This window comes from Streptomyces sp. NPDC079167, from assembly GCF_040686735.1.
Taxonomy (GTDB): domain Bacteria; phylum Actinomycetota; class Actinomycetes; order Streptomycetales; family Streptomycetaceae; genus Streptomyces.
The window spans coordinates 1-115,343 of record NZ_JBFBLO010000003.1; the positions used below are offsets into that span (position 1 = coordinate 1).

At 70.4% G+C, this 115,343-nt stretch carries 94 protein-coding genes, 1 tRNA gene and 1 pseudogene; 43 read left to right on the forward strand and 53 right to left on the reverse strand.

Translation table 11 applies throughout. The features are described from left to right. Together AB0P41_RS07700 and AB0P41_RS07705 are read left to right on the forward strand one after the other, a co-directional pair. Window positions 1-254, forward strand: a pseudogene (locus AB0P41_RS07700) (Fe-S oxidoreductase); the annotation flags it as partial. A gap of 201 nt (window positions 255-455) precedes the next feature. Beyond that, entirely contained in the window at window positions 456-1,382 is a 927-nt protein-coding gene (locus tag AB0P41_RS07705) for a Yip1 family protein (protein WP_365930763.1), read from the forward strand. A 72-nt stretch (window positions 1,383-1,454) separates the two neighbouring features. On the opposite strand, the gene AB0P41_RS07710 is transcribed toward AB0P41_RS07705, so the two are convergent. Both AB0P41_RS07710 and dcd read right to left on the reverse strand, forming a co-directional pair. Then, a complete protein-coding gene (locus tag AB0P41_RS07710; protein WP_356709419.1) occupies window positions 1,455-1,955 on the reverse strand; it encodes a phosphoribosyltransferase in 501 nt (166 codons plus the stop codon). Window positions 1,956-1,961: 6 nt separating this feature from the next. Continuing rightward, on the reverse strand, window positions 1,962-2,537 hold the full coding sequence (gene dcd / locus AB0P41_RS07715; RefSeq protein ID WP_356709417.1) for a dCTP deaminase: 576 nt from the start codon (window positions 2,535-2,537) through the stop codon (window positions 1,962-1,964). Window positions 2,538-3,014: 477 nt separating this feature from the next. Between dcd and AB0P41_RS07720 the strand changes: the two genes are divergently transcribed. Both AB0P41_RS07720 and AB0P41_RS07725 read left to right on the forward strand, forming a co-directional pair. Then, window positions 3,015-3,088 (forward strand) — tRNA-Gly (locus AB0P41_RS07720). Window positions 3,089-3,550: 462 nt separating this feature from the next. Next, window positions 3,551-4,972, forward strand: a complete 1,422-nt coding sequence (locus AB0P41_RS07725) for an ATP-binding protein (protein ID WP_364939885.1) — start codon at window positions 3,551-3,553, stop codon at window positions 4,970-4,972. 270 nt (window positions 4,973-5,242) lie between these two features. Here AB0P41_RS07725 and AB0P41_RS07730 read toward each other — a convergent pair whose 3' ends face one another. The 3 genes from AB0P41_RS07730 to AB0P41_RS07740 form a co-directional block, all read right to left on the reverse strand. Then, on the reverse strand, window positions 5,243-5,569 hold the full coding sequence (locus AB0P41_RS07730) for a hypothetical protein (protein WP_365930766.1): 327 nt from the start codon (window positions 5,567-5,569) through the stop codon (window positions 5,243-5,245). Then, window positions 5,566-6,783 carry a Shedu anti-phage system protein SduA domain-containing protein gene (locus tag AB0P41_RS07735; protein WP_365930768.1) on the reverse strand — a complete coding sequence of 406 codons (1,218 nt, stop codon included), beginning with the start codon at window positions 6,781-6,783 and terminating at the stop codon, window positions 5,566-5,568. The genes AB0P41_RS07730 and AB0P41_RS07735 overlap by 4 nt, the downstream gene beginning before the upstream one ends. A gap of 176 nt (window positions 6,784-6,959) precedes the next feature. Further along, the gene (locus AB0P41_RS07740) at window positions 6,960-8,042 is read right to left on the reverse strand and encodes an IS110 family transposase (RefSeq protein ID WP_365930769.1); all 1,083 of its coding nucleotides are present in this window, start codon (window positions 8,040-8,042) and stop codon (window positions 6,960-6,962) included. Between the two features lie 694 nt (window positions 8,043-8,736). Here AB0P41_RS07740 and AB0P41_RS07745 point away from each other — a divergent pair. Together AB0P41_RS07745 and AB0P41_RS07750 are read left to right on the forward strand one after the other, a co-directional pair. Then, window positions 8,737-9,498: a hypothetical protein gene (locus AB0P41_RS07745; protein ID WP_365930771.1), complete on the forward strand. Its 762-nt coding sequence runs from the start codon at window positions 8,737-8,739 to the stop codon at window positions 9,496-9,498. After that, window positions 9,485-10,654, forward strand: a complete 1,170-nt coding sequence (locus AB0P41_RS07750) for an XRE family transcriptional regulator (protein ID WP_365930773.1) — start codon at window positions 9,485-9,487, stop codon at window positions 10,652-10,654. The genes AB0P41_RS07745 and AB0P41_RS07750 overlap by 14 nt, the downstream gene beginning before the upstream one ends. 165 nt (window positions 10,655-10,819) lie before the next feature. Here AB0P41_RS07750 and AB0P41_RS07755 read toward each other — a convergent pair whose 3' ends face one another. From AB0P41_RS07755 to AB0P41_RS07775, 5 genes are all read right to left on the reverse strand, one after another. Beyond that, window positions 10,820-11,257 carry an NUDIX domain-containing protein gene (locus AB0P41_RS07755; protein WP_365930774.1) on the reverse strand — a complete coding sequence of 146 codons (438 nt, stop codon included), beginning with the start codon at window positions 11,255-11,257 and terminating at the stop codon, window positions 10,820-10,822. 30 nt (window positions 11,258-11,287) lie between these two features. After that, complete coding sequence (fabG, locus tag AB0P41_RS07760) at window positions 11,288-12,079, reverse strand: 3-oxoacyl-ACP reductase FabG (RefSeq protein ID WP_365930776.1); 792 nt, start codon at window positions 12,077-12,079, stop codon at window positions 11,288-11,290. Next, entirely contained in the window at window positions 12,060-13,124 is a 1,065-nt protein-coding gene (locus AB0P41_RS07765; RefSeq protein ID WP_365930778.1) for a hypothetical protein, read from the reverse strand. The genes fabG and AB0P41_RS07765 overlap by 20 nt, the downstream gene beginning before the upstream one ends. Window positions 13,125-13,174: 50 nt before the next feature. Then, complete coding sequence (locus AB0P41_RS07770; RefSeq protein WP_365930780.1) at window positions 13,175-15,082, reverse strand: nucleotidyltransferase domain-containing protein; 1,908 nt, start codon at window positions 15,080-15,082, stop codon at window positions 13,175-13,177. A gap of 125 nt (window positions 15,083-15,207) precedes the next feature. After that, window positions 15,208-15,384 carry a hypothetical protein gene (locus AB0P41_RS07775; protein ID WP_365930782.1) on the reverse strand — a complete coding sequence of 59 codons (177 nt, stop codon included), beginning with the start codon at window positions 15,382-15,384 and terminating at the stop codon, window positions 15,208-15,210. A 565-nt stretch (window positions 15,385-15,949) separates the two neighbouring features. Between AB0P41_RS07775 and AB0P41_RS07780 the strand changes: the two genes are divergently transcribed. The 3 genes from AB0P41_RS07780 (at window position 15,950) to AB0P41_RS07790 (ending at window position 19,309) form a co-directional block, all read left to right on the forward strand. Beyond that, window positions 15,950-16,975, forward strand: coding sequence for a tetratricopeptide repeat protein (locus AB0P41_RS07780; RefSeq protein ID WP_365930784.1), 1,026 nt, complete (start codon window positions 15,950-15,952; stop codon window positions 16,973-16,975). A 351-nt stretch (window positions 16,976-17,326) separates the two neighbouring features. Continuing rightward, window positions 17,327-18,805: an RNA-directed DNA polymerase gene (locus AB0P41_RS07785; RefSeq protein WP_365930785.1), complete on the forward strand. Its 1,479-nt coding sequence runs from the start codon at window positions 17,327-17,329 to the stop codon at window positions 18,803-18,805. Between the two features lie 9 nt (window positions 18,806-18,814). After that, window positions 18,815-19,309, forward strand: coding sequence for a hypothetical protein (locus tag AB0P41_RS07790; RefSeq protein WP_365930787.1), 495 nt, complete (start codon window positions 18,815-18,817; stop codon window positions 19,307-19,309). 452 nt (window positions 19,310-19,761) lie between these two features. Here AB0P41_RS07790 and AB0P41_RS07795 read toward each other — a convergent pair whose 3' ends face one another. After that, window positions 19,762-20,562 (reverse strand): hypothetical protein, encoded by an 801-nt coding sequence (locus tag AB0P41_RS07795; RefSeq protein ID WP_365930789.1) that lies wholly within the window; start codon window positions 20,560-20,562, stop codon window positions 19,762-19,764. Window positions 20,563-21,114: 552 nt separating this feature from the next. Here AB0P41_RS07795 and AB0P41_RS07800 point away from each other — a divergent pair. The 8 genes from AB0P41_RS07800 to AB0P41_RS07835 all read left to right on the forward strand — a co-directional run bounded on the left by AB0P41_RS07800 (window position 21,115) and on the right by AB0P41_RS07835 (window position 27,489). Further along, window positions 21,115-21,309 (forward strand): type II toxin-antitoxin system Phd/YefM family antitoxin, encoded by a 195-nt coding sequence (locus tag AB0P41_RS07800; RefSeq protein WP_024490776.1) that lies wholly within the window; start codon window positions 21,115-21,117, stop codon window positions 21,307-21,309. A 29-nt stretch (window positions 21,310-21,338) separates the two neighbouring features. Beyond that, on the forward strand, window positions 21,339-21,704 hold the full coding sequence (locus AB0P41_RS07805; RefSeq protein ID WP_365930791.1) for a hypothetical protein: 366 nt from the start codon (window positions 21,339-21,341) through the stop codon (window positions 21,702-21,704). Window positions 21,705-21,733: 29 nt separating this feature from the next. Continuing rightward, window positions 21,734-22,024: a hypothetical protein gene (locus AB0P41_RS07810; RefSeq protein ID WP_018960870.1), complete on the forward strand. Its 291-nt coding sequence runs from the start codon at window positions 21,734-21,736 to the stop codon at window positions 22,022-22,024. A 476-nt stretch (window positions 22,025-22,500) separates the two neighbouring features. Continuing rightward, entirely contained in the window at window positions 22,501-23,430 is a 930-nt protein-coding gene (locus tag AB0P41_RS07815; protein WP_365930792.1) for a hypothetical protein, read from the forward strand. 145 nt (window positions 23,431-23,575) lie between these two features. Then, window positions 23,576-23,824, forward strand: coding sequence for a type II toxin-antitoxin system CcdA family antitoxin (locus AB0P41_RS07820; protein WP_365930793.1), 249 nt, complete (start codon window positions 23,576-23,578; stop codon window positions 23,822-23,824). Beyond that, the gene (locus AB0P41_RS07825) at window positions 23,821-24,222 is read left to right on the forward strand and encodes a DNA-binding protein (RefSeq protein WP_365930795.1); all 402 of its coding nucleotides are present in this window, start codon (window positions 23,821-23,823) and stop codon (window positions 24,220-24,222) included. Before AB0P41_RS07820 ends, AB0P41_RS07825 begins: the two co-directional genes overlap by 4 nt. Window positions 24,223-25,255: 1,033 nt before the next feature. Next, window positions 25,256-27,028 (forward strand): GAF domain-containing SpoIIE family protein phosphatase, encoded by a 1,773-nt coding sequence (locus AB0P41_RS07830; RefSeq protein ID WP_365930796.1) that lies wholly within the window; start codon window positions 25,256-25,258, stop codon window positions 27,026-27,028. Beyond that, window positions 27,025-27,489: a response regulator gene (locus AB0P41_RS07835; RefSeq protein WP_365930797.1), complete on the forward strand. Its 465-nt coding sequence runs from the start codon at window positions 27,025-27,027 to the stop codon at window positions 27,487-27,489. The genes AB0P41_RS07830 and AB0P41_RS07835 overlap by 4 nt, the downstream gene beginning before the upstream one ends. Here the strand turns inward: AB0P41_RS07835 and AB0P41_RS07840 are convergent. Then, window positions 27,474-29,756, reverse strand: coding sequence for an ATP-binding protein (locus tag AB0P41_RS07840; RefSeq protein WP_365930798.1), 2,283 nt, complete (start codon window positions 29,754-29,756; stop codon window positions 27,474-27,476). The two genes, AB0P41_RS07835 and AB0P41_RS07840, sit on opposite strands and share 16 nt — an antisense overlap. 412 nt (window positions 29,757-30,168) lie before the next feature. On the opposite strand from AB0P41_RS07840, the gene AB0P41_RS07845 reads away from it, so the two are divergent. Continuing rightward, window positions 30,169-30,828, forward strand: coding sequence for a DUF4232 domain-containing protein (locus AB0P41_RS07845; protein ID WP_365930799.1), 660 nt, complete (start codon window positions 30,169-30,171; stop codon window positions 30,826-30,828). A 245-nt stretch (window positions 30,829-31,073) separates the two neighbouring features. Here AB0P41_RS07845 and AB0P41_RS07850 read toward each other — a convergent pair whose 3' ends face one another. Next, a complete protein-coding gene (locus AB0P41_RS07850; RefSeq protein ID WP_365930801.1) occupies window positions 31,074-31,892 on the reverse strand; it encodes an SDR family oxidoreductase in 819 nt (272 codons plus the stop codon). Window positions 31,893-32,033: 141 nt separating this feature from the next. Between AB0P41_RS07850 and AB0P41_RS07855 the strand changes: the two genes are divergently transcribed. Together AB0P41_RS07855 and AB0P41_RS07860 are read left to right on the forward strand one after the other, a co-directional pair. Beyond that, window positions 32,034-32,615 carry a helix-turn-helix domain-containing protein gene (locus AB0P41_RS07855; RefSeq protein ID WP_356709392.1) on the forward strand — a complete coding sequence of 194 codons (582 nt, stop codon included), beginning with the start codon at window positions 32,034-32,036 and terminating at the stop codon, window positions 32,613-32,615. Between the two features lie 290 nt (window positions 32,616-32,905). Further along, on the forward strand, window positions 32,906-33,739 hold the full coding sequence (locus AB0P41_RS07860; RefSeq protein WP_365930803.1) for a PIG-L family deacetylase: 834 nt from the start codon (window positions 32,906-32,908) through the stop codon (window positions 33,737-33,739). Window positions 33,740-33,985: 246 nt separating this feature from the next. Here AB0P41_RS07860 and AB0P41_RS07865 read toward each other — a convergent pair whose 3' ends face one another. Next, complete coding sequence (locus tag AB0P41_RS07865) at window positions 33,986-34,495, reverse strand: GNAT family N-acetyltransferase (RefSeq protein WP_365930805.1); 510 nt, start codon at window positions 34,493-34,495, stop codon at window positions 33,986-33,988. A gap of 203 nt (window positions 34,496-34,698) precedes the next feature. Here AB0P41_RS07865 and AB0P41_RS07870 point away from each other — a divergent pair, with 203 nt between their 5' ends. Beyond that, entirely contained in the window at window positions 34,699-35,346 is a 648-nt protein-coding gene (locus AB0P41_RS07870) for a GNAT family N-acetyltransferase (RefSeq protein WP_365930806.1), read from the forward strand. Between the two features lie 48 nt (window positions 35,347-35,394). Here the strand turns inward: AB0P41_RS07870 and AB0P41_RS07875 are convergent, their stop codons facing one another. The 3 genes from AB0P41_RS07875 to AB0P41_RS07885 form a co-directional block, all read right to left on the reverse strand. After that, entirely contained in the window at window positions 35,395-36,015 is a 621-nt protein-coding gene (locus tag AB0P41_RS07875; RefSeq protein ID WP_356709384.1) for a hypothetical protein, read from the reverse strand. 13 nt (window positions 36,016-36,028) lie between these two features. Further along, window positions 36,029-36,787, reverse strand: a complete 759-nt coding sequence (locus AB0P41_RS07880; protein WP_356709382.1) for a polysaccharide deacetylase family protein — start codon at window positions 36,785-36,787, stop codon at window positions 36,029-36,031. A 202-nt stretch (window positions 36,788-36,989) separates the two neighbouring features. Beyond that, a complete protein-coding gene (locus tag AB0P41_RS07885; RefSeq protein WP_365930807.1) occupies window positions 36,990-37,589 on the reverse strand; it encodes a hypothetical protein in 600 nt (199 codons plus the stop codon). A 502-nt stretch (window positions 37,590-38,091) separates the two neighbouring features. Between AB0P41_RS07885 and AB0P41_RS07890 the strand changes: the two genes are divergently transcribed. From AB0P41_RS07890 to AB0P41_RS07905, 4 genes are all read left to right on the forward strand, one after another. Beyond that, the gene (locus AB0P41_RS07890) at window positions 38,092-38,439 is read left to right on the forward strand and encodes a hypothetical protein (RefSeq protein WP_365930809.1); all 348 of its coding nucleotides are present in this window, start codon (window positions 38,092-38,094) and stop codon (window positions 38,437-38,439) included. 114 nt (window positions 38,440-38,553) lie between these two features. Further along, window positions 38,554-39,213: an SRPBCC family protein gene (locus tag AB0P41_RS07895; protein ID WP_365930811.1), complete on the forward strand. Its 660-nt coding sequence runs from the start codon at window positions 38,554-38,556 to the stop codon at window positions 39,211-39,213. Between the two features lie 285 nt (window positions 39,214-39,498). Next, the gene (locus AB0P41_RS07900; protein ID WP_365930813.1) at window positions 39,499-39,756 is read left to right on the forward strand and encodes a hypothetical protein; all 258 of its coding nucleotides are present in this window, start codon (window positions 39,499-39,501) and stop codon (window positions 39,754-39,756) included. Further along, entirely contained in the window at window positions 39,695-40,441 is a 747-nt protein-coding gene (locus AB0P41_RS07905; RefSeq protein WP_365930815.1) for a DUF1838 family protein, read from the forward strand. Before AB0P41_RS07900 ends, AB0P41_RS07905 begins: the two co-directional genes overlap by 62 nt. Before the next feature lie 55 nt (window positions 40,442-40,496). Here AB0P41_RS07905 and AB0P41_RS07910 read toward each other — a convergent pair whose 3' ends face one another. After that, on the reverse strand, window positions 40,497-41,495 hold the full coding sequence (locus tag AB0P41_RS07910; protein WP_365930817.1) for a WYL domain-containing protein: 999 nt from the start codon (window positions 41,493-41,495) through the stop codon (window positions 40,497-40,499). 93 nt (window positions 41,496-41,588) lie between these two features. Between AB0P41_RS07910 and AB0P41_RS07915 the strand changes: the two genes are divergently transcribed. Both AB0P41_RS07915 and AB0P41_RS07920 read left to right on the forward strand, forming a co-directional pair. Then, window positions 41,589-42,011: a VOC family protein gene (locus AB0P41_RS07915; RefSeq protein WP_356709368.1), complete on the forward strand. Its 423-nt coding sequence runs from the start codon at window positions 41,589-41,591 to the stop codon at window positions 42,009-42,011. Between the two features lie 9 nt (window positions 42,012-42,020). Continuing rightward, the gene (locus tag AB0P41_RS07920; RefSeq protein ID WP_365930819.1) at window positions 42,021-43,112 is read left to right on the forward strand and encodes a winged helix DNA-binding domain-containing protein; all 1,092 of its coding nucleotides are present in this window, start codon (window positions 42,021-42,023) and stop codon (window positions 43,110-43,112) included. Window positions 43,113-43,146: 34 nt separating this feature from the next. Here AB0P41_RS07920 and AB0P41_RS07925 read toward each other — a convergent pair whose 3' ends face one another. After that, window positions 43,147-44,100: an SMP-30/gluconolactonase/LRE family protein gene (locus tag AB0P41_RS07925; RefSeq protein ID WP_356709364.1), complete on the reverse strand. Its 954-nt coding sequence runs from the start codon at window positions 44,098-44,100 to the stop codon at window positions 43,147-43,149. 175 nt (window positions 44,101-44,275) lie between these two features. Between AB0P41_RS07925 and AB0P41_RS07930 the strand changes: the two genes are divergently transcribed. After that, a complete protein-coding gene (locus AB0P41_RS07930) occupies window positions 44,276-45,394 on the forward strand; it encodes an NADH:flavin oxidoreductase (RefSeq protein ID WP_356709362.1) in 1,119 nt (372 codons plus the stop codon). A gap of 19 nt (window positions 45,395-45,413) precedes the next feature. Here AB0P41_RS07930 and AB0P41_RS07935 read toward each other — a convergent pair whose 3' ends face one another. Further along, window positions 45,414-46,757, reverse strand: coding sequence for an SGNH/GDSL hydrolase family protein (locus AB0P41_RS07935; protein ID WP_356709360.1), 1,344 nt, complete (start codon window positions 46,755-46,757; stop codon window positions 45,414-45,416). 382 nt (window positions 46,758-47,139) lie between these two features. Between AB0P41_RS07935 and AB0P41_RS07940 the strand changes: the two genes are divergently transcribed. Beyond that, window positions 47,140-48,804, forward strand: a complete 1,665-nt coding sequence (locus AB0P41_RS07940) for an ABC-F family ATP-binding cassette domain-containing protein (RefSeq protein ID WP_365930822.1) — start codon at window positions 47,140-47,142, stop codon at window positions 48,802-48,804. Between the two features lie 79 nt (window positions 48,805-48,883). Beyond that, entirely contained in the window at window positions 48,884-49,576 is a 693-nt protein-coding gene (locus AB0P41_RS07945) for a class E sortase (RefSeq protein ID WP_365930824.1), read from the forward strand. Between the two features lie 18 nt (window positions 49,577-49,594). Here the strand turns inward: AB0P41_RS07945 and AB0P41_RS07950 are convergent, their stop codons facing one another. After that, window positions 49,595-52,024 carry a glycosyl hydrolase family 65 protein gene (locus tag AB0P41_RS07950; RefSeq protein ID WP_356709354.1) on the reverse strand — a complete coding sequence of 810 codons (2,430 nt, stop codon included), beginning with the start codon at window positions 52,022-52,024 and terminating at the stop codon, window positions 49,595-49,597. After that, the gene (locus AB0P41_RS07955; RefSeq protein ID WP_365930826.1) at window positions 52,024-52,785 is read right to left on the reverse strand and encodes an HAD-IA family hydrolase; all 762 of its coding nucleotides are present in this window, start codon (window positions 52,783-52,785) and stop codon (window positions 52,024-52,026) included. Before AB0P41_RS07955 ends, AB0P41_RS07950 begins: the two co-directional genes overlap by 1 nt. A 187-nt stretch (window positions 52,786-52,972) precedes the next feature. On the opposite strand from AB0P41_RS07955, the gene AB0P41_RS07960 reads away from it, so the two are divergent. After that, window positions 52,973-53,194, forward strand: coding sequence for a hypothetical protein (locus AB0P41_RS07960; RefSeq protein ID WP_365930828.1), 222 nt, complete (start codon window positions 52,973-52,975; stop codon window positions 53,192-53,194). A 13-nt stretch (window positions 53,195-53,207) separates the two neighbouring features. Here the strand turns inward: AB0P41_RS07960 and AB0P41_RS07965 are convergent, their stop codons facing one another. The 12 genes from AB0P41_RS07965 to eccD all read right to left on the reverse strand — a co-directional run bounded on the left by AB0P41_RS07965 (window position 53,208) and on the right by eccD (window position 81,761). Beyond that, window positions 53,208-54,500: an RICIN domain-containing protein gene (locus AB0P41_RS07965; RefSeq protein WP_365930830.1), complete on the reverse strand. Its 1,293-nt coding sequence runs from the start codon at window positions 54,498-54,500 to the stop codon at window positions 53,208-53,210. A 54-nt stretch (window positions 54,501-54,554) separates the two neighbouring features. Continuing rightward, complete coding sequence (locus AB0P41_RS07970; protein WP_365930832.1) at window positions 54,555-55,775, reverse strand: RICIN domain-containing protein; 1,221 nt, start codon at window positions 55,773-55,775, stop codon at window positions 54,555-54,557. Continuing rightward, window positions 55,775-58,669 carry a hypothetical protein gene (locus AB0P41_RS07975; protein ID WP_365930834.1) on the reverse strand — a complete coding sequence of 965 codons (2,895 nt, stop codon included), beginning with the start codon at window positions 58,667-58,669 and terminating at the stop codon, window positions 55,775-55,777. The genes AB0P41_RS07970 and AB0P41_RS07975 overlap by 1 nt, the downstream gene beginning before the upstream one ends. 152 nt (window positions 58,670-58,821) lie before the next feature. Further along, window positions 58,822-73,179: a lonely Cys domain-containing protein gene (locus AB0P41_RS07980; protein ID WP_365930835.1), complete on the reverse strand. Its 14,358-nt coding sequence runs from the start codon at window positions 73,177-73,179 to the stop codon at window positions 58,822-58,824. Next, window positions 73,180-73,545, reverse strand: a complete 366-nt coding sequence (locus AB0P41_RS07985) for a hypothetical protein (protein WP_365930837.1) — start codon at window positions 73,543-73,545, stop codon at window positions 73,180-73,182. Continuing rightward, window positions 73,542-74,045 carry a YbaB/EbfC family nucleoid-associated protein gene (locus AB0P41_RS07990; RefSeq protein ID WP_356709337.1) on the reverse strand — a complete coding sequence of 168 codons (504 nt, stop codon included), beginning with the start codon at window positions 74,043-74,045 and terminating at the stop codon, window positions 73,542-73,544. Before AB0P41_RS07990 ends, AB0P41_RS07985 begins: the two co-directional genes overlap by 4 nt. After that, the gene (locus tag AB0P41_RS07995) at window positions 74,042-77,470 is read right to left on the reverse strand and encodes an AAWKG family protein (protein WP_365930839.1); all 3,429 of its coding nucleotides are present in this window, start codon (window positions 77,468-77,470) and stop codon (window positions 74,042-74,044) included. Before AB0P41_RS07995 ends, AB0P41_RS07990 begins: the two co-directional genes overlap by 4 nt. A gap of 2 nt (window positions 77,471-77,472) precedes the next feature. After that, a complete protein-coding gene (locus AB0P41_RS08000; protein ID WP_356709333.1) occupies window positions 77,473-77,928 on the reverse strand; it encodes a type VII secretion system-associated protein in 456 nt (151 codons plus the stop codon). A gap of 95 nt (window positions 77,929-78,023) precedes the next feature. Further along, complete coding sequence (locus AB0P41_RS08005; RefSeq protein WP_356709331.1) at window positions 78,024-78,344, reverse strand: WXG100 family type VII secretion target; 321 nt, start codon at window positions 78,342-78,344, stop codon at window positions 78,024-78,026. A gap of 52 nt (window positions 78,345-78,396) precedes the next feature. Continuing rightward, window positions 78,397-78,732 (reverse strand): hypothetical protein, encoded by a 336-nt coding sequence (locus AB0P41_RS08010; RefSeq protein WP_365930842.1) that lies wholly within the window; start codon window positions 78,730-78,732, stop codon window positions 78,397-78,399. Window positions 78,733-78,905: 173 nt separating this feature from the next. Next, window positions 78,906-80,345 carry a type VII secretion protein EccB gene (gene eccB, locus AB0P41_RS08015; protein WP_365930844.1) on the reverse strand — a complete coding sequence of 480 codons (1,440 nt, stop codon included), beginning with the start codon at window positions 80,343-80,345 and terminating at the stop codon, window positions 78,906-78,908. Between the two features lie 15 nt (window positions 80,346-80,360). Continuing rightward, a complete protein-coding gene (gene eccD, locus AB0P41_RS08020) occupies window positions 80,361-81,761 on the reverse strand; it encodes a type VII secretion integral membrane protein EccD (RefSeq protein ID WP_356709325.1) in 1,401 nt (466 codons plus the stop codon). A gap of 281 nt (window positions 81,762-82,042) precedes the next feature. Between eccD and eccCa the strand changes: the two genes are divergently transcribed. Further along, a complete protein-coding gene (gene eccCa, locus AB0P41_RS08025; RefSeq protein ID WP_356709463.1) occupies window positions 82,043-86,005 on the forward strand; it encodes a type VII secretion protein EccCa in 3,963 nt (1,320 codons plus the stop codon). Here eccCa and AB0P41_RS08030 read toward each other — a convergent pair. Beyond that, on the reverse strand, window positions 86,002-87,207 hold the full coding sequence (locus AB0P41_RS08030; RefSeq protein WP_365930845.1) for a S8 family serine peptidase: 1,206 nt from the start codon (window positions 87,205-87,207) through the stop codon (window positions 86,002-86,004). The two genes, eccCa and AB0P41_RS08030, sit on opposite strands and share 4 nt — an antisense overlap. A 186-nt stretch (window positions 87,208-87,393) precedes the next feature. On the opposite strand from AB0P41_RS08030, the gene AB0P41_RS08035 reads away from it, so the two are divergent. Further along, window positions 87,394-90,711: a right-handed parallel beta-helix repeat-containing protein gene (locus AB0P41_RS08035; protein ID WP_365930847.1), complete on the forward strand. Its 3,318-nt coding sequence runs from the start codon at window positions 87,394-87,396 to the stop codon at window positions 90,709-90,711. A 20-nt stretch (window positions 90,712-90,731) separates the two neighbouring features. Here AB0P41_RS08035 and AB0P41_RS08040 read toward each other — a convergent pair whose 3' ends face one another. After that, on the reverse strand, window positions 90,732-91,577 hold the full coding sequence (locus AB0P41_RS08040) for a transglycosylase family protein (RefSeq protein ID WP_365930849.1): 846 nt from the start codon (window positions 91,575-91,577) through the stop codon (window positions 90,732-90,734). Between the two features lie 126 nt (window positions 91,578-91,703). Here AB0P41_RS08040 and AB0P41_RS08045 point away from each other — a divergent pair, with 126 nt between their 5' ends. Further along, the gene (locus AB0P41_RS08045; RefSeq protein WP_356709317.1) at window positions 91,704-92,069 is read left to right on the forward strand and encodes a PH domain-containing protein; all 366 of its coding nucleotides are present in this window, start codon (window positions 91,704-91,706) and stop codon (window positions 92,067-92,069) included. Here the strand turns inward: AB0P41_RS08045 and AB0P41_RS08050 are convergent. Beyond that, on the reverse strand, window positions 92,047-92,796 hold the full coding sequence (locus tag AB0P41_RS08050; protein ID WP_365930850.1) for a peptidoglycan recognition protein: 750 nt from the start codon (window positions 92,794-92,796) through the stop codon (window positions 92,047-92,049). The two genes, AB0P41_RS08045 and AB0P41_RS08050, sit on opposite strands and share 23 nt — an antisense overlap. Window positions 92,797-92,912: 116 nt before the next feature. Beyond that, the gene (locus AB0P41_RS08055; protein WP_365930852.1) at window positions 92,913-93,557 is read right to left on the reverse strand and encodes a ScbR family autoregulator-binding transcription factor; all 645 of its coding nucleotides are present in this window, start codon (window positions 93,555-93,557) and stop codon (window positions 92,913-92,915) included. A gap of 106 nt (window positions 93,558-93,663) precedes the next feature. Here AB0P41_RS08055 and AB0P41_RS08060 point away from each other — a divergent pair, with 106 nt between their 5' ends. Beyond that, entirely contained in the window at window positions 93,664-94,575 is a 912-nt protein-coding gene (locus AB0P41_RS08060; RefSeq protein WP_365930854.1) for a ScbA/BarX family gamma-butyrolactone biosynthesis protein, read from the forward strand. A 6-nt stretch (window positions 94,576-94,581) separates the two neighbouring features. Here the strand turns inward: AB0P41_RS08060 and AB0P41_RS08065 are convergent, their stop codons facing one another. Then, window positions 94,582-95,346, reverse strand: coding sequence for an SDR family oxidoreductase (locus tag AB0P41_RS08065; protein WP_365930855.1), 765 nt, complete (start codon window positions 95,344-95,346; stop codon window positions 94,582-94,584). 175 nt (window positions 95,347-95,521) lie between these two features. Here AB0P41_RS08065 and AB0P41_RS08070 point away from each other — a divergent pair, with 175 nt between their 5' ends. Beyond that, window positions 95,522-96,430 (forward strand): zinc-binding dehydrogenase, encoded by a 909-nt coding sequence (locus AB0P41_RS08070; RefSeq protein ID WP_365930857.1) that lies wholly within the window; start codon window positions 95,522-95,524, stop codon window positions 96,428-96,430. Between the two features lie 78 nt (window positions 96,431-96,508). Here AB0P41_RS08070 and AB0P41_RS08075 read toward each other — a convergent pair whose 3' ends face one another. From AB0P41_RS08075 to AB0P41_RS08090, 4 genes are all read right to left on the reverse strand, one after another. Continuing rightward, complete coding sequence (locus tag AB0P41_RS08075) at window positions 96,509-96,817, reverse strand: SCO5918 family protein (protein WP_356709305.1); 309 nt, start codon at window positions 96,815-96,817, stop codon at window positions 96,509-96,511. 64 nt (window positions 96,818-96,881) lie between these two features. Beyond that, window positions 96,882-98,444 (reverse strand): DEAD/DEAH box helicase, encoded by a 1,563-nt coding sequence (locus AB0P41_RS08080; RefSeq protein ID WP_365930858.1) that lies wholly within the window; start codon window positions 98,442-98,444, stop codon window positions 96,882-96,884. A 298-nt stretch (window positions 98,445-98,742) separates the two neighbouring features. Continuing rightward, window positions 98,743-98,946: a cold-shock protein gene (locus AB0P41_RS08085; protein WP_031090619.1), complete on the reverse strand. Its 204-nt coding sequence runs from the start codon at window positions 98,944-98,946 to the stop codon at window positions 98,743-98,745. Between the two features lie 305 nt (window positions 98,947-99,251). Continuing rightward, window positions 99,252-99,605 (reverse strand): MerR family transcriptional regulator, encoded by a 354-nt coding sequence (locus tag AB0P41_RS08090; RefSeq protein ID WP_356709301.1) that lies wholly within the window; start codon window positions 99,603-99,605, stop codon window positions 99,252-99,254. A gap of 333 nt (window positions 99,606-99,938) precedes the next feature. On the opposite strand from AB0P41_RS08090, the gene AB0P41_RS08095 reads away from it, so the two are divergent. Both AB0P41_RS08095 and AB0P41_RS08100 read left to right on the forward strand, forming a co-directional pair. After that, window positions 99,939-100,523, forward strand: a complete 585-nt coding sequence (locus AB0P41_RS08095; protein ID WP_365930859.1) for a hypothetical protein — start codon at window positions 99,939-99,941, stop codon at window positions 100,521-100,523. Window positions 100,524-100,667: 144 nt separating this feature from the next. Next, entirely contained in the window at window positions 100,668-100,886 is a 219-nt protein-coding gene (locus AB0P41_RS08100; RefSeq protein WP_356709296.1) for a hypothetical protein, read from the forward strand. A 25-nt stretch (window positions 100,887-100,911) separates the two neighbouring features. Here the strand turns inward: AB0P41_RS08100 and AB0P41_RS08105 are convergent, their stop codons facing one another. The 3 genes from AB0P41_RS08105 to AB0P41_RS08115 all read right to left on the reverse strand — a co-directional run bounded on the left by AB0P41_RS08105 (window position 100,912) and on the right by AB0P41_RS08115 (window position 103,876). After that, window positions 100,912-101,313 (reverse strand): hypothetical protein, encoded by a 402-nt coding sequence (locus AB0P41_RS08105; protein ID WP_356709294.1) that lies wholly within the window; start codon window positions 101,311-101,313, stop codon window positions 100,912-100,914. Window positions 101,314-101,362: 49 nt separating this feature from the next. Further along, the gene (locus tag AB0P41_RS08110) at window positions 101,363-103,057 is read right to left on the reverse strand and encodes a SpoIIE family protein phosphatase (protein WP_365930861.1); all 1,695 of its coding nucleotides are present in this window, start codon (window positions 103,055-103,057) and stop codon (window positions 101,363-101,365) included. A gap of 75 nt (window positions 103,058-103,132) precedes the next feature. Next, window positions 103,133-103,876: an alpha/beta fold hydrolase gene (locus tag AB0P41_RS08115; protein ID WP_356709291.1), complete on the reverse strand. Its 744-nt coding sequence runs from the start codon at window positions 103,874-103,876 to the stop codon at window positions 103,133-103,135. A gap of 156 nt (window positions 103,877-104,032) precedes the next feature. Here AB0P41_RS08115 and AB0P41_RS08120 point away from each other — a divergent pair, with 156 nt between their 5' ends. The 3 genes from AB0P41_RS08120 (at window position 104,033) to AB0P41_RS08130 (ending at window position 106,682) form a co-directional block, all read left to right on the forward strand. Continuing rightward, window positions 104,033-104,518, forward strand: coding sequence for a peroxiredoxin (locus tag AB0P41_RS08120; protein ID WP_356709290.1), 486 nt, complete (start codon window positions 104,033-104,035; stop codon window positions 104,516-104,518). Window positions 104,519-104,624: 106 nt separating this feature from the next. Continuing rightward, the gene (locus tag AB0P41_RS08125; protein ID WP_356709288.1) at window positions 104,625-105,146 is read left to right on the forward strand and encodes a hypothetical protein; all 522 of its coding nucleotides are present in this window, start codon (window positions 104,625-104,627) and stop codon (window positions 105,144-105,146) included. Between the two features lie 96 nt (window positions 105,147-105,242). Then, window positions 105,243-106,682, forward strand: a complete 1,440-nt coding sequence (locus tag AB0P41_RS08130) for an SPFH domain-containing protein (protein ID WP_365930864.1) — start codon at window positions 105,243-105,245, stop codon at window positions 106,680-106,682. Between the two features lie 35 nt (window positions 106,683-106,717). Here the strand turns inward: AB0P41_RS08130 and AB0P41_RS08135 are convergent, their stop codons facing one another. The 5 genes from AB0P41_RS08135 to AB0P41_RS08155 all read right to left on the reverse strand — a co-directional run bounded on the left by AB0P41_RS08135 (window position 106,718) and on the right by AB0P41_RS08155 (window position 111,928). Continuing rightward, window positions 106,718-107,737, reverse strand: coding sequence for a hypothetical protein (locus tag AB0P41_RS08135; RefSeq protein ID WP_365930866.1), 1,020 nt, complete (start codon window positions 107,735-107,737; stop codon window positions 106,718-106,720). 204 nt (window positions 107,738-107,941) lie between these two features. After that, the gene (locus tag AB0P41_RS08140) at window positions 107,942-108,412 is read right to left on the reverse strand and encodes an NUDIX domain-containing protein (protein WP_365930868.1); all 471 of its coding nucleotides are present in this window, start codon (window positions 108,410-108,412) and stop codon (window positions 107,942-107,944) included. Between the two features lie 3 nt (window positions 108,413-108,415). Continuing rightward, window positions 108,416-109,156 (reverse strand): XRE family transcriptional regulator, encoded by a 741-nt coding sequence (locus AB0P41_RS08145; protein WP_365930870.1) that lies wholly within the window; start codon window positions 109,154-109,156, stop codon window positions 108,416-108,418. Between the two features lie 641 nt (window positions 109,157-109,797). Continuing rightward, window positions 109,798-111,312 carry an ATP-binding protein gene (locus AB0P41_RS08150; RefSeq protein WP_365930872.1) on the reverse strand — a complete coding sequence of 505 codons (1,515 nt, stop codon included), beginning with the start codon at window positions 111,310-111,312 and terminating at the stop codon, window positions 109,798-109,800. A gap of 52 nt (window positions 111,313-111,364) precedes the next feature. Next, window positions 111,365-111,928 (reverse strand): Uma2 family endonuclease, encoded by a 564-nt coding sequence (locus AB0P41_RS08155; RefSeq protein WP_365930874.1) that lies wholly within the window; start codon window positions 111,926-111,928, stop codon window positions 111,365-111,367. 205 nt (window positions 111,929-112,133) lie between these two features. On the opposite strand from AB0P41_RS08155, the gene AB0P41_RS08160 reads away from it, so the two are divergent. Both AB0P41_RS08160 and AB0P41_RS08165 read left to right on the forward strand, forming a co-directional pair. After that, window positions 112,134-112,604, forward strand: a complete 471-nt coding sequence (locus AB0P41_RS08160) for a cation:proton antiporter regulatory subunit (protein ID WP_205019030.1) — start codon at window positions 112,134-112,136, stop codon at window positions 112,602-112,604. A gap of 2 nt (window positions 112,605-112,606) precedes the next feature. Beyond that, the gene (locus AB0P41_RS08165; protein ID WP_356709277.1) at window positions 112,607-113,854 is read left to right on the forward strand and encodes a cation:proton antiporter; all 1,248 of its coding nucleotides are present in this window, start codon (window positions 112,607-112,609) and stop codon (window positions 113,852-113,854) included. A gap of 17 nt (window positions 113,855-113,871) precedes the next feature. Here AB0P41_RS08165 and AB0P41_RS08170 read toward each other — a convergent pair whose 3' ends face one another. Further along, complete coding sequence (locus AB0P41_RS08170) at window positions 113,872-114,825, reverse strand: M56 family metallopeptidase (RefSeq protein WP_365930876.1); 954 nt, start codon at window positions 114,823-114,825, stop codon at window positions 113,872-113,874. 8 nt (window positions 114,826-114,833) lie between these two features. Then, on the reverse strand, window positions 114,834-115,286 hold the full coding sequence (locus AB0P41_RS08175; RefSeq protein ID WP_356709272.1) for a BlaI/MecI/CopY family transcriptional regulator: 453 nt from the start codon (window positions 115,284-115,286) through the stop codon (window positions 114,834-114,836). Window positions 115,287-115,343: the final 57 nt, after the last annotated feature.

Sequence of the window (115,343 nt, forward strand, 5' to 3'; positions counted from 1 at the left end):
GCGTCGACGAAGCCCTCTCCCTCAACCCGGACATCGTCTCCACCGCCTGCCCGTTCTGCCTCGTCATGCTGACCGACTCGGTCAACGGCAAGAAGGCTGCAGCCGAAAGCGGCTCCGCCGCAGGCGTCAAGCCCAAGGAGTCGATCCAGGTCGTCGACGTGTCCCAGCTGCTCCTCGAGTCGGTGAAGACACCCGCCGACCCGGCGGGCGACGCGGAGACGGCCGACCAGCCGGAACCGGAACCCGTCCAGTAGCTGTCTCCCAGCACGGAAGCGGCCGGACCTGCCTCGGGGGCAGGACCGGCCGCTCCGGCGTTCCAGGGGCCCGGCCGGGCCGCCCAGGGGTGGTGCGGGCCCCCCGGGGTTCCCCTAGGGGATGTCACAGCTAGGCCGCAATGGGCCCCGTGTTCCTCCGGCCCTCACACCGCACCCACACGGACCAGGTACGTTCGATGCGTGGCTGGATTCAGGATCGGACGCGGCCGGGACAACCGCACACCGCAACAACACCCGCAGCAGCAACAGCCGTACGGCGCGCAGGCATCACCGCCGCCGTACGGCGGGCAGTCGTGGCCCCCGGCAGGAGGCAACGGCACACCGTACCGAGGCCCCCAGGGCGCCCCGTACGGCGGCGGGCACGGCGGCAACGGACACGGGGGTGCGCAGGGGCACACGGGCGGGCACGGCGAGCCGGAGTACTTCGGCGACCCGTACCAACAGCCCTCGCAGCAGGACCCGTACGCCAACGCCCCGGGGCACACCCAGGCGTTCAGCATCAACGAGGACCCGTACGGCGACGGCAGCACCTACCAGGCCGGCCAGGCCCCCGCACAGCCCTCGGGGCCCAGGCTCCCCTGGAAGCAGCTGCTGAGCGGCATCGTCATGCGGCCGGGCCCGACGTTCTGGCAGATGCGCGACTACCCCGTCTGGGGCACCGCGATCGTCGTCACGTTCGTCTACGGCCTGCTCGCGCTCTTCGGCTTCGACCAGGCCCGCGACGAGGCGATCCACGCGGAGGTCTCCACGGCCGCCCCGTACGTGATCTTCACGGGTGTCGGCTTCGTCATCGGCGGGCTGGTCCTCGGCGCGGTCACCCACACCCTGGCCCGCCAGCTGGGCGGCACGGGCTCCTGGCAGCCGACCGTGGGCCTGTCGATGCTCATCATGTCGCTCACGGACGCACCGCGCCTGGTCTTCGCCCTGTTCCTCGGCGGCGAGAACTCCCTGGTCCAGATCCTCGGCTGGATCACCTGGCTGGCCGCCGGAGCGCTGTTCACCTCGATGGTGAGCAAGTCGCACGACCTGCCGTGGCCGAAGGCGCTGGGCGCCTCCGCGATCCAGCTGATCGCGCTGCTCTCGATCATCAAGCTCGGCACGATCTGATCCGACATGCGGAAGGGCCCCGGTGCGGTGAACGCACCGGGGCCCTTCCCACGTCTGCCTGCTACAGGGGGCCTAGGAGTCGAGAACCTGGCCCTCACGGCGCACGACGGGCTTCTCGACGCTCCACGGGAAGTTGATCCACTGATCGGTCTTCTTCCACACGTACTCGCATTTCACGAGCGAATGCGGCTTCTCGTAGATGACGGCGCTGCGCACCTCGGCCACATGGTCGATGCAGAAGTCGCGGACCAGCTTCAGCGTCTTTCCGGTGTCGGCGACGTCGTCGGCGATGAGCACCTTCTTCTGCGTGAAGTCGATGGCGTTCGGAACGGGCGCGAGCATCACCGGCATTTCCAGGGTGGTCCCGACCCCGGTGTAGAACTCCACGTTCACCAGATGAATGTTCTTGCAGTCCAGGGCATACGCCAGACCACCCGCGACGAAGACCCCGCCCCGCGCGATGCTCAGCACGACGTCGGGCTCGTAGCCGTCGTCGGCCACCGCCTGGGCCAGCTCACGTACGGCGTGTCCGAAGACCTCGTACGTCAGATTCTCCCGCACTTCACCAGCCATGCCGTATCACACCTGAGTCCGATGGAAATTCATGAAAGAACGCGAGGCGGTCGGCCCTCGCTGGCCCTGATAACGCGATCCGTAACGCTCGGAACCGTACGGGAATTCGGAGGAGGAGGTCAGCCGGAACATACACAGCTGCCCGATCTTCATTCCCGGCCAGAGCTTTATCGGCAACGTCGCCAGATTCGACAGCTCCAACGTCACATGCCCCGAAAAACCGGGGTCGATGAAACCGGCCGTGGAATGCGTCACCAGCCCGAGCCGGCCCAGCGAACTCTTCCCCTCCAGCCGCGACGCCAGGTCGTCCGGGAGCGAGATGACCTCGTAGGTCGACGCCAGGACGAACTCCCCGGGGTGGAGGATGAACGCCTCGTCACCGTCCGGCTCGACCTGACGGGTCAGGTCCGCCTGCTCGACGGCGGGATCAATATGCGGATAGCGGTGGTTCTCGAACACCCGGAAGTAGCGGTCCAGCCGCACATCGATGCTCGAGGGCTGCACCATCGAAGCGTCGAACGGGTCAATGCGAACCCGCCCGGCATCGATCTCGGCCCGGAGGTCCTTATCTGAGAGAAGCACGCACCGAGGATACGCAGAACGCGCGAGCCGACCCCAACCGGACCGCCCCGCGCGCGCCTGCCTCCGACCTCTGCCGCTCGCTAACGCTCCTCGAACACCACGGGAACCGCCTGCCGCAACCGCGCGCAGCGCGGGCAGCGGATGAGCCGCCCGGGCCCGATCCGCCCGGACCCGAGCTGCTGCATCGGGAACGACGAGGTAGCGAAAACGTGCCCTTCGGCACAGCGGACGACGGTGCGCTCCATCGACTCCATCAAGTCCCTTCCCCAGCCAGCCTTGGACGAGACCGCCACATTAGGGGATGAAGGGGACGCCACTCCAGGCGGCACTCCGCCCACCCACGCTACGCCCTCAACTCCCCCCACCCACACCCGCGTCCACCCTCCGGAACAACACACAGACCCCACGGCGAACACGCCGGGGGCCTGCGATGGGGTACAGTGTGGGACGGTGCACAGCCGATCATCGGTGCGCTTCGCGGGTGTAGTTTAATGGTAGAACATGAGCTTCCCAAGCTCAGAGCGCGAGTTCGATTCTCGTCACCCGCTCCATGAAAAAGCCCCAGGCCAGCGGCCGGGGGCTTTCTTGCTGTTCAGACCGGCCTGACCATCCCGTATCACCTCCGCGCCTTGCCCCTCTTACCGCTGTTCAGCGCCCTTCCGCCCGGCCATCACGCCCCGAGCCTGGCTTCAAACAACGTCTACAACTACAAGGCAAGTCCAATCTGGCGCGTCGGCATGCGTCGGCATGCGTCGACTGCCGGAGGCGCGTGACGCAGCCCTGTCACGCACACCTTCCGGCACCCGGCGCCCGCCACTGACGTCGATCGACCCCGGGCGTCGGCGAGTTGGCGTGCCATGACACGGGCCCACCGCGTGCAAGCCGGCCTTGATCTTCTCTCGGTCTCACGGGATGTCGGCAACAGCTGCGCAGGAAGCATTGCATTTGCGCAACTTTCATTTATGAAAGTAACCTGCCCTGGCAGAGAATGAACGATCGGCGAGGTGGGGCCTGTGAACGGATTCGTTGGGCGTCGTACGGAGCTCGGCCTTCTTGATGACCTGCTGGCCCCTGTACGGACCGGCGGACGCAGCGGGCGGCCCGGGCGCGCCGTACTGATCCGAGGGCGCCGACGCGTCGGCAAGTCCCGGCTCGTGGAGGAGTTCCTGGAACGCTCCGGGCTTCCTCATGTCTTCTTCACCGCAGTAGGCGGCTCGAAGGCCGAGGACCTGGCAGGATTCGCCGCCGAGCTCGCCGTCTCTCCCCTCCCCGACGCCGGCCGCGTCGCGGACTTCGCCACCCCGCAGACTTGGGACGCGGCTTTGAGCCTGCTCGCCAGTGTCCTGCCTCAGGACACGCCCAGCGTGGTCGTGCTCGACGAGATGCCCTACCTCGTACGCGAGGACCCCACTTTCGAGGGCGCGCTGCAGAAGGCATTCGACCGGACGTTGTCCAAGCTCCCCGTACTGCTCGTCCTCATCGGCTCGGACATCGCGATGATGGAGCAGCTGAACACCTACGGTCGCCCCTTCTACCAGCGCGGCACCGAGATGGTCGTACCTCCGCTCAATCCGGCCGAGGTCGCCGCCATGCTCGACCTCCCGCCGGCTGAGGCGTTCGACGCCTTCCTGGTCTCTGGCGGCCTCCCGCTCGTCCTTGAGGAATGGCCTCCGGGTGCCACCCTCTGGGACTACCTGGAGCAGGCGCTGGCCCGTCCGACGTCCGCCCTCCTCGTCAGCGGCGAGCGCACTCTGGCCGCCGAGTTCCCCACAGAGGCACAGGCCCGCACGGTGCTGAGTGCCATCGGACACGGGGAACGCACCTTCACCCTGATCGGCCGGGCAGCCGGCGACCTCAATCCAGGCTCTCTGAAACGTTCCCTGGAGCTCCTCACCAGCCGACGCATGGTGGCGGCCGACCTTCCGCTGTCCACCAGGCCGAGCCGCGAGAGCCGCTACCACGTCGCCGATCCGTACCTGCGCTTCTGGCTCTCTTTCCTCGGGCCCGGCATCCCCATGATCGAGCGCGGGCGTGGAGACCGTGTACTCGAATCGATCCGCACCAGCTGGACGTCCTGGCGGGGCCGCGCCGTCGAACCTGTGATCCGCGAGGCCCTATGGCGCCTGACCGACGACCGGCTGCCCGAGGCCACCAACGTGATCGGCGGCTACTGGACCCGCACCAACGACCCTGAAATCGACCTCGTCGGCGCCGACCGATCTCCTATCGCCAAGAAGATCACCTTCGTCGGATCCATCAAGTGGCTGGAGAACAAACCCTTCGACAACCACGACCTCGCCCGACTCGTCACCCACCGCTCACAACTGCCCGGCACCGACGACTCCACTCCCCTGCTCGCCGTCGCCCGCAGCGGAAGCAGCGCCAACGGCATCCTCAGCCTCACCCCCGACGACCTCATCACCGCTTGGGCGTGACCCGCCAAGGGCCGTTTCCCCGCAGTGACCGCGTTCGTGCCCCATCCGTGCCCTTCGGAGCGGACAACAGCGGTCAAGCCCGGTGACCTGGGGCAGCACCGACCTTGCCCGGCCCGGCCAAACATGCAGGTCAGAGTCACTACAGCCGTTCAAGAACCGTTGATTCCCAAGCTCAGAGCGCGAGTTCGATTCTCGTCACCCGCTCTTGAAAACAAGCTCCCAGGTCAGAGGCCTGGGAGCTTCGTTGTTACCCATTCCCCGAGCCGCGTGTCAGCTGTGCTTCTGGCGTAGGTGGCGGGAGGCAGCAAGGCACGAGGACAGCCACGTCGCCTCATGGCGATTTATGATCAAGTCGCCGACGGTGATCACTCCGTCCATCACGCTGCCGACCCGTATCGAGTGGTCGCTGACGCGGAACATCTGCCAGTCGGCGTCGCTGTGCCAGAACCGGGCGGTCTTCTCTCCCCAGCGCTGGGCGAAGACGAGTTCCTCTCCGTGCTCATTGAGGAAGTAGCCGACGTAGTCCTTTCCTGTAATCGCGCCCCCGCACAGGCGGGCCAACAGCTGTTCGATCGCAAGCTGGTCGTCTTCGGTCATGCAGTGGGTTCCTCGGTCTGGTCAGGATCCTGCTGCGCCGACGCGAGGGCCAGCATCCGGGCTGCTGACTCCAGCAGGGTCTCGTACGTGATCACTTCAATGCGTGCCGCGTGTGTGTTGTAGGTGCGGAGTGTCTCCGCAATCTCCTTGGGGGTAATGCCACCACTGACGAATCGCGGATGCCCGATCACAACCGTTGCCGAGGCTCTACGGGTATCGACTCCGTGATTCGCCAGGATGGCCTCGCGGCTCTCGTCCATGGTGCGAAGGTAGTTTTGAGCCTGCGACACAGCATGGTGTGCCGCGGCGCCCAACATGAGGTGGCCGCTGCGGCGAATCACCAGGTCCTTGATGTTGGCACGCTTGAGTTCCACCACGTGAAGGGACCCATCACCCCGCAGAAGCGGGATATCCAGAATCGTGTCCGCGGTGTACTGCCGGCGTGCCAGCTCTGCCACGTAGGCACCGCCGAAAATCCACTCCTGATTCTTCAGACGGGCGTGGAGGGCGCTCTCCGAGCTAGTCCCGTCATCCACCACAGCACGCAGAGCGTCGAGACCCGCTCGCCGGGCCTTCAACTCCAGCAACTGAGCCAGCAACCCCGCGTCGGCATCAGCGAGGAAATCGCCCACCATCCGCGCCGCCTCGGTCGAGGCCGGTCGTGGCAGGCTCCTCAGGACAAGCTCCATGTGCCCGTATTGCTGGAGCCTCCTCCTCTCTCGAGCAGGAAGCCGAATCCCACCCTCCCCCGCGCCGAGGCCCAAGTGGTCCACGGACAGAGCTATACCGCGAAAGAGGTCCCGTGCATCGGCTACCGTCGCCTCCGGGTTGTCCTCGGAGAGAGCGTCCAAAACGGCCACCGCTCGATCGGCGCCCATGGCCACCAGCCTGCGCATGCCTTCCTCGCTACGCCGCCGAGCACCCTCGTCGTAGTAGTTCTCCAGGATTTCGAGGAACAGCTCACCACCGGCGTAGGCAGCAAAGCGCTGAAACCGCTGCGCGAGAGCAAAGTCTCCGACCAGGAGCGATTCTTGGGCGACATCTTCCAAGGCGTTCACCAGAGGCCTGCCCTTGCCGTACCCGGTCCCACCGAAGGCAGGACCCATGACGCGCAGTACTGCATCGATGCGATCCAGCACGCTCGAATGCTCAGTGAGCTCCCGTGCCCCGCTGACCATCTGCCAGAGCGTGAAACCAGAACGGAAAGTCGTCATACGGTGACTTTAGAAGGAGGCACTGACATTGATGCTGATACTCAGGTTCCGGTGGTCGTGGCTCGGGCACTGACTGACGCCCTGCTGGGCTGTCCTCATGTTGTTCTGTCCGACCGCCGGGACCTGTTCTCATGGCTCCGGCCGGGCGGAACATGACCTGATAGCGCCTCTGTGTGTCAAGCTGCTGGTGCAAGTTGGCTCCGCCGGTCTCGTTTCATGATCCGGTAGACGACGTTCGAGAGACGCCGTTTGAGGGCCCTGCGTGCCTCGGCGGGTGTCTTCCCTTCGGAGATCTTGCGGAGGTAGTACTCCTGGCCGCGGCCTCCGTCTCGGATCTGGCAGATCGCGATGATGTGAAGGGCTGAGTTCAGCGCTCGGTTGCCGCCGGTGTTGAGGCGGTGGCGTACGTTCTTCCCGCTGGAGGCATCCAGAGGAGCACTACCGGTATAGCTGGCGAAGTGGTGCTCGGTGGGAAAACGGGTGACGTCACCGATGTGCCCCAGGACCTTGGCGGCGAGTACGGTCCCTAGCCCTGGCAGCGACGTCAACGTCGTCCGAGATGCCGCGAGAGCTTCGCGCATCTGCGCTTCATTCTCCTTGACCTGGCGGTCGAGCCGACGAAGGTCAGCCAGGAGATCACGAGCGATGTCGCGGCGGCAGTTGTCGGTCGCAGTGAGGGGCCGGATCCCCTTCATCAACGCTGCAGCCTTCTCTGCCGACAGCCTCGTGGGGGCACCGCCGGGCAGCAGGTCGCGAAGGACCGCGTGGAGGCGGTTGGTGATGCGAGTTCGCTCGTTGACCAGGTCGTTGTGCCGTTCGGTCAGCAGCCGCAGGATGGTGGACTGGTCCTCGGCCATCACCTGGCGCAGGTCGGTGCGGAACAGCGCCACCTGAGCGATGTGGAGCGCGTCAGCAGGATCAGTCTTGCGGTCGCCTCCGGTGGCCAGGAGCCGCGCCCTGGCCGACAGAGTAGAGGGCACGTCGACGGTGTCCTCGCCATGGGCTGCCAGCTGCTGGGCGAGGGTCCTGCCAAGGCCGCCGGCGCCCTCCACGGCGAACCGTCGTTCGGCCCACTGCTCGCACCAGCGCATCAGCTGGCCGAAGGTGCCGGCGTTGACGATGAACTTCCGCTGGCCGACCTTGTGGCCTGCGGCATCGATGGCGACAGCGGTGTGAGAGGACTTGTGAGGGTCGATCCCGATAGTGATCACGCGCATCCTGACCTGGTGCTCGAAGCGGCAGAAGTGTGCGGTGGGCACCCTGACTTGAAGTTGCGGTCTCACACGTTCATGCCTCTGTCGAGCCACACCGCGCGGGTGCCGGACGGCGGCGGCACGCTAATCATGAGCCAGCCCGAAGGGCGGCAAGGAGCTATGCGAGCCAGTGCCGACCGGCACCCTGGACGCTACGGCTGCAGACCGAGCATCTGGGGGCAATTCAACAAGTCAGGAGCTTGGTCAGAAGCCCCCTCAATGTCCTGTCTGCGCCACCCGGCCGGCGCCCACCTTCGGCTCGGAAGGCAGCATCAGCATGACATCAGCGGTCGCGGACGACACCACGGACCAGGATGTGTTCGGCGGCGTCGACTCTCATGCCGACACCATTCACGTCGTTGGCCGCCCGGTCGCCGCCTCGTGAGAGGCGGTGCCGGTTCGTGGCGCAGGCGTTCACTCAAGGAACGCCTGCCTTGTTCCTTTAGGGAACAGGCAGCTCCCGGGCAGGGAGCACAGGCTCCAGCACCCATGCTCAATGGCCCAGCATCTCCTCCACGCGCCACGACCTCCTCGGGGCCACGCCAGTGACGAATGGGCAACAGAAACGCCGAGCACCAAAGCAGTTGTGCAAAATCTCCGACATCAACTAAAGTAAAAGCCGCACTGGAATGCTTCGATGCGTAGTCCGACCCGAGGAGTCGTCCGCATGAGTATGCCTTCGTCACTGTGGACGACCGACGTGTTCGGCGAGCAAGCAGCAGATGCACGCTGCCGCGTCGGGCAGGGCCTTCGCAACATGCAGGCCAACGCACAGGCCGCGCAGGAACAAGCCGCCTCCCGCACCACCCGCGTCTACGGCACCAGCCGGTACGAGAACCAGTACGAGCGGCTTCAGGACGAACTGAAGCAGGTTCCTGGCGCCCGCGCGGTCAAGCCATTCGGCTTCTCGTACGAGCTGATGCTCATCGGCAAGGGGCTGATCTACCCGTTCCGGTACTCCAACACCAAGTCGGACGTACGTAGCGCACGCATCCCCAGCCAGTCTCGGCTGGTGCGGGAACTCTTCACGTTCGCACCGCCGCCGAAGCACACTCAGGTTCCGTTCGACCTCGACTTCGGGCCGACCGTCCCGATCGCCGAGCCGCGCGGCGCTCTGGCGACAGTCCCGGAGGGCACCCAGCTGGTTCTGGTTCCCTTCGCCTGCAACGCCTCCGAGCTCCTTGAGGCGTACTGGGGCATCGCGGCGCTCGGGATGAACCGGCAGCTGGAGTGGGCAACCGATCCGGAGCCGCTCCACCTGCCTCAGGAGGTCACCTCGTACACGCTGCGCCCGATCAGCATTCCGGGCCAGGTCACGGCACACACCGGCTTCGCCGAAGGACTCGAACCCACCCTTACGCTGTCCTCTCGTACCGCCTCGGACCAGGCCCTGCACGTACCCGTGCAGACCGAGGCAGAACCCATTGAGGACCAGAGCAGCGAAGACAATGCGACCCACTAAGCAAGACCTCATTCCCGGTACGGAAGAACGAGGCGTCACGCCCCGCGCCGTCTACGACCTCTTCGATCCCACCCGGGTGACGCAAGCTCGCCGTCTGGCGGAGATGACGAAGAAGGACGTGGCGGCTGGGCTCGGGGTGACGCCTGCGGCCGTGGGGCAGTACGAGACAGGGGTGTCGAAGCCACGACCTGACTTGATCCCCCGGCTCGCAGAGGTCCTCGGGGTTCCCTTGACGTTCTTCCTGCTGGGGAGGCCGGCTAATCGGCTTGACGCTTCCATGGCGCATTTCCGAAGCCTGCGCAGCACACCGAAGTCCCAGCGGGAACGTGCGCTCGCGTTCGCCGAGCAGGTCTGGGAGCTCACGTACGCGCTGGAACAGCGGGTTCAGTTGCCTCTCGTCGATCTGCCCGGCTTCGCCGGTGGGGAGGTCCATCCCGGCGAAGAGCTGTCCACCGACCCCGCTTCCGCTGCCCGTGAGCTCCGCAGGCGCTGGGGCCTGGGCGACGGCCCTGTCACGCATCTGGTGAGGCGGATGGAGTCCCACGGGATCGTGGTGGTTATGCCGCCTGCCAGCGATCCCTCTGCCGCGAGCGTGGACGCCTTCTCCACCCGCGCAGCACGGCCACTCGTCGTTCTAACCGCCGCCCGGGCCGACGACATCTATAGGCACCGGTTCACAGCTGCCCATGAGCTCGGCCACCTCGTGCTTCACGCCGATGCCACCGGTGACAGCCGTCAGGAGAAGCAGGCTGATGCCTTCGCCGCCGAGTTCCTGACCCCCCAGGACAGCATCCTGCCGTTCCTGCCGCGGCGAATGGATCTTGCACGCCTGGCCGAGCTCAGGGGGGTCTGGGGAGTCTCGCTCCATTCGCTCGTCTACCGATGCCGCGAGCTGGGGCTGATCTCCGACGCGACTGCCAGCCGGACGTACCAGCGTCTACGCGCTCTCGACGGCCAGCCGGGCTTCACCGCCGAATCCGTCTCGAACTTCCCTGGGGAACGGCCTTCGCTGCTTGGCCGGGCCTTCGAGCTAGCTGCCAGCGAAGCTGGCCTATCGGTCTCCCGATTGGCTCATGAGCTGGCGTGGACAAGCGAGAGGGTGCAGAACCTGCTGGACGTTCAGGAACAGAAGCCGGTGCTCCGGCTGGTCCAGTAGCAGCGCCGCTCGGCTTGAGGAGACGCGGGCGGGGCTCGTCTCCCGTTATTACGCCCAGGACGTGCGGCATCGAGGCGCGACGTTAAGCCCGGAGCGCGTACGGACACCATCAGGGCCGACTCATCTCAGAGTCGGCCCTGATGGCGTGCTGACGTACTCAGAGGTTCAGAGCGATGCCTCGACTCCGAGGCTTCCCGCATTGATGGCTTCCCGTAGAACGTGGGTGATCTCCTCGGGCTTTAGGTCGATACCGTCGAGCCCCTCCGTGGTCAACGGAATCTCCTCCAGCGCGTACTCGCCGCGGCCTTCGGCGCTGAATTCGGGACCGGTGCGGTCGTCGAAGGACCAGGTCGCGATGCGCGCGAGGTAGAAGAGCTGACGCTCATCGTCGGACTCCATCGTGTGGAGGAGGCAGATGATGTCGGCCTTCCCCGCGATCTCCTCGTGGATCTCCCGGTGGAGGGCCGCCTCCCGGGACTCGTCGCTGGGTTCGACGCCGCCGCCGGGCAGGACCCAGTATTCGGGGATGCCGGGCCGGGTGCGGCGGATGACCAGCATCGTGTCGTCTGCGGTGACGAGGACGGCGCGGACTCGTTCCATCATTTCGGTTTGTCTCCTTGCTTGTTGGTGGTCTCAGTGCAGCAGCCAGCCGCCGTCGACGTGGACGGACTGCCCCGTGATGAACGACGCGGTGGGGCCCACGAGAAACGCCACCAGGGCCGCGACATCCTCAGGCCGCCCACGGCGCGGGACACACTGGCGCTTGATTTGGTCTTCCGGCCGCGCGCGGTGCAGGGCGGGGAGGGTGTTCTCGGCCTCGACCTGGATGGCCCCGGGCATGACGGTGTTGACGCAGATTCCGTACGGGCCCAGTTCGCGGGCGAGAGAGCGGCTAAGTCCCAGCAGCCCGGCCTTCGCGGTGCTGTACGCGACGAGGTTCGTCCGGCCGGCGCGGGCGTTGACACTGCCGATGTTCACGATCCGGCCCCAGCGGCGCTCGATCATGTCGGGCGTGAGCACGTGGCAGGTGCGGTAGTGAGCGGTGAGGTTCACGTCGAGGGAGTAATTCCAAGCGGTCTCGTCGGTGTCATGCCAGGCGACGCGGGGGTAGATACCGGCGTTGTTCACCAGGATGTCGACGGGTCCGATCTCGGCGCGGACGAGGCCGGCCATGGTCTGGACGCTGCCTGGATCAGTCAGGTCGGCGTTCACCGCGATCCCGGGGCTGCCCGCGCGCTCGAAGTCGGAGAGGAGGGCGTGGGCGTCGGGGTCCTGGCCGAGGTGGTTGACCGCCACGGTTGCTCCGGCGGTGGTGAGCGCCCGTCCGATCTGGGCCCCGATGCCGGTGGCCCCGCCGGTGACCAGGGCGATGCGGCCCTGGAGCGGCCGGGTCTGGAGAGGAGTCTCAAGCAGGGGCAGGGACATTGCTGCTCCGTTCGCCGGGGTGGAGGTGCGGGGCCGGTGCGGTGGTGAAGAAGGTGTCGAGCGTCGTGTGCGGGTCCTGGCTCTCGGCGAGTTTGATCAGAACGAGCAGAAGGTCGTGCCCGGTCAGCCGGGAGGGCGGGACGACGCCGAGAACGCGCAGGGCGAGAAAGGCACGGATCTCCTCCATGTCGCTGCCGTTCTCCATGCGAAGGCCGTCCAGGACACGGGTAATGGCCGCAGCGCGGCCGGGGCCGGTGTTCCAGGAGTATCGGACATCGATGTGCCGACTGGGCCGGTGCAGTTCCAGGTGCTCGATGCGCGGGCGGGTCAGGGGCGGCAGGGCGAGGCGGAGGGTGCGGGCGTACACATCGGGCTGGTAGCGGGGAACGAGCCAGCCGCCCAGGGCCATCAGGTACCAGAGCAGGTTGGCGGCTTCGCCCGCGATGGTGTTGCGCCCGGCGAACTCGAAGTCGAGCCAGCACAGCGGGTCGGCGATGTTGGGCTCCGTGGGATCGCCCTGTGTGAGGACGGCGAGCCTGCGGCGATCGGGAGCCAGGGCAAGGCGGACGTTGTCGATGGTGTCGGCGACGTTCAACGTCAGCGGTATGCCGTTGGCAGTGAGGGTGAAGCCAGCCAGTTCCCGGAGGCTGAGGGTCGTATCGGTGTGAGGCAGGGCAAGTGACAGGTCGCGACGCAGATACCAGCGGTCGAGTCGGCTACCGGGGCGAATGCGTTCGAGGTAGAGGTCCGGGACGCACTCGACCAGCGGCACGCTCCTCCCGGTTTCCTCAGCCGCTGCTCGCAGGTCGGCGCAGACCCCGTCCACGAGGCGGGCCAGACGAGGCTGGACGGCCGAATCGCGGTCGGCGAGGGCGATCACATCGCCCATCAACAGTTCGCACCGGCCGTTGGCGAAAACGTCCTCGTAGGCTAGGAGTTGTCTGTCCGGTAAAGCGATCTGCCCGTGAAGGGCCGGAACCGCGATGCGGGAGGAGAGCTGTGCCCATCCCTTCGCCTCGACTTCGGCCCGCTCCCGGTTCGCCACTGGCTTATGGAAGACACCCGTTGCTGCCATGGGCCATCGGACGTTCGCGCTCACCGCGTCTCCCCGGGGAGGGTGTCCAGCCAAGCCTGGAGAACGAGGAGTGCGAGCGCTTCGGCAGCGAGCGGCTCGGTGCGAGCGGCGGTGATCAGGCTCGTGTCCTGCCGCGTGGCGTCGAGGAGGACGGTGAGCGCGTCGCTGTCGGAGGGACACTCGATCCCACCGAAACGGAGCTGAATCTTCGCGAGCAGCGCAGTGACCTTGTACAGGGCGCGGAGGTCAGGACTCCCCTTGAGGAACTGGCGGCGGATCTCGATGGCGGCCTGGATGCCGTCGCGCAGGCTTACAGCCACGTCGGTGGCCGCGTCCGGAGCGGGCAGAGCCAGGCCAGGGGTGGACCACAAGGGGACCAGCGACCCGCTGCCGATAAGAGCGAGGACGTGAAGCAGTCGAGAGGTGATGGCGCCGGCCCGGCACTCGGCGCGGGTCAGTACCGTCATGCCCAGCTTGACCCCGCCGAGTTCGGCCTCCAGATCCGCGAGGATCTGGCGCATCTCGTCGAGGGAGGAAGTGTCGGCCACGACAAGGACGTCGAGGTCGCTCCAGCCGTGCTGGTACTTGCCCCGGGCTCCGCTTCCGGTGACGGCGAGCAGGTCGATCAGCGGGCGCAGGCCGGTGGTCCGGTCAAGGAATTCCGCCAGATAGGACTCCAGGTGCACGGGGAGTCCGAGTGTGTTGACCGGCATGGTGGAGGGCTGGTGCTCCGGCCAGCGGCGGTTGAGCGCGATGCGGTCCAGCCGGCGCTCCAGCTCCAGGCGTGGCCCGTCGTTGCCGATGACCTCGTGCGCGAGGGAGGCGATCTTGTCCGCGCCTCGTGCGCTCTTGACGAGGTCGCGGTCAGCGACGTCCTGGGCCCCGGCGGTGCCCCGCCGGGTGCGCGTGGCCTCGGAGGCGTCCAGGTAGGCGATGGTGAGCTGAGGTCCGAACATCCGGGCAAGCTCGGCGGTCGAGTCGAAGTCGTGCAGCGACTCGATGCTGACGGAGTCGAGGAAGTGGTGGGCCTGGCAGAAGCGGTCCAGCGCATCCACGATCAGCTCGGCCTGCCCGACCGATCCCAGCCGGTACGGATCGTGAATCCCCGCCCGCCCGGCCGCGTCCTCGATGAGGTACCCGATCTTGAGGCGGGCGTGGCCGTGCTGTGTGCGCAGGTACTCGCCGGCCGTGCTCTTGCCGCTCTCCGACATGCCGCCCAGCGCGGTGACGTGTACTCCTGCCAGAGCCCTGCCGGGCACGTCCGGGTGCAGGGGCGCCAGGAGCCGGCGCACCTCGTCCTGGATGGCGACGGTCGGCCGATTGCTGATGCGGATCGCCATCGGGAAGCGTCCCTCGACGACGAGGCGGTTGATCTGCTCATGGAGGTGACATTGGTACGCCACGTAGATCCCAGTGACCGTCACCTCGTGGGCCAGGCTCCGGCGGGTACCTTCCTCCGGGTCTTCGCAGTGCAGGAGGACGAGGGCGTGCTCGCTCTCCTCGGCGGCTCGCAGGTCGGTCTCGTACGGCGCAAGCAGGAGTCGGGCTCGGTCTGCGGCCTGCGCGGCGTCCAGGTCGTCTCGTACAGCGACCGTCGCGGCGACGGACGCCTCCAGCATCGGGATGCCCCGGTCCAGCAGGCGCACCGACGCGGAGAAGGGGTGCCGGGAGCGTTCCAGGTAGGAGGCGGCAAGGACGTCGGCGACCTCCTCGACCGGGCCAGTCTCGAACCACCAGCGGGACATGCCGTCGGCCTTGATGGCGGTCCAGCGGGGGTCGTAGTGGTCGAGCGGGCCTGCCGAGGTCGCGGCCGGGCCCATGCGCCGGGCAAGGATTCCGATCTGCTTGGTCTTCCCGGTGTTGTCGGGGCCGCTGAACGCGACCGACACGGGGAGGGGATACGTGTCGCTGTTGTACGGACCGGACATCGGCTTCCCTTCACTGATGATGCGGAGCGGGTACGCCTGCGAGGGCGCCGTGAGCGCCCTGCGGCAAGACTCGATGGGGCCCCGAGCCTCGAAGCAAGGCGAGAGGCAAGGACGGGCCAGGGTGTCTATACGGGGCCGTCGGACAACGGAACGTCCTCGGAGCTGAGCGTCAGCTGCACCTGAGCGGAGGAGTGCTCGGTGTGGGCTAGAAGTGCGACCATCGCGAGCCCGGCAGCTGTGCCGAGGGCCCACACCCAGCTCAGGGCGGTCTCCAGCGGATCGGGTACGTAGGAACGGCTCATCGGACCGCCTCTCGGACCGCGGAGCCGTGTGCCGCGCTGGGGTGGCGCGAGAGCGCGATCGTGCGGGTCCGTGCGTTGTCACTGCGCATCGCCACCGTCGGTTCCTCTCAACGTGTCCGGGCAGGCACCAATAGGCCCTGAACAGGGCCTATTCGAGCCAATCGGAGATCTGCGGGGTGATGTTCAGTGAACGCCGGTCCGCACTCACGGAACAGGGCCCAGGATGTAGTCCTGCGTAATCCCGCGTAATCCAGGTGGGGAGGGTGACGGGGTGCCGAAGAACCCGGCCGTCGCGCAACTGATCAAGCGGGCATGCCATGAACGCGGCTGGGGGCCCTCGGAGTTGGCTCGCGCTCTCGGCCTCGCCGAATGCGGTGACCCGCGCCGCCTGCAGCGTCAGCACGCCAGGCGGTGGATAGAAGGCGAACGAACCCCCGGCCACTGGTGGCCCTACATCGCACAGGTGCTGGCACTGGATCCCGAGGCGATCAACCTCCCGGAGCCCACGCCTGCGGCACCCCACACAGATACCGTTGCATCAGTCCTGCACCTGGGAAGGAGCGACGTGGAACGCCGGGAGTTCATCCTCGCCTCCAGCGGATACGCGCTGTCCGCACTCGGCCTGCCCGACATGGACAGCATCACCCGCCGAACCAAGACCGCTCTTCCCGGAGCCATCCGCGTCGGCCAGGGCGAGGTGGCCGCCGTGCGGCACATGGTCAAAGCCCTCGGCGACTCCGCCTCCGAACTCGGTGGTGGGCACGCCCGCCACCTGGCCGTCCGCTACCTCACCCAAGACGTCGCCCCCTGGCTGGAGGGCCACTTCACCGAAGCCACCGGCCGCGACCTATTCGCCGCCACCTCCCAGCTCGTCCACCTCGCCGGTTGGATGGCCCAGGACGAAGGCGACACCCCCGAACTACGCGGCCTCGCCCAGCGCTACTACGCCCACTCCTTCCGCCTGGCCGCCGAGGCCGGCGATCCGGAGCTGTCAGCGACGGCTCTCCGCGGCCTTGCCGTGCAGTGCGTCGACCTCGGCTACCGCGCCGAAGCCGTCCAGCTCGGCGAAGCCTGCGTGGAGTACGGTCACCAGCTCGACAACCCGCGGGCCGTCGCCTACTACGAGGCCACCCTCGCCAACGCCGCCGCCCAGGACGACGACCGTCGCGTGGCCACCAAGCACCTCGCCCTGTCCGAGACCGCCATCGGCAAGCCGACCGCCGCAGCCGGCGACTCCTGGGCCGCCCACTACTCCCCCGGCCGCTGGGCCCACGAATCCGGCATGATCCTCTCCCGCCTCGGCGACCTCGACGCCGCCGAGGAACACCTACACCTCGCCCTCGACATCCACGGCCTCGACCGCCGCCGCACCCGCGCCATCGTCCTCGCCGACCTCGCCGGCGTACGCCTCCGCCAAGGCGACGTCGACGGCGCCATGGCCACTTGGAGCGACTTCCTCGACTGTGCGGACGGCATCCGCTCGGTGAAGGTCCAGGCCGCCCTTCAGGACATGCGCGTCCGCCTTCGGCGGTACGGCGGCGTCCCGGAGGCGCAGGAGCTCCGCGAGCGAGCGGCCCGCATCACGGGCTAAGGGTTGTCCCTTGAATGCCCGCCGAGCCGCAGCAGGGTGGGGCGCCGTGCGGCCCTTGCCTATCGACGAGGACAGGGTTGTACACGCGGGCAATGCCGAGCATCGCGGGGTCGACACCTTCTCCCTTGAGGCGGGCAGTCGCGGAGGATCTTCCAGGACGCGCTCCGCCTTGACGCCCTGAACCACGCCCGCTCCACGGCGTGTGGGCCGGAGGCGGATGGGATGGGAGCTCGGTTTGACCGACGGGCTGTCTAAGCCGTCGGTCACACCACAGCACCGCCTCAGCCCGTACCTGACACCCAGTTAGTATTCCTCCACGACATCAGTCGATATGTGGAGCTTGGGGGGACAATGCTCAACGTAGCTCGCATACTTGACGCTACATGGCGAAACCACTACAAGGGCCGCTATCTGGAAGAACTTCCGGACGTCATTGGCCTGGACGATATCTCACGCTTCTGGCCGGCTCTGCACAACGCAATCAGGGACGACCTCGCACAAGATAAAACTCGCATTCAGAGCATCGAGATCATCAACCTCCCTAAGGATCCGGTCTCAGTTCGCCCACTAGTGCGTTTTTCAATTCGTGACAGAATTCTCTACGAATCCCTCGTTTTCGGGTTGGCTCACTCCGTAGACAAAGAAATCTTCTCTTCTGTATACAGTTATAGATGGAATCGACTCAGCTTTTCGTTCCGTGATCCAATCAAAATGTGGTTGCGGATGCAGAAGGCAGCCTCTCGACATCTGGTCAAAAATCCGACGCACTATGCGGCAAAGACAGACGTCACATCCTTTTATGAAAGCATCCACCTTGAGACCCTCACAGAGGACCTAGAGGCAGCAACCGGGCAGGTCGAGTGGGTGAATAAGCTCCGAATCTATTTGGATTCCTTTCAATCTTTCCATAGCGCATGGGGAATTCCACAGGGGTCCGACGCGTCCGGCATTTTGGCCAATCTGTACCTGCTCCCCGTCGATGAATTGTTGCGCCGAAGGGGTGTGCGCTCCCTAAGATACTCAGATGACATGTACCTATTCGGGTCAGATTTTTGGGAGCTCAGAGATTCGCTCCTGCAGATAAATGACGTACTGCGATCACGACGTCTGAGCATGGCAACTCAGAAGACAGAAATAATGAACACATCGAGCGCGGTCAACTACTTCAGCGATGCCGAGAAAGATGCTATCCAGTATGGGATAGTCGTTGGTAACCCCGGCAGATCTGATCTGGTTCGAAAATATTTTGATTCCGTACTAGAACGGGACCGAATCTCCGTCAGAGATCTTCGATTTGCCATTAACAGGCTTAAGCGACTTAACGATGACTACGCACTGCCTTGGGTTCTAGATAATGCCACTAGACACCCTCACATGTCCAAAGAAATCTTCGCTTACATGGCAAAGTTCATTGACGGAAGAGATGGCGAGGTTGCCACCAAACTAGCTTCCATGATGAGCAGCGGTGAGATCTCACCGTACCCGTACTTGCAGTTCCAGGTTCTTCGAATGGCCTTGAAATACGATATCAAGGATGCTCGAATAATTGACGCCGCATGGCAAATTCTGGAGGACAAAAACAGAGGAAGCTTGCCCCGCGAATTTGCGGTGCGCTACATTGCTCGATCGGGAAGCCTATCCAGCGGAATGCTAATGAAGCACCGCTTCGAGAACGAGCAAGAAGACTCCATGAGACGTGCCTTGATGGTCGGAATGTACGAATCGGGCTACTATCCCAAAAGACTCTTTACCTCCATCGCCCAGCATAAAGATGCACTCGGCCTAACTGCTTCCTATCTCGACACGTCTCCCAAAGTTCCAGTGATATGAAAGGCAGTCATGACGACGCCAACTCCATCGCCTTCCTTGGGCCTTCTCACCACGTTGAGCACTGATGCGAACTATAGCGCCCAATCCTATTTTGAGGCAGCAAAATCTGCCGATTTCTGGAGCCGCATCATAGTTTTCTTGCCAGCACTCGTTGCCGCACTGGCCGGAATGATAACCGCCTTTTACTCAATAAAGATTGGTGGCCCCATATCTGCCGTTTCTGGAGCTGTTGCGGCTACCGCCGCATTCATCGGATCGGGAAAGCAAGCCAGCTCCTATAGGGAGTCGGCCCGGAAATACACGAATTTGAGGCACGCTGCGCGTCTGGAAATCGCAGTGTCGCAGTCCAAAACCGAACCAGAGCTGGAGAAGGTTGTACGCGACCTCTTCGAACGCCGTGAAGCCATCGTCTCAAGCGATGAACCCGTCCCTAATCGCTTTTTCGATCGTGCCTCGAAGAGAATCGACGCTGGGGTTACCTCGTATAGCCAAGATGATGAGTGATATACCCTCCAGAACCTCCTGAGCGCATTTCCTCCCGCAACTAAAAGCCAAATCCCCCTCTCTGCGCACCTACCTACTCGAATCAAAATTGGAGCTACCGGAGATCTGGTCAGACTGGATGGTCAGTAGCAACGAAGTTGCAGTGCAGCAGAATCGAGGCGGCTTGGCCAGGATGCCCAAATGCGTCCGTCCAGCTCTCTCTCCGGCCCACCGTCCTGTTCGGGTCCGCATTGCCAAGACTCCCAAGTTCAGAGCGCGAGTTCGGTTCTTTTCACCCGCTCCACGACGAAGGCCCTGGTCGGAGACCAGGGCCTTGTCTGCGGTCGACATCGCGCGACGCGAGACCCGCCACCGCAGTCTTCGGCTTCCACATATTCGTCGCTACGCCCATCACGAATTCAGCGTCACCGAGATGGTCAACACCAGGAACCCTGTCATCCCGCCTTGGGCCATCAGGGGCCCGGCTTGAAGAGCTCGAAGACGGGCAGGTGGCTCGCCCAATTGCTGCCGAACAAAGCCATGAGTATCAACATGGACCAGGCGGTTCCTACTGCAGCTATCGCCATGTCCGGCAGGCCGAGGAAGGCCAACCCGACAACGCCTCCAGCGATCAGCACAACTGCGGCGGCTACCCGTAGCAGCTCTCGGTCGCGGACTGGCTTCTTGCCCTCCAGCAAAGGCTTGGGGAGGAGCGCTCCAATGCATCCGTCGACATACTGTTCGGCGATCGTCGCGACCAAGCCGGCGATCTCGCTAAGCGCTTCGGCCTGAGGGCTGTGATCCAGAGCAGCTTCCGCCTCGCGCAGCTTGGCCACCACCTGGCCAGCATGGGCCTTCAGCTCTCGCCGCCGGGGAGACAGGAGGGCGACTGTTCCCGAACGGCGATGCGCTCGCATCACGTTCCCTTCGAGACGGCGCAGCGCAGTCCCCGCAGCGAAGAGCTTCTCCGGCCGCTGAGCGTGGCTGGCGCCATGCGCTTCAGCGCAGGCTCGAATCGTTGCCCTGCACGCCGAGGTGAGCTGGTTGCGGACGAACGGAAGACCGGCGCCTCTCGTCTTCACACACAGCTTCATGAGCAGCGTGACCAAGATGGCCCAGGCTGCCAGCCAGTGCCAATGTGGCTCCCGCCCGCGGTAGAGACCCAGCACAATCACGAAGTACACGACCACGACGTACGCGAGCATGGCCGCAGCGAGCATGAAGAAGAACCACGGGAGATCCGCTGCGGACGCATGTCTGAGAGCAACCTTCATTCGCGGTGGGATGGGCCACCATCCATATCCCAGCCGATCAAGGTCAACGCGAAGTTCAGCTACCGACTCGTCACCCCAGCCCCGTACACGCCGTCCCCACCGCGCCCGTAACGAGATGTTCAGACTCATGGCCGCGAGCATGCCACCTGGCACCGACAGCGGCGGTACGTCACTGATGCCGACCGCAGGGCGCCGTAGCCGAGCAGGAGGGAAGGGCGCGTGCCACAACGTGCCAGTAGGGACAGTAAACAGCGGTCAACAGCAGGCAGGGAAAGACGCCACCCACTTTGCTGGTTGGACTCGTTTCCGCAGTTCAGGGCCCAAGTAGTGGCCCGAGCGCCAGGGGATTCCCAAGCTCAGAGCGCGAGTTCGATTCTCGTCACCCGCTCCATGAAAAAGCCCCAGGCCAGCGGCCGGGGGCTTCTTTGTTGCCACAAGCCCGATCAGGCACCCCGCGCTCACCCTGCACCCGACGTGCCCGTTGGCTTCCTCCAGCCGTCGCACCCCACGGGCATGTATGTCAACTATGATAGTTGCTATACGCTTCGGCATATGGAGACGAAGACGTACACAACCATCGACCTGCGCAAGGGGATGGGCGAGATCCTGGACCGGACCCGGATCGCCGGCGAGGCCGCCGCCATCACCCGCAAGGGCAAGACGGTCGCCTACCTGGTGCCGGCCGAGTGGTTCGAGCAGATGGCCCGCGGGCGCCAGCCACACGAGGACCGACACGAGGCGGCCTGACCCACCCTCCACACCAAGGAGCACGAACCATGCCCGCCCACGCACTCCACTTCGATGGTTACGAGGGGGAACCCCTGCGGTTGCCGCCCATGCCCGAACGCACGCCTCAGGCACTTCGGTTGGCGATTCAGGAACACGCTCCGCACCTCCTCCCGGACTTTGAGGCGCACTGGAAGCGCGTCATCGGCGACGCCTTCAACATCACGCCCGTGCCCGCCTTCATGCGCCTGTGGTGGACGCAGTACGCCATCGCACGGAATCCCGTTCTCGACTCGCAGCTTCGCGACCTCGAAGCCCGCGCCGCCAAGTCCGTGGACCCTGAGGAGTCCCTCCGGCTTCTGGAGGAGTACAGCCGCCTCCGGCACGAAGCCGCTGAGAGGAAGCCCGGAGAGTGATCGACGAACCACTCCGGCCGCCTTGGCAAATGGACTGGACGAAGCAGGCGCAGCACGACTTCCAGAACATGCCCGCCGAAGGCAGCGACCTGATCATGAGTGCCCGTGCGGAACTGATCACGGCCGAAGACCCGTACTTCCGGGGGATCGACGCCGATGCCTCGCTCCCGCACTGGATGACCGTCCGACCTCTGGCCTCTACAAGCCCCGGCGGCCCTCACATCGTGGACCTGGCCGGCGGACGCGGCTGGCTCATCTACACCTTCATGCGGCGCCACGCCGATCCCCAGATCGTCGTCACCGAAGCCTTCTGGGCCTGACGTCTGCCCACCGGAGCATCTGCAGCACAGGTGGTCCCGTTCCGTTTCCGTCACCCGCTCCAGCGCAGAACCTCAGACTGATGACCCGCCGCCGACGTGCCCCATCCGTGCCCAACAGAGCGGACAACAGCGGTCAGATACGGCTCTCAGAGACACGGGCTCATCCACCTGCCCGTTGCAAAACCCCAGCTCAGGCACCCTCTGGCAGCCCAAGAACCGTTGTCACCCGCTCCATGATGAAGGCCCCGGTCAGCGACCGGGGCCTTCACGTTTTCCCAGAAAGCCGCCCAGGTGCGCGCCACCTTCGGTCCGTCGTGCCGGGGAACCTCTGACGGCCTCCATGGAGAGGGCGCAGAAGGCAGCGCGCCCGGACGCACGAGGCACCTAAACTTCAGGGAACATCGCGTGGTGGGGTGGAGATGCTTGGACCAGGGCGACGAGATCGGCAGCGGGAGCTCGAGGCCGAAGTGACGGCCTTGGGCGAGATGTTGGTCGAGCACACCTTCGTTCCGGGTGATCCCGGAACACCGCCGAAGGCGCTGGATGACTGGGAGCGCGCCCTCGACGCGTACGACGCCGCTTCTCGTGCCTTGCACCGCCGCAGGCAGAAGAAGGTCGTTCCGCATCTACTACAGGAGGGTCTGACCGCCCTGGTCGACCTGGAAACCCGTGTCGCCGGCTCACCGATACCTGGGCGGTTTCCGCCCTGCTTCTTCGACCCGCGTCACGGGCATTCGACCACGGAGGCCAGTTGGGCTCCCCATGGCGGCGCGAAGCGCCTCATAGCCGTGTGCGCAGCCGACGCGGTACGGCTCCGCGAGGGTTCGCCCATTCTGCCCAGCGGGCATGTCACAACGGCAGGAGAGTCCGGTGAACCACCCCGGCGCCCCGGGGGCGATCTTTCCAATCCTTGGCTGATCGGGCTGTTCGCGCTGCTCTTCGGCTACGCGACCGCCCTCCTAGTCATGGGTGACATGACAGGAGCGATCCTGGCCGTCACTGTGGGCGGGACTGTCGGCGGAGTGGTCCTCCTCTCGGCACTTCTCGTATGCAGCGCCTCGATCGACCTGTGGGCGCTGGTACGTCGGGGCCATCGGACACGGGCGACGTTCGCTCGGTCGGCACACGGTCGGCACGGGGCTGATGAACACGTCTACGTGCTCACCGACGCCTCCGGCCGACGGCGTGAATACATTCAGCGGGCGTACAGCGGAGCGGCAAACCCCTCACCCTCCCGGACCGTCTGGTACCTACCGAAGGCGGATAACAGAGGCAAGGCGTTGAGCGCCTGGTCCCCCGTCTGGCTTCCTCTCCGCGTTCTCGTCGGACTGCCGTTCCTCCTCGGTAGCACCGCTATCACCCTGTACCTGATCCCGGGACGGCTGATCGCGTTCCTCCCTTCCTGACTGCCGCACCCGCCTCGCCTCGCTTTGGCAGCGCAGTGAGCACCGGCCAACCGGGCCCGCACGGCGCTTGCCTGCGAAGCTCCTCCCGATCTGAGCTCCGCGGAGGTGTGCGCCTCTGTGCGCATACTCCAGTATGCTTGGATCTATGTCCTCAACGACTCGCATCACCGTCACGCTCCCCAGCGACCAGGTGGCGGAACTCCGGAAGCTCACGGACAACGTCTCCGGCTACGTAGCCGAAGCCGTAGCACGCCAGATCCGGCATCAGCTCCTGGGCGACGATCTTCACCGTCACGAGGAGGAGCACGGGCCTTTCAGCGACGAAGAGCTCACCGAGGCTCGCGCGAAGATCTTCGGCTCCGCCGGCACCGCCGAGGGCACGGAAGCCGCGTGAGCGAGCGCATCGAGACCGTCGTCCTGGACTCGGAAGGGCTGTCCGCCTGGATCGCGCAGGACCGCAAGCTCCTCGCCATGCTGCAGGTCTTCCACGACATGGGAGCCGACCTGGTGATCGGTGCCAACACCATCGTGGAAGTCACCCACACCCGTACCAACATGCCTCGCCTCAACTGGGCCCTGTCCCGTGTCAAGGTGGAGCCCGTCACTGAAAACGCGGCGAAAGCGGCGGCTGAGCTCCTCAAAGGCGCCGGGCTGCACGGGCACAAGTACGCCATCGACGCCACGGTCGCCGAGGTCGCGCTCCGTCAGCCAAAACCCGTCGCCCTACTGACGTCCGACAGCGATGACATGACCAAGCTCTGCGGCAACCAAGTCCGCATCATCCCCCTCTGACCAGACGACCCGCCCGGAGCACGCGTCGCACGGCCAAGCACTCGTGCCCCAGCCGTGCCCAGCAGAGCGGACAACAGCGGTCAGATACGGCTCCCAGAGACCGGGAGCCATCCACCTGCCCAATCCGAAATCGCAGGTCAGAGCCCCTGCAACAAATTAGGAACCGTTGATTCCCAAGCTGGGAGCGCGAGTTCGATTCTCGTCACCCGCTCCAGCAGAAAGCCCCAGGCCGTCGGTCGGGGCTTCCTTGTGCCCAGCAGCCTGTCACCGTCCGGTCGGCCCCTGCGGCCTCTCCCTGGATGATCGACGTATGGCATCACAGCCCAGCCTTTCCGATCTTCGCCGTGCCAGGTTCGCCCGCGCGCGCCCGCAGCGCTGTCCGAGCCCGAAGAACCGCACCCCGCACCCGGTCCCGTAAGGCACGCCGCGACGCTGTTGCGCAAGCACCGGGGGGGGGACGGTCACATCGCCGCCCTGGCGACAGCCGGCCTGCCCGGCATCGAGGCGCTGGTCCTGCACAACGCCACCGGCACGGCACCGACGTCGGTATTGTGCATGCGGATCTGCGGATAGTTTTCGAAGCAATGGGCCCCGCTCGGGGCCGGTTGCGCGATCGCGGTCCGCTGGACTGCGCGGGGGATCTCCCGGAGCCCGGCTCGGCCCCGCGCGGTGAAGCAGAGGTGCTCACCGACCGCCTCGACGCCGCCCCGTACGACCGCCTCGGCCCTGCCGCCACGGCACGCCCCACCGAACTGGCCGGCGGCTTCACCAGAACCCTTCAGGGCAGCGGGCGCCTTCCCTTCAGACCGCTTCGGCGAAGGCTGAGTCCCGGGCCAGACGCCCGCCACCTCGATCAGGTACGGAACCGCTCATGGCCTGACGTGGTCGTACACGCGCGATTCTGCCGGAAGGCTGATCACGTAGACGGGCAGCGCCACCGGGCCCACACCGGAGGCGCCCAGTCCCGGGGTGGCATAGCGTTTCCCGTGACGGGCCGGGGCCGACAGTGGTGATACGGGACGGCGGATCAGCGGTGGAGCAGCACAAGGGCAGAGCTTCCCGTCAGGCGGATGACGGATGGTGGTCCGGCCGGCTGCATGAGCTCTGGCGTGTCGCCGAAACGGCGCAGGACGTGACAGGGCTGGCCGATTCCCTCTACGACATGCTGCTCCGTATGCCCGGTGTTCTGGCCGTCGTGGGTACCCGCTGGAGCGGCGGGCTGCTGCACTACCTACGCGGTGCCACCTTGGCGGAACCGATGCCAACGCTAATAGAAATCGAACAACATTACGGTGAATCCGGCGCTGCCGGGGCTCCGGACGGTGATCCGACTGTCACGGTTCACGATGTGTCGGGGCTCGACGGCGCCATGCCGCATGTCCAGATGCTGACGGCAGCCGGAGCACGGAGCGTGTGTGAGTGTGCCGTGCCGCTGGGGCAGGGCGACTGGGCGTCGTTCATGGTCGGCACCGCGGACAGGGACACAGTCGATGTGACGCTGCGGACCCGGTTGAAACAGGTGGCTGAGGTCGCCATGGTCTCGGACAGGCGCATCATGGCCCGGCGCGACGACGAGGTGCGTCAGGTGAGTGACGCCTTCCTGGCGGAGGCTTCGTTGCAGATGGATTCGAGCCTCGACGTGGAGAGCACCGTGCGGCGGGTGGCTCGTACGGCCGTTCCTGCCATCGCCGAGGGGTGTGTCCTGCATCTGCGTCTTCCCGACGGACTGACACCCGTGTCCTTCGCGCACATGGACGCCGGTGAGCAGCAGTGGCTGGGCGAGGTTGCGGCCCAGGACGCCTGGCTGACGGATGTGCTGCAGCGGGTACTCGACAGCGGGCAGGCTGTGGCACTGAAGGGTGAGGGGCTGGAAGGGGGGCCCTTCGGGCCCGCCTCGTCCGGGGCGGGCCGTGCCGTGCGCGCGATCAGTGTGAACCCGCTGAAGGCCCGGGGCCGGGCCCTGGGCACCCTGACCTTCCTCTACCACCGGGTGGTCGTCGCCGAGGGGGCCTCGCGGTTCCTCGCGGGTCTGGCCGACCGGGCCGCGTTGGCCATCGACAGCAGCACCCTTTACGAACAGCGGCGCCGCCACGTGGTCTCCCTCCAGCGGCATCTGCTCCCCAGGGAGCTCCCGCGGATTCCGGGCCTCACGCTGAGTTCTGCGTACGAAGTGGGTGACGTCTCGCTCGATGTGGGCGGTGACTTCTACGACGCCGTCCCGGGGACGCAGGGTGGTGTGACCCTCCTCATCGGTGACGTCTGCGGTCGCGGGGCGGAGGCAGCGGCACTCACGGGGCTGGCCCGCCATACCCTGCGCACCCTTCTCGAGGACGGCAGCCCGCCCGAGCACGCGCTGGGACGGCTGAATCAGGCCCTTGTCAGGGAGAGCACGTCACGCTTCGTGACGGCGCTCGTAGCGGTGCTGGTGACCGACGGGGAGGGGTTCGGTGTGCGCTATTGGAGTGCCGGGCATCCGGCCCCTCTCGTGCGGCGTGAGGAAGGCACGGTGGAAGAACTGCCGGCCCACGGGGATCTGCTGGGTGTACTGGAGGACATCGAGTACGGATCCGGATCGGTGCACCTGACGCCGGGGGACGCGCTGGTGATGTTCACCGACGGAGTGACCGAGGCGAGAGCGGCAGACGGGGAGTTCTTCGAAGCACGTCTCCAGGACGCGGTGGCACAGAAAGGCGCCGGCGATGCCCAGGGGTTCGCCGAGCGGCTGGCGAAGGCTGTTGTGGATTTTCGGGCGACCGGGGCCGATGACGTCGCCGTACTGGTCGCACGGGCGGAGTGCGTCGGATGAGCGGGGCTGCCGGGAAGCAGAGGATCGACCACGACCTCGTCTGGGTGATCGAGGATTCGGCGGAGGACGCCGAGGCCATCGCACGGGCGCTCGGTCGCACCCATCCGGGTCTGGCACTGGAATTCACCGACCGGGGGACAGGATTCGTCGAGCGGTTGCTGGGGGCCGCCCGACGGCCGGGGCTCGTTCTTCTGGACCTGAAATTGCCTGGTCCCAGTGGAACCGAGGTGCTGCGGTCGATCCGCTCCCGGCCCGAACTCGACGGCGTGGCCGTAGTCGCCTTCACCTCGTCCACCGGACCGGACGAGGTGGACACGACCTATGCGGCAGGCGCCGACAGTTACATCTACAAGCCGGTCAACTTCGAACTCTTCAGCGCGGTACTGAAGAGGGCTGTCGACTACTGGCAGAGAAAGGCGAGGGACGGGGAGGAGGACCCCGCCGATCAGCCTCCTTCCTGACCCAAAGTGAAGAAGAAAGTGGTCCCCCGGCCTCGTTCGCTGTCGAGCCACAGCTCGCCGCCGTGGCGCTCGACGATCCGCTTGACGATCGCGAGTCCCACACCGGTGCCGCCCCCACGCTCGCCCTGCCCGTGCAGTCTGCGGAACAGCTCGAAGACTTCGTGCTGCTGGTCGGGCGGGATGCCGATGCCGTTGTCCCGGACCACGACGGTCTGCTGTGGAGGTCCGCCTGCCGGTGGGCGGAGCCTGTCGACGAGGACTTCGACCGTACGGTCGTCCTGGTCAGCGGCGTACTTGGCCGCATTCACCAGAAGGTTGACCAGCACTTCGTAGAGCCGGTTCTCGTCGGCGTACACCACGGGCAGGTCATGTCTGATGACCCGCACGTGGGCCTCGGCCAGGCGTTCACCGGCCACGTCGAGTGCGGAATCCAGTACCCGGTCCAGGGGGACACGGGTGCGGTGCAGCCCGCCTCTTCCCAGCCGGGCGAAGTGAAGCAGCGAGTCGAGCAGGTCGTCCATACGGCCGGCCAGCCGCTGCATGTTGTGCATCCGGCGGACGGTGGTCGCGTCGAGCTCCGCTGCGGCGTCCTCGATGACGAAGGTCGCGGCGTTGGAGATGCCTCGCAGCGGCTCCTTGAGGTCGTGAGCTGCCACGTGGGCGAATGAGTCCAGGTCGGAGTTGGTGATGCGCAGCTGTTCGTTCAACGCTGCGAGTTCCGCCTCGTGCCGGAGTACGAGTCCTGTCAGCGTGCGCCAGAGCTCCTGCGCGGTGGCGCGGTCGGTCGGCGTCCAGGGCAGGCACTGTCCGTGCACCACCGCGCGGAACACGGCGCCTGAGCCGCGAGGGGTGAGCCGTTCGCCTCGCGGTCCGACCCGGACGGGCATGGAGGGGTCGGTGGCCCATTGGCGGGCGGCCGGACGGGCCTTGCGGAACCAGGCGAGGTAGTCACCCGAGCGGCTCAGCGTCACCATCAGGACCCCTGCCGGACCGTTTTCCATCACTTCGTCGGGACAGTCCGGCTCCTCCGAGAGGCGGTCCGTACTCCAGACCGTGCCGGGTGGAGGCCCTGCCGCGCGTGCCTGGAGGGCCTCCAGCAGAGCGGGGGGAACGCTCATTCCGCCGATGGTGCTGCGGCCGCCGCGGCAGAGCACCGCGCCATCGGCGTCCAGCAGGTCTCCGAGGGCGTCGTCACCTGCCAGGAGCGAGTCCTCCAAGTCCGACGTGACCCGGGAGATGATCCGGTCAAGGCGCTCGCGGGACGCGGTGAGCGCCTCGGCCTGCTCCCGTTCCTCGATGACCGCGAGTTGGAGGGAGAAGGCCACGCCGAAGAACTCACACGCCGCCCGCAGCTCAGGGGGGACGGTGACAGCGGTGTAGCCATGGCAGGCGATCAGCCCCCAGAGTTCGCCTTCCCGGAGAACGCTCACCGACATCGACGACTTCACACCGATGTTCCGCAAATACTCCAGGTGGAAGCCGGACACCGTGCGCAGCACGGAGTTCGACAGATCCAGCGGCAGGCCCGAATCGTCCCGGAGCGGCGGGTGCAGGCCCACACTGATGTCGTCCACGTCGGCGATCGCCCGGATCCAGTTGTCGCGGTAGAGCCGCCTCGCCTGGGGCGGGATGTCGCTGGCGGGGAACCAGAGTCCCAGCCAGGGCTCGCGGCCCTCGGTGATGTCCTCCGCCACCACCTCTCCCGGCCCGTTCTCTCCGTCGAAGCGGTAGGCGACCACCCTGTCGAAGCCGGTCAGCGCCCGAATCTCCTGGGCGGCCGCCTGGCAGCACTCGGCTGCCGTCGTCGAGGACCGCAGACGCGTCAGAGCTCGCCGGACCCCCTGGTAGAAGTGCGCGAAGTGCGGCGCCGCGACGGCGCGCGACTCACACTCGAGAACCACCAGGGACCCCTGCCGGTGTGCTGTCACGTCGAGCATCCGGGGGGCGCCCGCCACATCGACGGAGACAGGGAGGACCAGGCTTGCCGCATCGTGCTGTGCGCCGACCTCGAGCGCCTCGGCCCAGTGCTCGGGGGACAGCACTCGCGTGATGGGCCCACCGACCAGCTCCTCGGCAGCAATCCCCAGCAGGCTACGCGTGTTCAGTGCCGCGGTGTCCACGGTGCCGGTATCGGCCTCCACCGCGAGCAGGGTGCCGTGGGACTGGATCATGCCCAGCCGGTGGATGGGCTCCCGGACGCATTCGCTGAGGTCGAAGCCGATGGCCGCCGCGGCTTCGGCCTCCCGCTCCGGTTCCGGTAGGGACATCTCTTCTCCCATGCACCGAGTTCTCGATCCGGTCAGGCCGGACGTCCGGCTCGCCGCGATCCTTGCACGCCGCCCCGCGACGGTGGGGCTGTCGCAGACGCGTGTCACGACTCACGCCCAGCAGCTTCCAGGGGCGCGTGCGTGGCCGTGCTTTCTGCTTCGCGTGCGTGGGCAGCTGTCCGCTGAACGACCGGCGGCCGACCGTGCACCGATGCGTTACAGAGCTGATTGCGGTCAGACCCTGACGTGCGCAGGTCTGTCACGGTGGAGTGGGGGGTGCCCCCGCCGTCTCATGGAACCGATGTCGCTGAGACAGAACCCGGACACGCAAAAGATCATTTCAGGATCGACTCGGCCCTAGTGTCATCGGTGCAAGCAGGAAGCACCGCAACCGAAGCCGCTGGAGATCACGATGCGTTCGCGCCTCACCGCCCGGTCCACCCGTCTCGTCCTCGCCCTCGCAGCCGTGACGGCCATCGCCGCCACCTCCACCGCCTGCAGCAGCGGTGACGCCGAGGACACCAGCAGCGCCTCGGCTTCCGCCGGCAGCGCCGGGAGCAGCAGCCCCTCCACCAGCGGCTCCGGGTCCAGCGGTTCCAGCGACTCCTCCAGCGACTCCACCACCAAGGCGGCCGAGACCGCCGACGGGAGCAAGAGCGGCGTCGGACAGTCCTGCGGCACCAACGACCTGGACTTCACGGTCACCTCGGAGACCCAGGCCGGCGGCTACTACCTGGTCACGGCGAAGGCCAAGTCGGGTATCACCTGCTACCTGGACACCAACACCCCCAGCGTGTCCTTCGGCTCCGGCACCGAGGGCGTCGCCTCCCCTGTCGGACAGGGCGGTGAGGACCCCATCAAGCTCAGCGGCTCCGCCGTCGCGTACACGGGTATCAGCCCGAAGACCACGAACAGTGAGGGCGGGGTGGAGTTCGAGAACGTCATCATCGCCGTCACCAACGACGACCCCGACCCCGCCGAACTCAAGCTTCCCGACACCGCCACCGTCGACAAGCCCATCGTCACCAACTGGGCCACCGACCGCTCCGAGGCCGTCCCCGTCATCGTCTGACCGAACACAACCGGGCCGGACCGTGGGGGGTATACCCAGCTCTCTGCGACCCCTCACCTGGTGTGAAGCCGGCAGCGAGCCGCTATGGGCCCGTTCACCGCGCTCCGACGACGGGGCCGCGGGGGCCCGTCGGTGCGTGCTGCCGCAGACCGGTCAGTACACCTGTGGCGACGAGCAGTGCGCCGGCGACATACGCGGGTCCCGCATCGCCGAGCCCGAGTGCGACTGTGGCGACCAGTGCGCACTCATGCCGCGTACTCCTTCGGCTGTGCGGCGGTGCCCGCGTGGCTGAGAACCTTGCGGGTGACACGCTCGGCGACGGCGGCGACCAGGGTGCGCGGACGGCGGGGCAGCAGGTGTGCGGCCAGGGCGTTGCCGAGTCCCGGGGTGACGTAGCCGCGGTCGCGGTCGAGGGCGCGCAGAGCGGCCCGTACCACCGGCTCCGGCGTGGTCATCGAGCCGTTGACGGCCGCCTTGCGGGTGCCGATGGCCTCGAAGAAGGGGGTGTCGACGGGGCCGGGGCACAGAGTGAGTACGCGAATGCCGCGCCCCCGGTACTCCTGGCGCAGGGCGAGGCCGAAGTTCAGCACGAAGCCCTTGGCCGCGCTGTAGACGGCGAAGTACGGGGAGGGCTGGAAGCCCGCGGTGGACGCGACGTTCACGACTGCGCCCGTGCCGCGCTCCAGCATGCCGGGGAGCAGTGCGTGGGTGAGGCCGACGAGCGCGACGACGTTGACCATCAACTGGTCGTGGTCGCGGTCAGCGGCGATGTCCTCGAAGCGACCGCACGTGCCGAATCCGGCGTTGTTGACCAGCAGGTCGACGCTCAGGCCGCGGGCGGCGAGACGGCCGGCGATCTGCTGGGCCGCTTCGGGCTCGGCGAGGTCCTGCACCAGGACGTGGGCGCGGATGCCGTGTTCCGCGGCAAGGCGCTCGGCGAGGGCGGTGAGCCTGCTTTCGGAACGCGCCACCAGGATCAGATCGTGTCCGCGGGCGGCGAGCTGTGCTGCGAACTCCGCCCCGAGTCCGGATGAGGCACCGGTGATGAGCGCTGCACTGTGCACGGGGTTCTCCTTCGTTCGACCAGAAGCTAAGACCAGAGAGTACCTATTTTCCATACAACTGCAACAGGAGTGATGCAGTTACATTCTGTACGGCCCGGCGGTGTATCGTTTCGAAGCTCAAGCGCAGGAGTGGGAGGCGCCATGAGTGAGACAGCGGCACGGCCGTTGCGAGCGGACGCGGCGCGGAGTGTGCGCGCCATCCTGGAGGCAGCCGAACGCGTTCTCTCCGTGGATCCCGGCGCGTCGATGGAGCAGATCGCGACGGCCGCGGGGGTGGCCAGGACGACGATCCACCGGCGGTTCGCCCATCGGCAGGCATTGATCGACGCCCTGGCTGCGTCAGCCGCCCGGCAGCTCGTCCAGGCCGTGGAGGACGGCAGGCCGGACACCGCCCCTCCCCTGGTGGCGCTGCACCGGATCACGGCCAATGTGCTCGAGGTGAAGGGCGCCTGGGCCTTCGCCCTGGAACTGCCGGCCGATCCCGGCAGCGAAGCGGCCGCCCTCCACGAGGACATCGGCCGACGTTGCATCACCGTGCTGGAACGGGCCCGGGCGGAAAAGCTCATCGACGAGGCAGCCGATCTCCTCTGGCTGCGGCGGGTCTACTACGCGCTCCTCGGGGAGTCCCTGCGCGGAAGCCCGGACGATACCGGCATCGACACCGACACCCTCGCCGCCCGCATCGTCGACACCCTCCTGCACGGCGCGGGCCCCCGCCACTGAGCTCGGCGCTGCCCCCGGGCGACTACCGCCCGGGGGCAGCGGCGGGCGGGGAGAAGAACCTCACCACCAGGCACCCGTGCAGGTCGCGCGGCCGGCTCGTGAAAGCTGATCGGCCGCGCCGGGAACAGCCGGCACGGGCGGCACGGTTGCAACCGGGGGAACCGGCACCGCACGGGCGGGGGAGGCCGGGACCACCAGGCCGTCGGGCCCACCAGGGCACGGCCCCGGGGTTGCGGTACGCCCGTCGCGCGCCCGGACCAAGACGTAGTTCTGCAGGAGGACTGTTTCTCATGACTGACCGGCCCTTGACGCTCATGGCGGTACACGCCCACCCCGACGACGAGGCGACCGGAACAGGAGGGGTCCTCGCACGGTACGCGGCGGAGGGCATCCGCACGGTTCTCGTGACCTGTACCGACGGCGGCTGCGGTGACGGGCCGGGAGGCTCCAAGCCAGGCGACCCCGGGCACGATCCGGCTGCCGTCGCCTCGATGCGCAGGAAAGAACTCGAGGCGAGCTGTGAGGTGCTGAAGATCAGCGACTTGGAGATGCTGGACTACGCCGACTCGGGGATGGTGGGCTGGCCCAGCAACGAAGCCCCGGGATCCTTCTGGCAGACCCCCGTGGCGGAGGGCGCCGCCCGGCTTGCGGAACTCATGCGGCACTACCGACCCGATGTGGTCGTCACCTACGACGAGAACGGCTTCTACGGCCACCCGGACCACATCCAGGCCCACCGCATCACGATGGCTGCGCTGGAGATGACCGCGCTGACACCGAAGGTGTACTGGACCACGATGCCCCGCTCGACGATGCAGCGGTTCGGGGAGACCATGCGCGAGTTCCAGGAGGACGCACCGGAGCCGGATCCGGCCGAGGCCGCCGCGATGGCGGAGATCGGTCTTCCCGACGACGAGGTCACCACCTGGGTGGACACCACCGCGTTCAGCGGTCAGAAGTTCGATGCGCTGGCCGCGCACGCCAGTCAGGGCGAGAACATCTTCTTCCTCAAGATGGGCAAGGAGAGGTTCGGCGAGCTGATGGGCATGGAGACCTTCGTGCGCGTCAAGGACACCACCGTGGCGGCCGTACCCGAGAACGATCTCTTCGCCGGACTGCGCTGAGCCGCCCGCCCGTTGCTGACCAGCTCATCGGCCTCGTCGGGCGCCCGTCCCGCTGCGGGGAGCGAGCGGCCCCCGGGCGAGCTTTCGTAGCGGTCCGCCGGACGTCCCGGCGGACCGTTACGGCCCTGCGGGCGCCTGCTGGCGTGTGCAACCGGCTGGGGCCCGCCCCCGCGGATCGGCCGCCCGGCGGGCCTGCAACTCCGTCTCCGCGCAGGCCAGGACAAGGTCGGCCAAGAGGAGTCGCCCCTACGGGAGGTCCTTGCGCATCAGCGTGCACATGGTCTCGTACCGGCGCGTAGATCCGTCCGGCGTCTCCACGTCCCAGGCGTCCGGCCGGCTGCCGTAGGCCACGTAACCCAGACGCTCGTACAGCGTCCGGGCGCGCGGGTTGTTCTCCTCCACTGCCAGCTCCGCACGCCGCAGGCCGCGTGACCTGATGCGGTCCTCAGCGGCATGGATGAGCAAGGTACCCAGGCCGCACGACTGGAGGGCCGGGAGCACCCCGAGTTGCCACAGTGTGCCGGCGCCGGCCTTGGCCTGGTAGTCGACGCCGCCGATCGCCACCGGAAGACCGGCCGGGGTGCAGACCGCGAGGTAGTCCACCTCCCCGGCCGCCGCGCGCTCCAACTCCTGCGCCACGTGCGCCAGATGAGTGGGCGACCCGGACCAGGCACAGGCAGGCAGGTCGGCGGGCGCCAGATCACGGACGAGGACCGGGACGACCACCTGGGCCGCACCTGTCGGCAAGGGACTCATGCGACCATCCCAGCAGTACGACGCCGTTTCGCCCAGTGGATTTCGGCGCCGGGCACGCGCTCCGAGCGGCATGTGCCGCGGTACGCGGCTGCACGTGCCGCTGCGTACCGGCCGGAGGAGCGGGTCGGCCTTACGTCATAGTTCTGGTCAAGGGCCCGCCTGGCCCGGCCACCCATGGGCGGTCAGCCCATTCCCCTTGCGAGGTGCCTGTGATCGACCGTCAGCAACCGGCCGCAGAGTTCCAGATCCGGCCCGCGGCCACGGATGACAGCGCTGAGGTCGACCGGCTCTACGACATCTGCGTACGCACGGCGGCCGGAGGTGATGACGCCACGGAGATGTTCGATGACCCCCGTCTGCCGGGGGAGATCTTCGTCGGCCCCTACCTGCGGTACGCACCCGATCTCGCGTGGGTCCTCGCACGCCCGGGCCGGCCTGCCTCCGGGTACGTCCTCGGCGTCGCCGACACCGTCTCGTTCGAGCGGACCCTGGACCGGGAGTGGTGGCCCGCCCTCCGGGACCGGTACGACGGCGAAACGATCCGTCAGGGTACGGCGGATGCCCGGTCCTGGGAATGGATCACCCATCCCCGGACCGCCCCTGCCGAACTGGCCTCCGCCTACCCGGCCCACCTGCACATCGATCTTCTGCCCGAGGCCCAGGGCGGCGGCAACGGATCCCGTCTGATCCGGACCCTGCTCGCTACGTTGCGCGCGCAAGGCGTCCGCGGCGTCCACCTGGGAGTGGGGAAGGCGAATACCCGCGCGATCGGGTTCTACCGCCACCTGGGCTTCGAGCAACTCGCCGAGGAGCCAGGCTCGCTCATGCTGGGAATGCGCCTGTGTGACTGACTTCTCCCTACACCCGGGGCTGCCCCGATCGAGCTCCTGACCGACTGTTCACGGCACTTGAGCGGTCTCGCTGTCACCGGGGGCGGGCCACGTCGCCACGAGGGCACGCCTGTCCGGGAAGCGGGGGCCGGGGACCATCTCCTGGGTCGTCTCACCGTTGAGCCAGCACACTTGCTCGGGGCCGCCGTCGCCGGTGTCGAACAGACAGCAGACTCCGCCGCTGGCGGCCGTGAGGCCGGTGAACGCACTCCTGACGTTGGCCGACCGTGCGAACAAGCGGCTCATTCCCGATGTCGCCGCCCAGAACTCCACCGACGCGTAACCAGGGTGCAGCCAGGACTCGAACCGGACCGTCGCATAGACGTATCCGACCTGGAGACGCCCGTCCGCCTCGGGTTCGGGGCCGCCCGTCTCCGCGTACTCGCGCAGTGCGTCGTCGACGTCGAACATGAGGGAGGTGTCGAGCTCGAACGTGCCGCCACCGGAGCAGTCGACCGGCTCGCTCTCGAAGTGGGACGTGAACGGGAGGGCGAGCCGGTCACCGCCGGGCAGGGTGAGGTCGAGCGGCGGCACACGGGAGGCCGGTGGCGCCAGCCCGGCCAGATGGGTCAACGCACTGGCGACGTTCCGGGGACGCAGGTAGATGTCGTAAGCGTAGGTCAGCCCCATGTCTCCCCCTCACTCACCGCACGGGGAAACCGAAGGAATATCCCTGCTGCTTCAGCCAGGGCAGCACCTCGCGCAGAGCCGCCACGGTCTGGGAACGGTCCCCTCCCGCGTCGTGGAAGAGGACGGTCGGGCCGTTGGAGATCTCCCTCTTCACGGTGGCGACCATCGTCTCCGCGCCGGGAAGCTCGAAGTCCTTGGAATCGACGTTCCAGCCCAACGGCCGCATGCCCCGGGACGCGGCGAGCTGCCGGCTGTACGGGGTGAAAGCGCCGCCCGGAGCCCGGTAGTACTGCGGTCGTACGCCACCGGAGGCCTCGGTGATCATGCGTTCGGCATCGAGGATCTGCTGCGATTGGAACGCCTCGGACTGTGTGTCCATGGTGGTGTCGTGCGCGACCGTGTGGTCGCACAGCCGGTGCCCGGCCGCCACGACCTTCTTGACCAGGTCCGGGTACGCCTTGGCCTGCGTGCCCACCATGCAGAAGGTGGCCTTCACACCGTTGTCCTCCAGCAGTTGCAGCACCTGCGGCGTCCAGACCGGGTCCGGTCCGTCGTCGATGGTGATGTTGACGCCGCGGGCCCCGCGGTCGGAGGCGTGCGCGATGTCGGCCGCCACCTTGGTGACCGGCGCCGGGGCATGGGCCTGCGGCTTCCGCGCTCCGGCAGGGTCGGCCTGCGCGGTCCACACCGAGGCGGCGGCTGCCACCACCGTCACCCCGAGTCCTGCGGCGAGGAGCCTGCTGTGCCATCCCTTTCCCTTGTGCCTTGCCATGTCCGCCCGCCCCTTTGCTGCTTCCGCCCGATGCCGTGCCCCCATCAAGTCACACGAACGCCCTGCTCAGACACCCCTGTTACCGATCGCTGACGAACCCGCAGGGGGCCGGCGACAAACGCGGGGGTCCCGCGACAGACGAAGAGCCCGTCAGCGAGCTGACGGGCTCCCACGAGAGGCCGGAGTCCGACCTGCCGTCAGGTCAGATCGTCGGCGTCTCGTCGACGATCTCCTTGTGCGGTTCGACGATGAACCTCCAGCCGTCGCTGGGCTCCAGGAACCTCACCCGGGTCGGGTAGATGTCCAGGGCGCGGCGGTCGCGGTTCTGGGTGTTCGCGCTCTTCCGCCCCCGGGCCGGCTCCTCGTACAGGTCGACCTTGACGTCCGGCACCGCGACGGTTTCCTCGCTCCAGCGCTGCACGATGCCCGCGCCGAAAGCGTCCCGCGCGGCGGAGTAGAGCGCTTCCAGGGAATCCTTGTTCCCGGCAGGTACGAAAAGGGCGAGATTCAGGAGCACGCCGGCGCTCTGGAGAACCTCGATCTCCTCCCCCGCCTTGTCGGCAACCCAGATACCGCTCTCCTCGGCATTGTCCGGGAGAACATGAGCCTCCTCGCCGAAGACGGTCCTCACCACGAAGGACCCTCCTTCAAAATTCTTTCCCGGCTCCGTGAGGAAAGCCGGTGCGTAGCAGTCGAGAGGAAGGCCGTCCGTCCCCGCCGAGACGAAGATGCCGTCCTGGAGGCCCAGTTCGGAAACCTCTGCGGCCGTAAGACGTCGAGCCGTGACCTTCTCGGTGTTCACGCCATTCCCCTTTTTTCGCGGCGTCCTGTAAATTCATCAAAACTATACCATGAAATCGGCGGGCAATTTCCTCCGATCGACCCGACAGGCACGGGAGTGCAGCGGAGAAATATTCTCGCATCGCAGGCAAAACGCAGCCACTTGAGATAAATGTGACGCGATGACGATTCGAAGCCCACCAGAGGTTTCGTGGAATTGGCTCAGCTGCCGAGTGAATTCGAGCGGGCACGGCGAATATTCCTGCAGCAGGCGGCGCGCGGACCTTGGCGCCACGACGACCAGGGAACCACCCTCGGCCAGAACCTCCCCCTGCACCCCCGGGGCAGCCGGTCAACTTACGGCCCGAAGTTTACGCCCGTAGCCCCTTGCCGTATCCGACTCACGACCGTAGCCTTACGTTCGTTAGCTCACGAGGTGGCGGGCTTCGGCGCACGCGGCGTTCCCGCCGGCGAAGTGTCCGAACGGCCGAGAGCAAGAGACCGAGAGGCAGAAGGAGTACGTCATGGCACGCTCATCCGGCTCCATCGCCCGTGAGGGGCGGCACAGCCCTCTGGCGGTGGCCGTCTCCGCGTGGGCCGCACCCCTGTTGGTGCTCACCGGCTTCGCGTTCGTCGCACTCGTCCCGGTCCTGATCGCGCTGATCGGCGCCCTCGCCCGGGCCCGTGGCGGGGTGGTCAAGGCGGCAGCCACAGCCCTCGCCGTCACCTACGCGGTCCCGTTCGTCATCTGGCAGACGCGGCCCGACGGCGCACCGAGCCTGTCGAAGGACATACATCCCGGCTTCATCGGGCTGATCGTCGCCGCGTCCGCCGCACTGCTCCTCACCATCCACGGAGTCCACCGGCGCTGAGAAGCCCCTGACTCGTACGCCCCGTTCCTGTCTCGTACGTCACCTCCGAACTCCCGCACACCACACGGCCACAACTCCGGAGCTCATGAGCTCCTGACGGAAGGAACCCGTCCCGTGCCCGCCGCCCGGTCCAGGCCCAACCTCGCCACGCCCCTCGCAGGACTCGTACTCTCACTCGCCGGGGTCACGGGCCTCCTCGTGGCCACCGCCTCGTCCGCCCAGGCCGCTTCGGGGCCCGCGCACACCGCCCATGACGCTCCCGCACTCGAATGCCGCGGGCAGGGGGTCGATCCTGACGCCCGCGTCCGCTACCGGTCCGAGATCAAGATCGACGCACCGCTGAGCACCGTCTTCAGGACACAGACCGACGTGGGGCGGTGGCCGTCCTGGCAGGATGCCGTCCTCGCCAACGAGCGGCTCGACTCCGGCCCCCTGCGACCGGGTTCCTCCTTCAGGTGGGCCACGCCGGTGCCCGCCACCCCCTCAACACCGGCCACCACACTGGAGATCACTTCCAACGTCCAGCAGCTCCAGCGCAACCACTGCATCCGCTGGACCGGGCCCGCGGACGGCGAAGGCATACACATCGACGAGGTAACCCACGTGTGCACCTTCACCGAGGTCAGGGGCGGCGTCCTCGTCCGTACGGAGGAGACCTGGACCGGTGAACAGGCCGAGGCCGACGTTCCCACCTCGACCGAGGCACTCGGCGCGGGCCTCGAAATCTGGCTGAAGGACCTCAAGGCCGCCGCCGAAGCCCGAGCCGACTGCTGACCGTGGGCTCAACTCATGCTCGCGCCGTACCGCTGTGGTCGGCGGACGGAGGCGCTGCTTGGCCTATGTCCAGGTCCGCGACCTCCTCCGACCACGTCCGAGCCGAGAGGCGAGAGAGCGTCGCCGGAGGGCGGCGACGCCGCCGCTCCGGCCGAGGGTGACGTCGCCGCCCCGGGCAAGGAGTTCAAGGTCGGCGACCGGGTGTCCTGCCGTTCGAGTACTCAAGTGAGAAGAAGGGGCACACCGAGGGCAGACATGTCGGCCTTCGACGAGAGGGTGAAGGGAATGACGCCCTACTTCGTCAATGTGAAGGTGGAGAACATGGGCAGAACCAGCCTGTCGTACGCCTCGCTGAAGCTGGACGGTGTGCTGGAAGGCGGAGCCGGCACGGGTGTCATCGCCGCGTCGGCCGCTGTGGCCGCCGTCCCCGGTCCGGGTGTTCGCCACCCGGACCGGGGGGTGGTCGCGCAGAGTGGTCTGTATGACGACTCCCGCGGAGCTGCTCCGCTCCTTCGCCCGGACCCGCGCCTCGCTCGACGGTGAGGAGGTCACGTACTGGTGGTCCGGGGACGTGTACTCCTGGGCTCCTGACGAGCCCTACCAGCGCGTCTTCGGCTTCGAAGGTCTCAATGTCTCCCGCCTGGTCGACGACGCCGAGGGCGGCCCGGACGCTTACCGTCTGCTCACGCGTGAGGCCGCCTTCTACCTGGATCCCGCCACTCGCGAGATCCTGGAGACCTGGCAGGACCTGCCGGTGGTGCACGTCTGGAACGATCCCGCGAACCAGAAGTGGCGCCCCTTCCCGGTCCCGACGACCGAACTCGGCGGACAGGTCTGCTTCAGCCTCGAGATCCCGCTCGCCTACCCCTCCCCGCTGCCGGTCGCCCAGTATCCCGTCCACTCGGCGGGCGACACGTACAAGGCCCTGGAGCTCTTCCAGTTCTTCGCCGACCGCGCCGACCTGGCCGGCCCGGGGCCGAGTGTCCCGGCCACCATGTCGTGGAGCCGGATGTCCCCGTGGCTGCCGTGGATGGCCCGTGGACAGCGGCCCGGCGGCCTCACCTTCCACTGCCGGGGCCGCAAGCTCGGCTCGTACGCCGAGGTTCCCGAGCGGACCCGCGCCTACGTCGCCGGCCATCACCCGGAGTTCGCCCACGCCCCGGAGGGGTGGAGCGAGCCGAACGAGACCAGCTGGACGTACTTCCGCAAGCTCAACCCCCCGGCGTAGCCGGCATGGTGAACGCGGCGAGACGCCGTAGCCGTCGTCGTGCGCCCGCCGGGGGTTACGACGGCAGCCCCCGAGGAGGTTCCCTTTCGGAACCGCCCTCCGCGGCCTCGGCGTAGAGCGCGGCGAGTTCGGCGAACGCGCGGGTGAGCTGCGGGGGGCCGATGACCTGGATGCCGGTCCCGAAGTGGCCGATGGTGGTGGCGAGGCCGGTCCACGACCAGGAGCCGAGGGTGAGGCGGCAGCGGTCGGGGCCGAGTTCCTCCACGATCCCGTCCCTCGCGAAGGGCGCCACGGCCTGCGCGGGGAGGCCCAGAACGACTTCCCCGCGGCAGGGCCAGTCGGTGGTGGAGCCGTCGGTCCCCCGGAACCTGCCGGTGACGAACGCGGCTACGTCGCGCCCGGGGAGGTCGCGCGGGGTGAAGCGCGGGCCGGTGGGGGTGCGGGGGCGGACGCGGTCGACGCGGAAGGTGCGCCAGTCGTCACGGCCGAGATCCCACGCGACCAGATACCAGTGGCCGCGCCAGGTGACGAGGTGGTGGGGCTGGGTCCGGCGGGCCCGGCCGGGGGCGTCGTTCCCGTAGTCGAAGCGCAGCTCCTCGCGGGCGTGGATGGCGCGTCCCAGCTCCACGAGGAGCTCCGGGCCGGCCGGGGAGGGCTCCTCGGCGTCCGGCGGCTGGACCGCGGTGACCCGCAGCATGTCGATGCGCCGGCGCAGGCGGGCCGGCATGACCTGGCGGATCGTGGCCAGGGCACGTGCGGCGTCCTCGCCGATCGTGCCGTCGGTGGCCGCGGACTGCAGGGCGAGGGCCAGGGCGACGGCCTGGTCGTCGTCGAACAGCAGTGGGGGCAGCTGCGAGCCGGCGTCCAGGCGGTAGCCGCCGGTGGGTCCCTTGAAGGCGCGGACCGGGTAGCCCAGTTCCCGCAGGCGGTCGATGTCGCGGCGCACCGTGCGCGGGGTGATGCCGAGCCGGCCGGCGAGATCGTCACCGGACCAGTCCCGGTGCGTCTGGAGCAGCGAGAGCAGTGCGAGCAGCCGGGAGGACGTCTTCTGCATGGTCCCCATCCTCCCTCGAGTACAGGACCCAACCTGTCCGCTACCCGTGGAATGGTCGGTGACAAGATCAGCCGCAACGGCAAGGAGAAGGCCATGTCCGTCACGACCACCACTCATCTCAACTTCCGGGGCGACGCGAAGGCGGCGCTGGACCACTACCGGTCCGTCTTCGGCGGGCGCGTCACCGCCGTCACGTACAAGGACATGGGCGACGTGCGCCACGAGGACGAGGCGGACCAGGTCGTCTGGGGCGAGGTGACGGGCGACAACGGCTTCCATGTCATGGCCTACGACGTACCCTCCCACCTGCCCTGGGACCAGGGCAGCAACCCCTTCTTCGTCTCCGTCCGCGGTGACGACACGGACGAGATCAGCGCCCTCTGGCAGAAGCTGGCCGAGGGCTCGACGGTGGTGCAGCCCCTGGAACCCTCGCAGTGGGCACCGCTGTACGGGATGCTCACCGACCGCTTCGGTGTGACCTGGGTCCTGGACGTCGCCGCCCCGTACAACGGCTGATCCACGCCCATGACCGTCCTCGGCGCCCGCGCTCTCAACCGCGCCACCCTCGCCCGCCAGTACCTGCTCGAACGCGCCACCGCAACGGTCCCGGAGGCGGTGGCGCACCTGGCGGGTCTCCAGGCCCAGGAGCCGCAGGAGCCCTTCACCGGCCTGTGGACGAGGCTGCGCGCCTTCACACCCGGCCGGCTCGACCAGGCGCTGACGGATCGGCACGTCGTACGTACCCACCTGATGCGCCGCACCGTCCACCTGGTCACCGGCGACGACGCTCTCGCCTGGCGGTCCCGCCACGACGCCATGCTGCTCCAGCGGGTGATGGGCACCTACCGGCGTGAACTCGCCGGCATCGACCCCGGTGAAGTCGCCGCGGCCGGCCGGGCGGTCATGGCCGACGGCCGGCCCCGCACCATGGCCGAACTCGTCCAGGCGCTCCAGGACCGCTGGCCCGGCCCGCCGCGCCGCGCCCTGGGCGAGCTCCTCGTGGCCGCTCTCGTCCCGATGGCGCAGCTGCCCCCGCGCGGTCTGTGGAAGACGACGGCCGGCGTGCGGAACCTGCCGCTGGCAGCGTGGCTCGGACGTGTTCCCGCCCCGCTGCCCGACGATGCCGACGATCCGGTCGGACAGCGGCTGGTGTGCCGCTACCTCGCCGCCTACGGACCAGCCACGACGGCGGACATCCGTTCCTGGAGCGGTCTGGCCGGTCTCCCCGCGGCGGTCGGAGCCCTCCGGGACGAGCTGGTCACCTTCCGGGACGAACGCGGCCGGCTGCTTCTCGACCTGCCCGACGCGCCGCGGCCGCCGCCGGACACCCCCGCCCCTGTCCGGTTCCTCCCGGCCTTCGACAACGCGATTCTCGGATACAGCGACCGCAGCCGGATCATCGACGACGCCTACCTCGGGATCTCCGTCGCGGGCGAACGCGCGGTGCTGGTCGACGGCCGTGTCGCCGCGACCTGGACCACGCGGGACCGGCAGCTGCGCGTCACGCCCCTGCGGCCCCTCTCTCCCCGGGAGCGGGAAGCCGTCGAGGTGGAGGGCCATGGGCTGGCCGGTTTCCTGGACCAGGGCATCGACCGCGTCGCGGTCACACCCCCCTGATCCGTCGTCCGCGGGAGGGACGGTCAGGCCGGCCTCACCCCGCGTCCAGCCAGGGCCTGCGGCCGGGGCCCGTCGGGTGGGTGCCCGTGACTCCCATGACGACCGAGTAGAGGCTGGTCTCCGCGGTGATGAAGAGGCGGTTGCGCTTGGCGCCGCCCCAGGCGATGTTGGCCACCGCCTCCGGGACGACGAGCCGGCCGATCAGCGTGCCGTCCGGGTCGTAGCAGTGCACCCCGTCGTCCATGGCGGCCACCCAGAGACGGCCGCCGTCGTCGAAGCGGAGGTTGTCGAAGCGGGCGGCCTCCCGCGCGGCGGCCTCGGCGAAGATCTCCCCGTCCGACAGCGTGCCGTCGTCCCGTACGTCGAAGACCCGGACGAAGCCCGCGCGGGTGTCGGAGACGAACAGTTGCCGCTCGTCCGCCGAGAAGACGAGCCCGTTCGGCGCTCCGAAGCAGTCGGCGACCAGGCGCACCTCACCGGTGGACGGATCGACGCGGTAGACGTTGTTGGCGCCGATCTCGCTCTCCGCGCGATAGCCCTCGTAGTCGCTGGTGATGCCGAAGTCCGGGTCGGAGAACCAGATCGAGCCGTCGGACTTCACGGTGGCGTCGTTGGGGCTGTTCAGCCGCCTGCCCTGCCAGCGGTCCGCGAGCACGGTCACCGTGCCGTCGTGCTCGGTCCGCGTCACCCGCCGGTTGCCCTGCTCGCAGGTGACGAGCCGTCCCTCGCGGTCGAGGGTGTTGCCGTTGGTGTGCCCCGCCGTACGGCGGAAGACGCTCACGGCGCCCGTCTCCTCCTCCCAGCGCAGCAGCCGGTCGTTGGGGATGTCGCTCCAGACCACGTGGCGCCAGGCGGGCACGTACACCGGGCCTTCGGCCCAGCGGCAGCCGGTGTACAGGACCTCGAGACCGTCGTCGCCGTTCATGCACCGCCCCGCGCGGAACCGGTCGTCGAAGCTCTCGTACAGGCCGGGGTGCTCGCTGGTCATGGACATCCATTCCTTCGGCAGGGGCCGAACGCTTCGGCTCTGCCGAAGATTGCTGGATGCCCGGGGGAAGATCAAGGGGAGACCTTGGCCACACCTGGTCCGGTTCGGGGATGCGAGGACGGCGGTCACCTGTTGGCCACGGACGGACCTGCCCCCACCCTGAACAGGACACGCAGTGACAGACGAGAACGCCCGCCGTGCAGCAGCCGCCCTCTCCCGCCCGTTCGCGGTCCGCGGACTGACCGCGCGCAACCGCATCGCCATGGCGCCCATGACACGCGAATTCTCCCCGAACGGCGTACCCGGCCAGGACGTGGCGGACTACTACGCCCGTCGGGCCGCCGGCGGGGTGGGTCTGATCATCACCGAGGGCACCTATGTCGACCACGCCTCCGCCGGCACCAGCGGCCGGGTTCCCCGGTTCCACGGCGAGGACGCGTTCGCGGGCTGGTCGGGTGTCGTGGACGCCGTGCACCGCGAGGGCGGCGCGATCATCCCGCAGCTGTGGCACGTGGGTGTCACGCGCGAGGAGGGCGCACCGCCGGTGGCGGAGGCGGAGCCGGTCGGCCCGTCGGGCGTCTCCCTCGCGGGTGAGCCCAAGGGCCGCGCCATGACGCAGAAGGACCTCGACGACGTCATCGCGGCGTTCGCCGACGCGGCCGCGGCCGCGGAGCGACTCGGCTTCGACGGTGCCGAACTGCACGGGGCGCACGGCTACCTGATCGACCAGTTCCTCTGGGAGGGCAGCAACCGCCGCACCGACGCGTACGGCGGCGACCTCGTCGCGCGCACCCGGTTCGCGGCGGAGATCGTGGCCGCGTGCCGCGCCGCCGTGTCCGACTCCTTCCCCCTCTTCTTCCGCATGTCCCAGTGGAAGATGGCCTCGTACGAGGCGAAGCTCGCCCGGACGCCCGAGGAGCTGGACGCCCTCGTGACACCGCTGGCCGAGGCCGGGGTCGACGTCTTCCACGCGTCCACCCGCCGCTACTGGCTGCCCGAGTTCGAGGACTCCGACCTGAACCTCGCCGGATGGGTGAAGAAGATCAGCGGGAAGCCGACGCTCACCGTCGGTTCGGTCGGCCTGGACGGCGACTTCTTCAGCGCCTTCCAGGGCAACAGCTCCTCGGTCACCGGCATCGACCAGCTCCTCGACCGGCTGGAGCGTGACGAGTTCGACATGGTGGCCGTCGGACGTGCGCTGATCGCCGACCCCGAGTGGGCCGCCAAGACCCTGCGCGGGCGTACCGAGGACATCACGCCGTTCGGGGCGGAGATGCTGAAGACCCTGCGCTGATCGGGGCGGGGCCGGGCCGTCAGCGCAGGAGGCGCAGCGGCACGGCCCCCGCCATCGCCTCGGCCCCGGCGTCGTTGGGGTGGAGGCCGTCGCCGCTGTCGTAGCGGGTGAGGAGGCGCTGCGGGTCGGAGGGGTCGCGGAGTGCCTTGTCGAAGTCGATCACTCCGTCGTACGCGCCGCCGGTGCGGATCCAGTGGTTGAGGGTCTGGCGGGCGGCCTCGTTCTCCGGGCTGTAGAAGCCCAGGGTGTCGCCCTTGAAGGGCAGGACCGTGCCGCCGTAGGCCTTCAGGCCACGGTCGTGGGCGCGGTCGATGATCTGGCGGTGGGCCTCGATGAGCTCCGCCGCCGTGACCCGCTCCGACTCGGGGGCGACGGTGCCGGGGTGGCCGAGGTCGTTCACCCCCAGGAGCACGATCAGGTGCTCGGCGCCCGGCTGGGAGGCGACGTCGCGGTCGAAGCGGCGCAGGGCGCTCTGTCCGAAGTACGCCGCGAAGTCCTCGGCGTCGGACCCGGCGGGCGGGTTGGGGTCGTGCAGGAGGCGGTTGCCGCCGATGCCCTTGTTGAGTACGCCCACGGCGTCCGGTCCGGCGGAGGCGCGCAGCCGCCCGGCGAGGAAGTCGGGCCATCGGTGGTTGGCGCCGACCTCGGTGACGGAGCCGTCGGTGATGGAGTCGCCGAGGGCGACGACGGCCGACGAGGGCCGGGCCGTGCTCACGCTCACACCGGTCAGGAAGTACCAGCGGTCGATGGTCGCGGTCGGCTCGATGTCGGTGCTGCCGGTGACGTTCCCGGCGGCCACGTGGTTGTGCTGCAGCGCGGAGGCGTGGAGCGTCGAGCCGGGGGTGGGCTCGGGCAGATGGATGCTCACCACGAGGTCGGTCCCCGCGGGCACCCGCAGGGAGACCGGGTCGCTGAGGAGCGGGGCGCCCGCCGGTACGGTCACCGAGGTGCGCCCGCCGAAGGTGAGCGGCCGGTCGGTGCGCGGGTCGATCCGGGAGGAGGGCCCGCCGGCGGCCGCACGGGCGACACGGGCCTCGCCGATCACCAGGGGCCCGCTGCCGAACTCGTTCGACAGCCGCACGCGGACCTGGTCGCCGCCGATGCTGGTGTGGACGGTCTGGCGGATCGTCTCGTTCTCGAACTCGGTGGTGTCCGAGGCCGGGGCCGCCGTGGCCCCGGTGGCCCATGTCCCGGTCCAGGCACGCGGTTCGGCGTGTCGTGACGCGGGCTCCGCGGAGACGGCCGGGGCGACCGCCGTCGCCAGGAGCAGGCCTCCGGTGGCCACGGCCACGAGGCGGCGGACGGTGCGTCGTGCGCGGGAGCGGGCGGCCGGGGATGCTGCGGAGTGCCGTCTCGGTCTCATCGGGGTGTGCCTCCTGCGTCTGCGGGTACGGGGCGCCGGCCCGGAGGGCGGGCGCCGTCCGGCCCGGGCTCGCCGGGCCGGGCCGGGAATTCCTGCCCACCCGGCCCGTGCACGATGTACAGTTTTTGAGTCCTGTCGTCTCCGATAGAGGTGGACGTTGCGCATCTGAGGTCCGCGATCATCGCGCGGTACGGCCCCTGCCGTAGCCCGTCACGCCTTGCCGGCTTTCTGCCGCCCCGTGACCAACCGCGTGGATGCGACCTCGGTGCAGGATCCGTCCCCCGTATGCCCGGAGGACCGCACCCCTTCCTCTCCCGGCCGGTCGCCGCGTGGTGCTCGCACACGAAGCCCCTGTTCACACGCTTGCGACTGCGAGGACCACATGAGTCACCCCACCCCACCCGCCGTCTCCCTCAGCTGCTCCGCCCTGTCCTTCCGGTGGCCGGACGGCACGGAGGTCTTCGACGAGCTGTCCCTCGGCGTCCCCCGGGGCCGCACCGGGCTCGTCGGGACCAACGGCTCCGGGAAGTCCACCCTGCTACGGCTGCTGGCGGGCCGGCTGAAGCCCTCCGCCGGCTCGGTGACCGTCGGCGGACGGCTCGCCTACCTGCCGCAGAACCTCACCCTCGACACGGGCGTCCGCGTCGAGGACGCGCTGGGCATCACCGAGCGGCGTACGGCGCTGCGCGCGATCGAGGCCGGTGACGTCGCCGAGAAACACTTCGAGACCGTCGGCGACGACTGGGACGTCGAGGAGCGGGCCCTGGCGACCCTGGGGTCCCTCGGCCTCGGCGACATCGGACTCGACCGCACCGTGGGACAGCTGTCCGGCGGCGAGACCGTGCTGCTCCGGCTGGCCGCGCTCCTGCTGGAACGTCCCGACGTCCTGCTGCTCGACGAGCCGACCAACAACCTCGACGTGTTCGCGCGGCGCCGGCTGTACGACGCCGTCGAGTCCTGGCGCTCCGGAGTGCTCCTCGTGGTCAGCCACGACCGTGACCTGCTGGAACGCGTGGACCGCATCGCGGATCTGCGGGCCGGTGCGGTGAGCTGGTACGGCGGCGGCTGGTCCGCCTACGAGGAGGCACTGGCCACCCAGCAGGAGGCGGCCGGGCGCATGGTGCGGGCCGCCGAGTCCGACGTACGCCGTCAGAAGCGCGAGCTGGAGGAGGCACGGACCAAGGTCGCCCGCCGCCAGCGGCACAACAAGAAGATGGACGCCCAGCGGCGCGCTCCCCGGATCGTCGCGGGTGCGCACAAGAGGTCGTCCCAGGAGGCGGCGGGCAAGCTCAACGGTCTGCACGAGGACCGGCTCCAGGAGGCGCGGGAGCGGCTCGACACGGCTTCGGAGGCGATCCGGGAGGACGCCGAGATCCGGGTGCGGCTCCCGCACACCGCCGTACCCACGGGCCGTACGGTCCTGACCGCGCAGGGCCTGCGTCCCCGTTTCGGCACCCTGCGCGACGGTGATCTCCATGTCCGGGGGCCGGAACGTATCGCGCTCATCGGGCGGAACGGGGCGGGCAAGACGACGCTGCTGCGCACCCTCACCGGGGAGCTGACGCCGGAGGCCGGCGAGGCCAGGGCGCATGTGCCGCTGCGTTTCCTCCCGCAGCGGCTCGACGTGCTGGACGACGGGCTGAGCGTCGCCGCGAACGTGGCCCGCGCGGCGCCCGGAACCACCGACAACGAGATCCGCTCCCAGCTCGCCCGCTTCCTGTTCAAGGGAGCACGCGCCGCGCAGCCGGCGGGCACCCTCTCCGGCGGCGAGCGTTTCCGCGCGGCCCTCGCGGCGACGATGCTCGCCACACCCGCCCCGCAGCTGCTGATGCTGGACGAGCCGACCAACAACCTGGACCTGGCGAGCGTGCGGCAGCTGACGAGTGCCCTGGAGTCCTACGAGGGCGCGCTGATCATCGCGGGCCACGATCTGGCCTTCCTGGCTTCGGTCGGAATCACCCGCTGGCTGCTCGTGGGCGAGGAGCTCACCGAGCTGAGCGCCGAGGAGGTGCGCGAGCTGCTCGGCACGCCCGACGCGACCGGGTGACCGGTGGTGTACTGGAAGGGTGCGGGTCGCGCTCCCGGGCCCGCCCCAGGCAGCACCGGCTACCGATCCGGATCCCGTCATGCACCGTCCTCGAGGATTGCGCTTCCGCAGTGTTTCCCGGGCCCTCGCGGGCGCGGCCGTCGCCCTGGCGGCGGCCGGAGGGCCGGCAGTGGCCGCCACCGGCCCTCCCCCGGCCGTCGCGGTGGCACCGGCCGCCGCGGGCCCGTCGGCCGATGCCCCGGCCGACCGGACCGACCCGCGTACGGCGACCGCCGAGCTCACCGTCCCGGCGATCGGGCTGACGGAGCTGCGCGTGGTCCCGTACGAGGGCACGACGGACGACGGGCCCGGGACGCGTGTCCAGGACCGCGGTGTGGCCGCCAGCCCGTACGGCGAGGAGGGCGGCGTCGGGCCCGGCGAGACCGGTAACTACCTCGTGACGGCCCACCGGCTCTCCGCGGGGGGCCCGTTCCGCGAGCTGCCGTCGCTGGAGAAGGGCGACAAGGTCCTGGTCAGGGAGGGTTCCACGGTGTACGAGTACCGGATCACGGAGACCAGGGAGACGTCCTTCAGGTCCGAGCGCTCGCTGGCCGAACAGCGGGCCGAGGTACCGGGCGAACCGGGCGGGAAGCCGACCCGCGCGATGATCACCCTGTCCACCTGCGCGACCCCGGAGGACGACGCGGCCGGGAACTTCTGGCGCGACGCGCACCACAATCCGGAGCACCGCATCGACAAGATCGGCGTACTGGTCTCCTCCCGGCCCGCGTGAGCGGGTTGAGCCGGGTCTTCACCAGCCGCCGGGCATGTCCTCGGGCAGCTCCAGCCACCGCGCCGTCCCCGGCTCGATGATGTAGGAGCTGCCGTCCACCCGCACCCGGACCCCCGGCCGCTCCGAGTCCGGTACGGCGATCCTGAGGCGCTCGGCGCGGATGCGCAGGTCCACGTCCCAGTGCCGGCGGAAGCGGAGCCGCATACGGAACTTGGAGAGCTGGGGCAGCGTGGCCGGCGCGAGCCACAGGGCGTCCTCCCGGGTGTCCAGGCCCGTCATGCCGCGCTGGACGAAATCGAGGGTGCCGGCCATCGCGCCGAGGTGGATGCCCTCCTCCGTCGTGCCGCCCTGGATGTCGGCCACGTCACCGATCAGCGCCTCCTCGCAGTACGCCCAGGCGTCGTCACGGTGGACGCGCGCCAGCACCCAGGCGTGGACGAGGGAGCTGAGGGTGGAGCCGTGGCTCGTACGGCCCACGTAGTAGTCGACGGTGGCCCGCCAGCTCTCGTCGTCGAGCTCGTGGCCGAGCCGTCCGAACAGCTCGACGAGTTCCCTGGGCGAGAAGAGGTAGCCGAGCATCAGTACGTCGGCCTGCTTGGACGCCTGGTAGCGGTTGACGGTGTCGCCCTCCGCCTCCAGGATGCGGTCGAGCCGCCGGATGTCCCCGTACCGCTGCCGGTAGCCGGCCCAGTCCAGCTCCTCCAGATCCCCGTAGCCGGCGAACTGGCTGATGACGCCCCGGTGGCGGGGCACGTACAGCCGCCGGGAGACGTCGTCCCAGCGCTCCAGATCCGCCGGGTCGAGACGGATCAGGTCGAGGAGCTGCCGGCACCGGCTCCGGGGCAGCATGCGGCAGAGCTCACCGGCCCGTGCCAGCACCCAGGCCGCGGTCACGTTCGTGTACGTGTTGTCGTCGAGCCCCGCGGCCTCCGAATCCGGATAGCCGTCGTGGTACTCGTCGGGGCCGACGACCCCCCGGATGCGGTACCTCGCGAGGGCGTCGTCCCACTCGGCGCTGTCCGCCCAGAAGCGGGCGATCTGCATCAGCATCTCGGCGCCCTTGGAGTAGAGGTACTCCGTGTCGCCGGTGGCCTGGCAGTACTGCCACACGTTGTACGCCACCGCCGAGCCGACATGGTGCTGCAGGCGCGAACGGTCGGGCAGCCAGCGTCCCGAGCGGGGGTTGAGGTGGACCTCCTGGGTCTCCTCGCGCCCTTCGTCGGCGCTCTGCCACGGGTACATCGCCCCCGCCCTGCCCACCGCGCGCGCGGCGGCGCAGGCCGCGGGGAGCCGCCGGTGGCGGTAGTCGAGCAACCCCTTGGAGACCTCCGGGAGATGCAGGTTCAGGAAGGGCAGGACGAAGAGCTCGTCCCAGAAGACGTGGCCCCGGTACGCCTCACCGTGCAGCCCCCTGGCCGGCACCCCGACGTCGAGCTCGGCGGTGTGCGGGGACAGGGTCTGCAGCACGTGGAAGAGGTGCAGCCGCAGGATGTGCCCGGGCTCGCCCGGCACCTCCAGCTTCACCTGCTGCCACAGGTCCGCCCAGGCCCGGCGGTGCGAGGCCCGCAGCCGGGCGTACGCCGGGGCCTCACCCACCGCGTGCACGGCGGCCCGCAGCGGACTGCCGATGGCCGGGTCGCGGGAGGTGTAGAGACCGACCGTCTTGTCGACGACGGCACCGGAGTCCGGGGCGAGCGGGAGGAGCAGCGTCTGGTGGACCGCGCGGGGCTGCTGTTCCGGTTCGGCCCGGTGGTCGCCGTTCCGTTCCGGGCCGCAGGAGGCCACGGTGCGGGCGGCCAGGGCGATGCCGATGTCCGACTCCACCGTGCGGCAGCGCAGCCACACCATGGAGCCAGGCTCCGTGCCGGTCTCCCAGCCGGTGAGGTGGCGGTCGGCCAGGGCGCGGTAGCGCGCGACACCGTTGTTGCGGATGTCGCCGTCGATCCCGGCCTCCACCTCCAGCTCGCCAGACCAGCCTTCCGCGGTGAACACCGTGTGCAGCGCGGCGAGATGGGGGTTGCCCATGTGCACCAAACGTTCCTGCTCCACCGTCAGCCGCCGGCCGGCCGGGTCCTCGTACACCGAGCGACGCGTCAGTGTCCCGCCCCGCAGGTCGAGCGCTTGGCGGTGCTCGACCAGGTGGGTGTGGTCGGGGGTCAGCCACGGGCCGGGGCGGGAGCCGGCGGGGCGGATGCGGTAGCGCAGCGGCAGCCAGTCGGGGAGGTTGACCATGTCCTCGTTCTCGACCTGCTGCCCCTGGACGGAGGAGGTCAGCCGGTTGTAGCAGCCCGCGACATACGTGCCCGGGTAGTGAGCCTCGCCCGCCGGGGTCTCGGGCGCGGCGCCGCGGGTGGCGAAGTAGCCGTTGCCGAGGGTGCACAGCGCTTCGCGCAGGCGTTCCTTCTCCGGGTCGTACCCCTCGTACGCCCAGATCCAGCCGCGCGCCATCAGTCCTCCCCGTTGATCAGCAGGTCTCCCGGATCGGCGACCACGAGGTCCGCGCCGTGGCGGCGCAGGCCGGCGGCTCCCTCCGGACTGTCCGTCCGGTCGACGCCGACGACGAGCCCGAAGCCGCCCCGCCGGCCCGCTTCCACCCCGGCCAACGCGTCCTCCACGACGGCGGTGTCGCCGGGCGGGACGCCCAGGCGCCGTGCCGTCTCGGTGAACAGGGCGGGGTCCGGTTTGCCGGGCAGTTGGAGGCGGCGCGCCTCGTTGCCGTCGACGACCGCCGTGAACAGGTCCAGCAGGCCGGCCCCGGCGAGCAGCTCGGTCGCGTGGCGGGAGGCGGACGCGGCGGCGAAGGGCACCCGCGCTTCGTGCAGCACGTGCAGGAGGCGGACCGTCCCCGGCCAGACCGCGATCGGACGGTCGCGCAGGCGCAGGGTGAACGCCTGGTCCTTGCGCGCGGCGACGGCCCGCACGGTTTCGGTGCCCGGGGGGTCGTCGGGGCCGCCTTCGGGGAGGTCGATGCCTCTGGACGCGAGGAACGCGGCGGCGCCGTCCATGCGCGCCTTGCCGTCGACGTAGCGCCGGTAGTCGTCCGCCTCGTCGAAGGGCCGCTGGCCCTCGCGGGTGGCCAGACAGGCGTCGAACGCCTTCTTCCAGGCGGCGGCGTGCGCCGGAGCGGAGTCGGTGATCACGCCGTCGGTGTCGAAGACGACGGCGTGCACGGAGAGCAGGACTGCGGCCGGTGACGCTGCGCGTGCCATGCCCGGTGGTCCCTTCGTCGAGGCGTCCCCGTTCCATGGCACCAGGTTCCGGCCCGTACCGCTCCTCGTGGCTTCCGGGACGGCCGACCCTCGCGAAGCCCAGGAGCCGTTGTGCAAGCTCGAAGGCAACCACGGGCAAAAAGTCGGAAAAGTTTCTCGTTGTCCCCTTCGGGGCTACCGTAAAAACATGGCCAGAACCGAGCGTCAGACCGACCGGCAGGCGGAGTACGTGTGTCCGGCCTGCAAGCAGCCCGTCGCGACCGTGCTGGCGCGGCACAAGACCCTCGGCATCTTCGTCCCCCACTGGGGCGCGGGGCCGTGTCAGAACCCCGCGTGTCACCGGCACGAGGCGGAGGCCGGGGACGCGTCCCGCTCAGCCCGGGGCGGCGCGGACTCCGTAGGGCGGTAGCGGAGGGCCCGGATCAGGCCTTGGACCAGGTCTGGTTCGGGCCGCCGGAGCAGGGGAAGAGCACCGCCGGGGTGCCGTTCGCCGTGTCCGCCTGGAAGATGTCCACGCACTTGCCCGCGATCCTCGCGACCAGGTCCTGCGTGGAGTTGAGGTAGAACTGCTGGGCCGCGTTTCCGCTGCAGTAGGCGACCTGGATCGCCGTGAGGTCCTCCGTCGAGGCCCAGGCGACGTCCATGCACATGCCCATGGAGCGTACGGTGCCGTCCGCCCTGAAGTCCCAGTGCTGGGCCGCTGATCCGTCGCACGTCCACAGCCTGAGCTGCGTGCCGTCCTTGCCGGTGCCCGCGCTCAGGCACTTGCCCGACTGGGCGCTGACCAGGGGGCGCCCGGGGTGGCGGGGCGCAGCCGCCTTCCGGGTGCCCGCCGCGGTCGTCGCCTTCCGCGAGGGGGCGGGCTTCGCCTTCGCCTTCGCGGGCGCGGTGGTCGCTCGGGTGCCGGCGGAGGACGGGGTCGCCTGCGCCGTCTTCGCCGGCTGCCTCTTCCCGGGTTCCGCCGGGGAGGAGGCCGAGGGCGAGGCCGTGGGGGAGGCGGAGGGGGACTCGGCGGTGAAGGCGCCGGGCAGGCCGGATGGGTCGTCCTGGAGCACGGTGCCCGTCGTGGCCGACGTGACGAGACCGGCCGCCGCGTCGTCCCGGCCGCCGTCGGAGGCCAGTGCGAAGGGCAACGCGATCAGGAGGGAGCCGACGATCGCGGCGGCGGCCAGCAGCGGCTTCTTCGGGCGCCCCGCGTGTGCCCCGTCGGCGCCGGCGTCGGGTTCGTCGGGCGCGGGGGCCGTCGCCGCGGCCGTGGCGGCCGGCGGGCCGCCTGTGGTCGCGGTCCCGGTCGGGGCCGGGGCCGGGGTCTCGCCCGTGGCGGTCCCGCCCGTCGTCGCAGCCTCACCCGTGGTCGCAGCCTCACCCGTGGTCGCAGCCTCGCCCGTGGTCGGCCGGGAGGCGGCCGGTGCAGCCTCGCCCGTGGTCGGCCGGGTACCGGCCGTCGCGGTACCGGCCGTCGCCGGTGCCCCGCCGACCGTCGTCGCCTCGCCGGTCGTCGTGGCCGTGGCTTCCGGTTCCACGCTCCCTTCCCCGTGCGGGGCGGCGGGTGCGCGGGACCCCTCGGGGAGGGCGGCGGGGCCGCGCCGGCCGGCAGGGGTCAGGGCGCCGCTGGGCGCTCCCGTTCCTGCCGGGAGCGCGACCGCCTGGCGGACGGCGGGCGGGCCGGCCGCGGCGGCGGCTCCTCGGCCTTCGGGAGCCCGGGGAGCGGGCATCGGATCAACCTCCGTGGGATGAGGGAACGCGGGGGCGTGCGGCGCGGTGGGGCATCACGCGAACGACCACGCGTGGTCGTCCTGGGCGGAGCAGGTGAACACGGTCAGATGAGCGCCACGGCCGCCGGAACCTCCCAGGCCGGAGACGTCCAGGCACAGGCTGGAGCTCTTGTGGTTGCGGATCCAGAAGGAACCGCCGGCGCGCTTGTCCAGGAACCACATCTGGTTGTCACCCGCGCCCGGGTTGCAGTGCCATTCGTAGACGCCCGTACGGGAGGGCCTGGCCCCGTAGTCCGGCAGGTCGAGGCAGTAGTTGTCCTTGGCGTTGCGGATGGTGAACAGGTCGGCCCCGTCAGGACCCGCGCCCTTCTGGTTGACCACCAGGTCCCAGAGTTGGTTGTCGCGGCTGGACCCGTCGCAGGTGAACTGTTCGACCTTGCCGTTGAGCTTTCCCTTCCCGAAGTCGGGCACGTCGGCGCAGAGCCCGGTCATCCGGTTCTTGATCAGGACGCCCGTCACCGTCGAGAACCGTGCCGACGTGGGCAGCGCGCCCCCGGCCCGGACGGCCGCCCGACGCACGGCCGCCTTGGAGGGTTCCGGCTTCTTGGCGGTCTTCGCTTCCGTCTGCTTCCGCGTACCGCTCGTGGTGGCCTTCCCGCTGTCCTGCGTGACCCGTGCCGATGGCGACGGTCCGGCGGACTCCTTTGCCGTGCCGCTGGGGGAGGGAGTCGCAGAGGGTGAGGCGGGCGCGTAACTCCCTGCCGTACGGCCGGTCTGTCCCTCGTCGAGCGGCATCACGTCGGACGAGACCGACGCGGCGGCGGGCCGGGTGCGGGTGTCGTCGTCGCTCAGCCCCATGAAGAGGAGCGGTACGCCTATGAGGAGGCTTCCGCCGATGGCTGCGGCGGCCAGCAGCGGCTTGTTGGGCCGGGGGGACGGGGGTTCACCGGCAGCCGATGTGGCCGCAGGCGGCTCCGTCCTGCCGCCGGCCCCTGCCGCCACGGCGGTCGTGTGGTCCGGTTCGGCGGAGGGGGAGGCCGCCGTGACACCGGCGGCGGCGGGCCCCGCGCCGGTCTCCGGTTCGGCCACGGTGGCCGGGACGGGGGCGGCGGCCTCGGTGCGGCCCTCCGCCGCTCCACCCGGCTCCTCACCCGCCGGCCGGCCGGCGGCAGGGGTACGAGGGGTGAGTGCGGGGCCCGCGGCGGTGCCGGAGACCTGGGGCAGAGCCGTGGCGCGGCGCACCGCGGGGTGCGTGGAGCCTTCTTCACGGGCCATCAGTCACTCTTTCCGTTGCTGTGGGGGAGACCGACCGGTCCGGCGCAGCGGACGGGCCAAGGGCCCGTGGCCGCTGCCGCGGTGCCACCGCTGAGCGCGGCGTCCAACCGGGCGAGCGCGGCGTCGTCCTGGTCGTCGAGCGGTGCCCCGCCGGAGGCGGACGCCGGAGGGATTCCGGGGAGTTCACGCAGGAGAACCAGAGGGGAGGCGGGCGACCCGCTGTCCGGGCGGACGTCCAGGACCCGGAACACCGTGCCCGGCGGGAAGACCACTTCATCGGCCCGGACGTCGTCCGCGGAACCGTCGAGCAGCTGCCGTATGCGCCGCCCGGTGACCGACGAGACCAGGTAGCGGGCACCGCCGGGCGCCGGCTGGGCGCCGTCGGCCGGCAGGGCGCTGACCGGGCCGGCATCCCTCAGCAGGCTCCCCGCCGCCGGGGTCTCCCCCGGGCGGGCGCCTCGCACGACGGCTCCCCGGAAGGCGGGCAGCCGGCGCAGCCCGGACGCCACACAGGCGGCGTAGGGCAGGAGCTTCCTGTCGCCCGTTCCGAGGGCGTGGTGCAGTGCGCCGTGGCTCAACGGCCCTTCCGTGACCCGGAGATAGAGCCGCAGGGCGATCAGGTCGGCGCGGGCGGCCTCCTGCTCCCGCCCGCGCAGCGCGGGCATGCGGGTCAGCATCCGGGCCACGGCGGCCCCGTGACGCTCCCACTCGCTCGCCGCGAGTTCCCGGAAGGCCGCTCGTTCCTCCTCCGTGCTGCTGTATCCGGGGAGGAACGGCGCCGGGGCGAAGGCCTCGGCGCCCCGGACGGCGCCGCTCGCCGCCGGAGGCGCCGGCACGGGGCCGGGGTCGGGGTCCGAGGAGGTCGCGATCACCCTGGCGGGCGCGGCGGACGGCTCGGAGGGCTCAGGCGTCGAAGGTGCGGGAACGGGGGCGGCAGCGGCCGGGGCCGTGGTTTCGCCCAGGGGTGCGGTCACGCCCGGCTCCTCCGCGGGGCCCGACGATCGCGTGGGGCCCGGCTCGCCGGGGGCCGGTCCGGTGACCGCGCGGGGCCCTTCCGCCGTGGCTGTGGCAGGGCCCGGCGCGCGCCGGGGCGCGGGAGCGGGCGAGGCGGGCGCCGGAGAGCCGGACACCGTGGCCGGCTCGGGGCCGGCGTCCGGCTCCAGGAGCTGGGCCAGCGGGATCCGGGGACCGGCCCCACGCGGACGCGCGGCCGGAGCGAGCGCACGCGCGGGGGCGGGCGCGGGCACCGGCCCGGAGGCCGCGGTGGACGCGGTGGACGCAGAGACGGGCGAAGCCCCCGGAGCCGACCCGGAAGCGGACGCGAACACCGGAGCCGACCCCGGCGCGGACGCAGGCGTCCGGGCAGGCGTAGCGACCCGTGCAGGCGTAGCGGCCCCGGAAGGCGCAGGGCCGGACGTGAGCCCCCGGGCCGGCCGGGCCCCGTGCGTCACCGCGGAGCCGGCGGACGCAGCCGGCGCCGGTACGGCTGCCGCCGTGGAACGTCCCGCACGCCCCGCCCCCGGCACGGGAAGCGTCCCGAAGCGCAGGCTCCGCAGGTGATGCCGCCCGGCCAGACCCCGGAGTGCCTGGCCGCCGTCCACACAGGTGCCGTGCACCATCAGCCGGGCACGTGCGCAGACGTCCGCCCCGAGCGCGTCGAGCAGCCGGGACAGCTCCGGCCAGAGCGACGCGTCCAGAGGCTCTCCGGCTCGCCCCACCTCGATCACCGGGCCGTCGGCGGCCACCGGGCGTCCGGCGACCGGCACCGGGTCGCCGTCCGGGCCGCTGATCCACAGCCCCGCCCGTGTCACGGCGGCCTGCCAGCGGTCGGAGAGCGGCAGCACGCCCTGCTCCCCCCGCCCTCGGCCCGGCACCGGAGAGCTCCACCGCAGCAGTCGCGGGTCCTCCCCGGGGGGACACACGACCGCGTCCACGTACGGATGCCAGCGCGGGACCCCGTCCGCGTCGGCGATCGTGGCCCGTACGGCGTACCGGTCCGTCAGGCCGCCCGTGGGCAGCAGCGGCAGCCCGGTGTGGACGACGACGTCGTGGCCCAGGGTCCCGGCCAGGGAGCGGCCCGCCTCCAGCACGTCGCTCCGTCCCCCGGGGGCGATCCGGATCCGGGACCGCGCCGAGGAGGGCAACGACCCGGCGGCTTCCGCCACATCGGCCGGCAGGACGTCCTCCCCGTCCGGGACGCCGACCAGGATCAGTGGTCCGCTCCGGTCCACGGGTATCGCGTAGCAGAGGTCCCCGAGGCGCGGAGCGAGCGCGTCCTTCGGCCGTACGAGCAGGCCGGCGGGTATCTGCTCGACCACGCATCCGCCTGCGGTGCTCTCCGTCCGGACCGGCGGCCCGGCCTGCCAGGCGGGAGAGGGCTGGCGAGGCCCCAGCGCGACGGGCTCCTCACCCGGCGCGAAGCGCCACCAGCCGCACCACGTACGGGAGTCGGGGCGCACCCCCGGGACGAAGAGCCCGCCGCCCGGTACGACGAGGACGACGGCGTCGGGAGCGATGACCTCCAGCCCCCAGGCCTCCGCGATGCGCCGGGCCGGAGCCTCACGACCCGGCCGGTCGTCACCGGCGCCGGACATGACCAGCCTGACGGAGGTGACGTTCTCGTCACGGAGGGAGTCCAGCAGCGTGGCGAGGCGCGGCCACAGAGCGTCCGCCGCCTCCTCCTCGGCCCCGGTCACCACGGTCACCGTGCCGTCGTCCGACGCCAGGGAGCGGGCCAGGTCACCGATGTCGGCGGAGGTGAGCGAGTCGTCCGTGGACGACCTGAGCAGCACGATCCCGTCGTACTCCTCCACGGCGAACGCCGCGGCGCCGGTGGGCTCCGGGGCGCGGCCGTGACCTGTCGTCCCCTTGCGCCTCAGGGACCATCGGCTCACAGCCCGGCTCCGAGATCGGTCATACGGCCCTCACGTGTCCACACAACACTGACAACTCCCGCCCCAGCCCATCCAGACGGCATCAACTGACGGGGTTGGCGGGGGAGTTCCTCCATGAAGAGTGGGTGAACAGAAGACGACTCGACGGCCCGTCAGGCCCCGGGCCCCGTCAGGGACGGCAGCAGGCGACCGGGCTGCTCCCCCGTGGGCGGCACCGTCGCGGAGTCGTCCCCGGGCCGGGCACGGGACCAGGCCCCCGCGGCCGACGACCCGCCCTGGGCCGACGGGTCCCTGAGGGTGACGACCACGTACGGAGAGCCCGGCGCGGCGTTACCGGTCAGGAACACCTTGTCGGTGGTGGTCCACACGCCCCTGCCGGTCAGCGCGCCGACGACGACCCGTGGGTCGGGCCCGTCGGCGGCTCCGGCCTCCCGCACGGCCAGGACCAGATCGGTCCGGAGGGGCTTGCCCACCAGTTCCCGGTCGCGGGACAGCAGCTCGCCGACCTCGTCGTACGGCACCCGCAGGACGGGGCTGCCGGGCAGGGACATCAGGAGGTGGCCGGAGTTCCCGGGGGCCCAGATGACGTACGGGTCGGGGCCGCCGGGGGCCTTCCACGGCGCGGGCTCCACACCGCCCGGCTGGTGTCCGCCGCCCGGTTTGGGCACCGCGGTGACGAGGACACCCGTGTTCAGCGGCCCCGGCGTCCGCGCGCTCGGGAACCAGGTGCGTCCCGCCGTGGTGCCGTCCGCGCCGAGCAGCCGGGTCTCCGGTGCGAGGGCTCCGAGCACCTCCAGGTGGAACGCCCCCAGGGCCGCCGGGCTGTCCAGGTCCCGTCCTGCTGCCGCCGCCCGCGCCACCAGATCGATGACTTCACCGCGGCGCGCCGGATCGGGCCGCTCCAGATGAAGGATCCGCGCGCCCTCGCTGTCCGGGTCGGGGTTCCGGCGCTCCCAGGCGAGCGCCGCCGCGGTCGCCCAGAACAGCCGGGCGCGTTGGGACGGCCCCACCCCGGCGCCGTCCGGCAGCCGCAGTACGCGTGCGGCCTCGGCGTCGAGGGCGCCGGGCCCGTCGAAGCCGCCCAGCCGCTGGGCCGCGTCCACGAGCACGGGCAGCGGCACGAACGCGGTGAGGGGGGCATCGGTGCCGGGTGCCGTGGCGGTGTGCAGCAGGGCGGCGCGGTAGTCCTCGGCGTCGAGGGCGGTGCCGTCCGGCGGACCGTCGGGAAGGGTCCCACGGATCTCCCGTACGGCGTGGTCCAGCAGGTCCATGGTGAACGGCGTGGCGCCGGCCAGCCATGCATCTCTCCCGCGCATCGTCTCCAGGGCGCCGATGCCGGCGAGCAGGCGGGGGTAGTCGGCGTCCTGCTCCACGTCCGCCCCCAGGACCGTCCGCAGGGCGCGCACCAGCCGCAGGGTCGCGTCCCGGACGGCGGGCGAAGCCGGCCCGTCGCCCTGGTGGAGACCGGCGAGACGGGCCACCTCGTCGAGCGCGGCACCGGACGGCTCGGGCCGGAATTCCAGCCACCGCCCCCGCCTGCCCCGGGGATCGGTGCTCAGGATCCGGACGTATCCACCGCCCTGCTCCGCGCTCAGACGCTGGATGCCGCTCGGCCTGGTGGAGGCGAACACCGTGCGGCCGGTCTCGTTGGCCGTGTGCTGGGCGTCGCTGACGGTCGCCAGGGGGTCGGCGACGAAGGGGATCAGCGGGGCGTCCCCGTTGACGAAGTCCGGGCCGCCCGCGGTCGCGTGCCAGCACTCGTCCATCACGATCACGTGGTCGTCGGAGAGCCGTGCCACGCTCGGCCGCCGCTTGAGAAAGGCACCGGTCGCGGTGGACCGCACGATGTGGCTCGTGCCGTCCTCCAGCGCCATGTCCGTCATCCCCGGAAACCCGTGTACGGCAAAGAAGTAGGCCGGCCTGCCCGCCCAGGGCACCGGGTCGGGGTCCTTGGTCAGGACGCCCGTCACCGGATCCTGATGCCAGAGCTCCGTCGCCGCCGGCATCCGCCGCATCAGCCCCTCGAAGCGGGCTGCCTCGGCGGGATGGAACACGAAGCGTCCGATCGACCGGCCTTCCGCGACCTGGGTGTACGACACGACCTCGCTCTCCCAGGCGGGCGCGTCCCGCAGGTTGTCCGGCCCCAGCACCTCGCCCGGTTCGCTGACGCTCCAGGTCCCCGCCGTCTCACCGGGACGGTGCTCCGGTGAGACGACGGCCGGGCCACCCTCCGTCTGCGGGGTGAACCGCAGACGGCCGCTGGTGGACCAGGTCGTGCGGCCGGTGCGGTCGGCGACCGCGCGCGGCAGGGCCAGGCCCCGCGCACCCGCCTCCGGGACCAGCAGGACCACGGGGACGTCGGCGGGGAGACCCGCCAGCACCGGGTCCAGGGCGAGCAGTTCGGCGAACACCTCGGTGGGCACGCGGTGCGGCGTGCCCTCGCCGTCCAGCACGACGACGTGGTCATGACCGCCCTCGGCGGCCAGGACGACGTACGGCGCCGGATCGGCGTCACCGAGCGGGGGCTCCCCGTAAGGCTGCTGGGCCGCTCCGACCGTCTGGGCGGTGTCCAGGTTCCTGATCCTGTCGCCTGTCCAGTTCCTCCCCCGGCTGCCACCGGTCCGGGGCAGGGTGCGGGCGACGGAGAACACCCCGTCCAGCACGAGACGGAAGGCGGCCAGGCCGGCGAGGCTCGTGGCCCCCTCCACGGTCTCGTCGAGTGCGACCCGGAACAGCTCGCCCCGCTGCACCTGGGTCACGGGGGCCTGCTCGCCCAGCCCGAGGACGTACCGGGTCACGGTGTCCAGGTCGAACGGGCCGTCACTCAGCGGGGATCCGGCCGTGGCCCGGCGCAGGGTGTCCAGCCGTGTCAGGGTCTCGCGCAGCACCGGGTACAGCGCCGCCGTGTCGATGCCGGGACCGTAGAGGTCCTCCAGGATCTGGTGGTGGTCCGGCTCTGCGTCCACGCTGTCTTCTCCGTCGCCGTCCTCCCAGTCCATGATCATGTCGAGGGAGTCGACGCTGCTCTCCGGGGACGTGGGCTCCGGGGAGTCGAGCAGCAGCTGTGTGGGCGCCATGGTGTCGGGCTCGCCTCGCTGGACCCGGATGAGCCGGTGCTGCTCCGGTGTCAGAACCAGTTCGTCGACGGGCAGTCGGTCACCGAGCATCGCCGCCTGCGTGGACTGTGCCAGCGACAGCGTCACCCCGATCGCGTCGAGTTCCGCGAGCGACACCATGCCCTTCAGCGGCACCACGGCGGGTGGGGCCGGAGGCTGTGTGGGGGCGGCGGTCGCGGTCTTGACCTGTTCGGGCACGACCCGCACGCCCAGCCGTTCCGAGAAGAGCCGCGCCACCTCCCGCAGCCAGCCCGCCGCGACGTCCGGGTCGAGGCCGGGGCGGACGGATTCGCTCATGTAGCGGCCCGACTTGTCGTTCACCGTCCACCGCTTCAGTTCCCGGCTCCACAGGAACTCGCCGGAGACCCGGCTCATCCCGGGTTCCGACCGGCCCGACTCCCCGAACCGCGCGGCGATGCCCGTGTGCCCGAGGCCGTCCAGGTCCTTCCGCAGCTCGTCCGCCGTCAGGTCCGGGGTCACCCGCCGCATGCCCGCGAGCAGCGCGTCGAACTGCTCCGGCGTGACGATCGTGCTCGGCTGCTCGCTGCCCAGCAGGACCCGCCCGTCCCCGGTCACCGTGTAGATCCACACCGCGTCCGGGTTGGCCGTGACCAGCAGACCGGGGTCGATCTCGTCCAGCGGGACCCACAGGGGGTTCACCCGTACGTCGCCCGCCGTGTCCCGCTCCTCGGGCTTGACACGCTTGGGAGCCACACTGTCGCCGAAGACGAGCAGGTCATGCGGTTCCGCACCGCTGCCGTCGTAGTGGTCGACACCGTTGTAGTGCACCTCGATCACCCGGGACGCATCGCTCGGGCCCGCCCGGCGGGTATCGGCCAGCCGGCCGTTCCACGCCACCTCGACCCGGGCCTCGAAGGTGTGGGCGAGCAGAGGCAGGAAGATCTCGCCCACGTCGGTGATGTAACGGTCCTCCCAGTGCGAGACGGCGTCCAGGACCGCGTGCATCTCCGCATCGTCCAGAGGTGCCGCGCTCGTCGGGTACAGGACGGCCAGCTCCGTGCGCAGGCCCGCCTCCGAGCGGTCGACCAGGGTGTCCGCGTCCACCCCGTGGTGGGCGAGCAGCGAGACGAGTCCGGCCCGGTGCAGTCGCGCGATCCGGGACCCGAACTCCTCCACCGTCGACAGGCGCAGCTGCCCGATGACGGACCGGGGCAGGCGGCCTCCGCTCCCGGCCACATATGCCTCGACGGCCTTGCGCATGGCGCCGACGACGGCGGTCTCCGGACCGCCCGGGTAGTACCCCGTCGTGGACCGGACCACGGCCCGGCTGCTCAGTTCCCCGCGTACGGCGTGGGCGTCGTCGAGCCAGGCGTCCGCGTCGGGGTGGGACTCGGCCAGGCCGGGCAGCCGGCTGCGTACGTGTCCGGGGTCGCTCGCCATGAACGAGAAGAACAGGCACTCCCCGGTGCCCGGGACCCGCACGGGCCGCCCTCTGGCCGCGCCGGGCGGGGTCTGGCCGGGATAGGGCGAGGGCTCAGGCTTGGGTTCGGGCTCAGGCTTGGGTTCCGGCTTCGGCTTCGGCTTGGGTTCCGGCTTCGGCTCCGGCTTCGGCTTGGGTTCCGGCTTCGGCTCCGGCTTGGGTGCGGGCTTCGACTCAGGCTTGGGTTCCGGCTTCGGCCCCGGATCCGGCTTGGGTTCCGGATCGGGCTTCGGACCCGGCTTCAGCTCAGGCTCCGGCCCCGGCTCCGGCTTTCCTTCCGCCGGCACCGCGAGTTGGTAATGGCGGTCGGCCAGGCTCAGCACAACGCGCGGCCGAGGGCCGACGGGCAGCGCTCCCAGGGAGCCCGCCAGGTGGCCCGTGGGGTCGGACGGTCCCGGCCCGAAGTCCTGGAAGCGCCCCGCTTCGTCCACGACAGTGATGTCCACGCCGAACGTCCGGGCGGCCAGCACCGGCAGCAGATCGGCCGCCCCGTGGTCCCAGCCCGCCTCGCCCGCCGTGTTCCCCGGGCGCATCAGCTGGGCGACGGCCAGCGCTGCCCGGGCCGCCCGGCCGGGGGTCACGGAGTGCGGGATCAGCCCTCCCAGACCGTCGAACTCGCGGCCGCCGGGGGTGTCCGCCGCCAGCGGTCCCGCGGCCCCCCGCAGCCCCGCCCCGGCGGCCTCGGTGTCGCTGAAGGTGTCCGTGACGTCCGGAGCGACGGCGTCGAGCAGGTCCGCGTCCGACGGGTCCATGAGCCGGGCGGCGAGCATCCGCAGCACCGCGTCGGCCGCCGCCCGCCGGTCTCCCAGGTCCACGCCCTGGTCGGTGAGCAGGTGCGGCGCACTCCTGCTCAGCCCCTCCACCAGGGCGTGCAGGAAGGCGTCCCCGTCCGCCGGTACGTCGTGAAGGGCGTACGTGACCCGGTCGGGCGAGGTCAGCCGGGCGTCCGGGCCGCTGCCGGTCCTCGTGTACGCCGGGGGCGCGGGCGGTGCCGGCGGCGGCGGCTCCGCCGCGGGCTTCCGGTAGGTGACCGCCGGGGGTTCCGCCCTTCCCGCCAGCCGCTCCCGGCCCTCGACGGTGGCCGCTTCCTGGTGCCACCGGGTGAGCTGGTCCGTCGCCGCCCGCACCCGGTGGTACTCGGCCGCCGCGTCCTGGGCCGTCGTCCTCAGCGTGTCGAGCAGGGCCCGCCGGTTGCCGAAAGCGGTGACGGCCGCGTCGTGCCGCCGGGTGGCCGACCGGACCCGCAGGGCAGCCGCGGCCACCGCTTCCTCCGCCCCGGTCACCGCGCGCGCGGCCGCCTCGGCGGGGCCACTCGAAGAGGCCACCCGGGCTTCCAAAAGCGGGAGTTGCGCCTCGGCTGCCGCCAGCTCCGCGCGGGCCCGCGCGATCTGCTCGCGCATCAGCTCCGCCCAGCCGTCGTGCGCGGCCTCACCTGCCGACTCCGTGTCGGCCTCGATCGCCGCCCGGACGTCCCGTATCCGGTCGCGTTCCGCGTCCAGCCGCGCCCGCGCCGTCGCGAGGGCGTCGCGGGGAGCCACGGCGGCGAGGTTCGCCGCTGTCAGGCGGCGGTCCGCCGCCCCGGCGGCCGTCCGCGCGTCGTCGAGGACGACCCGCGCGGCGTCCCGCTCCTCCTTGAGGCCGATCGCCGGGCGGCGCTTCTTCCAGTACGCCTTGTCGGCGTCGACCCAGGCCTTGCTCGCCTTGCCGACGGCGTCCCACGCGGCACCTACCCGGGCAGGGAAGTTCGTGTCGTCGATCAGTCCGAGTTCCCGGGCGACGTCGTCCCTGACCCAGGTCAGGGCGTACGCCTCCGAGCCCACCGCCTTCATGCCGGGTCTGGTACGCCCGAAGGTGCCGCCGACGAAACGCCCGAGGCGGGTGTCCTTGATGCCCCGCTGCACATCGGCGACGCTCAGCCACGAGGTGGGGACGGCGAACAGGAACACCCGCCCCGTCTTGGGTTTCGTGTTGATGGAGGTCAGCTGGTCCGCCGAGGTGGGCAGCGCGTCGCCCTCGGCGGCGTACGGCCCGGTGCCCGAACCGCCCATCTGGTGCAGGCCGGTCTTGTCGGAGCTGATCAGGACGCCCGCACCGAGCGCGGAGTCCTGGACGTTCTCCCGGCCGACGGACGCCGCCGCGCCGGCCCCGGTCCGCCGGAGCATCTCCATCTTCTTGCCGTCGGCGACGGTCAGCAGCCGGGCCCGGCTGAAGTCGGGCTTGGCGTACAGCTCCAGCTGCGCGCTCTCGGTGGCGGCGATGTTCTTCTCGGTCAGCCCGGGGATGCCGTAACCCTGCGGCGTCACCGCACGGTGGTAGTACGCCGTGAGAGCGGCGTTGCCGGAACCGTCCTCCAGCGCCTGGGCCGAGCCGGTGCCCAGCCGGGTCAGCCCGGTGTCCCTGGCCCTGCGCGCGGCATCGGGTCCTTCCATGGAGAACCCCGCGTCGTACGACAGGGCCAGCGCGTAGGTGTTCGCCACCTGGATGTCCGCGAGGCCGACGATCCGGCGTACGTCGAAACCGGTGGCGGGGAACCGGAACGGCTTCAGGGTGCCGTCACCGTGCAGGGTGTCGGGGCCCAGTACGTACGGCGAGAGGCCCTGCCGTGGTGCGGCGAGCCCCGTCAGGTCCGGGGGCGGCAGCAGATCGGCGCCCTCGGTGTCCGGGCCGGCGTCGGGGGCCATCAGGCTCAGCGGCACGTGCTCGCGCAGGGCCCCGGCGGGGCGCGCCACGCTGATGACCTGCTTGCCCCGGAACCGGTCGAACCCTCTCCGCACGGACCCCCGTTGCCCCGGCGCCGGGTCGTCGGCCTCCAGGGTGATCCGCAGCGTGTAGGGCGTCGCTATCTCCGCGTACGGTTCCGTCGAGGCGGCCCGGAACACGGTCAGGGTGGATTCCGTCCGGCTCTCGCCGCTGGATTTACGGCCGGAGCCGGTCTCCGTGAAGGTGGGGCCCCCCGCCACGGCCCCGGTGGTGTTCTCCGTGTGGACGGCCTCCCCCACGAGGTAGCCGAAGTCGGCGCCCTTCGTGGACTCGGCGCCCTCGGTGACCGTCTCGATGGCCCGCCGGTTCTCCTCCATCTCCACGCTGTGGTCCAGCATCTCGAACGTCGGCGTGCCCGGTTCGAGCTGGACCCTGATCCGGATCTGACGCTTGCCGATGCGGACGCTGTGCCAGCCCCACGCGCCGGTGCGGGCCGGGACGGAGGAGCCGCTGCCCGTCGACTCCTTGTCCAGGGACCGCATGACCCGGGACGAGACCAGGGTCCGGACGCGTTCCCGGCCGGCGTCGTCAAGACCGAACGCGGCCACCTGCTGTTCGAACGCGGCAAGCGCCGCGGTCGGGTCCAGCGCGTTGACGGCGTACGTGCCGAAGGCCTCGTTCCGCAGCCATGGCTGCGGGGACCAGCCGTGCTCGGTGTAGCGCGGCACCTCGCCCATGCCGTCGTCGATCAGCCCCACCAGGTGGGCGCTCTTCTCCGGGACATGGGCCAGCCAGCCGCCGGGCACGGTCGTCATCCGGCCGGCCGCCGCGGCGATCCAGTCGGGCACCAGCGGCCGGCCTGCGGCGCCGGAGTTCAGCAGGCTGGACGTCAGGGCCAGCCAGTGCTCGGCGGTACCCGACACGAGCACCTGGTGGCCGAAGCCCTTGCGGTTCATGTCGTGGACGAAGGCACGGGTCACGGTCCTGCTCGACTGGTCGGCCGTCGACCAGGGGCTGGCCACCAGGCCGTACGTGCCGAGCAGGCCGGGCCCGGCCGCGTGGGAGCGTGCGTAGACGAGCTGCCCGCCGACGAAGAAGGTGCGGGTCTTCGTGAGCTTCCCCGCCGTCTGCCCTGTGCCGCCGAGCACCATCTCCGTGTCCATCGGCACCGACCCGGTGAGGGCCTGGATGCCGTTCACCGCCGTCAGGTGCCGGAAGGTGGCCCACAGGGTGGCGTACGGGCCCTTGCCCATCAGCCCCGAAGCACTCCAGCCCAGCGGCCCGGAGCTCTGGTCGAAGTTGGCCGTCAGGTACTGGGGCTGGAAGGCACGGAGCACGGCCTCGCGCGTCGGTGCCCCTTCCTCGGTGAGCTGCCACGCACCGCCCGACCCGGAGGTCATGGTCTGTCCCAGGGCCGAGACGAGCGCCGGTGACGGGACGACGTCGATGGTCAGGAACGGATGGTTCTGCAGGTCCCGGAACATCTGCGAGCCCCGGCCGTCCGCTGTCACCGGGCCAGCGTCCCCCACCAGATCGGTGGCGCGCACCAGGCTGCCCGGCCGGGACAGGTCGCCGAGGGCCAGGGCCCGTGCCCGGTCGGGGCGCAGGGTGCGCACCGGCTGGAGGGCGACGCTCGTGTAGGGGTTGGCGGCGCCGTAGCGGTGCGGGTCAACCGCGGGCGCGTGCGTGCCGGGGATGCTGATGAGCACCTGCGCGGCCAAGGGACCGCCGCCGACCCGGCGCCCACCGGGGCCCGTACCGATGAGCAGGTCCTGCGGCCGGCTGAAGACGAACGGCTGGGTGCCGAGCAGCCCCAGCGTCGCCGCCCCGCGCAGTAGGCCGCGGAACCGCCAGTACCCGCCGCGGTCCACGGTGAGCGAGAGGTCGTAGCGGTAGAGGTGCGACGGCCCGGCGCTCACCGTCATCGGCTCGTACGTGGCCGTCGCGCCGAAGCTGGTCTCCTCGTCGTTCTGCCACCCCCAGCGCACACCGGCGCTCGGCCCGCCGGAGTTGTTCGGGGCACCGATGTCGTCGGTCATGGGGTCACGGAAGGCGAGCAGCCCTTCGACGCCCGCTTCCCCGATGCGCTTGGCGCTCTTCTGGCCGTCCACCCGCTCCACACCGATCGAGCTATAGCGCAGCTTGAAGTCGTCCTGTACGCCCTCGAAGCGGCGGTTGGTCAGCTCTCCGCGCAGCCAGATGTAGCGGTGGCCCTGCCCGATCCTGCCCGGCTCGTTGAAACGGATCCGGATGCCGGTGGTGGTCAGCGCCTCCAGGTTCCCCGCCATGCTCCGGTGCGACAGGGCGCTGAGGACCTCCAGCGTGTTGGCGAGAGCCGTGCGGTACTCGTCGTCGTTCCTCCACCGCGTCGTCGGCGTGGGGGACGCGACGGCGGTCGGGTCGGGCCGGTCCAGCAGGGCGTGCGCCCGCTCCCGCCAGGTCCTGTGCTCCGGCGGCGCCAGCTGGTCGAGCCGCGCGACCATCCCTGGATACGCAGCCGCGAGCGCCGTCAGCACCTCGTCGGCGAAGGTGTCCAGGAGGGTCCGCTCCTGTCCCGTGACACCGGCCGGCCCGGTCTTCGTACCGTCGCTGAAGGCGAACTCCTCCACCCGGTGCATGCCCAGGGTGGGCGGCCGGTCCCGGGCCAGGTACGCGGGGGCGAACGGCTCGGGCGTTCCCGCCCGCAGCGCGCGTCGCAGGCCGTCGTCCCAGCCGGCCAGCCGTCTCGCCTCCGTACGCGTCATCCGGTCCACGCTCCAGGTGTGGAACCGCTGCGGCCGGGTGCCACTGCCGCTGCGCTGGACGTACACCGTCTTGCGGACCAGGTAGAGACCCGTGGCGTCACCCTTGACCTGGCCGGCCGTCTTGATCGCCCCGGATCCGCCGAGGCCGGCGGTGCGCGACGCGGAGAAGAGGTAGCGGAACGCCCCACCGAACTGGAGACGGAGATTGAGGGTGCCGTTCCCCAGGTCGAAGAAGTTGAAGGCCGGTCCCGCGACGCCGTCGATGCCGAGCGCCGCCGTCTTCTGGACACTCCGGTCGTTGCGCACGGCCACGGTGTTGATGTCGCGCATCTCCGCGTCGGGCGTCTCCGTGATCAGCGTCGCCCGGCCCGGCACCACATCGACGACGAACACGCCCAGCGGTGTTCGGGCCTTGTCGTCGGCGAACAGCGGCACGGTGGTGACCCGGCCCCTCGACAGTGCCGGGCTCTGCCGCTGGAAACTCAACGAGGAGAAGAAGGAGTTCAGTTCACCGTAGGCGGTGCTGTCCGGCGCCACCCCGATCTCCTGGGCCGCCCAGTCCCGCATCCGGGAGACGGGGCCGAAGCCCTCCGTCCGGACCAACCGGTAGGCCGACTGCCGGCTGAGCTCCATGGAGCGGGGGATGCGCCCGAAGGACGCGGTCGTACTCGTCACGCTGTCCGGCAGCCGTACGGACAGCCCGTCGCGCATCGCGAACCCGAAGACGGCGGGCCCGGGGTCGGTCACGGTCCGGCCGTCCGCATCGGTGACCTGGAGGTCGTAGTAGACGTGGTCCAGATACACCCGCGATCCGTCGAGCGCGCGGGTCTCCGTCTGGCTCGTCCCCTGCTCGGTCTGCCCGTATCCCACCCGGTCGGTGAAACCGAGCCGCAGGCCGAGCCGCCCGAAGCCGCTGAAGGCGGCTGTACCGACAGGTCCGATGGGCCCGCCGAGCGCGAACTGGGTCGCCGACTGCATGGTCTTGCTCTGCCCGGCGGTGAAGACCGAACGGTGCATCCCGTCCACCTTGACGGGGCTGCCGTAGGTGTCGTCGAACTGCTCCCAGTCGCCGTAGTGGCGCGCGACGATCCCCAGCTTCCGCACACTGCCGTCCTGCGCCGTGTACGGGAAGACGCGTCCCTCCCCGGCCAGGGTCTTGGGCTCGTGGGTGAAGGCGTACGTGACGTCGTCCATCAGGCTCGCACCGGTCGCCCGGCCCTTCTTCGGCCGCGCCGGGCGCACGGTGTCGGACGCTGCCGACAGCACCCGGCCGATCTCGGCCAGCGCCTTTCCGGTACCGCGCAGGAGGACGTCGCTGTGCCCGAAGGTCATGCCGCCGGAGACCATGTCGAGGAGGATCTCCGGGGGTGCGTCCCGGAGGAGTTCCTGCACGTCGTCGATGTAGGCGGGCATCCGGGAACCGTTGCCGAAGTCGGCCCGGTCCCGCCGCCCGCCGAGCGGCCGGGGCCGGTCCCGTTCCAGCACGGGGGGCCGGGTGCGGGGGAGCACGGGCGCGTACGGCTCGGCGCCGGGGTCACCGCTGGTCGTGACCGGGCGGCGGGCAGGCTGCGGGGTGGCCCCGGTCGCGGTCGCCGGGGCGGTTGCGGGTGCGGGGGCGGGAGTGGTGGCGGGGGTGGGGGTGACGTCCCCGATGAGCCTGCTGATCAGCTGGAGGTGGCGACTGCGCAGGCCGCCCTGGGCGAGTCCTTCGGGCGCGGGCCGCGTGTAGTCGCCGAGGAGGCTGCCTTCGACGTCCGGGCGGTGCGGGGCGGCCGTGTGCCGGGACTCGTCGCGGAGGCCGAGCATGTGCGTGATCTCGTGCGCGTAGTCGACGGGGTCCGCGTCCGCCCACCAGGCGGAGCGGGTCATCTGCTGGTCACGGCCGACGAAGACGACGTTGAGCCCGTTGGGGTGCGGGTCGCTCCCGACGCGCTCCACGGTCACATGCAGGAGGTCACCGTTCGGCAGCCGGTGCCCCGGGGCGTTGAGCGCGGTCTCGACACCACTCAGCACCTTGTCCCAGACGTCGTCGGGCATCCCCTCCGGGGAGGCGGTGCCGACATGGACGGTGAGGTCGGTGACATGGTCGCCGCCGGCTTCGAAGCGGCGTACGTCGAACTTCGACCTCACCGCGAACTGCGTCGTCTGTCCCGGCCGTTGCGGGTCGGGGGGCGCCGACACCGGGTCGACCCAGGTGTGCGAGCGGGTCACCGGCTCCGCCCCGGCACGCGCCGCTTCCCATTCCGGCGACCCCGGGCCGGTGGTCCCCGGACCCGGCCCCGGGCCGGTGGTCCCCGGCACGGGACCGGGCGCCCCGACCACCTCGGGACGGCGCTCCGGTGACACCGGGTCCTCCGGGCCCGGCTCGCCCGGCAGCTCCTGACGGTCCGCGGCGGACCGCGTACCGGGCGCCGAGGGGGAAGGGGTGGCCGCCGAGGCGGGGGAGGGCGGGGCGGACTGCGGGTGGGAGGACGTGGGCGCACCCCCGGCCGAGGTGGTGGGCACCGGCGCGCCTGCGGCCGAGGTGGTGGGCACCGGCGCGCCTGCGGCCGAGGTGGTGGGCACCGGCGACGGGCTGCTCACAGGCATCGCGCCCGGAGGAGTGGCGGCGGGTGAGGTGTCCGACGCGGCTGTCGGCGTGTGCGGCAGGTCGGCGGTGGGCGTGTGCGTCACCGTCGGCGGCGCTGCGGCGGGCGACGTCCCCGCGTCGTCGGTGGTGTCCGCGTCCACTTCCTCGGCCGGTCCCGGCTGGCCCGTGCCAGCTCCGCCCCGTGCGGCTGACGACGGCTGGGGCGCCTGCGGGGCCGTCGGCGAGGACGAGGCGGGCAGGTGCGGCGCGGGGGCGGCCCCCGATCCCGACGGCCGGTGGCCGGACGCCGGTGCCGCGCCCTCGCCCGCCCGGTGGCGGTCCGCCGCGGGGCCGGACGTGAGATCCGTTGTGAGGTCGGAGGTGAGGTCGGTCGGCAGAACCGACGCCTGGTCCGCCGTGGGGTCCGACGGAAGGTCCGCCGTGTGGTCCGGCGTGAAGTCCGGCGTGGTCTCCGTCGTGGGGTTCGCCGTCCCGGCCGTCTGTACGGGCGTCGGCACGAGAGGCGGCAGCACCGTCCCGGGCGGGGGAAGCGGGAGGCCCGAGGCCGGCCCCGGAACCCCGCCGCCGGTCCGGACCGTGTCCGGCACGTCGCCCCGTACGCCGTCCGACACCGGCGGGCCGGGCGTGGACGACGGTCCGGGGGACGTGGCCGGGCCCGCGGGGGCCACCGTGACGGGCGGGGACAGGACCGGCGGTGGCGTGACGACCGGGGGCAGCGCGGTCGGCGGCGTGGTCGGCGGCGCGGTCGGCAGCGTGGTCGGCGGTGCGGTCGGCGGCGGTGTGACGGCCGAAGACGTGCCGGTCGTGGGCAGCGGGCTTCCGCCGACCGTGCCGGGTGCGGGGCCGGCCGGCGGCACCGCTCGCGTGGGCGGGCCGTCGCCGCCCGCACCGCCCGTGCGCGGCAGGTCGTTCAGCGAGTCCGGGCCCACCGGCGGGGCGAAGAACTTGCTGTTCAGCCACAGTGCCCCTCCCCCGACCGCGGACTCGGCGTACATCCCGAACACCCCGCTGGTGCCGGACCCGACGAACGTCTCCCACTTGAACTCCCAGTTCCCGTCGAAGAGTCCGTTGACCAGCACCTCCGCGAGCGACTCGCTGAGCCCGGAGACGACGAAGACCGCCGGGACGTCGTAGACGTCGTTGAGCACCTTGGTCACGAACGGGTTCGGCTTCGGGACGTCGATGGGCAGGTTGTCGAAGTGGTCGCCCCCCGTGTCGAGCCAGTTCTTGAACTTGTTCGAGAAGTACCCGCCGACACTCTCGAAGAGCCCCCCGAGGGCACCGAACGCCGCGGCCTTGCCGACATCGCCCCAGTCGATGCCGTCCGGTTTACGGCCCGGAGGGTTGAACGCGATCTGGGCGAGCTTGACCGCCAGTGTCTGGATCGCCTCGGCGAAGGCCTCGCTCAGCGCGGGCGCGATATGGGTCATCCGCAGCAGCCGGTCGATGATCATGAGCAGCGCGAGCCGGCTGCGGGCCCGCGCCAGCGCCATCTGGGAGATCGACGTGCCGCCGGTGAAGAACGCCATGGCCGCCAGGAAGGCCAGCTCGATCAGGAGCATGACGATCTCGGCGATGATCTCCCACTTCGACTCCTGGATCTTCATCGAGTAGTCGATCTGGCCGTCCGCCATGTCGTCCAGCTGGTCGACGAGCTCCTCCAGCCGGTTGACGCCCCCGTCGTCCGTCAGCAGGGACAGCCCCTGGACGTAACCGCGCGCGACGTCCTCCGGCAGCGCGCGGCCGGCGTTCTGTACGGACTCCCGCACGGCGTCGCGCAGTTCGAGGACCCGCTTCCCCAGGTCGAGGTAGAGGGCACGGCTGTCCCACGCCAGGTTCTCCCTGGCCTGCAACGGCATCTCGCCGAGCAGGATCCAGAGCATCTTCCTGACGTCCTCGGGGAAATTGATCTCCTGCACTCAGCGCTTCCCCTGCCCGCCGTCGCCCCCGAGGGCCTCGTTCGTCTTCCGCTGGTGGGCCTGGATCTGTTCGGTGGTGTCGGTCCGGGTGCCCTCGATGTTCTCCAGATTGGTGAGCGTCGCGGAGACCAGCGCGTCCAGCGCCTCGTACAGACCCTGGGTGATGTCGGTGCAGTACCGGTTGTTCTCCTCGTACTTCGGACGCACGTCCCGGGCGAAGTCGTCCGTCCAGCCGGGCCATTCCGTGTAGTCGTTCTCCTGGCGCCTGAAGTCCTCGCCCATCTTCTTCGCGAGGGCGGGCAGGTTCTTCATCTCCTCGATGCTGCGCCGCAGTCCGCCCGGGTCCGCCTCGTACAGACCGCTCATGCCCTGCCCCCGTTCCGTGTGCCCGGACCCGTCCGGCCGTCGTCGTCCGAGTCGTCGTGGATCTCGTCCCGCAGCCGGTCGCCGGACCGCCGGCCCCCGCCGCCCCCCGGGCTCTCGTACGCGGGCCCGAGGATGCGGTCCCAGTCGACCTCGAAACCGCCGAACTCCGGTGCCACCCCGCTGGGGCGGGTCAGCGGCTCGAAGATCTCCCGCACCCGGTGCGCCATCTCCGCGCGCCCCTGGTCAGCGGCCTCCAGCACCGAGGCGGCGAGCTGCCCCGCCGGCATGGAGCGGTACCGGCCGTCCAGGAACCGCAGCCCTGTCAGCTCGCCCTGCGGCCCGACCGTCACCTCGACCGTGCGGTCACGCGAGCGCACGGTGTGCGATGCGCCGCGCAGGTCCTCCTCGGCCCGGGCCACGGCGGCTTCGACCGCCTGGAGCTCCGCCATCGCCTTCGCCACGCGCCGGTCCATCGGCTCGCGCGGGTCCCCCGGGGTCATCGGCCGATCACGGCGGGCGAGCCGCCCTCGTCCGTACCCCAGACGTCCTCTTCCTCCTGGACCCACGCGTCCCTCGCCCGGTCGCCGCTCTCCGTCTGCGGACGGGCCGGGGCGCCGCCGCCCGCCGGCGGGACGAAGGGCATGCCGCTCGTGGTCGTGGCGTTCCTCGGGAGGGCGATCGGTGCCTCGTCGGGCGCCCGGCTCGACGCCGTCATGCCCGCACCGCCCCTGCTCCTGCGGTTGCTGACGACCTGGCCTCCGTCGATGACGTTGCGGATGCGTTCGGATGTGCCCTGGCCGCCCTGCCCGCCGCCCTGTCCACCCATCGGCATCCCGCCCATCGGCATGCCTCCCATGGGTGTGCCCCCGGCCCCTCCGGAGCCGCCGACCGAGGATCCGGGGAGCGAGCCGGTGTTCAGGGGGGTACCGACCATCGGTGGGGAGCCGGCCCCCTCGGCCGCGGTGGCCGCCGCCCGGTCGAACGGGGAGGCGTAGGGCAGCTCGTCGTACAGCTCCTCCTCGTAGGGGAAGCCGGAGCCGTACGAGGATGTGTCGTAGCCGGAAGGCGAGCTGCCGGTGCCGCCGTTCAGATAGCCGGAGGTCGTCGTGCCGTCGGGCCGTTCGTAGGTCGTGGCGCCCGTGTCCGGGTCCAGGACCGAGGTGCTGCCGTCGGGGAACTCCGTGACGAGGCGCCCCTCGGAATCCAGGTGGGACAGGCTCCCGTCGGGGTTCGGCAGCGTGTCGCCGATGTTGAGGGGGCCCGTCATGGAGGTGCCGTCCGGGCGGGTGATCGTCGCGCTGTGGGACGCCGGGTCGATGATCGTGCTGCTGCCGTCCGGGTAGTCGGTGACCACGCGGCCGTCCGCGTCCATGTGGGTGACGCCGCCGTCGGGTCCGGGCAGACCGTCGCCCTGATAGACGGGGCCGCTGATGGTGGTGGGGGATGCGAGATCGTCGCCCAGGAGGGGTCCGTCCAGTGAGCCGCCGTCGAGGGAACCACCGTTGAGCGATCCTCCGCCGATCACTCCGCCGTCGGCCGAGATCCTCCTGAGCGCGTCACGGGCCGTCGTGTCACCGACCGGGGAGCCGCCGTCGGGCGAGCCTCCGTCAAGCGATCCACCGTCGAGCGAGCCTCCGACGAGCGATCCACCGTTGAGCGAGCCTTCGTCGAGCAATCCGCCGGCGAGCGATCCGCCGTCGAGGGAACTGGTGTCGAGGGACCCCCGGTTGAGTGAGCCACCGCCCAGCACCTGCTGCCGCTGCTCGTCGTAGGCGGCCTGTGCCTGCGCCTGGGCCTCCTCGCGTTCCTTCTCCTGGGCCAGCTGCCGCTGCTCCTGCTCGGCCTGCTTCTGCTCCTGCTCCTGGCGCGCCGCCTCCTGCGCGGCTTCCGCCTCCTGCGCGGCTTCCGCCTCCTTCTCCTTCTCGGCCTGCTTGGCCTCCAGTTCGGCCTGTTTCGCCTCCTGCTTCGCTTCCTGCTCCGCCTGCTTGGCCTCCTGCTCGGCCTCCTTGGCGGCCTGCTTCGCCTCGGCTTCCGCCTGCTGTTCCGCCTGCTCCTTCCTGGCCCGCTCCTGGTCGGCCTTCGCCTGGTTCATCTGCAGGAGCTGCATCTGTTCCTGGCGTGCCTGGGCCTCTTCCTGCTTCTTCTCCTGTTCGGCCTGCTTGGCCTCCTGTTCCTTCTCCTTCTCCTCCTGCTTCGCCTCCTGCTCGGCCTGCTTCGCCTCCTGCTTCGCTTCCTGCTCCGCCTGCTTGGCCTCCTGCTCGGCCTCCTTGGCGGCCTGCTTCGCCTCGGCTTCCGCCTGCTTGGCCTCCTGCTCCTTCTCCTTCTCCTCCTGCTTCGCCTCCTGCTCGGCCTCCTTGGCGGCCTGCTTCGCCTCGGCCTCCGCCTGCTTCGCCTCGGCCTCCGCGTCCCGCCGGGCCTGTTCCTCCGCGGCGGCCTTCTCCTTCGCCTCCTGCTCCGCCTTGGCCGCCTTTTCCTTCTCGTCCTGCTCGGCCTTGGCGGCCTTCTCCTTCGCCTCCTGCTCGGCCTTCGCCACAGCGGCAGCAGCGGCGGCAGCAGCCGCCTGGTCCTTCTGCCACTGCATGAACTCTTCCTGCTTCTTCGCGGCCGCGGCCGCCGCGGCCTCCGCCTCCGCCTTGTCCTTGGCCGCCTGGTCCTCGGCGTACTGGGACGAGAGGTCGTCACCGCCCCTGGTCCTGATGGACCCCAGGTCGAAGTTCTTGGTGCTCCAGCTGTTGTGCACCTGACGGATCGCCTCGTCGGCGGGCTCCACCAGGTTCTCGATCACCGACGCCTGCCAGTTCTCGATGGCCCTTTCCCCGACCTTCTTCCACGTCGAGAGTTCCGTCAGATTCCCGAAATCGTCAGCCTTACCCAGACGGGTCGCATCCTGCGCGAATGTACCCGTCGTGTGATACGTGGTGTAGTAGGACGGATATTGCCCGCCCGTACTGTTCACCTTGTAAGTGATCTGCTTTATATTGTTGTGCCACACATGATCGGCTATTTCCTTCAGCAGATCATGAAGCCATCGCAACGGGTTCCCCATATAGAGTTCCCAGTCCATCCACCTCCGGTGCAGTTCGACCACCGCGTTACGGAAGTCCGTCTTCGCCTGACGGATCTCGTCGCCCTGGAGGGACCCGGTCGTGTCCGTCGCCCGCATGTCCTTCTCGTAGCCGGCGTACTGCTTGCCGAGCGTGTGCACGAGGTTCCAGAAGACACCGGCGGCCTGACCCCGCCACGCCTCGTTCTGCTCGGTCCCGAGCCTGCTCTCCCACTCCTCCACGGCCTTGCTGCGCGCGGCGAAGAACTGGGCCACCCGGTCGAAGGAGGCCGCCGCAGTGTCGAAGGACGCCAGCGAGACGGCCTGGTCGTTCGGCACGTCCACACCGTTCCAGGCGAAGCCGTGCGTCCCCTTGTCCTCCTCGTACAGCAGCGCCTCCAGCGCCCGGCCCGTGCCGTAGCTGTACTGCGTGAGGTCCTGGGTGCTCCAGGTCGCCTTGTCCCCCGAGAGGCCGAGGTGGTTGTCGTACTGGCTCTTGAACTCGCCGCCCTCCACCACACCGCCGGCCGGAGGGCCGTCGTTGCTCTTGTTGCCGAGCAGGGTGAAACGGGCCTTGTACATCGAGACCTGGTCGCCGGTGGACGCCGTGTCATCGCTGGTCGCGTAGAAGGGAATCACGAAGTCCGTGTTCTCGATGCGCCAGCCGGAGTTCTCCACCATCCAGTTGAGATCTTCCACATCGACGTACGTCACGGAGTTCTGCCTGCTGATCTCCACCTTCATCTGCGGAATTCCGTCGTTGCCTTCAAGGCTTTTGAAGAGGGTGTCGCGCGCGGGTGCCTTGTATCCGGTGAAGAACATGACCGCTTGGTGCCAGGAATCGTTGGCCGAGGTGAGCGGCTTGACGTTGTCCTCAGCCATGATCAGTCGTCGTCCTCGCCGTTGCCCCCGCCGAGGACGTCGTCGATGTCCGAGAAGATGTCCAGCAGTTTCTGGCCGTCGATCTTCTCCAGATTGGCCCCCTGCGTCTTGAACAGCTCCTCGATCGTGCTCTCCAGACCGTCCTCGATGCTGCTGAAGAGGGTCTTCTGTTCTTCGAGGATCGCGACGATCTCGGTGATCATGTCGACCACCGCCTTGTTGAGGCGCTGCCCGTTGGTGAGGGTGTCCTTCAGCATGCCGCCGATCGTCAGCGGCACGGAGGCCCCGGCCAGGGTGCCCTCCGGCCGCTCACCCTCCGGCAGCAGGTTGGACAGCGCGGGGGCGTCCGTCCCGTCGCCCTGGATCTTGCGAATTTCCTCCGAGAAACCCTGGACGTCCTGGCTGAGGAAGTTCTCGAGCCAGGCCTTGTCCAGGTTCACGGGCGCGCCCTGCGCCATGCCGATACCTCCTGGTGCCGTGGGGACAGAACATGCGGGCGGCGGCCGCCACGGCGTGCGCCGGGGGCAGCCGCCCGTGGGGTTGTGCCGGGCGGTCAGCGACCGACGCGGACGCCCTCCCACAGCTGGGTCAGGGACTTCTCGCTGTACTGGTAGCTGCCCGAGACATCGGTGAGCAGCGCCGAGTGACTCGCGAGCAGGCCCTTCATCGCGTCGACGGCCTGGTTCCAGGCGATCTGCTTCTGCGTGTACACCTGGCGGTCCTCGCCCTCCCAGGTGTTCTTGAGCTCCTGCAGCTCGGCGTCCAGGTTCACGAGAATGCTCGCTATCGCCTTGGTCTGCTGGACCATGTCATCGGCGGCATTCTGCATATGGGAGTAGTCGACATAGATGTAACCGTCGCTGAAATCACTCATGTCCGGCCTCGTTTCGCGGGGGATACGGGAAGGTGGGGGCCCGGGGGCGGGGTCAGCCCTTCAGGGCGTCGAAGACCGACTGCGACTGGCTGTAGGCCTGGTTGATGGCCTCGTTGGACGACCCCTGGGTCATGCCCTGAGTCCGGAGCGTCTCGTTGAGGGTGTCGACCATCTCGCGGACGTTGCGCGAGATGATTTCCGCCTGGTCGTCCCACTGCTTCAGCAGGTCCTGGTAGGCCTTGCCGTCCGAGCCCTTGAGGCCGGAGGCGAGGTTGAACTTCATGTTCTCGACGTCCTGCCGGCTGCGCTGTACTCCGGTGAACGCCTGCTCCAGAGCGGTCACACCGTTCTGTGTGGCGCGTGCTTCCGACTGCTGCATGCCCGCCATGGACAGCACCTCCTGATGTTGGCGACGACTGGGGGTGTCGCGTCAACCAAACGTAGACAAGAGGCAGTTGAGGCAGCAACGAATTGCTGGGAATTCCCCGATCCGTCGCACTCCATTGGCGACGGCCGCCCCGGGAATTCATTTTCCGTACGCCATTCATTTCCGGTATCCCGTCATTTCGGATCGCACCGGGCCGCGGTGGTCGAAGAGCGTCCGGCCGCCGCCGCCTCGGGTGTCAGGTCCGGTCCGGTCGGCAGCATCGCCAGCAGCGGGGCCGGCAGCCCCTCGGCCGAGCTCGCGGTGTAGCCGAGCGCCTCGGCCGCCTTCTCCGTGCCGATCCGGTACTTCATGCCGGTGTCCGTCACCAGGTAGACCGTGCCGCCCACCTCCCCGCCACCGGCTCCGAGCGCGTGCACCAGCGCCCCGCCGCCCGGCCGGACGGTGATCCGGCCGACCCGCACACAGGCCGGGGTCAGCCCCTCGGCCGGGGCCTGCGCGGCGGTGCCCAGCGCGCCCTGCGGGGTCTGCACCACGCTCACGCGCGTACCGGAGCCGTCTGCCTGGATCCGCACGCAGAGGGTCCGCCCGTCCTCCAGGGACACCGCGTCGGGCGGAGAGTCCGGGAGCCCTCCGGCATCCGCGGCGGCCGGCGCCCGGTGGTCGGCGAGGGCGTCCGATCCCAGCTCGGCGGCGGTGGCCGACCGTCCGCCGTACACCTTCTTCCGCGTCTCCGGGTCGCCGAGCACCAGGGCCGCCCCGGTCGCCGTGAGCGGTGCGAGCCCGTCCTCGGTCAGCAGGTGGTAGCGCCCCTGCGCGCCCGGGACGGTGATCCGGAACACCTCACCGATCCGGGTCTCCCGGCCGCCGAGCAGGGGCCCCTTCCCGCCCCGGCCCGCGACCTCGGGGGGCTCCAGACCGGGCCCGGAGGGCAGGGCGTTGAGGAACGCGGCCGACACGCGCAGCCGGGGCGTGGATGCGTAGCCGAGCGCTTCGGACGCTCCGGCCGCACGGTCCAGCCGGAGCTTGCTGCCTCCCCACACCAGGTAGTCGGTGCCGTCGGGTCCGCTCACCAGGAGCCCCTGGCCGGCGGGCAGGCCCTGTCCGCCGCCGCCCGATCCGACGGCCAGCGTGGTGGCCGCCGCACCGGTCGTGCTGCCCGAGCACACCTGCCAGGCCCCGGTCTCCAGGTCACCGGCGGCGGGCAGGACGTCGGGGGCGCCTGCGATGCCCACCGGGGTGCCGTGCGGGGTGTCCCGCAGCGAGGCACCCCCGACCTGCGTGGTCTTCATCTCCGCCCCCGCCAGCAGCCGCGCGGACGCGTAGTTGCGTACGGGGCGCAGCCGGCCGGCCAGGTAGAGGTAGCGGGAGCCGGTGTCCTTGTCGACCACCAGGGTCCCGGCCTCCTTCCATGAGTCCGTCGTGCCGGGCTTGAGGAGCCCGAAGACGAACGCCCCGGCGGACAGCAGCACGGCGATGACGATGCCCAGGGCGATGCCCCGGTTGGTCCGCCCCTGCGGGCTCTCCGGCGCGTCCGGATCGCCCCGGAGCATCCCGGAGGTGAGGCGGCCCATGACGAACATGTGCGCCTGGACCTGATCGCGTTTCGACTGCACGGCGCTCCCCCGGAGTCAGGCGTTGAGGGCGCGCAGGGCGCCGTAGACCCCGAGCACCCAGAGGGTGAGCGGCAGCAGGCTGATCGCGGTGGCCGAGTGCAGCAGTTCCCCGGCCCGGCCCCAGTAGGGCACCAGCCGCCGGCCGGGCACGGTCCAGGAGAGGATCGCGGCGAGCGCGGCGACGGACAGCAGGGTTCCGGCCACCAGCAGCCGGGTCCCCGGCGCGGCGTCCCGGGCCGCCGTGACCGCGAGCAGCAGCGCGCCGCCGGCGGCGGGCACCACGAGGGAGAGCCGCTGCCACACATGGCCGAGCCCGCGCGCGTGGAGCGCCAGCAGGACGATCAGGACCGACACCAGGACGACTTCGGGCAGTCCGGCATGACGGACGAGCACCCCCAGGCACCCGGCGCAGACCAGCCCCACGGCCCCGTACAGCGAGGTCATCCATCCGTCCGCGACCACGGTCCGGTTCGCGACGAGTGCGGTGGGGTGGGGCTCGATGCCCTCCTGGAGCTGCTGGGCGTTGGTGGGGAGCGGTGGCATCCGCAGCCCGGACATCCGGAAGGACAGCGACGGCACGAAGGCCCCCAGCACCACGGCGGTCAGCACGCACACCGCGGCCGCCTCCGCCGGAGCGAGGTCCGCGGTGATCATGAGGGCGGCCCCGAGGACCCCGAACACGGCGATCACGGCCATGCACAGGAACAGCGCGGCGAAGGCCGCCACCACCGCCAGGGCTAGCACCGCCCCGCCCGTGCCGGCGGCGGAGGCGGCGAGCAGCCTGGGCCCCAGGACGGCCTCGTGGTGCGGGCCGCCGAGGTCGCCCCCGGTCAGCAGCCAGCCGGCCAGCGCCAGATAGGGGCCGGCCATGGAGCCGAGAGCCGCCGCCGCCCCGGCGTCACCGACCGCGCGGCTCGCCGCCGCCGCCCCCGCGAGCAGCAGCAGCCCGGCGAGGGCGGCGCACAGCGCCCGGGTCCCGGTGTGCGGTGCGGGGAGCGCGAGGACGACCAGCCCGGCCAGGAGAGCGGCCACCGCGAGTCCGCAGAGCGTCCGCCGCCCCGCCGCGGGTCCCCAGCCGTAGGGGCGGCCGTTCATGGTCGTCGAGATGCCGTCCACCAGGTCGTCGAGGTGGACCTCGGGCAGGGCCTCCGTGCGGGGCCTGAGGTGGACGGTCTCACCGTCGCGCAGGTCGTACGAGTCGAGGGTGCGTTCCTCGTCGAGCGGCGGGCCGCCGAGGCGTTGCAGGACCCAGCCCCCGTGCTCGATGCCCTCCTCCGCGAGGTCGTCGCCCGCGTAACCGAGGACCGCGGGCAGCAGATCGGCCACCGGTACGTCGGCGGGGACGGCGAGGTCGATGCTCCGGGCGGGTGCGCGGACGGTCAGGCGGCACACTCCGGCCACCTGGGTGTCGGTCATGGGGGCCTCTCTCCCGGGCACGCGGTCGCCGGGGGAAGAGGTGCCCGCCCGGGTCGGTGCCTTCCCGAACGGACGTCTCCACCTGGCGTGTTGGGGGGAACGTCCGGGGGATCGTAAGCACGGCTGCCCGCGTCCGGGGGCCCGCGGAGGGGGCTGAGGGCCGACCCTCCGCCAGCGTTCACGGCCCCGCCCCTGAGCGTTGTCCGTCCGTTCACGGGCCCCGGTCCATGCTTTCGTCGAACCCCTGTGTGACCTCCGACGATTGAGACCCTTCCTTGAGCGTGGTCCTGTTCCGACGGCCGGCCCGCCGGCGCGGCCCGGAGATGCCCGACGGTGAACTGAGCCTTCAGGAACCGCCCACACTGCCCGAGGTGGTCCCGGACTCCTCGGCCGTCTGGACCTACCTGCCGATGGCGCTGATGTCCGTGTCGATGATGCTGATGTTCATGCGCCCCGGCATGACCAAGGGCAGCGGGGGCTTCATCTATCTCGCGCTGGGCCTGATGGTCCTGTCCACCGGGGCGATGATGGTCGGCCAGGCCATGCGCAGGAGCAGCGAGCGCAAGGAGCGGCTCAAGGGCGAACGCCGCGACTACCTGCGCTATCTGGGCCAGACCCGGCGCAAGGTCAGGGCGGCCGTCGTCGACCAGCAGCGCGCGCTGGCCTGGCGTCATCCCGAGCCCGCCGCCCTGTGGTCGCTGGTGGGCTCCACCCGGCTCTGGGAACGCCGCCCGCAGGACGAGGACTTCGGCGAGGTCCGGGTGGCCGTGGGGGAGCAGAAGCTGGGGCTGCGGCTGACCCCGATGGCGACCAGCCCCGTGGAGGACCTGGAGCCGCTCGCCGCGCACGCCCTGCGCAGCTTCATCCGCGCGTACGCGACCGTCCCCGAGCAGCCCATCGCCATCTATCTGCGTGCCTGGGCGCGGGTGCTGTTCCGCGGTGACGAGGAGCAGATCCGGTCCGTGGCGCGCGCGATGGTGGCCCAGCTGGTCACCTTCCACGCGCCGGACGACGTGTGGGTGGCCCTGTGCGTGTCCGACGAACGGCGGCCGGACTGGGAGTGGGCCAAGTGGCTCCCGCACCACATGCATCCGCAGGAGAGCGACGGCGCCGGCCCGGCCAGGATGTCGGGTGCTGCGTTCAACGAGCTGGAGGACCTGCTCGGCGCGGAGTTCCTTGAACGTCCGCCGTTCGACCCGGACGCGGCCGCCGGGCGCGAGGAGCCGTTCACCGTGATCGTCGTGGACGGCGGCACCGTGCCGGCGGGCCACCGGCTGGACGGGCCGGGTCTCCGCAACACCGTCGTCCTCGATCTGTCCGGGGCCCTGACCTGGCGCCCCGGGCGGGTCACCCTCCGCTTCGACGTCACTCCCGGCGCCTTCGGCCTCGTCAGGACCGACCGCGACCGCAAGGAGCAGACGACGCTGCTCGGCCGCCCCGACCGCTTCGGCCCCACCGGCGCCGCCGCCCTGGCCAAGCGCCTCTCCCCGTACCGCATGGGCACCGGCGCCGACGCCGGGGAGCCCCTCTCCACCAATGTGGAGCTGACCGCGCTGCTGGGCATCGCCGACCTGTACCGTCACGACCCGCCCGGCCTCTGGCAGCGGAGTTCCGGCCCCGCCCGGCTGCGGGTGCCGATCGCGGTCGGCGCCGACGGCACCCCGGTGGAGCTCGACATCAAGGAGTCCGCACAGGGCGGCTCGGGCCCGCACGGGATGCTGATCGGTGCCACCGGCTCCGGCAAGAGCGAGCTGCTGCGGACGCTGGTCCTGGCCCTGGCGCTGACCAACTCCTCCGAGACGCTCAACTTCGTCCTGGTCGACTTCAAGGGCGGCGCCACCTTCCTCGGCCTGGACGAACTCCCCCACACCTCGGCCGTGATCACCAACCTCGCGGGTGAGGCCGCCCTGGTCTCCCGCATGCAGGACGCCCTGCACGGCGAACTGATTCGCCGCCAGGAGCTGTTGCGCAGCGCCGGCAACTACGCCTCCGCGCTGGACTACGAGAAGGCCCGCGCCTCCGGCACCCCGCTCGCCCCGCTGCCCAGTCTCTTCGTGGTGGTCGACGAGTTCAGCGAACTGCTCTCCGCCCACCGTGACTTCATGGAGCTCTTCGTGATGATCGGCCGGCTCGGGCGCAGCCTCGGCGTGCACCTGCTGCTGGCCTCGCAGCGGCTCGACGAGGGCCGTATGCACCAGCTGGAGAGCCACCTCTCGTACCGCATCGGCCTGCGTACGTTCTCGGCGATGGAGAGCCGCGGGGTCCTCGGGGTGCCGGACGCCTACCAGCTGCCGCCCCAGCCGGGCAGCGGCTACCTCAAGTCGGGCGTGGAGGCGCTGACCCGGTTCCGCGCCGCCTACGTCTCGGGCCCCTACCGGCAGCGGGCGGGCGGGGCGAACCAGGCGCGGGTGGCCAGTCAGACCGTGCCCTGGACGACGGGTTACGTCGTGCCGCGCCATCTGCCCGCCGCTCCGGACCCCGAGCCCGAACCGGACGAGACCGGCGACACGCTGCTGTCCGTCGCCGTGGAACGGCTGCTGGGCGCCGGCCCGCCCGCGCACCAGGTGTGGCTGCCACCGCTCGGCCTGCCCCCGACGCTCGACCAGATCCTGCCGCCCCTCACCCCCGACCCCGCTCTGGGGCTGACGACGACGGGCTGGGAGGGGCGCGGCCGGCTGCGGGTGCCCATCGGCATCATCGACCGGCCCTTCGACCAGCTCCGCGACCTGCTCCAGGTCGACCTGGCCGGTTCGGGCGGGCACGTGGCCGTCGCGGGCGGCCCGCAGAGCGGCAAGAGCACCATGGTCCGCACGATCCTGACGTCCCTGGCGCTCACCCACACCCCCGACGAGGTGCAGTTCTACTGCCTCGACTTCGGTGGCGGCACCCTCGCGTCACTCGCGGGTCTGCCCCACACCAGCGGCGTCGCGGCCCGCCTCGACAGCGAACGCGTGGGCCGTACGATCGCCGAGGTCAACACCCTGATGGCGGCGCGCGAGCGCTTCTTCCTGGAGCACGGCATCGACTCCATGGCGACGTTCCGCCGCCGCCGGGCGGCCGGGGAGTTCCCCGAGGAGCGGCACGGCGACGTCTTCCTCGTCATCGACGGCTGGTCGACGGTGCGGCAGGACTACGACCACCACATCAGCACGTTCAACGCGATAGCGGCGCGCGGACTGAACTACGGCATCCACCTCATCGTCACCACCGCCCGCTGGGTGGAGCTGTCCTCGGCCGTACGCGACCAGGCGGCCACCCATCTGGAGCTGCGGATGGGCGACCCCATGGACTCCGGCATCGACATGCGCCGGGCCGCCACGGTCCCCCGCACCCCCGGCCGGGGCCTGACCCGCGAGGGCAAGCTCCACTATCTGACGGCGCTGCCCCGCATCGACGGGGTGGAGGGCGCCGACGACCTCACCGAGGGGGTGTCCGGTCTGGTCGCCGCCCTCCAGGAGTCCTGGTCCGGGCCGCCCGCACCGCCGGTGCGGATGCTGCCGGCCGCACTGCCGGCCTCGGAACTTCCTCCGGCCGAGGGCGACTTCCGTATGGCGCTCGGCCTGGAGCAGGAGGAGCTGTCCACGGTCTGGCACGACTTCAGCGAGAGCCCCCACATGATCGTGGTGGGCGACAGCGAGAGCGGCAAGACCAATCTGCTGCGGCTGACGGCCGAGGCCGTCATGGCCCGCTACACCCCGGCCGAGGCCAGGATCATGGTGGTCGACTACCGCCGCGAGCTGGTGGAGGTGGTTCCCGACGCCTACCGGCTCGGCCACGCCGTCTCCATCGACGCGCTCAAGGACCTCGTCGACGGTGCGGCCCGCGCGGTACGCACCCGGGTGCCGGGCCCCGACATCGCGCCCGCCCGGATGAAGCTGTGCGACTGGTGGACGGGCCCGCGGCTGTTCGTCCTCGTCGACGACTACGACATGCTCGGCACAGGCCCGATGAACGCCCCCTTCGACCCGCTCCTGGACCAGCTGGCGCTCGGCTGGGAGGTCGGGCTGCACCTGGTCGTCGCCCGCTCCGCGGCCGGGGCGGGCCGGGGCCTCGGCGATCACCTGATGCGCAGGCTCCAGGAGGTCAACACCCCTGGCCTGCTGCTGTCGTGCCCGCCCTCGGAGGGTTACGTCTTCGGCAACGTCAAGGGACGCAACCTCCCGCCCGGCCGCGCCACCCGCATAGCCCGCCGCAGGACGGTGCAGATGCAGACAGCCCTGCTGGACGCCCCTGAAAGGCGCTAGTCGTCCCCCGCCGGGCGCCAGCGCCGCGCCCGGCCCCGGGGCAGCGCCACGCCCACCCCCGCCAGCAGCAGGACGAGCCCGCCGCAGATCCCGGCGACGAGCAGTGCCCGGTCGCGGGGCCCGTCGGGCGCCGGCGCCGCCACCTGGGCGGGCGCCGCCTCCGGTACGCCGCCGGGACCGCCGTCCAGCACCGCGGTCATCGCCGCGTACGGGTCGAGCCGGGGCGGCGTCGCCGGGTAAGCGGCCCCGGTGAGCTGGCGAGCGGTCCCGGCCGCCGTCATCCCGGGATGCTGCGCCCGGACGAGCGCGGCCGCCCCCGCGACCTGGGCGGCGGCCAGCGAGGCTCCCGAGCCGAGGTAGTGCCCGGCGCCCTTCGGCCCGGTGCTGACCACGGCGTCACCCGGTGCCGCGAGGTCCGCCCCGCGCACCCCCGGGGCGTTCGCGGGCCGCCCGCCGTCCGGGCCGAAGTCGGTGACCGCGACGACCCCCGGAACCGCCGCCGGCCAGTACCAGGGCGCCGCCGGCGCGTAGCCGCCCGGCGAGTCACGGTCCTCGGCGAGCGCGTCCGGCGCGGCGGGGGCGACGACGAGGGCGTCCCCGGCGGTGGCATGGGCGACCGCCTCTGTCAGCTCCTTCTTCCCCGTTGCGAGCGCCTGCCCGACGTAGACGACCCCGGCCCCCGCGTCCACGGCCGCCCTGATGCCCGCCGCCACCCGGCCCGGCGTGGCGGCCCCCCGCTCGTCGGTACCCCGTACGGCCAGGATCCGTGCCCGGGGCGCTACGCCCGCCGGGCCCACCCCCTCGATGCGCGCACCGGCGATGACCCCGGCGGCGAAGCTCCCGTGGCCCACGCAGTCCTCGCCCGCGTCCCCCAGGGCACGGACCCGTCCGGCGAGCCCCGGAACGTCCGTACCCACCCCGGTGCCGACCACGGCCACGGTCACCCCGGCGCCCTCGTCCAGCGACCACGCCCGGGACAGCCCCAGCGCCCGCACGGTCCACGGCTCCGCCTCGGCGCTGCGGCCGGACGCGGTGGCACACGCCTCACCCGGCGCGAGAAGGCTTCGTACGACGGGGAGTTCGACGGTGTCCGCGGCAACGGCAGGCGTGGCACCGACCGTTGTCAGCAGGGCGGCCACGGCGGTGAGAGCCGCCCTCGCTCCCGGCCTCGCGGACGCACGGTGGCAGCAGGCTCGTCGCATGGGCCCACGCTAGGCACCGCAGATGACGTCGGGGCGACGCGCACGGCACAGCGCCGTCACCGGCAACGCCCGTCGTGACACCCGCCGTTCGCCCAGGCTTCACCCGGCGCACACCGAGGCCCTCCCGTCCCGTCCCCCGGCGTCGGCAAGTATCGGACGCGGCGGCGAAGCGAGGAGGTTCAGGGCGTGTCACGGCAGTTGCTCACGGTGTCACCGGAACGACCGAACGGTGGTTTCCGGACGATCGGTGAGGCCCTGGCCGCGGCGCGCACCGGAGCGGTGATCCAGATCGCCCCCGGCCGCTACCCCGAGAGCCTGACCGTACGCAACCGGGTCACCCTCGTCGCCGACGGGGACCCCGGCAGCGTGGAGATATGCCCGCGCCGGGGCAGCGCCCTCGTCCTCCTCGCCGACGCGGTGATGCTCACCGACCTCACCCTGCGCGGCGGCGCCGACGACCTGCCCGTCGTGGACGCGCCGCGCGGCCAGCTCGGGATGGACGGCTGCACCGTCCTCGGGTCGGGGTGGACCGCCGTCCTGGCGAGGGAGACCGGAGCGCTCGCCCTGCGGGGCTGCCGCATCACCAACCCGGCGGGCGCGGGCATCGTGGACATGTCCCCCGCGGGCAGCGTCGTCGCGGACTGCGTCGTGGAGAACCTGGGGACCTCGGGTGTGGTCCTCAGCGAAGAGGCCCGTACGACGGTGCGCGGCTGCCGGATCCGCGACACCCGGGGCAACGGCGTCCTCGCCAACGGCTCGGCACAGGGGGTCGTCGAGCACTGCGACATCTCCGGTGCGCGCAAGCCCGCCGTCGCCCTGGAAGGCAGCAGCTCGACCCAGGTCCGCCGGACTACCGTGCACGACACGGCCGTCGGCGTCTACATCACCAGTGACGCCCGCCCCACCCTCGAAGAGGTGACCGTCCTGGACACCACGGGGCTCGGGATCGCCCTCGCCTCGGGCGCCGATCCCGAACTGCGCCGCTGCCGGACCCAGCGCACCGGGGGCGGCGGGCTCGCTGTCTCGGAGCGCTCCCGGGGCACCTTCGACGGCTGCGAGTTCGACGCCTCTGCCGCACCCGCCGTCCTCGTACGCGGATCGAGCACCCCGATGTTCACGTCCACGGCCGTCCGCGACTGCGCGGCGGGGACCGGCACTTCCGGAGCGGTCGTCCTGGAGGACGACTCGCTGGCGGAGTTCGACGGACTCGACGTCACGGACCCGGCCGGGACGGGCATCCTGATCCGCTCCGGCGCCCAGCCGCTGCTGCGCCGGGCGCGGATCACCTCGCCCGGTGGCCACGGGGTCGAGGTCGTGGAGGACGGCCGCGGCAGGCTGGAGTCCTGCGAGATCCACGGTGCGGGCAAGGCCGGGGTCCGGGCCGCCGACGGAGGCCGGCCGGAGCTCGGCGACACCACCGTGGAGGCCAGTTGCGAGGCAGGCGTCCTCATCGGCCCGCAGGCGGCCGTCACCGTGCGGGACGGCAGCATCCGGTCCTCCGCCGCGTCCGGCGTCCTCGTCGAGAATGGGGGCGAGCTGACCGCTCTGCGCGTCCACTTCACCGGCTCGGGCGCGCACGGCGTGCTGCTGGCGGCCGGGTCGCGGGCGTCCCTGGACGAGTGCCGGACCGACGCGAACGTGGGTGACGGCATCCGCGTCGACACCGCCGAGGCGGTCACCGTCACCGGCTGCGCCGTACGCGACAACCGCGGCGCGGGCCTGCGCGGGACCGCACCGGGTGACCGGCTCGTCGTCGAGCACCTGATCAGTGCCGACAACGCGCTCCCCGACTCCTGGGGCGAATCGGCCGGCACCGTACCGGGCCAGGCCGGCGCACCCGGGCGCAAGGCATCGCCCCCGCCACCGGCCGGCCCCCTGGAGGAGCTGGAGTCACTGATCGGCCTCTCCGACGTCAAGCACCAGGTCCGCACCCTCGTCCACCTCAACCAGCTGGCCCAGCGGCGTGCCCGCCTCGGCATGCCGGCCCCGCCCATGAGCCGCCACCTGGTCTTCTCCGGCCCGCCCGGAACCGGCAAGACCACCGTCGCCCGGCTCTACGGCGGGATCCTCACCGACCTCGGCGTCCTGCGCTCAGGACACCTGGTGGAGGTCTCCCGCGCCGATCTGGTGGCGCAGATCATCGGCGGCACCGCCATCAAGACGACCGAGGCCTTCAACGAGGCCCTCGGCGGGGTCCTGTTCATCGACGAGGCGTACACCCTGCTCTCCGACAGCAAGGGGTCCGGCGCCGACTTCGGCAAGGAGGCCGTCGACACGCTGCTCAAGCTCATGGAGGACCACCGCGACGACGTCGTCGTCATCGCCGCCGGCTACACCGGCGAGATGGACTCCTTCCTCACGTCCAACCCCGGTCTGGCCTCCCGCTTCACCCGCACCGTCGAATTCGCCAACTACTCGGTCGAAGAGCTCGTCACCATCACCGAGTCCATGTGTGAGACCCACCGCTACGAGCTGGACCCGCGCACGCTCGACGCCCTCGCCGCGCACTACACGTCCATGACCCGTGACGCCTCCTTCGGCAACGGCCGGGCCGCCCGCCGTGTCTTCGAGGAGATGGTCGACCGCCAGGCCTTCCGGCTGAGCAGCATGGCCGAACCCGCCGAGAGCGACCTCTCGATGCTCCTGCCGGACGATGTGGCTCCGCCCGCCGATCCCGCGAGTGGTGCGTCGGACTCCACCGAACTCCTCTCCCGGCTCGACTCGATGGTCGGTCTCGCAGCGGTCAAACGCGAGGTCAACGACCTGGTGTCCCTCCTGGACTCCTCCCGCCGCCGCAAGGCGGCCGGTCTGCCGACACCCAAGGTCAGCCACCATCTGATCTTCTCCGGGCCTCCCGGCACCGGTAAGACCACTGTGGCCCGCCTCTACGCCGGGCTCCTGCACTCTCTCGGGGTACTTCCCCGGGGCCAGCTCGTCGAGGTGGCACGCGCGGACCTGGTCGGACGTTACGTCGGCCACACCGCGCAGCTCACCAAGGAGGTCTTCGAGAGCGCCCTGGGTGGTGTGCTGTTCATCGACGAGGCCTACACCCTCACTCCCGAGGGGGCGACCTCCGACTTCGGCCGTGAGGCCGTGGAGACTCTGCTCAAGCTGATGGAGGACCACCGTGACGACGTCGTCGTCATCGCGGCCGGCTACACCCACGAGATGCGGCGCTTCCTGGATTCCAACCCTGGTCTCGCCTCACGCTTCTCGCGTACCGTGGAATTCGAGCACTACAGCACCGACGAACTCGTCGGCATCATGGCCCGGCACGCCGCGGACTCCGGATACGACTGCCCGGACGACACGCTCAAGGCTCTTCACAGCTATGTGGACGCGCTTCCGCGTGACGCCTCGTTCGGCAACGCCCGTACCTCGCGGCAGATCCTCGATCGCATGACCACGCACCAGGCCCGCAGGCTCTCCGCACTGGACTCCCCGGCTCTCGACGTACTGCGCCGGCTGGTTCCCGAGGACGTTCCGGCCCTGCCGGGCCGCTGAATCACCGCGGTCGTCATGGTTCAGGCGTCCAGTCGGAGGTGCTGACCGGGGAAGATGAGGTGCGGCCCGTGGTCCAGGGCGTCGCGGTTCAGCTCGTACAGCGCGGGCCAGCCACCGGGCACATCCGCACGCTCGGCGATCACCGAGAGGCAGTCACCGGGCTCGACGACGTACGTCTCCTCGTCGACGAGGTCCTCGTCGTACTGCGTCGCTCCGCTGCCGCTGCCCGTGGTGCTGTCGTCACTGTCGTGCGTGCTGCCCGACGTGTTCCCGGAGGATGTGCTGCCGGACGACGTGTTACCGGACGACGTGTTCCCGGACGAGCCACTGTTCGAACTACCGCTCGACTGGCGCTCGGGGGCCGCCTGCGCCGTGTCGTTCCCGTCGACAGCGCCGCTGTCACCGCTGCCGGACGAGGAGCTCGACGTACCGCTGACACCGAGGCGTCCGCAGTTGGGCCAGGCGCCCATTCCCTGACCCCGGGCGACGCGTTCACCGACGGCGATCTGCTCGGACTTCGTGGCGAGGTCGGCGCGGGGTGCGTACTGCCCACCGCCGTAGGCCCGCCAGGTGGACGGGGAGAACTGGAGACCACCGTGGTAGCCGTTGCCGGTGTTGGTGTCCCAGCGCCCGCTGCTCTCGCACTCGGCGATGCGGTCCCAGTCGGTGCCCGCCGTGACGGTCGGCGCGATGACGGCCCGGGCGGGGGCGGCCTGCGCCGGTACGGCCTGGGCGGGTGCCTGGGCCGGGGCCTGGGCGGGGGCGTCGGCGACGCTGCGGCCGGCGAGGCCGAGCACGCTCAGGAGGACGAGCAGAAGGGCGAGCACCGATTCGACGGGCCGCTTGGCGAGGGGTGATGCCGGCATGACGGTATTTCCTCCGCTGTGCTCCAGAAGGTGTGCAAGGGCACGAACAGATAAGCCGCCGATATTCTTTTCCTTGGGCTTTGACGCGTTCAACGCCCGCACATTCACTCGGGTGGAGGGTCCTTCATGGCACTGTTCGGTAACGCGCACACCGTCGATCCGGCGGCCGCGCAGCGTGACTACGCGCGGCTTCTCGGCCAGGGCGAGCAGGTGCACGCCGCGTATCTCCTGATCCGCGACACGATCCTCTTCACCGACCGCAGGCTCGTCCTCATCGACAAGCAGGGGATCACCGGCAAGAAGGTGGAGTACCACTCCGTCCCGTACCGGAGCATCACGCACTTCGCGGTGGAGACGGCGGGGACCTTCGATCTGGACGCCGAGCTCAAGATCTGGATCTCCGGGTCCGCGACACCGATCCAGAAGACGTTCACCAAGGGCGTCGACATCTACGAGGTGCAGGCCGTCCTCACCCAGTACGTCGCGCGCTAGCCCGGTCCCGCAGATCGGCCATCTCTGCTCGGATGGCGGGCAGTTGGGCGTAGAGCGCCTCGCCCGGGCAGTACGTCGAGAAGGTGTCGCGGTGGCCGGCCACGGCGTGGAGGTGGACCACCTCACCGCGCCGGTACAGGCTGTCGTCGTTCGTGGAGACCAGCCGCACGAAGCCCTGGGGGTCGACGGCCCGGTCCAGTTTCCACGCGCCGACCTTCGCGATCCCCTCGATGAGCGCCTTCGGTACCGGCACGCCGGGGCCGAAGGTGCCGAGGGCCGCGATGCCCACACTGTGCGCGTTAAACCCGGTGGTGTGGGCCCCGCGGACGGAACGTCCGACACCGCCCGCCCTGCCCTCGTACACGGTCCCGCAGCGGTCGACGACGAAGTTGTAGCCGATGTCGTCCCAGCCCTCGCCCCGGACGTGCATCTCCTCCATCGCCCGGAGCATCCTGGGGGCGTCGGCGCAGTCGTAGGCGTTGGTGTGACCGGTATGGTGGACGAAGACGGCCTTCACCGTCCCCGTGTAGACCGCGTCCTCCTTCACCAGGCTCTCGTCCGCGTGCCACTCGGCCCGGCTGACGATCGCGGGGCGCGGGGCGGCAGGCTGTGCGGCCGGCTTCGCGGTGGCCTGATCGGGCGCGGCAAGGCGGACCGGCGCGTCCCGGATGACCAGGAACGCCAGCGGCACGACCATGGCGCACACGACGGTTCGGCGAAGCCACATACGGCCACCATGCGGGCCGACCAGCGGCGTCGCAGGCGCCCACACCCAGTCGGGTGACCCGACCGCGAGCAGTTCGCCACCCCCGCGCCGGCCCGGCCTGCTCCCGGTGCAGGCGGTCAGGAAACGGCGACCGCCTGCTGCTGCTCGATGATGCGTGCGGCGCGGTGCGGGGAGGTGTCGAGCCGGGCCAGCACACCCGGGACCGCGTTGTTCGGGAGGATCAGCTCGAAGAGGGCGGAGATCTCGCCGACCAGGTCCGGGGGCTCGGCCATGGACTCGGTCACCAGCTGGACCCCGGTCCACGCCCCGACGAAGAGCCGCGACGTGGCCTCCGGATCGACGTGCGGAAGGAGCTCGCCCCGCTCCCTGGCCTCGGTGAGTATCTCCGTACCGAGGGTGATCCAGTCAGGCCAGCGGGTGCCGAACAGCCCGCGCGCCCGAGGGTCGACGGAGAGCCGGATCGATGCACTGAGCAGGGGCTCCCGGGGCAGCCGGTAGGCGAGCAGGAGCGCTATGTCCACCCATTCCTGCAGCTTGAAGGTCTGCGGGGTGACCCCGTCCGAGGTCACCGCCTCCTGGAGCACACCGCGGGCCAGCTCCTCCTTCGACGTGAAGTGGAAGTAGAGCGCACCTCTCGTGAGACCGGCCCGGTCGAGGATCGCGGCGATCGTGGCGGCGTCGTAGCCGTGCTCGTCGAAGACCTCGGCGGCGGCCTCGAGGAAGATTCTGCGCGTGCGGATCGCCCGTTGCTGTCGTGCCAACTCGCGCTCTCCTTGAACGTGGCCTGACGCTTCTTCAAAAAGTACCGGTGAGCCGGTATCATATCAGCGCCGTAATGCCCATTTTTGTTCTGTATCCGGGAGGGCTGTGCCCGACATACCTGTTGCTCCGCCCCCGCCGCAGGAATCAGCGGAGGACCAGGAGGGCATCCCCAAGGAGTACGTCCACCTCGGACGCCCCGAGATGGTCTTCCTGACCGCCTGGCGGCGCCGCGAAGATGGCGAGTTCTCGCTCTCCGCGCAGTGGCCCGCCCCTGCGGCCGGCCTCCCGTACGACCCCCGTGTGCTCACGCAGACCATCCGGCAGAGCGGTCTGATCATCGCGCACGCGGCGTACGGGGTTCCGCTCTCCGATCAAACCCTGCTCCACTACTTCGACTTCACCGTCGCGCCGGGTTTCGGCGTTCCCCCCGCAGGCCCCTGTGACCTCGCTGTCGAGGTGTCCGTCACGGAGCCCAAAAAGCGCGGCACGGCCGTCAGTTCGCTCGGCATGGACGTCCGCGTGCTCCAGGGTGACAGCATCGTGGCCCATGCGGAATCCGAGTTCGGCTGGATTTCACCGCGCGCCTACCGCAGGCTCCGTGGTGAACAACTCGCCGTCGACTGGAACGCCTGGCCCCTGCCCGCCCCGGTGGACCCCCGCACCGTCGGCCGGCACACCCCGGCGGACGTGGTCCTGGCGGCCGGGGACCGGCCACGCCGCTGGCAGTTGCGCAACGACGTGGCCAACGTCGTGCTCTACGACCACCCGGTGGACCACGTCCCGGGACTGGTCCTGATGGAGGCCGCGCACCAGGCCGCGCACGCCGCGGTGCACCCCGCGCGCTTCGAGGCGACCACCGTCACCAGCGCCTTCGAGCGGTACGCCGAGTTCGACCGCCCCTGCTGGGTCGAGGCGGAGATCCTGCCCGCCGGCCCCGGGGAAATCTCCGTCCTGGTCACCGCGGAACAGGAAGGAGAAACGGTCTTCCGGGGCCGGCTGACCGGTCCGTGCGACTGACACGGCTCACTGGTTGATGAAGCCGCCGTCCACCGGCATGACCGTGCCCGTCAGGAAGGGGCAGCGGTCGCTGAGAAGCCAGGCCACCGCGTTGGCGATCTCCTCCGGCTCAGCCGTACGCCCCTGGGGCGTACGGCTGTTGACCATCTCCTCCAGCCCGGGATTGCGCCCGAACCAGTCGGCCGTGATCTCGCTGCGGGTCGTGCCGGGCGCCACCGCGTTGACCCTGATGCCCTGTTGGACGTACTCGTCCGCAGCGGCCCTGGTGAGGCCGATGACCGCGTGCTTGGCGGCTATGTAGGGCGCGGCCGCCGGTATGGCCACCAGCCCGCCCACACTGCTGTTGTTCACGATGGAACAGCCCCTGGTGTTGGGCAGCATGGCCGCGATCTCGTGGCGGAGGCAGTTCCAGACACCCCGCACGTTGGTGTCCATGACCGCGTCGTAGACGTCGTCGCCCATGAGGTGGAGGGGCGTCCGGTCGCCGCCGAGTCCCGCGTTGTTGAAGGCCGAGTCCAGGCGCCCGTAGGTGTCGACCGTGAAGCCGACGGCGCGGGCGGCGTCCTCCGCCACGGTGACATCGCAGACGACGTACGAGGCTTGGGCCCCCTTGTCCCTCAATTCGGCGGTCAGCGAGGCCAGTCGGTCCTCCCGGCGCGCCGCCAGGACCACCGTGGCGCCCTCCTCGGAGAACACCCGTGCCGCCGCCGCGCCGATACCGCTGCTCGCCCCGGTGATCAGGACGACTCTGTCGTGGAGAAGATCGCTCATGGCGGCAGTCTGGCAGGCACTGCGGACCCCGGCCATGGCCGTTCCCCCTGGGCTCCGCCAGGGACTCCTGGGCCATACCCATAACATACCGAATGTCCTGTTTTTGTCTCTCATCTCACCGGTTTCCGACAGCGGTCCGCAGGAGCCCCCGGCGGGCCTCGCGGTACTCTGCGGCATGCTCGCCATCCAGTTCGACCGCTTCGGTGGTCCTGACGTACTCCGCCCCGTGGAACTGGCCGCACCCGTGCCCGGCCCCGGAGAGGTGCTCCTCACCGTCGAGGCCGCCGGGGTGAACTTCGCGGACACCCACCAGGTGGATGGTTCCTACCTCGCCGCCGACGCCCTGCCGTACGTCCCCGGCAGCGAGGTCGTGGGCCGCACCCAGGACGGCCGGCGGGTACTGGCACGGGTCTCCCACGGATACGCGGAGCAGGTGACCGCCAAGGAGTCCGGCGTCGTGGAGATCCCCGAGGACCTCGGCGCGGCCCAGGCACTCGCCCTCATGATGCAGGGCCTGACCGCCTGGCACCTGCTGCGGTCCGCGGCCCGGCTGCGCAGCGGCGAGACCGTCGTCGTGCACTCCGCGGCGGGCGGGGTCGGCAGCCTGGCCGTCCAGCTCGCCCGGGAGTTCGGAGCCGGCCGGGTGCTGGCCCAGGCCTCCACACCGGACAAGGAGCGGCTCGCCCTGGAACTCGGCGCCGACGCGGTGATCACCTACCCCCTCGCGGAGAAGGCCGATGTCGTCCTGGACGCCGTGGGCGGGGAGCTGTTCGACCAGGCCCTGGGCTCCCTGGCGTCGTTCGGACGACTGGTGACCTACGGGAACGCCGCACGCGACGGCTTCACCCCCGTCGACCCCGGGCGTCTCGGCCGGCTCAACGCCTCCGTCGTCGGGTTCTGGCTGCGCCCCGCGCTCTCGGCCCCGGGCGGGGTCAGCGGCCCTCTGAAAGAGCTCTTCACCCTGGTCGCCGAGGGCCGTCTCAGGCCCGTGACCGGCGGCAGCTACCCGCTGGCCGAGGCCCGGCGCGCCCATGAGGACCTGCTCGCACGCAGGACCACCGGGAAGCTGATCCTCACTCCCTGAGCTGCGGGCTCCGGACGCACCGCACCCCCGGGGCCCGGAGGCCTCGGGGGTGCGGATGCGCGGAAGCGGGGCCCGGGCTCAGACCTCGCCGGGCGTTCCGAGCATGGCGGACGCGTTCTCCAGCGGGGTGAGGGGCACCGCGGGAGCGGGCACCTCCGCCGGGCGGCAGGTGAAGCCCAGACGCGTCAGCGCCCTGGTCACCTCGCCGGCGGAGAAGTCCCGGCGGTCCTGCCGGGTGATGATCTCGCCGACCTGCTTGACGGGGTAGACGCGGCGGTTGACCACCACCGCGTCACCCGTGACGGGCTCGGGCTTGACGCCCTTCATCGCGTCCTCGACGTCGTGCTTGAAGAGGTCGAAAGGGAAGCGGGCGATGACACAGCGCATGGTGCCTCAACAGGGTGGTCGTGGAGTGAGCCGGACAGGGTCGGCCGGGTTCCCGGCCGGGCGACTACGCGGCCTTGTTGGCCCGGCGCTGCGCCGACGCGGCACGCGCCTGCGGCGTCGCCGTGTTGGCGTTGGAGCGGCGGCCCTGGCCGGGACGCGCGCCGCGTCGGCCACGGGGACCGGAACTGCTCTTGCGCTCCGAGACCGGTGAGGTGATCGTGACGGGCACCCCCGACGGCGCCTGGGCGCCGGTGATGCGGCTGAGCTCAGCCTCGCCGGAGCGGACCTGGGCGATCTGCGGCGTGATGCCGGCGTCCGCCATCAGCCGGGTCATCTCGCGGCGCTGGTTGGGCAGCACGAGCGTGACGACGCTGCCGGACTCCCCGGCCCGCGCGGTACGTCCGCCGCGGTGCAGGTAGTCCTTGTGGTCGCTCGGCGGGTCCACGTTGACGACCAGGTCGAGGTTGTCGACGTGGATGCCGCGGGCGGCGACGTTCGTGGCGACCAGCACCGTGACATGACCGGTCTTGAACCGGTCCAGGGTGCGGGTGCGCTGGGGCTGCGACTTGCCACCGTGCAGCGCGGCCGCCCGGACACCGCTGTGCAGCAGGTGGTCGGTGAGCTTGTCCACCGCGTGCTTGGTGTCCAGGAACATGATCACCCGGCCGTCGCGGGCGGCGATCTCGGTGGTCGTGGCGTACTTGTCGGCGCCCTGGACGTAGAGCACGTGGTGCTCCATCGTCGTCACCGCACCGGCCGCGGGGTCCACCGAGTGGACGACCGGGTCGTGCAGGTAGCGGCGGACCAGGAGGTCGACGTTGCGGTCCAGGGTGGCCGAGAACAGCATCCGCTGACCGTCGGCGTTCACCTGGTCCAGCAGCTCGGTGACCTGGGGCATGAAGCCCATGTCGGCCATCTGGTCGGCCTCGTCGAGGACGGTGATGGCGACCCGGTCCAGCTTGCAGTCGCCGCGCTCGATGAGGTCCTTCAGCCGGCCCGGGGTGGCGACCACGACTTCGGCGCCGCCGCGCAGCGCGCTGGCCTGGCGGCCGATCGACATGCCGCCGACGACCGTGGCCAGCCGGAGCTTGAGGGACCGGGCGTACGGGGTGAGCGCGTCGGTGACCTGCTGGGCCAGCTCCCGGGTGGGGACGAGGACCAGGGCGAGCGGACGGCGCGCGTCGGCGCGGTTGCCCGCGGTGCGGGCCAGCAGGGCCAGCCCGAAGGCGAGCGTCTTGCCCGAGCCGGTGCGACCGCGGCCCAGGACGTCCCGTCCGGCGAGCGAGTTCGGGAGGGTGGCCGCCTGGATGGGGAACGGCACGGACATGCCCTCGGACACCAGTGCCGCCAGCAGCGGCGCCGGCATGTCCAGGTCCGCGAAGGACTCCGCAGCGGGCAGTGCGGGGGTGATGGTCACCGGCAGGGCGAATTCACCCGACACGGAGGAGGAGCGGCGGCCGTAGCCACCCGAGCGCTTGGGTGCGCCGGAGCGGCCCCCCGAACCCGGGGCGCCCTGCCTGCCGGACGCCGTCCCGCGGAATCCGTTGGCGGTACGGCTGCCTGTGGATCCGCCGGAGCGCGTCCGGGAAAATCGGTCGTTCGTGCGAGATGTGCGATCGCGGTTCAAAGAAGAACCCTTCCCTCGAATGGCACGTGTCGAGGGATTCTTTCCGGGCGGCTGCAGCCATGTACGGCGCCAAGAATCGCAAGAACGAGCCGATGAAATATCGAAAAACGAAGTCCGTCCGCCGGATGAACCAGCAGGATTCGGCACTCCATATGACTGCAGTTGACTGCCGTGCTCCGGCCCGCCCTCACCGGGAATTACTCCACCGGTGCGACGGCGTCGGTGACGGCCGGGAAAACACAACGAGCCGGGACCCGCACCCCAAGGTGCGGGCCCCAGCTGCGCTGTACGTCTGCGATCAGGCGGGGGTGATGTTCTCCGCCTGCGGGCCCTTCTGGCCCTGCGTGACGTCGAAGTTCACCTTCTGGCCTTCCTGCAGCTCGCGGAAGCCCTGGGCGGCGATGTTCGAGTAGTGGGCGAAGACGTCAGCGCCGCCACCCTCCTGCTCGATGAAGCCGAAACCCTTTTCCGCGTTGAACCACTTCACGGTGCCAGTAGCCATGTCATATCTCCTTCGGGGCGTTGCCCGTGGGCCCACACTGTGTGAGCCCTACGTCGCCGCAAATGATTGCCCCGACCGGAAGAAACCGGAAATACAAAAGCGCGCCCACCGGAGTGAAAACGGTGAGTGCACTTGAAGTTTTGGGAACCACAACTGCAACTGAGGTCAACAGTAGCACGATTTGGGCACAAGCGAGCTGTACGCCATATCACTACCGCGTCGCTCCACCGTGCAAGGCATAAACTCTCACCGCTGATTGCGCGTATTTCTGTGCCGACCGAAACAGATATACGCCCGTCCACCGGTCAGGAATCGATGCCGCTCCGGCCGGGACGGCCGGGCGCGGGCCGCCGCAGTTCCTCGTTGAGACGCAGCGCCTCTTCGAGCTGGTCCTCCAGGATGACGATGCGGCAGGCCGCCTCGATCGGTGTGCCGCCGTCCACCAGTTCCCGGGCCCGGGACGCGATGCGCAGCTGGTAGCGGGAGTAACGCCGATGGCCTCCCTCGGAGCGCAGCGGCGTGATCAGGCGGGCCTCGCCGATGGCCCTGAGGAAGCCGGGCGTCGCACCGATCATCTCCGCGGCCCGCCCCATCGTGTACGCGGGGTAGTCGTCGTCGTCGAGACGGTCCGTGGCAGGCGACGGGGACTCCGGGGGCATCTGCACCTCTTCTGTTGCGCACCGGTCACCGATGTGACCTGGCTGCACAAGAAACCCTAGGCGTACGGGTAGGCCATGTCTATCGCGGCCGGAACAGGTTTCCTCCGTCCCCGGCGTCGCCCGCGTCCGGCCGCCGGCCGGGCGGTGCCCGGCGGAAGCCCTCCGTAGCCGGGCGACCACCCCAACAAGGCTGACCGACCGGTCAGTTGTCGGCAGACCTGCGAACGGTCATACTGCTCGGGTAGCCCTTCACGCATCCCCCGTCGTGAAGGGCTACGTTCACGCGCGGCCGCCCGTGTCCGCGTGGTCCGCGCGATCCGGAGCACACCCAGCATGAGCGACACGGCCAAGGCCACGACGGTGGCCCGCACGGTCACGGACGTCCTGCAGCCCCGCAATGTGCTCCTCGTCGGCATGCTCGCCATCGGGGTGGCCTCCGCGGGCGACTGGACCGGGCTGCTCTGGGGCTTCCTCGGCGCCCTCTGCGCGGGACTCGTCCCCGCCGGCTACATCGAGTGGGAGCGCGGGCGCGGCACCTGGGGCGACCGCCATGTCGTGGACCGGACCCAGCGGGCGCCCATCTTCCTGGTGATCCTCGGCTCGGTCGGCACCGGAGCGCTGATCATGGTGCTGGGCCACGCGCCCCTCGGCATCCTGATCGCGATGATCTCCCTGTGGGTCATGACGACGGTGCTCCTGGCGGTCAACACGGTCTGGAAGATCTCCGTGGACTCGGCGGTCGCGTCGGCCGTGGTGGCCCTCCTCAGCGTCACGCACTCCCTGTGGTGGCTGTGCGCGGGCGCGGCGGCCCTCGCCGTGTGCTGGTCGCGGGTGGCGCTGCGTTACCACTCGGTGGCCCAGACGGTGGCGGGGGCGGCCGCGGGCGCGGCGACGGCAGCCGGCTTCCTCTTCGCCTGACCGCCCGGTCACCGAGGCGTGACCACCCGGCCCCCGGGCCCGCGTGACCTCCCGGGCTCACCCCGCTCCCCGATTGCGGACCCGGCCCGGAGCCGGTTACGTGGACGGAGGGGCCGCGCAGCGATGTCACCGGGAGGCACGCAGATGCCCAGGAAACCCGCGAACTCCAAGGTCGGACTGCTCCTGAGCCTGGGCAGCAGCGCGATCGCCGTCGTCCGCACCGTCAAGCAGATGCGCCGGGCCCGAGGCACCCAGGACAAACTGACCGCCGCGAACACCGTGGCGGGGCTGCTCCCCCTGGTCACATCCGCCCTGATCGTCCTGCGCCGGCTGCGCGGGCACTCCCGGCAGCACGCCGGCTGAACCGAGCGCCACCGGGGGCCGCCGCTCAGGCGGCCCCTGCGCGTATCCGCCCCCGCAGCCTCTCCAGCACCCGGGCCCTCAGCAGCTCGTACTCCTCGCGGAGCCGCACGATCTCCGCCGGACGCTCGACGGCCACGCCCCCGGACACCAGCTCGTGCGGAGCGAACTGCTCCCGCGTCAGGTCGATCTCGATCCCCATGCCCAGCCGGTTCCACCAGTGGTAGTCGACGCGGACGCCGTCGACCCGCACCTCTCCGCGGATCAGCTCGCCGCCCAGCAGGTCGTTGATCACCAGCGCGGTGACGCCGCACTGGTCGCGGGCCGGGTTCCCGGGATCCCACTGTGCCCGGTGCGCGGGCGTGGTGGTGTCCGCGTCCCAGCTGCTGCGGACGGCGGCTTCGATGTCGGTGAGCAGCAGAGGTTCCATGCCGTGAATCCTCGCACCGGCCACTGACAACGCCCCCTGCGGAGGACGTTCAGTAGCCCCGGCTCCGCGAGGCCAGCACCGCGATGTCGTCCTCGGCCCCCTCGGCGAAGCGTGCCACGACCTCGCCCAGCAGGTCCTGGAGCCGCCCGCTCACCGGCATGGTGAGGTGTGCGAGCCGCTCGATGGAGACGTCGATGTCCTCGCCCCGGCGCTCCACCAGGCCGTCGGTGTACATGAACAGCACCGTTCCGGGGCCGCAGGGCAGCACCGTCGTCCGGTATCCGCCGAAGCCCGTACCGAGCGGCGGCCCCACGGGCATACGTGCCACCCGCGCCCCGGACGCCCCGGGGTCGATGAACACCGGTGGCGGATGTCCCGCACTGGCCACCTCGCAGACCCCCTCCTTCCGGTCGACGACGGCGACCAGGCAGGTCGCCGCCCGGTCGAGGCCGGAGTGTTCCACGGCCTTGTCGAGCCGCTCGAGAATGCGGTGCGGCGGCTGGTCGTCGTCGGCCATGATGCGCAGCATCGAGCGGTAGTTGCTCATGGCCACGGCGGCCTCCACCCCGTGCCCCATCACATCGCCCATCACCTTGAGATGCCGTCCTCCCTGCAGCGGGATGGCGTCGAACCAGTCCCCGCCCACCAGGGCCCCCGCGCCCGCGGGAAGGTAGAGGGACGCGACCTCGATGCCCGGGTTGGGCACCCGCGGCTCGGAGAGCAGGGAGCGCTGGAGCTCCCGGGCGACGCGGTGCTCGTGCGTGTAGCGGTAGGCGTGGTCCACGTCGACGGCGGCACGGCCCGCGAGCGTACGGGCGACGACCATGTCCAGTCCTTCCGTGAAGGAAGGGGACTCCCCGGCCCGCAACAGGCTGAGCGCCCCCAGGGGGCGTCCGCGCGCGGTGAGCGGTACGACGAGGGCCGAGTGGAGGCCGACGGCCCGGTAGGCGGCGACCCGTTCGGGGGTGGGCGCCGAGCGGCCGAGCTGCCCGTCGCCGTACAGGTTCTCGATCACCGGCTCGTCGGCGGCCAGGCAGCGGGGCACGGCCGCGTCCTCCTGGTAGTCGATGTCCGTACCGGGCCCGCCGAACTGGGCGATCGAGTCGGCGAGTTCCGGGATCGAGGCCGCACCGGCCCTGCGCAGCCGCAGCGCTCCGGGCGGCGGCTCACGGCGGGGGCGCCCGTTGTCCTCCGGGATCACCTCGACGACGGCGACGTCGGCCATCACCGGCACCACGAACTCCGCGAGCTCCTGGCAGGTGGTCTCCACGTCCAGCGTCGTGCCGATGGCGACGGCCGCGTTGTCGAGGAGCGTCAGATAGCTCCTGGCCCGCCGCAGTTCCTCCCGTTCGTTCTCGGTCGCGGTGACCTCCTGGGCGATCGCGATGAGTCCGCGCACCCGTCCGTCCACCTCGTACCGGTGCAGGGCCACACGCCAGTACCTCCGATCGATGACGGAGTCCACCCAGGTCTGTCCGCTGGTGGTGATCTCCCGGGGCATGCCGTCGGCCAGCACCTGGCGCATGACGTCCGTCCGGACCCGCATGTCCGGCAGCACCTCGCCGACGCTTCTGCCCAGGTGCGCGGCGGCCGACGCGCCGTTGAGCCGTTCGAGTGCCGGGTTCACGTACACATAGCGCAGCTCGGTGTCGAAGACCGCCACCCCCGCCGGGCTGCTGCCGATCAGCGCGGCCAGTGCCGTCAGGTCGGAGGGCGGCGGATCGGCGTGCTCTTCGACCTGCAACGGAGCCTCCGGAGGGGATCGTGCCTGGCGGGTGCGGAGCGCGCGGCCCTCACGGGCCACCGAGCACCCGGCCCCTCATCGTCCGCCGCCCCGCACCGCCCCGCATCTCCGCGGGCCCGGCCGACCGGCGTCGAGTCCGTCCAGCGACAGGGTCCCTTCGGAGGCCGCGGCGCCCCGCGGCAGCCCGAACGCCGCCTCGACCCGTTTCGGCACCGGTGCAAGGCCCAGCAGCCCGGTCACCAGCAGGCCCGCCAGGTGGTGCCAGGCCGGAGCCCGGCGGATCATCGCGTGGTCGCTGCCCGGGATCGTCACCAGACAGGTCCTGGCGCCCGCTCTGCGTGCCCTGGCCGTGAGCGACTGGGACGCCAGGGGGCTCGTCACCCGGTCCCGCGTGCTGTGCAGCAGGACGACGTCACGCCCCGCGAGCTGGGTCACCGGGTCGCCGGGCGGGCACCACGGCGCGAGGCCCACCACCGAGCGGACCAGCGGGTGGCCCGCGGCGTGGAGGGCGGCACGGGCTCCCATGGAGTGGCCGAGGAGGACCACGGGGATGTCACCCGCCTCCCGCCGCAGGGCGTCCAGCACCCGCAACGTGTCGTGCAGCGGATCCTCGCGGGAGCCGTTCCAGCCCCGGTGCGTGTAACGGACCCGCTGCACGCGCACGCCGGGGTCACCGCGCACCGCGCGCGCCACCACGCGCGAGAACGGCAGCATCCGCAGACCGGGCAGGTTCAGGGCGCCGGGTGGCGGCGCGGCCATGCCCGTCTCGTAACCGCCGTGGAGAACGAGCACGGCTGCCGACGGCGGTCTTCCGGCCACGCTTACCTCCAGATCGGGGTCGCGGGCCGACGCCCGCACACCTCATGTTCGGTGCCGGAGGGCCTACGGATGGGTCGAACGTGTCGATGCGTGGAAAGTGCCGTTCACTGGGGGACGCACGGACCGTTCCCCTACGCGACCCAAGGAGCCGCCGACATGGCGTCAGGACCTCAAGTCGGACACCCCGCACCGGACTTCACCCTGCCCGGGGGCGTACTCACCGAGGACACCTTCACGCGGCGCGACCACACGCTCTCCGCCGCGCGCGGCCGGGCCGTCGTCCTCGCCTTCTACCCGGGTGACAACACTTCCGTCTGCACCAAGCAGCTCTGCTCGTACTCCTCGGGGCTCGAGACCTTCGAGAACCTCGACGCCGAGGTCTGGGGAATCAGTCCACAGGGTGTGGACAGTCATGAGTCCTTCGCCCGTGGCCACGGCCTGCGCATGCCCCTGCTGGCCGACACGGGACGGGAGACCGCCCGGGCCTACGGGGTCGCCGCTCCCGGCATCGGCGTACGCCGTTCCGTCTTCCTGATCGGGCCGGACGGCGTGGTCCGGTGGAAGCACGTCGCCCTGCTCGGCGCCACCTTCCAGTCGCTCGACACGCTCGCCCAGCAGCTTTCCGGCATCGGAAGCCGGTAAAGACTGCCGGACTCCGGCAGTGCCGCCGCCGGGTCCGCCGTGGGACCATTCAGTCGGTTCGACGGAAGCTTTTCGGGGGACAGCGAACAAACGGGGGAGTGATCACGTGACCGTTCTCCTCGGTCTCGGTATTGCGGGTATCGCGCTTCTCGCCCTCTCCCTGATCTTCGACGGGATCCTCGAAGGGCTCCTCGGGGACGCTCTGGGCGGGCTGTTGAACGGCTTCTTCGACGGCCTGCTCTCCCTGCCCGTCATCGCCGGCTTCCTGTCCATGCTCGGCTTCGGCGGAGCGATCGTCCTCGGCACCACCGGGGCCGGAGTCCCCGTCGCCCTCACGGCCGGAGCGGTCGCGGGCGTCGTCGCGGCGTGGCTGACATGGAAGTTCAGCCAGGCCCTGATGCGGGATCAGACCACGGCCACACCACGCGGGGACGACCTGGTCGGCACCTCGGGCTCGGTGGTCACCCCGATCCCGGCCGACGGGTACGGCGAGGTCCTGCTCCGGCTCGCGGGCCAGACCGTGAAGTTCTCCGCGAAGAGCGCCGTACCGGTCGAACGCGGTGCCGAGATCTGGGTGGAGGCCACGCTTTCGACCACCTCGGTCACGGTCCGCCCCGTCGAGCGCTGACCACCACAGAGTCACACGCCTGTCCGAAACCCGTACAGCCGAACAGACCGCCGTCCCGCCGGGAACTCCGTGGGGAGGGCAAGGGGGACACCTCTCATGAGCCCAGTAGTCATCGCCATCATCGGCATCGTCGTACTCGTCGTACTCCTGGCCCTGGCCGTGATCACCAGGTACAAGGTCGCGGGCCCCAGCCAGGCCTTCATCATCACGGGACGGCGCGGCAAGAAGTCGACCGACCCGGTGACCGGCCGCACCAGCATCGACAACAGCGGCCAGAAGGTCGTTGTCGGCGGCGGCGTCTTCGTCGTGCCCTTCGTCCAGCAGAAGTTCACTCTGGACCTCTCCAGCCGCCACATCCCCGTCGCCGTACGCGGTGCCGTCACCCTGCGCGGGGTGAAGTCCAACCTCGAAGGTGTGGCGATCGTCAAGGTCGGCGGGAGCGAGGACGCGATCCGCGCCGCGGCCCAGCGCTTCCTCCAGCAGCAGAACGGCATCGTCGGCTTCACCCAGGAAGTGCTCTCCGGGGCCCTCCGCGCCATCGTCGGCCGCATGTCGGTCGAGGACATCATCCGTGACCGCGCCGCGTTCGCCGGGCAGGTCGCCGAGGAGGCCGAGGCCAGCCTCTCCGGCCAGGGCCTCATCCTGGACGCGTTCCAGATCCAGGACATCACCACGGAGGGCTCCTACCTGGAGGACCTGGGCCGTCCGGAGGCCGCCCGCGCCAAGCAGGAGGCGGACATCGCGGAGGCGATCGCCCGGCGCGCGTCCGAGCAGGCCCGGCTGAAGGCGGCGGAGGAGATCGCCATCGCCGAGCGGACGTTCTACCTCAAGCAGGCCGAGATCAAGGCCGAGACCGAAGCCGCGGCGGCCAAGGCCAACGCCGCGGGCCCGCTCGCCGAGGCCGCCCGCCAGCAGGAAGTCCTCAGCGAGCAGGAGAAGGTCGCCGAGCGCCAGGCCGCCCTGACGGACCGCGAGCTCGACACCAAGGTCCGCAAGCCCGCCGACGCCGCCCGCTACCAGGCCGAGCAGGAGGCGGAGGCCCGCCGCATCGCCCAGGTCAAGGAGGCCGAGGCCGACGCGGAGCGCTCCCGCCTCACCGGTCAGGGCGAGAAGCTCCACCGCTCCGCCCTCGCCGACGCCGTACGCATCGAGGGTGAGTCCGAGGCAGCCGCGATCGCCGCGAAGGGCGCCGCCGAGGCCGAAGCCATGCAGAAGAAGGCCGACGCCTTCGCGCAGTACGGCGACGCGGCCGTCCTGCAGATGCTGGTCGAGGTGCTGCCGCAGGTCGTCGCCAAGGCGTCCGAGCCGCTGAGCGCCATCGACAAGATGACGGTCATCTCGACGGACGGCGCGAGCCAGCTGTCCCGCACGGTCACCGACAACGTCGCCCAGGGCCTGGAGCTCCTCACCTCCACCACAGGCGTGGACCTGGCCGCACTCCTCCGGAACCTTCAGGGCAAGGCGGGCGGCACGGAGTCCGTGCCGGCGGTCCCGGCCCCCGCCGCCAACGGCGAGAAGATCGACATCAAGGACTGACCCGTCCCCTCCCCCGCGCCCGGCCCGGTGACCGCTTACCGGCCGGGCGCCTCCACGTCCGCGCCCGCCCCGGCCGTCCGGCAGGCGGCCACCCTCTCCCGCCATGGTGTGTGGGCGTACGGGTCGTCATCCTCCTCAGAGGCGAGCTGGGCGGCCCGGGCCTCGGCCCATGCCGCCCGCGCGGCCTCCCGCCGACAGGGCCCGCACCGCGTCTCACCGTCCTCATCGGTGGGCCCCGGCCGGAAGAGATGCTCGTCCCCGGGCCCGGAGCACACCACCAACGCGGCTACGGGAGCCGGAGGTTCAGACTGCGGTACGGGCGCGGGTTCCTCGGGCAGCTTGTGTACGAGCCTGTGCCGCAGGAATCCCACGGCCGACCGCACCCCGCCCACCGGCAGATCACCGGCCAGCACCCGCCGCATGTCGTCGGCCGCGACCCCACGCCGCAGCCACACCACGGCGAGCTTCACCAGCTTCCGGGCCTCTGCCACGCCCAGGTGCAACGAGCGGTGCACATGCCGCAGGGACAGCAACACCCGCTCGGCCTCAGCCGCTTCCGGGTCGGGCACGGTCAACGGCACGTCGTCCGCCGCCGGTTCGGAGGGTGGGTGGGAAGAGTTCTTCCCGTGTTCTTCGTCTACCGGTTCATAGCCACCGACCGCCCGGTCCCCCGGCTGACCGACCGTCGGTTTCCGCGCACCCGGAGACACGCCCACCGGCACCGAACTTCCGTCCCGGGCCGCCCTGGCCTCCTCCGGGCCGAGGGCCACATTCGCGAGAAGCTGCTCGGTCGTCCAGAACCCGCGCCCGCCCTGCTGCCGCCACTCGTACAGGTACCCGTGCGTGACCAGCAGCTTCTTGGCCTTCTGGTAGGCCCGGCCGGTGATCCCGAGAGCCCGCGCATGCTCGCTGAGGGCCACACCGCGCCGGTCGTCGGGGAGGCCTTGCACGTAGAGAAGGAGGATCTTCGCGTCACTGCTCAGACGCTGATTGCGTACCAGATCATTCGCGGCCTTCGTATAGCCGCGAGACGGCGCGATAGCATGCCAAAGCATCCTGGTGGACCTCTCGGTTATCCACTGGCGGTGAAGGTCCTCGGTCGGTGCTCCTACACACCTCCGGGGACCGCGCCATGCGCGCGTACGCACACAGCGTGATGACGCGCTTACCGTAGCGCAGCCAAAACGCCATCACCGACATGCGGCGAAAACTTCAGCCTCAAGGGTGGATTGAGCGAGCCGACGCCGTGTCCAGGGGAATCACCCGAGGTAGGGCCGCTCGCGCCGCTCCAGGAAGTGCCGGATGCGTAGTTGCTGAGTGTGATGCATGGGCAGGGCCGGAATTTCCGTCGGCTCGACGAAGCGAAGCTCCGTCGACTCGTCCGACATCGCGAGTGTGCCTCCGACGACACGAGCCCGGAAGCACACGTTGAACTGGCGGCGGACCTCCCCGTCGCTGTACGCGATGACGTGCTTCGGGTCCGTGTACGTGCCGACGAGATGGGTGATCTCCACATCCAGGCCGGTCTCTTCCTTGACCTCCCGAACGGCTGTCCCAGGCAGGCTGTCCGACATTTCCATGCCGCCCCCCGGCAGCGCCCACAGACCACTGTCCGCACGCCGCTGCACCAGGATGCGGCCTTCCTCATCGGTCACGACGGCGGAAGCGGCTACGACGAGACTGTTCGGCTGGGGCGCTTCCGGATCGTCGTAGTACTCGGTTCGTGCCACAGGTCACGTCTCCACGGGTCGGGCTCTATCCCATACTGCGCTGAAACTCTCGGCGTAGGTGTCGAACATCCCACCGTCGCCGGCCCGGCGGAGGTGCCACAGGGGTGCGCCATAGGCGTTTACGCCCCACACATGAGGGTTGATCAAGGCCTGGTCGTCAACGCGGTACGTGCTGTTGTAGAGGGTTGTCGCGTGGGTGCGAACCTCAATGCCGGGCACGCCGAGAAGGGGCCGGTAGTGCAGGAGTGCCAGCCGACAACGCGATTGAATGCCGTCCCCGAACTTCTCCTCCGCACCACGCCGTTGCACACTTTCGCTGTCGGCGTCCCCCAAAGCGATGCGTACCGTGCACCCTTCAGCGGCGCGCTCACGGAGGAGGTCGTTCAACCGGGGGTACGCCTCGTGCAAAAACACGGCGGCGTACACGAGCACATCAATCCGCTCGCGTGCGGCGCCCAGCAGATCAGTGAACGCCGACACAGGCAGGTTCGCCCGCTGGTCGTACAGAGCGACGAGCTCGGGACTCACGGCTCGTGCGGCGCGCGCCTGCCTGAGCGCCGGCCAGAGCGCATGGACGTCCTCCCTCAGTGACTCAGCGGCCCTGAGCGCTGTCGCACGCCGTGGCGTGCGTCCCAGGTTCACCCACCGCTCGACACTCTTGGGGTCGACCCCAGCCACTTCAGCGAGCATTGCGTGGGTCCACCCACCGGAGACCATGACGGCCCGAAGCCTCTCGTTCTGCATGGTCGCGTCTCCCCGAGTCACGGACGGTCTTAGGGACGTTCTACCCCGTGCAAGACGTCCCGGAGTGGGAAACCAAGGAGGTTCCTACGTCCCGGTGCAGAGAGCCACGATCTTCGGAAGCAACGCGATGGGACGAGGGGACGATGACCAGGAACACTCAGCAACCGCAGGCGGACACGTGCCAATGGGAGTACGTGACCTACGCCCCCGCCGGCGAGACGTGCCCGGCCTGCGGGAAGCCGATCACGAGCTTCGCTCCCTGCCGCCGCGGGACGCTTGAAGGCCGGTCTGGACTGCCGGTTGTCTACCGGCACGCAGAAGGATGCCCGGAATGACGCTTACTGCATGGCACTTCGTGAAGCACACGATCCGCCAGGCGCCGGAGGGCGGGATGGTCTACGAGACATCCTGCGCCACGCATGATTGCGGCGAGGACTCCGGCCCACGAACGGAGCAAGAAGCCGCGCAGGACTGGGCGCTACGGCATACCGGTCAGACAGGCCACGCCTTGTTCCGGCGTGTCTTCACGGACCACGCCAGGGTGACCCGCGCCGATTAGGGCCGCTTTCTGGGATTGCCGCCCGCCCCCACCCGACCGCTCGCCCCCGTACTCGCGGCGAGCAGAACCATGGCGGGCGGGCTCAGCGCGGCAGGGACGTGACCGTGCCGCCGTAGAGCTCGTCCAGGCCGATGAGCAGGACCCGGTCGCCACCGCGTGCCGCTTCGGTTCGCAAGGCGTCACTGAAGCCTGCCGCACTGAAGCAGGCGAGCGCGCAACGCGTGGTGTCCATGGCCCGGCCGGCGAGGAGTTCCCGGGCCCGGACGAGCCGCTCCAGGTGGCTTATCCCCACGACCGTGCCCCACTTCACCTCGCCGAGCAGGTGCACCGCCGGCTTCGTACCGCCGGACCCGGGCTCGACCGCGGCGACATCGATCTGTATCTGCCTCCGTGCCGCCTGGTCGGTCACCACGCCGCCGCCGACCTGGCCCACCGCGGAGCTGAGCAGGGTCCGCCCTGGACCGAGGACGTACTCCCGGCACATCGCCTCGAAGTGCGGCCCGGCGACCTGGGCTGCGAAGCGCTCCGCCGACTGTGCCCAGACGTCCGACGCCTGACCGGCCTCCAGGCGGTCCCAGGAGGGTCGCATCACGGCCTCGTAGAAATTGATCAGCGGCTCGGTGACGCGGTACTGCGACTTCCCTGCTCTGAAGACGTCCGCTTCCCGCGCCAGCAGATGACTGTCCTCCAGGACGTTGAGGGGGTGCGAGATGTCCACCGACTTGCGGCCGATGTACCCCGCGATCCCGCCTCTCGTGGTGTTGCCCTGGGCCACTGCGGCAAGGACCGAGTGATACAGCGCGGTGTCCCGGATGTCCGCCTCCTCGGCAAGCAGATACCTCGCCTCCCGGAAGAGGGGACTGAAAGGAGAGAGGACCGTGCGGCAGAGCCAGTCGTCGAATTCCTCCAGGCTTCCGGGAACGTCGTCGGCCAGGAACTGCCGCCGGTACGCCGGTGTGCCACCGACCACGGCGTGGAGCCGAGCCGCAAGGGCCGGGCTGTCGGCGACTCCCCAGAAGTCCGCGGCTGACCTGTATCCGAAGGGGCGCACGACGAGTTCCAGCTGCGCACGTCCCCGGAGAGGCGCCGTGCTCGCGAGCAGCCCGCCCATGACGGACATCGCCGATCCGCACAGCAGGAGCCTCATCCGGCTCTCCTCGACCTGAAAGCGGTCGATCTCCCGCTGAATGAGAGACGGGAGCTCAGGGGCGGTCTTCGCCAGGTACGGAAACTCGTCGATGACCACCAGCAGCGGCCCTTCGCCGTCCCGGGACGCGGCAAGCCCGAACAGGTAGGAGATCGCGTCGTCCCATGTGGCGAACGAGAACGGAGCCGGGGACCCCACGTGATCGGAGAGGGCCGCAGCGAACTGGCGCAGCGACTCTGCCTCCGTCCCCGCCGTGGCTCCGAAGTAGAAGCCTCCGTGCCGCTCGACGAGAGCGCGCAGCAGATACGTCTTCCCCATGCGTCGTCTGCCGCTGACGATGCCGAGCATGGCGTGCGGCAGGGGCCGGCCGACGAAGGCCGAGAGACCCTTCCACTCGGCATCACGCTCGAAGACACGGGACGGCTTGTCCGGACGGCCATGACGTTGCACGTGGCAGCTCCTTAGGACTACACCCCATAGGAGCGTACTCCTAACAAAGCCTTCAGCGGGGTGACAGGCCGGTGGTGTCGATGTCCACCGCGAACGGGTCCGGCAGGCGGAGTACGGCCCCGAACGGATGCGGTCCGTCCACGCAGGTGTAGCCCAACCTCCCAGGCTCCGAGAAGAGGGTCACGCTGCCCTCCATCCGGTCCACGAGGAGGTAGAGAGGCGCCCGGTACTCGGCGTATCGGCGCCGCTTGACCACCCGGTCGGTCTCGGCGTCCGTCTCCGAGGTGACCTCGACGATCAGCAGTGTCTGGTCCGGGAGGAGCGCGCCCCCGCCCCTGGCCAGTTCCTCGGGTACGACAGCGATGTCGGGGACGTACCAGTTGGAGGAGCCGGGCAGGTCCAGGTTGCCTGAGCCTTCGACACAGCCCAGCTCGGCGACGCGGGCTTCGATCTGCCGGCGGACGAGCCTCGCGGCGCGCTCGTCGTCCCAGGTCGGTGACACCGGCTCGATGATCCCCTCGACGATCTGGACGCGGTCCTCGCGCATGTGCTGCACAGCGAATTTGAGGGCGCGCTCAGCGTCCACACCCCGGCTGTAGTCGGGCGCGCTCTTCATAGGGTCCCGCTTCCGTCCATGTCCACGCCTCCGGCTACCCGGCATCATGCCCGGCCGTCGCCCGTCACAGGCGAGCGGCGCCCCCGTCCGGAGCCCGTGATTCCGCCGCCCTCCAGGCAGAAATCTCGCTCCGGTTAGGGTAATGAGCGGATAAAAAGCTGATCAAAAGCGCGCCGTGCCGCCGCGCGCTCCTCGGGAGGAAGCCATGGGAACGCACCGCACGTCGCTGCCGGGAGTCGGCGTCCAGTACGACTACACCACCGAGTCGGGGCAGCACATCTCCGTGGTCGTGCACCACGACGGGCGGCGGTTCCTGGGGTTCTACGAGAAGGACGACCCAGATTCGTGCGTGCTCTCCGTGCCCCTGACGACCACCGAGGCCACCGGGCTCGCGCACCTCATCGACGCGGCGCCGATCGACGCCGTACGGACCGAGGGGATCGACCTGGTCACCGAGCACATCCCGCTCGGGACCCGCTCCCCGTACGGCGGGCGGCTGCTCGGGGACACCCGGGCGCGGACGCGGACGGGGGCCTCGATCGTGGCCGTGCTGCGTACGCACAGTGCGCATCCGTCACCTGGGCCGGACTTCCGGCTGGCCATCGGGGACACGCTCGTCGTCGTAGGTACGCGTGAGGGCGTCGACACGCTCTCCGAGATCATTGCGGAGGGCTGACCGTGCACGACACGACCGCACTGCTGGTGGAGCTGGGCTCCGTCATTCTGGGGCTCGGCATCATCGGAAGATTCGCCGGGCGGATTGGTCTCTCGCCGATCCCGCTCTACCTGCTGGCCGGGCTCGCGTTCGGTGAGGGCGGTCTGCTGCCGCTCGGCGCCAGCGAGGAGTTCACCGCCATCGGGGCGGAGATCGGCGTCATCCTGCTGCTGCTCCTGCTCGGTCTCGAGTACAGCGCATCGGAGCTCGTCACCAGCCTCAAGACGCAGTACCCGTCCGGGGCCGTCGACTTCGTGCTCAACGCGACACCCGGCGCGGCTGCCGGTCTGATGCTCGGGTGGGGGCCGGTGGGAGCCGTCGCACTGGCCGGGGTCACCTGGATCTCGTCCTCGGGTGTGATCGCCAAGGTGATGACCGACATGGGGCGGCTCGGTAACCGCGAGACGCCCGTGATCCTCGGCGTCCTCGTCATCGAGGACCTCGCCATGGCCGTCTATCTGCCGCTGCTCACCGCGATGCTGGCCGGCGTCGGTCTGGCCGGCGGCAGCATCGCCCTGCTGATCGCGCTCGGCACCGTCGGCTTCGTGCTGTACCTCGCGCTGCGCCACGGCCGGCTCATCAGCCGCGCGGTGTCCTCCGACAACCCGGAGATGCTGCTGCTCGTCGTCCTCGGGCTCACCGTCCTGGTGGCCGGCGTCGCCCAGCAGCTCCAGGTCTCCGCGGCCGTCGGCGCCTTCCTCGTGGGCATCGCCCTGTCCGGGGAGGTCGCGGAGGGTGCGCGCAAGCTGCTGACGCCGCTGCGGGACCTGTTCGCCGCCGTCTTCTTCGTGTTCTTCGGGCTGTCCACCGACCCGGCGGAGATCCCGCCCGTACTGCTTCCGGCGGCGCTGCTCGCGGTCGTCACGGTCTTCACGAAGATCGGCACCGGCTGGTACGCGTCCCGGCGGGCCGGCATCGGGCCGCGGGGCCGCTGGCGCGCGGGCGGCACGCTCGTCGCGCGCGGGGAGTTCTCGATCGTCATCGCCGGTCTGGCCGTGGCCACCGAGCCGCGGATCGGTCCCATCGCGACCGCGTACGTGCTGATCCTGGTGATCGTCGGGCCGCTCACCGCCCGCTGGACGGAGCCGGTCGCCTCGAAGCTCCAGGCCGCTCTGGCCGGGAAGCGGAAGAAGCCGGCCGTGGTGTCCGACCCGCCGATGCCGTCGCACGACGACCTCACGCCGGAGCACGCCGGGCGCGACTCCGACTGACGGACCGGGGGCGGCGGTCAGAGCGGGGTGGCCGCGTGGAGGATGCCGACGAGCGTCACCGTCGCGTTGAGCGACGACAGCGCCGAGGCCGCCGTCCCCACCGTCGCGGTCACCGCCGCCAGGGCCAGATGCGGTGAGGCCGGGGGCCAGAGTCCCGCCGGGGGCCGGGGGTCGAGCAGCGCCGCCACCCGGCGCGGCACAGGCCCCGTCGGCAGGGAAGCCGCGAAGGCGGGAAGCACGGCGGGTCCCGGGTGGCGGTGCGAGAACAGCGCCGCCTTGCCGACCGCCCTGGCGACGGTCCGGCGGCTGCCGACCGCGTACGCCGCCTCCTCGTCCGCCCAGCGTTCGGTGCTGTACGCCACCGCCGTGCGCAGGGGGAGCAGGAACGGGTTGGCGCGGGCCGCCAGTTGTGTCACCAGCAGATAGCGGTGGTGGCGGCCGGACAGGTGCGCGCGTTCATGGGCGACGAGCGCGTGGCGTTCACGGGCGTCCAGGCAGTCCATCATCGCCGTGGAGACGACGACCCGGCCGCGCCCTCCCGGCAGGGCGTAGGCGTACGGGTCGGGGGACGGGACCACGACGAGGTCCCCCGCGGCCCCGGGGCCGTCCTGGGCCGGCAGGGCGCGGGCGGCCCGGACCCGGGTCCGGGTGTGCCGCAGGAGGGTGCCGCCCCAGGCCACCAGCACCGCCCCCAGGACGCCGATGGCGATCAGGCCCGCCTTCTCCTCGTACGGCAGCGCGGCGCGCACCTCCGGGTCCGACCAGCCGTCGGGCAGCGGATTGCCGGGAAGCTGGGCCGTGCCCACCACCATGAGCAGAGCCAGACACAGCGTGCTGCACAGGGCCAGGGTCGAACCCACGGCGGCCAGCAGCCGGGTGGCGCTCCGGGGGTGCAGGTGCTGTTCGGCGAGACGCGCCATGGGCAGGGCGGTCAGCGGCAGCACGAGCGGCAGGTAGACGAAGACGCCCATCGTGGTGGCTATCGGCCTTCCGGACCGGCGGGGTCGTCGTCGGGGTCGTCGGGGTCGTCGGCCGCGCGGGCGAGCAGTGCGCGGAGTCTCGCCTCGTCGCCGGGGGACAGCGCGGAGACGAACCGGGCGAGGACGGCCTCCCTGTCGTGTTCGCCGTCCAGGACGCGGCGCATGCGGAGGGCGGCGAGGCCGGCCTCGTCGGAGGCCGGGGTCCAGAGGTAGGAACGGCCCTGGCGGGTGCGGGTCACGGCCTTCTTCGCGTAGAGGCGGGAGAGGATCGTGATGACCGTGGTGTAGGCGAGGTCGCCGTCGAGGTGCTTCCGCACCCACCCGGCCGTCGCGGGCCCGCCCGCCGAGCGCAGCACGCTCAGGACCTGGGACTCCAGCTGTCCCTGGCCGCGCCTGGGCAGCCGCGGGCCGTCCCCGGTGGAGCCGTCGTCCGTGCCTGTGGGCCTGTTCATCCGCGGCATCCTACTGAGTGGCCGGGTGGCGCCTGTCGGCCGCCGTGCCACCGACGG

Bases quoted from the DNA above. Each gene is read 5' to 3' on its own strand.
- AB0P41_RS07710 (WP_356709419.1), bottom strand. From the start codon at position 1,955: ATGGCTGGTGAAGTGCGGGAGAATCTGACGTACGAGGTCTTCGGACAC.
- AB0P41_RS07730 (WP_365930766.1), bottom strand. From the start codon at position 5,569: ATGACCGAAGACGACCAGCTTGCGATCGAACAGCTGTTGGCCCGCCTG.
- AB0P41_RS07735 (WP_365930768.1), bottom strand. From the start codon at position 6,783: ATGACGACTTTCCGTTCTGGTTTCACGCTCTGGCAGATGGTCAGCGGG.
- AB0P41_RS07750 (WP_365930773.1), top strand. From the start codon at position 9,485: ATGCGACCCACTAAGCAAGACCTCATTCCCGGTACGGAAGAACGAGGC.
- AB0P41_RS07755 (WP_365930774.1), bottom strand. From the start codon at position 11,257: ATGATGGAACGAGTCCGCGCCGTCCTCGTCACCGCAGACGACACGATG.
- fabG (WP_365930776.1), bottom strand. From the start codon at position 12,079: ATGTCCCTGCCCCTGCTTGAGACTCCTCTCCAGACCCGGCCGCTCCAG.
- AB0P41_RS07770 (WP_365930780.1), bottom strand. From the start codon at position 15,082: ATGTCCGGTCCGTACAACAGCGACACGTATCCCCTCCCCGTGTCGGTC.
- AB0P41_RS07775 (WP_365930782.1), bottom strand. From the start codon at position 15,384: ATGAGCCGTTCCTACGTACCCGATCCGCTGGAGACCGCCCTGAGCTGG.
- AB0P41_RS07785 (WP_365930785.1), top strand. From the start codon at position 17,327: ATGCTCAACGTAGCTCGCATACTTGACGCTACATGGCGAAACCACTAC.
- AB0P41_RS07790 (WP_365930787.1), top strand. From the start codon at position 18,815: ATGACGACGCCAACTCCATCGCCTTCCTTGGGCCTTCTCACCACGTTG.
- AB0P41_RS07795 (WP_365930789.1), bottom strand. From the start codon at position 20,562: ATGAAGGTTGCTCTCAGACATGCGTCCGCAGCGGATCTCCCGTGGTTC.
- AB0P41_RS07800 (WP_024490776.1), top strand. From the start codon at position 21,115: ATGGAGACGAAGACGTACACAACCATCGACCTGCGCAAGGGGATGGGC.
- AB0P41_RS07805 (WP_365930791.1), top strand. From the start codon at position 21,339: ATGCCCGCCCACGCACTCCACTTCGATGGTTACGAGGGGGAACCCCTG.
- AB0P41_RS07810 (WP_018960870.1), top strand. From the start codon at position 21,734: ATGGACTGGACGAAGCAGGCGCAGCACGACTTCCAGAACATGCCCGCC.
- AB0P41_RS07820 (WP_365930793.1), top strand. From the start codon at position 23,576: ATGTCCTCAACGACTCGCATCACCGTCACGCTCCCCAGCGACCAGGTG.
- AB0P41_RS07835 (WP_365930797.1), top strand. From the start codon at position 27,025: ATGAGCGGGGCTGCCGGGAAGCAGAGGATCGACCACGACCTCGTCTGG.
- AB0P41_RS07840 (WP_365930798.1), bottom strand. From the start codon at position 29,756: ATGTCCCTACCGGAACCGGAGCGGGAGGCCGAAGCCGCGGCGGCCATC.
- AB0P41_RS07845 (WP_365930799.1), top strand. From the start codon at position 30,169: ATGCGTTCGCGCCTCACCGCCCGGTCCACCCGTCTCGTCCTCGCCCTC.
- AB0P41_RS07855 (WP_356709392.1), top strand. From the start codon at position 32,034: ATGAGTGAGACAGCGGCACGGCCGTTGCGAGCGGACGCGGCGCGGAGT.
- AB0P41_RS07860 (WP_365930803.1), top strand. From the start codon at position 32,906: ATGACTGACCGGCCCTTGACGCTCATGGCGGTACACGCCCACCCCGAC.
- AB0P41_RS07865 (WP_365930805.1), bottom strand. From the start codon at position 34,495: ATGAGTCCCTTGCCGACAGGTGCGGCCCAGGTGGTCGTCCCGGTCCTC.
- AB0P41_RS07875 (WP_356709384.1), bottom strand. From the start codon at position 36,015: ATGGGGCTGACCTACGCTTACGACATCTACCTGCGTCCCCGGAACGTC.
- AB0P41_RS07880 (WP_356709382.1), bottom strand. From the start codon at position 36,787: ATGGCAAGGCACAAGGGAAAGGGATGGCACAGCAGGCTCCTCGCCGCA.
- AB0P41_RS07890 (WP_365930809.1), top strand. From the start codon at position 38,092: ATGGCACGCTCATCCGGCTCCATCGCCCGTGAGGGGCGGCACAGCCCT.
- AB0P41_RS07900 (WP_365930813.1), top strand. From the start codon at position 39,499: ATGACGCCCTACTTCGTCAATGTGAAGGTGGAGAACATGGGCAGAACC.
- AB0P41_RS07905 (WP_365930815.1), top strand. From the start codon at position 39,695: ATGACGACTCCCGCGGAGCTGCTCCGCTCCTTCGCCCGGACCCGCGCC.
- AB0P41_RS07910 (WP_365930817.1), bottom strand. From the start codon at position 41,495: ATGCAGAAGACGTCCTCCCGGCTGCTCGCACTGCTCTCGCTGCTCCAG.
- AB0P41_RS07915 (WP_356709368.1), top strand. From the start codon at position 41,589: ATGTCCGTCACGACCACCACTCATCTCAACTTCCGGGGCGACGCGAAG.
- AB0P41_RS07920 (WP_365930819.1), top strand. From the start codon at position 42,021: ATGACCGTCCTCGGCGCCCGCGCTCTCAACCGCGCCACCCTCGCCCGC.
- AB0P41_RS07925 (WP_356709364.1), bottom strand. From the start codon at position 44,100: ATGACCAGCGAGCACCCCGGCCTGTACGAGAGCTTCGACGACCGGTTC.
- AB0P41_RS07935 (WP_356709360.1), bottom strand. From the start codon at position 46,757: ATGAGACCGAGACGGCACTCCGCAGCATCCCCGGCCGCCCGCTCCCGC.
- AB0P41_RS07940 (WP_365930822.1), top strand. From the start codon at position 47,140: ATGAGTCACCCCACCCCACCCGCCGTCTCCCTCAGCTGCTCCGCCCTG.
- AB0P41_RS07945 (WP_365930824.1), top strand. From the start codon at position 48,884: ATGCACCGTCCTCGAGGATTGCGCTTCCGCAGTGTTTCCCGGGCCCTC.
- AB0P41_RS07950 (WP_356709354.1), bottom strand. From the start codon at position 52,024: ATGGCGCGCGGCTGGATCTGGGCGTACGAGGGGTACGACCCGGAGAAG.
- AB0P41_RS07955 (WP_365930826.1), bottom strand. From the start codon at position 52,785: ATGGCACGCGCAGCGTCACCGGCCGCAGTCCTGCTCTCCGTGCACGCC.
- AB0P41_RS07960 (WP_365930828.1), top strand. From the start codon at position 52,973: ATGGCCAGAACCGAGCGTCAGACCGACCGGCAGGCGGAGTACGTGTGT.
- AB0P41_RS07965 (WP_365930830.1), bottom strand. From the start codon at position 54,500: ATGCCCGCTCCCCGGGCTCCCGAAGGCCGAGGAGCCGCCGCCGCGGCC.
- AB0P41_RS07970 (WP_365930832.1), bottom strand. From the start codon at position 55,775: ATGGCCCGTGAAGAAGGCTCCACGCACCCCGCGGTGCGCCGCGCCACG.
- AB0P41_RS07985 (WP_365930837.1), bottom strand. From the start codon at position 73,545: ATGAGCGGTCTGTACGAGGCGGACCCGGGCGGACTGCGGCGCAGCATC.
- AB0P41_RS07990 (WP_356709337.1), bottom strand. From the start codon at position 74,045: ATGACCCCGGGGGACCCGCGCGAGCCGATGGACCGGCGCGTGGCGAAG.
- AB0P41_RS07995 (WP_365930839.1), bottom strand. From the start codon at position 77,470: ATGGCTGAGGACAACGTCAAGCCGCTCACCTCGGCCAACGATTCCTGG.
- AB0P41_RS08000 (WP_356709333.1), bottom strand. From the start codon at position 77,928: ATGGCGCAGGGCGCGCCCGTGAACCTGGACAAGGCCTGGCTCGAGAAC.
- AB0P41_RS08005 (WP_356709331.1), bottom strand. From the start codon at position 78,344: ATGAGTGATTTCAGCGACGGTTACATCTATGTCGACTACTCCCATATG.
- AB0P41_RS08010 (WP_365930842.1), bottom strand. From the start codon at position 78,732: ATGGCGGGCATGCAGCAGTCGGAAGCACGCGCCACACAGAACGGTGTG.
- eccD (WP_356709325.1), bottom strand. From the start codon at position 81,761: ATGACCGACACCCAGGTGGCCGGAGTGTGCCGCCTGACCGTCCGCGCA.
- AB0P41_RS08030 (WP_365930845.1), bottom strand. From the start codon at position 87,207: ATGCGACGAGCCTGCTGCCACCGTGCGTCCGCGAGGCCGGGAGCGAGG.
- AB0P41_RS08040 (WP_365930849.1), bottom strand. From the start codon at position 91,577: ATGCCGGCATCACCCCTCGCCAAGCGGCCCGTCGAATCGGTGCTCGCC.
- AB0P41_RS08045 (WP_356709317.1), top strand. From the start codon at position 91,704: ATGGCACTGTTCGGTAACGCGCACACCGTCGATCCGGCGGCCGCGCAG.
- AB0P41_RS08050 (WP_365930850.1), bottom strand. From the start codon at position 92,796: ATGTGGCTTCGCCGAACCGTCGTGTGCGCCATGGTCGTGCCGCTGGCG.
- AB0P41_RS08065 (WP_365930855.1), bottom strand. From the start codon at position 95,346: ATGAGCGATCTTCTCCACGACAGAGTCGTCCTGATCACCGGGGCGAGC.
- AB0P41_RS08070 (WP_365930857.1), top strand. From the start codon at position 95,522: ATGCTCGCCATCCAGTTCGACCGCTTCGGTGGTCCTGACGTACTCCGC.
- AB0P41_RS08075 (WP_356709305.1), bottom strand. From the start codon at position 96,817: ATGCGCTGTGTCATCGCCCGCTTCCCTTTCGACCTCTTCAAGCACGAC.
- AB0P41_RS08085 (WP_031090619.1), bottom strand. From the start codon at position 98,946: ATGGCTACTGGCACCGTGAAGTGGTTCAACGCGGAAAAGGGTTTCGGC.
- AB0P41_RS08090 (WP_356709301.1), bottom strand. From the start codon at position 99,605: ATGCCCCCGGAGTCCCCGTCGCCTGCCACGGACCGTCTCGACGACGAC.
- AB0P41_RS08095 (WP_365930859.1), top strand. From the start codon at position 99,939: ATGAGCGACACGGCCAAGGCCACGACGGTGGCCCGCACGGTCACGGAC.
- AB0P41_RS08100 (WP_356709296.1), top strand. From the start codon at position 100,668: ATGCCCAGGAAACCCGCGAACTCCAAGGTCGGACTGCTCCTGAGCCTG.
- AB0P41_RS08105 (WP_356709294.1), bottom strand. From the start codon at position 101,313: ATGGAACCTCTGCTGCTCACCGACATCGAAGCCGCCGTCCGCAGCAGC.
- AB0P41_RS08120 (WP_356709290.1), top strand. From the start codon at position 104,033: ATGGCGTCAGGACCTCAAGTCGGACACCCCGCACCGGACTTCACCCTG.
- AB0P41_RS08130 (WP_365930864.1), top strand. From the start codon at position 105,243: ATGAGCCCAGTAGTCATCGCCATCATCGGCATCGTCGTACTCGTCGTA.
- AB0P41_RS08135 (WP_365930866.1), bottom strand. From the start codon at position 107,737: ATGCTTTGGCATGCTATCGCGCCGTCTCGCGGCTATACGAAGGCCGCG.
- AB0P41_RS08145 (WP_365930870.1), bottom strand. From the start codon at position 109,156: ATGCAGAACGAGAGGCTTCGGGCCGTCATGGTCTCCGGTGGGTGGACC.
- AB0P41_RS08155 (WP_365930874.1), bottom strand. From the start codon at position 111,928: ATGAAGAGCGCGCCCGACTACAGCCGGGGTGTGGACGCTGAGCGCGCC.
- AB0P41_RS08160 (WP_205019030.1), top strand. From the start codon at position 112,134: ATGGGAACGCACCGCACGTCGCTGCCGGGAGTCGGCGTCCAGTACGAC.
- AB0P41_RS08170 (WP_365930876.1), bottom strand. From the start codon at position 114,825: ATGGGCGTCTTCGTCTACCTGCCGCTCGTGCTGCCGCTGACCGCCCTG.
- AB0P41_RS08175 (WP_356709272.1), bottom strand. From the start codon at position 115,286: ATGAACAGGCCCACAGGCACGGACGACGGCTCCACCGGGGACGGCCCG.